General features: G+C 35.7%; 120 protein-coding genes, 1 tRNA gene, 1 pseudogene, 3 riboswitches and 3 other annotated features (1 of these 128 running past the window's edge). Of the genes and pseudogenes, 3 read left to right on the top strand and 119 right to left on the bottom strand.

What is annotated here, in order from left to right; all coding sequences use genetic code 11:
* Positions 1–128: 128 nt before the first annotated feature.
* The 25 genes from ltrA to groES all read right to left on the bottom strand — a co-directional run bounded on the left by ltrA (position 129) and on the right by groES (position 26,195).
* A complete protein-coding gene (gene ltrA, locus BM077_RS03295; RefSeq protein ID WP_143062155.1) occupies positions 129–1,457 on the bottom strand; it encodes a group II intron reverse transcriptase/maturase in 1,329 nt (442 codons plus the stop codon).
* 655 nt (positions 1,458–2,112) lie between these two features.
* The gene (gene cysD / locus BM077_RS03300) at positions 2,113–2,994 is read right to left on the bottom strand and encodes a sulfate adenylyltransferase subunit CysD (RefSeq protein ID WP_090003427.1); all 882 of its coding nucleotides are present in this window, start codon (positions 2,992–2,994) and stop codon (positions 2,113–2,115) included.
* A gap of 288 nt (positions 2,995–3,282) precedes the next feature.
* Positions 3,283–3,483 (bottom strand): sulfur carrier protein ThiS, encoded by a 201-nt coding sequence (gene thiS / locus BM077_RS03305; RefSeq protein ID WP_089748351.1) that lies wholly within the window; start codon positions 3,481–3,483, stop codon positions 3,283–3,285.
* A gap of 23 nt (positions 3,484–3,506) precedes the next feature.
* Positions 3,507–4,319, bottom strand: a complete 813-nt coding sequence (gene thiF, locus BM077_RS03310) for a thiazole biosynthesis adenylyltransferase ThiF (protein ID WP_089748350.1) — start codon at positions 4,317–4,319, stop codon at positions 3,507–3,509.
* A 285-nt stretch (positions 4,320–4,604) separates the two neighbouring features.
* Positions 4,605–5,828, bottom strand: a complete 1,224-nt coding sequence (locus tag BM077_RS03315; RefSeq protein WP_089748349.1) for an O-acetylhomoserine aminocarboxypropyltransferase/cysteine synthase family protein — start codon at positions 5,826–5,828, stop codon at positions 4,605–4,607.
* Positions 5,829–5,907: 79 nt separating this feature from the next.
* A riboswitch (SAM riboswitch) is annotated at positions 5,908–6,033 on the bottom strand.
* 32 nt (positions 6,034–6,065) lie between these two features.
* Positions 6,066–6,893, bottom strand: coding sequence for a MetQ/NlpA family ABC transporter substrate-binding protein (locus BM077_RS03320; protein ID WP_089748348.1), 828 nt, complete (start codon positions 6,891–6,893; stop codon positions 6,066–6,068).
* A gap of 39 nt (positions 6,894–6,932) precedes the next feature.
* Positions 6,933–7,607 carry a methionine ABC transporter permease gene (locus BM077_RS03325; RefSeq protein WP_089748347.1) on the bottom strand — a complete coding sequence of 225 codons (675 nt, stop codon included), beginning with the start codon at positions 7,605–7,607 and terminating at the stop codon, positions 6,933–6,935.
* A complete protein-coding gene (locus tag BM077_RS03330) occupies positions 7,579–8,628 on the bottom strand; it encodes a methionine ABC transporter ATP-binding protein (protein ID WP_089748346.1) in 1,050 nt (349 codons plus the stop codon). The genes BM077_RS03325 and BM077_RS03330 overlap by 29 nt, the downstream gene beginning before the upstream one ends.
* Before the next feature lie 130 nt (positions 8,629–8,758).
* Positions 8,759–8,886, bottom strand: a riboswitch (SAM riboswitch).
* 94 nt (positions 8,887–8,980) lie between these two features.
* On the bottom strand, positions 8,981–9,229 hold the full coding sequence (locus BM077_RS03335) for a TIGR03905 family TSCPD domain-containing protein (RefSeq protein ID WP_089748345.1): 249 nt from the start codon (positions 9,227–9,229) through the stop codon (positions 8,981–8,983).
* A 44-nt stretch (positions 9,230–9,273) separates the two neighbouring features.
* Positions 9,274–10,470: a M20 metallopeptidase family protein gene (locus BM077_RS03340; protein ID WP_089748344.1), complete on the bottom strand. Its 1,197-nt coding sequence runs from the start codon at positions 10,468–10,470 to the stop codon at positions 9,274–9,276.
* Positions 10,471–10,483: 13 nt separating this feature from the next.
* Positions 10,484–11,422 (bottom strand): cysteine synthase A, encoded by a 939-nt coding sequence (gene cysK / locus BM077_RS03345; protein ID WP_089748343.1) that lies wholly within the window; start codon positions 11,420–11,422, stop codon positions 10,484–10,486.
* Positions 11,423–11,648: 226 nt separating this feature from the next.
* Complete coding sequence (cysK, locus tag BM077_RS03350; RefSeq protein ID WP_218140286.1) at positions 11,649–12,572, bottom strand: cysteine synthase A; 924 nt, start codon at positions 12,570–12,572, stop codon at positions 11,649–11,651.
* Between the two features lie 100 nt (positions 12,573–12,672).
* Positions 12,673–13,899, bottom strand: coding sequence for a TIGR00341 family protein (locus BM077_RS03355; RefSeq protein ID WP_089748341.1), 1,227 nt, complete (start codon positions 13,897–13,899; stop codon positions 12,673–12,675).
* A 70-nt stretch (positions 13,900–13,969) separates the two neighbouring features.
* The gene (locus BM077_RS03360; protein ID WP_089748340.1) at positions 13,970–14,263 is read right to left on the bottom strand and encodes a YerC/YecD family TrpR-related protein; all 294 of its coding nucleotides are present in this window, start codon (positions 14,261–14,263) and stop codon (positions 13,970–13,972) included.
* A 99-nt stretch (positions 14,264–14,362) separates the two neighbouring features.
* Positions 14,363–14,851, bottom strand: coding sequence for a MogA/MoaB family molybdenum cofactor biosynthesis protein (locus BM077_RS03365; RefSeq protein ID WP_089748339.1), 489 nt, complete (start codon positions 14,849–14,851; stop codon positions 14,363–14,365).
* Positions 14,844–15,287, bottom strand: a complete 444-nt coding sequence (locus BM077_RS03370) for an MOSC domain-containing protein (protein ID WP_089748338.1) — start codon at positions 15,285–15,287, stop codon at positions 14,844–14,846. The genes BM077_RS03365 and BM077_RS03370 overlap by 8 nt, the downstream gene beginning before the upstream one ends.
* 15 nt (positions 15,288–15,302) lie before the next feature.
* Positions 15,303–15,797, bottom strand: a complete 495-nt coding sequence (gene moaC / locus BM077_RS03375; protein WP_089748337.1) for a cyclic pyranopterin monophosphate synthase MoaC — start codon at positions 15,795–15,797, stop codon at positions 15,303–15,305.
* A 3-nt stretch (positions 15,798–15,800) separates the two neighbouring features.
* Complete coding sequence (gene moaA / locus BM077_RS03380; protein ID WP_089748336.1) at positions 15,801–16,787, bottom strand: GTP 3',8-cyclase MoaA; 987 nt, start codon at positions 16,785–16,787, stop codon at positions 15,801–15,803.
* A 10-nt stretch (positions 16,788–16,797) separates the two neighbouring features.
* Positions 16,798–18,705: a molybdopterin biosynthesis protein gene (locus tag BM077_RS03385; protein ID WP_090003429.1), complete on the bottom strand. Its 1,908-nt coding sequence runs from the start codon at positions 18,703–18,705 to the stop codon at positions 16,798–16,800.
* Between the two features lie 29 nt (positions 18,706–18,734).
* Positions 18,735–19,961 carry a molybdopterin molybdotransferase MoeA gene (locus tag BM077_RS03390; protein ID WP_089748334.1) on the bottom strand — a complete coding sequence of 409 codons (1,227 nt, stop codon included), beginning with the start codon at positions 19,959–19,961 and terminating at the stop codon, positions 18,735–18,737.
* 98 nt (positions 19,962–20,059) lie between these two features.
* Positions 20,060–20,248 (bottom strand): hypothetical protein, encoded by a 189-nt coding sequence (locus BM077_RS03395; RefSeq protein ID WP_090095135.1) that lies wholly within the window; start codon positions 20,246–20,248, stop codon positions 20,060–20,062.
* A 384-nt stretch (positions 20,249–20,632) separates the two neighbouring features.
* Positions 20,633–21,973 carry an NCS2 family permease gene (locus BM077_RS03400; protein WP_089748332.1) on the bottom strand — a complete coding sequence of 447 codons (1,341 nt, stop codon included), beginning with the start codon at positions 21,971–21,973 and terminating at the stop codon, positions 20,633–20,635.
* A gap of 179 nt (positions 21,974–22,152) precedes the next feature.
* Entirely contained in the window at positions 22,153–23,697 is a 1,545-nt protein-coding gene (gene guaA / locus BM077_RS03405; RefSeq protein ID WP_089748331.1) for a glutamine-hydrolyzing GMP synthase, read from the bottom strand.
* A 185-nt stretch (positions 23,698–23,882) separates the two neighbouring features.
* Positions 23,883–23,984, bottom strand: a riboswitch (purine riboswitch).
* Between the two features lie 200 nt (positions 23,985–24,184).
* Complete coding sequence (gene groL, locus BM077_RS03410) at positions 24,185–25,831, bottom strand: chaperonin GroEL (protein ID WP_089748330.1); 1,647 nt, start codon at positions 25,829–25,831, stop codon at positions 24,185–24,187.
* Positions 25,832–25,904: 73 nt separating this feature from the next.
* Positions 25,905–26,195, bottom strand: a complete 291-nt coding sequence (gene groES / locus BM077_RS03415) for a co-chaperone GroES (protein ID WP_089748329.1) — start codon at positions 26,193–26,195, stop codon at positions 25,905–25,907.
* A gap of 347 nt (positions 26,196–26,542) precedes the next feature.
* Between groES and BM077_RS03420 the strand changes: the two genes are divergently transcribed.
* Both BM077_RS03420 and BM077_RS03425 read left to right on the top strand, forming a co-directional pair.
* Positions 26,543–26,830: an ACT domain-containing protein gene (locus tag BM077_RS03420; RefSeq protein WP_089748328.1), complete on the top strand. Its 288-nt coding sequence runs from the start codon at positions 26,543–26,545 to the stop codon at positions 26,828–26,830.
* A gap of 21 nt (positions 26,831–26,851) precedes the next feature.
* On the top strand, positions 26,852–28,213 hold the full coding sequence (locus BM077_RS03425) for a PFL family protein (RefSeq protein WP_090095137.1): 1,362 nt from the start codon (positions 26,852–26,854) through the stop codon (positions 28,211–28,213).
* A 193-nt stretch (positions 28,214–28,406) separates the two neighbouring features.
* Here BM077_RS03425 and BM077_RS03430 read toward each other — a convergent pair whose 3' ends face one another.
* The 29 genes and pseudogenes from BM077_RS03430 to BM077_RS03560 all read right to left on the bottom strand — a co-directional run bounded on the left by BM077_RS03430 (position 28,407) and on the right by BM077_RS03560 (position 62,521).
* Positions 28,407–29,759, bottom strand: coding sequence for a DUF512 domain-containing protein (locus tag BM077_RS03430; protein ID WP_089748326.1), 1,353 nt, complete (start codon positions 29,757–29,759; stop codon positions 28,407–28,409).
* 18 nt (positions 29,760–29,777) lie between these two features.
* Positions 29,778–30,791: a tRNA (adenosine(37)-N6)-threonylcarbamoyltransferase complex transferase subunit TsaD gene (tsaD, locus tag BM077_RS03435; RefSeq protein WP_089748325.1), complete on the bottom strand. Its 1,014-nt coding sequence runs from the start codon at positions 30,789–30,791 to the stop codon at positions 29,778–29,780.
* A gap of 20 nt (positions 30,792–30,811) precedes the next feature.
* Positions 30,812–31,282, bottom strand: coding sequence for a ribosomal protein S18-alanine N-acetyltransferase (rimI, locus tag BM077_RS03440; protein ID WP_255361545.1), 471 nt, complete (start codon positions 31,280–31,282; stop codon positions 30,812–30,814).
* A 14-nt stretch (positions 31,283–31,296) separates the two neighbouring features.
* Positions 31,297–32,010, bottom strand: coding sequence for a tRNA (adenosine(37)-N6)-threonylcarbamoyltransferase complex dimerization subunit type 1 TsaB (tsaB, locus tag BM077_RS03445; RefSeq protein WP_089748323.1), 714 nt, complete (start codon positions 32,008–32,010; stop codon positions 31,297–31,299).
* Entirely contained in the window at positions 31,988–32,461 is a 474-nt protein-coding gene (tsaE, locus tag BM077_RS03450) for a tRNA (adenosine(37)-N6)-threonylcarbamoyltransferase complex ATPase subunit type 1 TsaE (RefSeq protein ID WP_089748322.1), read from the bottom strand. The genes tsaB and tsaE overlap by 23 nt, the downstream gene beginning before the upstream one ends.
* Before the next feature lie 204 nt (positions 32,462–32,665).
* Positions 32,666–33,172: an ECF transporter S component gene (locus BM077_RS03455; protein WP_089748321.1), complete on the bottom strand. Its 507-nt coding sequence runs from the start codon at positions 33,170–33,172 to the stop codon at positions 32,666–32,668.
* A gap of 29 nt (positions 33,173–33,201) precedes the next feature.
* On the bottom strand, positions 33,202–35,637 hold the full coding sequence (locus BM077_RS03460; protein ID WP_089748320.1) for a DUF4292 domain-containing protein: 2,436 nt from the start codon (positions 35,635–35,637) through the stop codon (positions 33,202–33,204).
* Positions 35,638–35,694: 57 nt separating this feature from the next.
* Entirely contained in the window at positions 35,695–36,882 is a 1,188-nt protein-coding gene (locus BM077_RS03465; protein WP_089748358.1) for a M20 metallopeptidase family protein, read from the bottom strand.
* Between the two features lie 90 nt (positions 36,883–36,972).
* Positions 36,973–37,323 carry a type II toxin-antitoxin system PemK/MazF family toxin gene (locus tag BM077_RS03470; protein ID WP_089748319.1) on the bottom strand — a complete coding sequence of 117 codons (351 nt, stop codon included), beginning with the start codon at positions 37,321–37,323 and terminating at the stop codon, positions 36,973–36,975.
* Positions 37,324–37,325: 2 nt separating this feature from the next.
* A complete protein-coding gene (locus tag BM077_RS03475) occupies positions 37,326–37,601 on the bottom strand; it encodes a CopG family ribbon-helix-helix protein (protein ID WP_176941617.1) in 276 nt (91 codons plus the stop codon).
* A gap of 218 nt (positions 37,602–37,819) precedes the next feature.
* Positions 37,820–37,990 carry a hypothetical protein gene (locus BM077_RS13680; RefSeq protein WP_177175530.1) on the bottom strand — a complete coding sequence of 57 codons (171 nt, stop codon included), beginning with the start codon at positions 37,988–37,990 and terminating at the stop codon, positions 37,820–37,822.
* Between the two features lie 151 nt (positions 37,991–38,141).
* A complete protein-coding gene (locus BM077_RS03480; RefSeq protein WP_089748318.1) occupies positions 38,142–40,385 on the bottom strand; it encodes an IGHMBP2 family helicase in 2,244 nt (747 codons plus the stop codon).
* 91 nt (positions 40,386–40,476) lie between these two features.
* The gene (elbB, locus tag BM077_RS03485) at positions 40,477–41,139 is read right to left on the bottom strand and encodes an isoprenoid biosynthesis glyoxalase ElbB (RefSeq protein ID WP_089748317.1); all 663 of its coding nucleotides are present in this window, start codon (positions 41,137–41,139) and stop codon (positions 40,477–40,479) included.
* Between the two features lie 22 nt (positions 41,140–41,161).
* Positions 41,162–41,608, bottom strand: coding sequence for a CBS domain-containing protein (locus tag BM077_RS03490; protein WP_089748316.1), 447 nt, complete (start codon positions 41,606–41,608; stop codon positions 41,162–41,164).
* 3 nt (positions 41,609–41,611) lie between these two features.
* Entirely contained in the window at positions 41,612–43,162 is a 1,551-nt protein-coding gene (locus BM077_RS03495) for an NAD(P)H-hydrate dehydratase (RefSeq protein WP_089748315.1), read from the bottom strand.
* Between the two features lie 36 nt (positions 43,163–43,198).
* Positions 43,199–43,582 carry a holo-ACP synthase gene (gene acpS / locus BM077_RS03500; protein WP_089748356.1) on the bottom strand — a complete coding sequence of 128 codons (384 nt, stop codon included), beginning with the start codon at positions 43,580–43,582 and terminating at the stop codon, positions 43,199–43,201.
* 211 nt (positions 43,583–43,793) lie between these two features.
* The gene (glmS, locus tag BM077_RS03505) at positions 43,794–45,626 is read right to left on the bottom strand and encodes a glutamine--fructose-6-phosphate transaminase (isomerizing) (protein ID WP_089748314.1); all 1,833 of its coding nucleotides are present in this window, start codon (positions 45,624–45,626) and stop codon (positions 43,794–43,796) included.
* 207 nt (positions 45,627–45,833) lie between these two features.
* Complete coding sequence (glmM, locus tag BM077_RS03510; protein ID WP_089748313.1) at positions 45,834–47,177, bottom strand: phosphoglucosamine mutase; 1,344 nt, start codon at positions 47,175–47,177, stop codon at positions 45,834–45,836.
* A 95-nt stretch (positions 47,178–47,272) separates the two neighbouring features.
* Positions 47,273–47,389 (bottom strand): annotated as a pseudogene (locus BM077_RS13545) (fumarylacetoacetate hydrolase family protein); the annotation flags it as partial.
* A gap of 211 nt (positions 47,390–47,600) precedes the next feature.
* Complete coding sequence (gene cimA / locus BM077_RS03515; protein ID WP_089748312.1) at positions 47,601–49,163, bottom strand: citramalate synthase; 1,563 nt, start codon at positions 49,161–49,163, stop codon at positions 47,601–47,603.
* 146 nt (positions 49,164–49,309) lie between these two features.
* Positions 49,310–50,356: a 3-isopropylmalate dehydrogenase gene (locus BM077_RS03520; RefSeq protein ID WP_089748311.1), complete on the bottom strand. Its 1,047-nt coding sequence runs from the start codon at positions 50,354–50,356 to the stop codon at positions 49,310–49,312.
* Entirely contained in the window at positions 50,356–50,850 is a 495-nt protein-coding gene (gene leuD / locus BM077_RS03525; RefSeq protein ID WP_089748310.1) for a 3-isopropylmalate dehydratase small subunit, read from the bottom strand. Before leuD ends, BM077_RS03520 begins: the two co-directional genes overlap by 1 nt.
* Positions 50,851–52,113 (bottom strand): 3-isopropylmalate dehydratase large subunit, encoded by a 1,263-nt coding sequence (leuC, locus tag BM077_RS03530; protein WP_089748309.1) that lies wholly within the window; start codon positions 52,111–52,113, stop codon positions 50,851–50,853.
* Between the two features lies 1 nt (position 52,114).
* Complete coding sequence (locus tag BM077_RS03535) at positions 52,115–53,653, bottom strand: 2-isopropylmalate synthase (protein ID WP_089748308.1); 1,539 nt, start codon at positions 53,651–53,653, stop codon at positions 52,115–52,117.
* A gap of 31 nt (positions 53,654–53,684) precedes the next feature.
* Positions 53,685–54,680: a ketol-acid reductoisomerase gene (gene ilvC / locus BM077_RS03540; RefSeq protein ID WP_089748307.1), complete on the bottom strand. Its 996-nt coding sequence runs from the start codon at positions 54,678–54,680 to the stop codon at positions 53,685–53,687.
* Positions 54,681–54,733: 53 nt separating this feature from the next.
* On the bottom strand, positions 54,734–55,213 hold the full coding sequence (gene ilvN, locus BM077_RS03545) for an acetolactate synthase small subunit (RefSeq protein ID WP_089748306.1): 480 nt from the start codon (positions 55,211–55,213) through the stop codon (positions 54,734–54,736).
* On the bottom strand, positions 55,213–56,949 hold the full coding sequence (gene ilvB / locus BM077_RS03550) for a biosynthetic-type acetolactate synthase large subunit (protein ID WP_090095139.1): 1,737 nt from the start codon (positions 56,947–56,949) through the stop codon (positions 55,213–55,215). The genes ilvN and ilvB overlap by 1 nt, the downstream gene beginning before the upstream one ends.
* A gap of 909 nt (positions 56,950–57,858) precedes the next feature.
* Positions 57,859–59,517, bottom strand: a complete 1,659-nt coding sequence (gene ilvD / locus BM077_RS03555) for a dihydroxy-acid dehydratase (RefSeq protein ID WP_089748304.1) — start codon at positions 59,515–59,517, stop codon at positions 57,859–57,861.
* A gap of 136 nt (positions 59,518–59,653) precedes the next feature.
* A complete protein-coding gene (locus tag BM077_RS03560) occupies positions 59,654–62,521 on the bottom strand; it encodes an anaerobic glycerol-3-phosphate dehydrogenase subunit C (RefSeq protein ID WP_176941616.1) in 2,868 nt (955 codons plus the stop codon).
* A 180-nt stretch (positions 62,522–62,701) separates the two neighbouring features.
* On the opposite strand from BM077_RS03560, the gene BM077_RS03565 reads away from it, so the two are divergent.
* Positions 62,702–63,445, top strand: a complete 744-nt coding sequence (locus tag BM077_RS03565) for a CPBP family intramembrane glutamic endopeptidase (RefSeq protein ID WP_089748302.1) — start codon at positions 62,702–62,704, stop codon at positions 63,443–63,445.
* On the opposite strand, the gene BM077_RS03570 is transcribed toward BM077_RS03565, so the two are convergent.
* From BM077_RS03570 to BM077_RS03890, 65 genes are all read right to left on the bottom strand, one after another.
* Positions 63,408–64,640 carry an aminotransferase-like domain-containing protein gene (locus tag BM077_RS03570; RefSeq protein ID WP_089748301.1) on the bottom strand — a complete coding sequence of 411 codons (1,233 nt, stop codon included), beginning with the start codon at positions 64,638–64,640 and terminating at the stop codon, positions 63,408–63,410. The genes BM077_RS03565 and BM077_RS03570 overlap by 38 nt on opposite strands.
* Before the next feature lie 68 nt (positions 64,641–64,708).
* Positions 64,709–64,945, bottom strand: a binding site (T-box leader).
* 69 nt (positions 64,946–65,014) lie between these two features.
* Positions 65,015–66,013 carry an AmmeMemoRadiSam system radical SAM enzyme gene (gene amrS, locus BM077_RS03575; RefSeq protein WP_089748300.1) on the bottom strand — a complete coding sequence of 333 codons (999 nt, stop codon included), beginning with the start codon at positions 66,011–66,013 and terminating at the stop codon, positions 65,015–65,017.
* On the bottom strand, positions 66,006–67,418 hold the full coding sequence (gene amrA, locus BM077_RS03580; protein ID WP_089748299.1) for an AmmeMemoRadiSam system protein A: 1,413 nt from the start codon (positions 67,416–67,418) through the stop codon (positions 66,006–66,008). The genes amrS and amrA overlap by 8 nt, the downstream gene beginning before the upstream one ends.
* A 32-nt stretch (positions 67,419–67,450) precedes the next feature.
* Positions 67,451–68,335 (bottom strand): arginase, encoded by an 885-nt coding sequence (rocF, locus tag BM077_RS03585; RefSeq protein ID WP_089748298.1) that lies wholly within the window; start codon positions 68,333–68,335, stop codon positions 67,451–67,453.
* Between the two features lie 12 nt (positions 68,336–68,347).
* A complete protein-coding gene (locus BM077_RS03590) occupies positions 68,348–69,424 on the bottom strand; it encodes an alanine/ornithine racemase family PLP-dependent enzyme (RefSeq protein WP_089748297.1) in 1,077 nt (358 codons plus the stop codon).
* Positions 69,425–69,767: 343 nt separating this feature from the next.
* On the bottom strand, positions 69,768–70,160 hold the full coding sequence (gene rpsI / locus BM077_RS03595; protein ID WP_089748296.1) for a 30S ribosomal protein S9: 393 nt from the start codon (positions 70,158–70,160) through the stop codon (positions 69,768–69,770).
* Positions 70,161–70,191: 31 nt separating this feature from the next.
* On the bottom strand, positions 70,192–70,620 hold the full coding sequence (rplM, locus tag BM077_RS03600; RefSeq protein WP_089748295.1) for a 50S ribosomal protein L13: 429 nt from the start codon (positions 70,618–70,620) through the stop codon (positions 70,192–70,194).
* A gap of 138 nt (positions 70,621–70,758) precedes the next feature.
* The gene (gene truA, locus BM077_RS03605; protein WP_089748294.1) at positions 70,759–71,493 is read right to left on the bottom strand and encodes a tRNA pseudouridine(38-40) synthase TruA; all 735 of its coding nucleotides are present in this window, start codon (positions 71,491–71,493) and stop codon (positions 70,759–70,761) included.
* 30 nt (positions 71,494–71,523) lie between these two features.
* Complete coding sequence (locus tag BM077_RS03610; RefSeq protein WP_089748293.1) at positions 71,524–72,318, bottom strand: energy-coupling factor transporter transmembrane component T family protein; 795 nt, start codon at positions 72,316–72,318, stop codon at positions 71,524–71,526.
* A gap of 4 nt (positions 72,319–72,322) precedes the next feature.
* Positions 72,323–73,165 carry an energy-coupling factor transporter ATPase gene (locus BM077_RS03615; protein ID WP_089748292.1) on the bottom strand — a complete coding sequence of 281 codons (843 nt, stop codon included), beginning with the start codon at positions 73,163–73,165 and terminating at the stop codon, positions 72,323–72,325.
* The gene (locus BM077_RS03620; protein ID WP_089748291.1) at positions 73,150–73,980 is read right to left on the bottom strand and encodes an energy-coupling factor transporter ATPase; all 831 of its coding nucleotides are present in this window, start codon (positions 73,978–73,980) and stop codon (positions 73,150–73,152) included. Before BM077_RS03620 ends, BM077_RS03615 begins: the two co-directional genes overlap by 16 nt.
* 157 nt (positions 73,981–74,137) lie before the next feature.
* A complete protein-coding gene (rplQ, locus tag BM077_RS03625; protein WP_089748290.1) occupies positions 74,138–74,479 on the bottom strand; it encodes a 50S ribosomal protein L17 in 342 nt (113 codons plus the stop codon).
* Positions 74,480–74,517: 38 nt separating this feature from the next.
* On the bottom strand, positions 74,518–75,459 hold the full coding sequence (locus BM077_RS03630) for a DNA-directed RNA polymerase subunit alpha (RefSeq protein WP_089748289.1): 942 nt from the start codon (positions 75,457–75,459) through the stop codon (positions 74,518–74,520).
* A 131-nt stretch (positions 75,460–75,590) separates the two neighbouring features.
* Positions 75,591–76,217: a 30S ribosomal protein S4 gene (gene rpsD, locus BM077_RS03635; protein ID WP_089748288.1), complete on the bottom strand. Its 627-nt coding sequence runs from the start codon at positions 76,215–76,217 to the stop codon at positions 75,591–75,593.
* 36 nt (positions 76,218–76,253) lie between these two features.
* Positions 76,254–76,634: a 30S ribosomal protein S11 gene (rpsK, locus tag BM077_RS03640; RefSeq protein ID WP_089748287.1), complete on the bottom strand. Its 381-nt coding sequence runs from the start codon at positions 76,632–76,634 to the stop codon at positions 76,254–76,256.
* 44 nt (positions 76,635–76,678) lie between these two features.
* Positions 76,679–77,047 (bottom strand): 30S ribosomal protein S13, encoded by a 369-nt coding sequence (gene rpsM, locus BM077_RS03645; protein WP_089748286.1) that lies wholly within the window; start codon positions 77,045–77,047, stop codon positions 76,679–76,681.
* 41 nt (positions 77,048–77,088) lie between these two features.
* Complete coding sequence (gene rpmJ / locus BM077_RS03650) at positions 77,089–77,202, bottom strand: 50S ribosomal protein L36 (protein ID WP_089748285.1); 114 nt, start codon at positions 77,200–77,202, stop codon at positions 77,089–77,091.
* Between the two features lie 62 nt (positions 77,203–77,264).
* Positions 77,265–77,483, bottom strand: a complete 219-nt coding sequence (gene infA / locus BM077_RS03655; protein WP_089748284.1) for a translation initiation factor IF-1 — start codon at positions 77,481–77,483, stop codon at positions 77,265–77,267.
* A gap of 86 nt (positions 77,484–77,569) precedes the next feature.
* Complete coding sequence (gene map / locus BM077_RS03660; RefSeq protein WP_089748283.1) at positions 77,570–78,316, bottom strand: type I methionyl aminopeptidase; 747 nt, start codon at positions 78,314–78,316, stop codon at positions 77,570–77,572.
* A complete protein-coding gene (locus BM077_RS03665; protein WP_089748282.1) occupies positions 78,316–78,957 on the bottom strand; it encodes an adenylate kinase in 642 nt (213 codons plus the stop codon). The genes map and BM077_RS03665 overlap by 1 nt, the downstream gene beginning before the upstream one ends.
* 35 nt (positions 78,958–78,992) lie before the next feature.
* A complete protein-coding gene (gene secY / locus BM077_RS03670) occupies positions 78,993–80,252 on the bottom strand; it encodes a preprotein translocase subunit SecY (RefSeq protein WP_089748281.1) in 1,260 nt (419 codons plus the stop codon).
* Positions 80,252–80,695: a 50S ribosomal protein L15 gene (gene rplO / locus BM077_RS03675; RefSeq protein WP_089748280.1), complete on the bottom strand. Its 444-nt coding sequence runs from the start codon at positions 80,693–80,695 to the stop codon at positions 80,252–80,254. The genes secY and rplO overlap by 1 nt, the downstream gene beginning before the upstream one ends.
* Before the next feature lie 59 nt (positions 80,696–80,754).
* Entirely contained in the window at positions 80,755–81,258 is a 504-nt protein-coding gene (rpsE, locus tag BM077_RS03680) for a 30S ribosomal protein S5 (protein ID WP_089748279.1), read from the bottom strand.
* 18 nt (positions 81,259–81,276) lie between these two features.
* Positions 81,277–81,627 (bottom strand): 50S ribosomal protein L18, encoded by a 351-nt coding sequence (rplR, locus tag BM077_RS03685; protein ID WP_089748278.1) that lies wholly within the window; start codon positions 81,625–81,627, stop codon positions 81,277–81,279.
* Between the two features lie 47 nt (positions 81,628–81,674).
* Entirely contained in the window at positions 81,675–82,208 is a 534-nt protein-coding gene (gene rplF, locus BM077_RS03690; RefSeq protein ID WP_089748277.1) for a 50S ribosomal protein L6, read from the bottom strand.
* A gap of 28 nt (positions 82,209–82,236) precedes the next feature.
* Positions 82,237–82,632, bottom strand: a complete 396-nt coding sequence (rpsH, locus tag BM077_RS03695) for a 30S ribosomal protein S8 (RefSeq protein WP_089748276.1) — start codon at positions 82,630–82,632, stop codon at positions 82,237–82,239.
* 33 nt (positions 82,633–82,665) lie between these two features.
* Positions 82,666–82,851, bottom strand: a complete 186-nt coding sequence (locus tag BM077_RS03700) for a type Z 30S ribosomal protein S14 (protein ID WP_089748275.1) — start codon at positions 82,849–82,851, stop codon at positions 82,666–82,668.
* 35 nt (positions 82,852–82,886) lie between these two features.
* Entirely contained in the window at positions 82,887–83,426 is a 540-nt protein-coding gene (gene rplE, locus BM077_RS03705; RefSeq protein WP_089748274.1) for a 50S ribosomal protein L5, read from the bottom strand.
* A gap of 56 nt (positions 83,427–83,482) precedes the next feature.
* A complete protein-coding gene (gene rplX, locus BM077_RS03710; protein ID WP_255361546.1) occupies positions 83,483–83,803 on the bottom strand; it encodes a 50S ribosomal protein L24 in 321 nt (106 codons plus the stop codon).
* A 59-nt stretch (positions 83,804–83,862) separates the two neighbouring features.
* Positions 83,863–84,231: a 50S ribosomal protein L14 gene (rplN, locus tag BM077_RS03715; RefSeq protein ID WP_089748272.1), complete on the bottom strand. Its 369-nt coding sequence runs from the start codon at positions 84,229–84,231 to the stop codon at positions 83,863–83,865.
* A 38-nt stretch (positions 84,232–84,269) separates the two neighbouring features.
* Positions 84,270–84,521, bottom strand: coding sequence for a 30S ribosomal protein S17 (rpsQ, locus tag BM077_RS03720; RefSeq protein ID WP_089748271.1), 252 nt, complete (start codon positions 84,519–84,521; stop codon positions 84,270–84,272).
* Positions 84,522–84,580: 59 nt separating this feature from the next.
* The gene (rpmC, locus tag BM077_RS03725; protein ID WP_089748270.1) at positions 84,581–84,781 is read right to left on the bottom strand and encodes a 50S ribosomal protein L29; all 201 of its coding nucleotides are present in this window, start codon (positions 84,779–84,781) and stop codon (positions 84,581–84,583) included.
* On the bottom strand, positions 84,771–85,205 hold the full coding sequence (gene rplP, locus BM077_RS03730) for a 50S ribosomal protein L16 (RefSeq protein WP_089748269.1): 435 nt from the start codon (positions 85,203–85,205) through the stop codon (positions 84,771–84,773). The genes rpmC and rplP overlap by 11 nt, the downstream gene beginning before the upstream one ends.
* Before the next feature lie 30 nt (positions 85,206–85,235).
* Positions 85,236–85,883 (bottom strand): 30S ribosomal protein S3, encoded by a 648-nt coding sequence (gene rpsC, locus BM077_RS03735; protein WP_089748268.1) that lies wholly within the window; start codon positions 85,881–85,883, stop codon positions 85,236–85,238.
* A 3-nt stretch (positions 85,884–85,886) separates the two neighbouring features.
* A complete protein-coding gene (gene rplV, locus BM077_RS03740; RefSeq protein WP_089748267.1) occupies positions 85,887–86,228 on the bottom strand; it encodes a 50S ribosomal protein L22 in 342 nt (113 codons plus the stop codon).
* A 13-nt stretch (positions 86,229–86,241) separates the two neighbouring features.
* Positions 86,242–86,526: a 30S ribosomal protein S19 gene (gene rpsS, locus BM077_RS03745; protein ID WP_089748266.1), complete on the bottom strand. Its 285-nt coding sequence runs from the start codon at positions 86,524–86,526 to the stop codon at positions 86,242–86,244.
* 27 nt (positions 86,527–86,553) lie between these two features.
* The gene (gene rplB, locus BM077_RS03750; RefSeq protein ID WP_089748265.1) at positions 86,554–87,390 is read right to left on the bottom strand and encodes a 50S ribosomal protein L2; all 837 of its coding nucleotides are present in this window, start codon (positions 87,388–87,390) and stop codon (positions 86,554–86,556) included.
* A 26-nt stretch (positions 87,391–87,416) separates the two neighbouring features.
* Entirely contained in the window at positions 87,417–87,707 is a 291-nt protein-coding gene (gene rplW, locus BM077_RS03755; protein ID WP_089748264.1) for a 50S ribosomal protein L23, read from the bottom strand.
* A complete protein-coding gene (gene rplD / locus BM077_RS03760) occupies positions 87,707–88,333 on the bottom strand; it encodes a 50S ribosomal protein L4 (protein WP_089748263.1) in 627 nt (208 codons plus the stop codon). Before rplD ends, rplW begins: the two co-directional genes overlap by 1 nt.
* Positions 88,334–88,357: 24 nt before the next feature.
* A complete protein-coding gene (gene rplC / locus BM077_RS03765; RefSeq protein WP_089748262.1) occupies positions 88,358–88,990 on the bottom strand; it encodes a 50S ribosomal protein L3 in 633 nt (210 codons plus the stop codon).
* 58 nt (positions 88,991–89,048) lie between these two features.
* Positions 89,049–89,366, bottom strand: a complete 318-nt coding sequence (gene rpsJ, locus BM077_RS03770) for a 30S ribosomal protein S10 (protein WP_089748261.1) — start codon at positions 89,364–89,366, stop codon at positions 89,049–89,051.
* Positions 89,367–89,450: 84 nt separating this feature from the next.
* Positions 89,451–90,647 carry an elongation factor Tu gene (gene tuf, locus BM077_RS03775; RefSeq protein ID WP_089748260.1) on the bottom strand — a complete coding sequence of 399 codons (1,197 nt, stop codon included), beginning with the start codon at positions 90,645–90,647 and terminating at the stop codon, positions 89,451–89,453.
* A gap of 49 nt (positions 90,648–90,696) precedes the next feature.
* Positions 90,697–92,766: an elongation factor G gene (gene fusA, locus BM077_RS03780; RefSeq protein WP_089748259.1), complete on the bottom strand. Its 2,070-nt coding sequence runs from the start codon at positions 92,764–92,766 to the stop codon at positions 90,697–90,699.
* A gap of 35 nt (positions 92,767–92,801) precedes the next feature.
* Positions 92,802–93,272, bottom strand: a complete 471-nt coding sequence (rpsG, locus tag BM077_RS03785; protein WP_089748258.1) for a 30S ribosomal protein S7 — start codon at positions 93,270–93,272, stop codon at positions 92,802–92,804.
* A gap of 41 nt (positions 93,273–93,313) precedes the next feature.
* Entirely contained in the window at positions 93,314–93,685 is a 372-nt protein-coding gene (rpsL, locus tag BM077_RS03790; RefSeq protein WP_089748257.1) for a 30S ribosomal protein S12, read from the bottom strand.
* 188 nt (positions 93,686–93,873) lie between these two features.
* Positions 93,874–97,341 carry a DNA-directed RNA polymerase subunit beta' gene (gene rpoC, locus BM077_RS03795; RefSeq protein ID WP_089748256.1) on the bottom strand — a complete coding sequence of 1,156 codons (3,468 nt, stop codon included), beginning with the start codon at positions 97,339–97,341 and terminating at the stop codon, positions 93,874–93,876.
* A gap of 48 nt (positions 97,342–97,389) precedes the next feature.
* The gene (gene rpoB / locus BM077_RS03800) at positions 97,390–100,650 is read right to left on the bottom strand and encodes a DNA-directed RNA polymerase subunit beta (RefSeq protein ID WP_089748255.1); all 3,261 of its coding nucleotides are present in this window, start codon (positions 100,648–100,650) and stop codon (positions 97,390–97,392) included.
* A gap of 394 nt (positions 100,651–101,044) precedes the next feature.
* Positions 101,045–101,419 (bottom strand): 50S ribosomal protein L7/L12, encoded by a 375-nt coding sequence (gene rplL / locus BM077_RS03805; RefSeq protein WP_089748254.1) that lies wholly within the window; start codon positions 101,417–101,419, stop codon positions 101,045–101,047.
* A 95-nt stretch (positions 101,420–101,514) separates the two neighbouring features.
* Complete coding sequence (gene rplJ / locus BM077_RS03810) at positions 101,515–102,033, bottom strand: 50S ribosomal protein L10 (protein WP_089748253.1); 519 nt, start codon at positions 102,031–102,033, stop codon at positions 101,515–101,517.
* Between the two features lie 13 nt (positions 102,034–102,046).
* Positions 102,047–102,214: a sequence feature (ribosomal protein L10 leader region), on the bottom strand.
* Positions 102,215–102,339: 125 nt separating this feature from the next.
* Positions 102,340–103,035: a 50S ribosomal protein L1 gene (gene rplA / locus BM077_RS03815; RefSeq protein ID WP_089748252.1), complete on the bottom strand. Its 696-nt coding sequence runs from the start codon at positions 103,033–103,035 to the stop codon at positions 102,340–102,342.
* Positions 103,036–103,088: 53 nt separating this feature from the next.
* Positions 103,089–103,514 (bottom strand): 50S ribosomal protein L11, encoded by a 426-nt coding sequence (gene rplK, locus BM077_RS03820; RefSeq protein ID WP_089748251.1) that lies wholly within the window; start codon positions 103,512–103,514, stop codon positions 103,089–103,091.
* Between the two features lie 16 nt (positions 103,515–103,530).
* Positions 103,531–104,061, bottom strand: a complete 531-nt coding sequence (gene nusG, locus BM077_RS03825) for a transcription termination/antitermination protein NusG (RefSeq protein WP_089748250.1) — start codon at positions 104,059–104,061, stop codon at positions 103,531–103,533.
* A gap of 67 nt (positions 104,062–104,128) precedes the next feature.
* The gene (secE, locus tag BM077_RS03830; protein WP_089748249.1) at positions 104,129–104,332 is read right to left on the bottom strand and encodes a preprotein translocase subunit SecE; all 204 of its coding nucleotides are present in this window, start codon (positions 104,330–104,332) and stop codon (positions 104,129–104,131) included.
* A 26-nt stretch (positions 104,333–104,358) separates the two neighbouring features.
* Positions 104,359–104,508: a 50S ribosomal protein L33 gene (gene rpmG, locus BM077_RS03835; RefSeq protein ID WP_089748248.1), complete on the bottom strand. Its 150-nt coding sequence runs from the start codon at positions 104,506–104,508 to the stop codon at positions 104,359–104,361.
* 196 nt (positions 104,509–104,704) lie between these two features.
* Positions 104,705–105,901, bottom strand: coding sequence for an elongation factor Tu (gene tuf / locus BM077_RS03840; RefSeq protein ID WP_090003433.1), 1,197 nt, complete (start codon positions 105,899–105,901; stop codon positions 104,705–104,707).
* 227 nt (positions 105,902–106,128) lie between these two features.
* A tRNA-Thr gene (locus tag BM077_RS03845) sits at positions 106,129–106,204 on the bottom strand.
* A gap of 138 nt (positions 106,205–106,342) precedes the next feature.
* The gene (gene sigH, locus BM077_RS03850; protein ID WP_445082260.1) at positions 106,343–106,993 is read right to left on the bottom strand and encodes an RNA polymerase sporulation sigma factor SigH; all 651 of its coding nucleotides are present in this window, start codon (positions 106,991–106,993) and stop codon (positions 106,343–106,345) included.
* A gap of 186 nt (positions 106,994–107,179) precedes the next feature.
* Complete coding sequence (locus tag BM077_RS03855) at positions 107,180–108,466, bottom strand: VanW family protein (RefSeq protein WP_090095141.1); 1,287 nt, start codon at positions 108,464–108,466, stop codon at positions 107,180–107,182.
* 22 nt (positions 108,467–108,488) lie between these two features.
* The gene (gene rlmB, locus BM077_RS03860) at positions 108,489–109,220 is read right to left on the bottom strand and encodes a 23S rRNA (guanosine(2251)-2'-O)-methyltransferase RlmB (RefSeq protein WP_089748244.1); all 732 of its coding nucleotides are present in this window, start codon (positions 109,218–109,220) and stop codon (positions 108,489–108,491) included.
* Positions 109,213–109,953 carry an FAD-dependent thymidylate synthase gene (gene thyX / locus BM077_RS03865; protein ID WP_089748243.1) on the bottom strand — a complete coding sequence of 247 codons (741 nt, stop codon included), beginning with the start codon at positions 109,951–109,953 and terminating at the stop codon, positions 109,213–109,215. Before thyX ends, rlmB begins: the two co-directional genes overlap by 8 nt.
* Positions 109,954–109,969: 16 nt before the next feature.
* The gene (locus tag BM077_RS03870; protein WP_089748242.1) at positions 109,970–110,377 is read right to left on the bottom strand and encodes a Mini-ribonuclease 3; all 408 of its coding nucleotides are present in this window, start codon (positions 110,375–110,377) and stop codon (positions 109,970–109,972) included.
* 11 nt (positions 110,378–110,388) lie between these two features.
* Positions 110,389–111,834, bottom strand: a complete 1,446-nt coding sequence (gene cysS / locus BM077_RS03875) for a cysteine--tRNA ligase (protein ID WP_089748241.1) — start codon at positions 111,832–111,834, stop codon at positions 110,389–110,391.
* Positions 111,835–111,904: 70 nt separating this feature from the next.
* Entirely contained in the window at positions 111,905–112,546 is a 642-nt protein-coding gene (cysE, locus tag BM077_RS03880; protein WP_089748240.1) for a serine O-acetyltransferase, read from the bottom strand.
* A gap of 131 nt (positions 112,547–112,677) precedes the next feature.
* Positions 112,678–112,914, bottom strand: a binding site (T-box leader).
* A 105-nt stretch (positions 112,915–113,019) separates the two neighbouring features.
* Positions 113,020–114,489, bottom strand: coding sequence for a glutamate--tRNA ligase (gene gltX, locus BM077_RS03885; protein WP_089748239.1), 1,470 nt, complete (start codon positions 114,487–114,489; stop codon positions 113,020–113,022).
* 90 nt (positions 114,490–114,579) lie between these two features.
* On the bottom strand, positions 114,580–115,343 hold the 3' portion of the coding sequence (locus BM077_RS03890) for a HutP family protein (protein ID WP_089748238.1). It continues 10 nt past the right edge of the window; only the last 764 of its 774 coding nucleotides appear in the window; its start codon lies off the right edge, out of view; its stop codon occupies positions 114,580–114,582.

The raw sequence follows: 115,343 nt of genomic DNA on the forward strand, positions 1-115,343 counted from the left end.
TTTGACAGTCGAGTAAAAGCTGATAACTCTAATTAAAGTTATCAGACAGTCCTCTTCAAACCGTACATGAGATTTTCCCTCATACGGCTTCCCTTTAGACTTCATCTAAAGCTTTCACAAGTGTCAGTTTAATAAGCACTAGGTTTTATTAATCCGTATTTCTCAACTAATACCTTGTATGCTCCTTTACTATAGAGCTTGCTTCTTCTCTGACTTTTCCTTTTATAGTACCTGCCTAACCTACACTTTAGGTACCATTCTATATTCCTTTTTGCTTTATTTGGATAACTTACCCCTTCTATGGAAAAATAGTTTATCCAGCCTCTAATTTTTGAGTTTAGTTCATTTGCGATTCTCATTGGCACCAGATGGCCAGATTTCTTTAAATAACTTCCTATTTTCCTTCTTAACTTTTTCAGGGATTTCTTACTCGGGAATACATTCCAATATCTCTTGTCTTCATTAAACAAACTTTTATCAAATCTAAATGTAAACCCTAGAAAATCAAATGATTTCTCCCTAGCTTTTACTGTTTTTGTTTTCTCTTCATTTATTCTAAGACCCATTCTCTCAAGTAATCCTAGTAACGCACCTTTTATCTTACTTGAAATTTTCTTCCCCATCACAACAAAATCATCAGCAAATCTGACAATTTTAATTCTTGCCTCTCTGAATAACTTCCATCCACCATCCACTATTTTATCTAATAGATTTAGATATATGTTGGCTAAAAGTGGAGATATAACCCCTCCTTGAGGAGTTCCTTGCTTACTTTTCTTCCCTCCAGTTATCTTTCCATCTTCCTGTACTGGAGTCTTTAGCCATCCTTTGATTAAGCTTAAAGTATGTTTATCACTCACTCTCTGAGCTACTAATATCATTAGCTTATCATGTGGAATGGTGTCAAAGTAAGAACTTAAATCGGCATCATATACCTCTGTGTTTCCTGCTTTTAAGTTATCTTTGATTTCCTTTATTGCATCTGCTGCACTTCTTTTTGGTCTAAAACCATATGAAATATCTGCAAAATCTGCTTCAAATATTGGTTCTATTACGATTTTGCATGACATTTGTACTACTCTATCTCTTATAGTGGGAATACCTAAAGGTCTTTTCTTCCCGTTTTCTTTTTCTATATAAACTCTTTTGACTGGGGAAGATTTATAGCTTTTAGTCTTTAGTTCTTTATGCAAGCTATTTATGAAGTCTCCTAAACCTTCGTTCTCTATATCTTCAAAACTTACTCCATCTATACCAGGACTTCCATCATTCTTTTTCACCCGGAAATATGCTTCCAGCAAGAATTTCTTTGACATTATCTTATCGTATAGAATATAGAACTTGAATTCTTCTTCTTGCTTTGCTTTTAGATATATCTTCCCCTGAAAGTCTCGTATGCTTTCCTCATCTCGTTGTGGTATGTTATTTGAAATGGGTTGCAATTCTAGGTTTTTCACCAATTTGCAAATACTCCTCTCAACAAAAGATTGTCTAAAGTAATGTCCCTTTGCTAATACAAGTTATTCTGTCTTATATATCATCGCTACTATGGACATCTCCGCATTCTTCTCTGCGATTTCCCATTTCGGTTACCCTTATAGGTAAAATCTTAGGTTGTAATCCCAACAGAAAAGAACTTCTCAAGTTCCTATGCTATCCATTTATATCCACGCCATCTCTTTTAACCCCGATAGTCCCACCTATATGACCATTTTGCTATTTATAGGTAGTGGCAGGTTTCACCCAGTCTCGAGAGGCTGACCGACTATAATTTAGTTTAACGAGGCTACACCAAGTTCACTTTCGTTACGGCTTAGATACTGTCTTGATAGGCTTCTACTTTGACTGTCACCAGCTTCGTAGCTATCTCAACTTCTATTTGAAAATGGTAATTGAATAGATTGGACTTTCACCAATTGGATAAAACATAAGCTTAACTTGACGCTCCAAGACTATACACGAGACTTTTAAAACCTAGATTCATGTTATTCAATATTAATCTACGCCTCATTCATTAACTATGTTTAATTCATTTCTTATTCTTTAAGTTTTTAGTCTGTGTTTGGTCTGCGGAAGTCTGTGTCTAATAAATCTTTAAAGGTTTTATCCGTATTACATATAACCTTCTTTTCTAAGTTCCTCAAGACCTCCACCGTCTTCCTTATCCTGCTCACGACCTGCTCTCTCAGCAATATTAGAAAACTTACCAGTCTTCAACTCTTCAATTATCTCCGCTGGATTACTAGCTGTCGATTCGACAGGGTTAGTACAAGGTGCACATCCTAATGATCTATATCTAGTTCCATCACCTTGATCAAAGTAAAGTGAAACCATCGGAATATTCTCTCGTTCAATATATTCCCAGATATTCAACTCTGTCCAATCTAATAACGGATGAATCCTAACGTGAGTTCCTGGTGCAAAATCAGTCTTATACTGATCCCAAAACTCTGGTGGCTGATCTCCTATCTCCCAGTCATTATTTGTATCTCTTGGAGAGAAGTATCGTTCCTTAGACCGCGTACCTTCCTCATCAGCTCTTACACCGACGATAACACCAGTATACGGCTCAGTATTTTTGTCTATCTCATATTCTCCAGTCTTATGATTCATTCTGTATCTAGGCCAATTACCGTTCAATGTATTCTTTAACCCCGCTGTCTTTAACTTACGACAACAGTCCAATCTAGTCGTATTCCCATCGGGAAAGGTCTGTTTTTCTTCTAAAGCTTTCTTATTTTGACCGTAAATCATATCTAACTTCCACTCCCGAGCTAATCTATCACGATGTTCAATCATCTCCGCAATCTTATAATTTGTATCTATATGCACCAAAGGAATCGGCACATGACCAAAGAACGCCTTCCTTGCTAACCATAATAATACGGTACTATCTTTCCCAATCGACCATAACATACTTAAATTCTTAAATTCACTATAAGCTTCACGTAAAATGTGAATACTTCTATTCTCTAACTTATCTAAATGATCCATGAATTAGTTTGCCTCCTTCTCAATCTCTATCATATGTTTCTTAAAGGTAATAAGTGACAAATATTAAAATTAATTATTAACATCTTTATAAAATATGTTCAATGAGACCACTATATTACAATTGAACAATCAATAAATAATAGTGACCCACATATTAAAGTTTTAATACAATAAATTTCATTCCTGGTTTCTTTTTTAATCTTTTAATATAAATCAAAACTTCATTATTAAAGAAGCTATATTATGTGAATCCTACATAATATAGCCCTTAAACTTATAGCGTAATATTTAGTTGCCGCCTCCCATAAAGAATAACATCTCTACTTCATCGCCATCGCTTAATTCAGTCACTTCAATTCGGTCTTTATTAACCACTTGTTCATTCACCTTGAGAGAAACTAAATCAGGGTTAACATCAAACTCTTCTAATAACTCTAACAAATTACTTGTTTCTGTTTCATGTTTCTCACCATTTACTACCAACTCCATATTATTATTTCACTCCTTTATTTTTAGTCGTTCTCTTGCAGAGAACAATGTATAGTATACTCTTCTAATTCAGTAATTTCTGGTTTAGCACCACAAAGTGAACAATCTGAATTCTGTTCTATCTTCACTTCTCTAAATGATAACTGTAAAGCATCATAAATTACAAGTCTTCCGATTAACGATTCACCAATTCCTAATAAATACTTAATCGCCTCTGTAGCTTGTAAAGTACCAATAGTTCCAGCGATCGCTCCTAAAACTCCTGCTTCTTGACAACTAGGGATACTCCCTGGCTTAGGTGGTTCCGGAAATACACAACGATAACAAGGTCCTTCTTCTGGGTCAATTAATGTTACTTGCCCTTCAAATCGCAAGATTCCACCTTCTACCAAAGGCGTGTTAGTAAATACACACGCATCATTAACTAAATAACGAGCAGCAAAATTATCAACACCATCAATCACTATATCATATTGAGAAACTAAATCTTCTACATTATCTGTCCCAAGACGTTGATTATAAGTTATAATCTCTACGTTCGGATTTAATGCCTCTAAAGTTTCCTTTGCTGAATCAGTTTTAGCTCTTCCTACATCATCAGTACTATGTAGAATCTGTCGCTGTAAATTACTAAGGTCAACTTCATCAAAATCTACAATTCCAATCTTACCTACTCCCGCTGCCACTAAATAGTAGGCTACTGGTGAACCTAGCCCTCCTGCACCTACGACTAATACACTGGATTCTCTTAATTTTGCCTGTCCCTCTACTCCTACTTCTTGTAATAGAATATGCCTACTATATCTTTCGACTTCATCTTCATTAAAATCAAACATTTATTCTCCCCCTTTTATAAGAGTTTATCTATTAAATTGAATATTCCTTAAACAAGATGTCTTAAATCTATTATACCATAATTTATTAGAGACTAAGATTACTACAAAAAAATTAAGTAAACATCTTATACATAACCAAAAATATTATCCCGAGTAATCTCATTGGTTTTTATGTATTTAAGCTAATATAATTATAACAGATAACTTTAATACTTTCAAGGCCATTTAATAAATAATTATAATAAAACCCATCAGTTTACCTGGTATTAATATAAAAAATATAATCTAATCTTTAACATCCTCTAAGGCTCTCGTAAAATCACCTTTAAGGTCTTCTATATCTTCAACTCCAACACTAATTCGAATTAAATCATCGTAGACTCCTAATACTTCTTTTTCTTCTGCTGTATTATTAGCATATATAGTTGAAGCAGGATGGATTACTAATGATTTTACATCACCAATATTAGGCGAGTTATAAAAGTATTGCAAGCTTTCGATAATTTTAAATGCTTTTTCCTTACTACCGACTCTTAAGGTTAACATTCCTCCAAAGCCTACCTGAAACAGATCCTTCGCTCTAGTATGGTATTTATTCTCTTTTAAACCTGGATACGTTACTTCATCTATTTCCGGATTTGAATCTAAGAATTGGGCTAATTCGAATGCATTCTGACAATGCCTTTCTATGCGCAAAGCAAGAGTCGGAATTCCTAATTCGTTTAAGAAAGAGTTCATTGGTGATATGCAAGCACCAAGATTACGAGCAGTCTCTCCTCTTATTTTTGCACTAAATGCAAAATTGCTAAATTCTTTATATTTAGAAAAAGTATTAAATTTACCCCAATTAAAGTTCGCACCATCAATAATAACTCCCCCAATAGAATTAGCAGTTCCGTTTATATACTTAGAGGTTGAATGAATCACTATATTAGCACCTAATTCAATCGGATTAATTAAACAAGGACTAGTCATTGTATTATCAACTATTAATGGTACTCCTTTTTCTTTGCACAATTCAGCAATCCCCTTAATGTCAGGTATATCTAATTTAGGATTACCCAATGTCTCTAAGAAGACAAATTTAGTCTTATTATTTAATAGTTCTGCTATATCATTCTTCTCCACCCCAGAAGCAAATCTAGGTTTGATACCATAATTTTTATAACTTTTAAATAAATTATAAGTTCCGCCAAACAAAGAGCTAGTCGCAATAAATTCATCACCTTCTTCTAAAATTGCTAAAGTACAAGTAGTAATTGCTCCCATTCCTGAAGAACATAATAGAGCAGTCTCGCCTTGTTCTAATGTAGCTAATTTTTGCTCTACATTACTAATAGATGGATTCCCCACCCTAGTATATGTATAACCTGGAGCCTTATTATTAAATACCGCTTCTAAATCTTCAGGTTTTTCATAAGCAAAAGAGTTACTTAAATATACTGGTGTATTTGTAGACCCATTTGCATCTTTAGAATCAAAATTGACTAATTTTGTATTAAATTTCATTAATATTTCCTCCTCTATCTCTTATTACAAAAACCTCTTCTCAGAAATGAGAAGAGGTTTTTGTTCGTTACCTAACCTTTTCTCATCTTTCAGTAAGAAATAGCAATTCTTACTGTAGGATTTAGCACCTGTTTAGTAATTGAATACAATTACTACTGGTTGCTGGGTTTCATTGGGCCAGTCCCTCCACCGCTCTTGATAAGAAGAATTTACTTTTATCTAATCATTACTCGAACTTTAGAATGTAGGTACAATAGCACCTTTATACTTCTCTTGAATGAATTTCTTCACAGTCTTAGAAGTTAATACATCTGCTAATTGATTTAATGCTTCGTTATTTTTATCTTCAGTTCTAACTGCTAATATATTAGCATATGGCGATTCACTACCTTCCATAATGATTGCATCTTTAGTTGGTACTAAGTCAGCCTCTAATGCATAATTAGTATTAATCACTGCTGCTGTTACATCAGTTAATACTCTTGGTAATTGTGCCGCTGCTAACTCTTCAAACTTTAAATCCTTTGGATTTTCTACAATATCTACTGGTGTTGCTTCTAAACCAGCATCTTTATCTAATTTGATTAAACCATTCTTTTCTAATAATAATAGGGCACGACCTTCATTCGTAACATCATTAGGAAGAGCAATTGTAGCTCCTTTTTTAAGCTCTTTTAGCGAACTAATCTTTTCAGAATAAAGCCCCATTGGTTCAATATGAATTTTATTAATATAAGTAAGGTCTAACCCTCTTTCTTCTTTAAAGTTATTTAAATAAGGAACATGCTGAAAATAATTAGCATCGATACTTCCATCTGCCAAAGCAATATTAGGCGTTACATAATCAGTAAATTCCTTAATCTCTAACTCAATCCCTTTCTTAGCTAGCAACGGCTTTACTTTCCTTAAGATTTCTGCATGTGGTACCGGTGTTGCTCCTACAACCAATTTTGTCTGTTCTGCCTTTCCTTTAGTCTCAGTAGCTTGATTCCCACTGCAGCCTACTACTAAACCTACTATTAATACTAACAAAATAGAAATTACAATTCTTTTACTCTTTAACATTAATACTCACTCCTCATCTTTCTTTTATTTTTAAAAATATTAAGTTGCTTTGTTTAGTTTACTTGATAACCAATTGCCTATTGATTGAATCAATTGTACTAAAACGACTAAGATAACTACTGTTTGTAACATTACATCTCCTTGAAAACGCTGATAACCATATCTAATTGCTATATCTCCTAGTCCACCTCCTCCAACTGCTCCTACAATTGCAGAATACCCAATCAAACTAATCAAAGCTAATGTTATTCCCAATATTAATGATGGTAATGCTTCAGGAATTAATACTTTAGTAATAATCTCCCATGGAGTAGCTCCCATCGCCTGTGCAGCCTCTACCACTCCAGGGTCTACTTCTTTTAATGAATTTTCAACAATACGTCCTATAAAAGGAATTGCTGCTACAGCCAAAGGAACAATTGCTGCTGTAGTACCAATTGAAGTCCCTACTATCAGTCTAGTAAAAGGAATAATTGCTACCATCAAAATAATGAACGGAATTGAACGAGCAACATTAATTATTGAGCCTAAAATGAAATTTATCTCTTTCTTTTCTAAAATACCATTTGGTTCTGTAACCACCACTCCTACTCCTAATGGAATCCCGAAAAATACAGCAATCATCATCGAAACTAAGACCATATATAATGTTTCTTGCAATCCTTGCAACAATAATTCTGAATTACTAGCTAACTGTCCTAACATCTCTGTCATTTCTAATCACCTCTATCTTTAAGTTCTGTTCTTCTAAGTAATTAACTGCCTGTTTAACTGAAAAATTATTTCCTGTTATCTCAATTAAGAGGATTCCAAATGAGGTCTCTTGTATCTTATCTATATTGCCATACAAAATATTAGCATCTACATCACACTCTTTAATGACGTTAGATATAATCGGCTCTTTTACTGATTTGCCAACAAATGAAACCTTGATTAGCTTTCCAGTTTCTGGTTCTATAACACTCTTTCTTTCGTAGAACTCTTCTGGTATATCGGCATTAATTACACTCTGAACAAATCTTTTAGTCGTATCATGCTGTGGATTAGTAAAGACTTGAATCGTCTCTCCTTCTTCTATAATTGAACCTTTTTCTAAAACCGCTACCTTATCACAGATCTGTTTAATCACTTCCATTTCATGAGTAATTAAGACGACTGTAATTCCTAATTGGTGATTAATATCCTTCAATAAATCTAAAATCGAATCTGTAGTCTGTGGATCTAAAGAAGAAGTTGCTTCATCACATAATAGTAACTTCGGATCATTAGCTAAAGCTCTAGCAATACCTACTCTCTGTTGTTGCCCACCACTTAACTGTGCTGGATAATTATTAGTTTTATCAGCTAATCCAACTAGTTCTAATAATTCATCAACTTTAACCCTGATCTGCTCTTTATCCACTCCTGCTAATTCTAATGGAAATGCCACATTATCAGCTACAGTTCTACTTTGCAATAGGTTAAAATTTTGAAAGATCATTCCAATCTTCTTTCTAGCTTTTCTTAATTTCTTAGTGTTTAAAGTAGTTAAATCTTGACCATCTACAATCACTTGTCCTTCAGTAGGTTCTTCTAACAGATTCAAACAACGGATAAAACTACTCTTCCCGGCGCCACTAGGTCCAATAATCCCAAATATTTGACCTGCCTCAATCTCTAAGTTAACATTCTTTAAGGCAACTACTTGACCTTCTTCGCTATTGTATACTTTGCTGAGTTCTTTAATTTGAATCATATTATCACCCTTCTTAAATTTAAGACTCTTCTATAATCTCTTAATTAAAATATTATTAGCTAAATCATAGAGTATAGTAACATCAAAAAAACCTCTTCTCAATGAGAAGAGGTTAAAATTTCTAAGACCTTTCTCATCTTTCAATAAAAGTATTTGTATACTTTTACTGCAGGATTTGGCACCGCTATAGTAACTAACGACGTTACTACCGGTTGCCGGGTTTCATCGGGCCAGTCCCTCCACCTCTCTCGATAAGAGCATATTATTTAGTTACTTATATAAGCTACTAACATGATAACACGATAATAATTCTTTGTCAAGAAGAATTCGTTTTTAATTTTTTCCTTATATTCTAATTCTTATCTTCTAAAGTAGCGACTATTGCTTTGCTTAATTGGTCTGGACAAGAAGTCCCATTACGACAAGTAATTCCTCTCAACTTATTTACTACTTCTTCAACCTCCATACCTTTAACTAGAGTAGCTATGGCTTCTAAATTACCACCACAGCCTCCCCTAAATTCAATATCTTTAATAGTTCCTTCTTCTATTGCAAAACTGATCTCTTTTGAACATACTCCTTCTGGCTTAAAGCTTTTCATCAAACTAGCCTCCTAATACTTTAAAACAAATTTCTTTTATATAATTAAGATTTACTCTGGTCTAGTAAGTAATCATAAGCTAATTGTCCCAAAATTGCAGTTCCTATAGATAATGCTGCTTCATCTAAATTAAACTTAGGATGATGCCAAGGATATATCTCCCCAGAAGATTTTCCTGCTCCTAAATGAGCAAAGACTCCAGGCACTTTTCGAGCATAATAGGCAAAATCTTCTCCTCCCATAGAAGGATTATTTAATTGCAAAGTCTTTCTTTTACCTATAATTTGGTCACTTGCATTCTCAATATAATTAACCATTATCTTATCATTATCTAAAATTGGATACCCCTTTTCATACGTTAAATCATATTCAGCATTAAAACTATCAACTACCCCTGAGATAGTCTTCTCAATCAACTGAGGCATCTTCTTTCTCAGTTCATAATTAAGAGTACGCACCGTCCCTGCAAAGTTGACTTCTTCAGCTATTACATTAAAACTACTTCCACCTTGTAACTCACCAATACTTAAAACTACTGCTTCTAAAGGATCAACTTGGCGACTAACTATCGTCTGTAAGGCTTGAATCACATGGGTAGTGACAATGATTGGATCTACTGTCTGATGAGGCGCCGCTCCATGGCCACCTTGCCCTTTAATCTTAACTGTAAATTTATCGGCTGCGGCCATAATAGGTCCCTCTTTAACTGCTAACATTCCGGTTGGTAGTTGAGGATTAACATGTAAAGCAGCAATTGCATCTACTTCTGGTGTAGACAATACACCATCACTAATCATACCTTTAGCTCCTCCAGGTGGCTGCTCTTCATTAGGTTGGAAGATAAACTTGATGTTACCAGGTAGCTTAATTTCTGTTTCAGTTAATAACTTAGCTACCCCCAACACCATAGCCACATGAGCATCATGACCACAAGCATGCATCACACCATTATTTTGAGAAGCATATGGTAAGTCAGTTTCTTCCTGAATAGGTAAAGCATCCATATCAGCACGCAAAGCAATCGTAGGACCATTATCGTCACCACTTAGGACCCCTACAACTCCCGTATTGCCTACTTCAGTCTCTACCTCTATATCTAATTCTCTTAACACATCAGCAATTAAATTAGCTGTCTTGAATTCTTTACATCCTAATTCTGGATAAGCATGTATCTGACGACGCCATTCTATTATCTCATCTGCTAAAGCTGCCGCTTCTTCTTTAAATTTTATCTCTTTCATTATTAAAGTAAGACTACTCTCCTTTCTTACCTAATCTAAAGTATTTATGAACACTAAAGTATCTTTCACCTGTATCTGGTAAAATAGTGACTACTTTTTGGTCAGGTTCTAGTTCTTCTGCCACTTTAATCGCCGCTAGAACATTGGCACCTGCTGAAATACCTACTGATAAGGCTTCGTCATAAGCAAGTTTTAATGAAGTTTGGAATGCTTCATCATCATCAATCTTGATTACTCTATCATATATATTAGTATTCAATACTTCCGGTATAAATCCTGCTCCAATCCCTTGAATCTTATGGGGACCAGGTCTTTCTTCAGATAATACAGCTGAATCTTCAGGTTCAACAGCGTAGACCTGTACTCCATCAACTTCATTCTTTAAAACTTGTCCTACCCCTGTTAATGTGCCTCCAGTCCCTACTCCAGCTACAAAAGCATCTAAATCACTATCGACAGCTTCTAAAATTTCCTGAGCTGTAGTCTTTCTATGTGCTTCTGGATTTGCCGGATTTTCAAACTGCCGGGGCATAAAACAATTATCATATTCTGCTTCTAATTCTTCAGCCTTCTTGATAGCCCCTTGCATTCCTGCTTCTGCTGGAGTCAATACTAGGTCAGCTCCATAAGCACTAAGCAATCTCCTTCGCTCCATACTCATTGACTCTGGCATCGTTAAGACTACTTTATAACCTTTAGCTGCCCCTACTAAAGCCAAACCAACTCCTGTATTACCACTAGTCGGTTCTACAATAGTCCCGCCTGATTTCAATCTTCCTTTCTTCTCAGCATCTTCAATCATACTTAAAGCAATTCTATCTTTAACGCTACGTCCAGGGTTAAAGAATTCTAATTTAGCAAAGACTTGGGCACCGTTAGCTGGACTCATCTTTTTTAGCTCAACTAATGGTGTCTTACCAATTAATTTAGTAACGTTCTCAATAACCTTCATCCTTAGTTCTACCTCCTATATAGCTCTATGCTCTTATATAATTAGCTAAGTAAATTTTATAATAAAATTTCAAGGATAAGTAACACAGAATTTTTAAGTGTCAGCAATTAATTATAAAAAATTCTTAATTTTAAAATTTGTTTATATAATGAAAATACCGGGACTAAAAACCGTTCTTTTTAGCCCCGATAATAAATGACAATTATAGTATAGTCTAATCTAACCTTTATTTAATTTCGAATAGATCTGTACTTAAGTATCGTTCACCGGTATCTGGAGCAATAACTACTAATTTCTTATCGCTACCTAATTCCTTAGCTACCTTTAATGCAACTGTTACTGCTGCTCCAGAAGAGATTCCAACTAGGAGACCTTCTTCCTTTGCCAATCTACGTGCTGTCTCTTTTGATTCATCATTAGTTACTTGAATGGTATCATCTAACAGACCTGTATTTAGTACTTCTGGTATGAATCCAGCACCAATTCCTTGGATTTGATGAGGACCAGGATCACCACCGGATATAACCGGAGAACCCTCAGGTTCTACTGCATAAACTTTTACGTCATCTAACTCTTCTTTTAACACTTGTCCGACACCGGTCACTGTCCCACCAGTTCCTACTCCAGCTACAAAAGCATCTAAATCATTATCGACAGCTTCTAAAATTTCCTGAGCTGTAGTCTTCCTATGTACTTCCGGATTAGCCGGATTCTCAAATTGTTGTGGCATGAAGTAGTCATCATTCTCTTCATCTAACTCCTTAGCTTTTTCAATTGCTCCTGGCATACCATCTTCTCCAGGAGTCAATACTAACTCTGCTCCATAAGCACTAAGCAGCTGTCTTCGTTCCATACTCATTGAATCAGGCATAGTCAAAACTACTTTATAGCCCTTTGCTGCTCCTACTAATGAAAGACCGATTCCTGTATTGCCACTAGTCGGTTCTATAATAGTCCCACCTGGTTTCAAATCTCCATTCTCTTCTGCAGCTTCAATCATGCTTAGAGCAATCCTATCCTTAACACTTCCTCCTGGATTAAATGCTTCTAATTTAACGTAAATATCAGCAGCGTCTTCATCAACGATTCGGTTTAATTTTACTAACGGAGTTTGACCTATTAATTGTGCTACATTATCAACTTTTTTCACAATAATTCCTCCTTAAATCGATTTTTGAACTAATCCCTACTAAATCACTCAGAATATATGTTATTTTAATTCTATCAGAAGCAAGAAATCTTGTCAAGCACTAATCTAAGGGTAATTGAAATCTTTTAGTCTGAACTACTTCAAAGTAAATTCTAACATCAGGACCAAGTTTTCTCCTAATTCTCTTTTCTAGTAATTCAAAAAAATGTTCATTAGTTCCTTGTGGAGTATAAATGAATAACTCTACTTCATTACCAGTAACTTGAATCCTTAGTAAGTCGGTTTCTAACTCATCTCCAAAACTATCTCTATATATCTTACGCACTATCTCTTCTGGCTTTTCTTTAATCATCCGCTGATAGGTTATCCAAGAAAGAGGTAAACTCAAAATTATAACAGCAGCTATTATCAACGTTAAGCTTTTTTTAATCAATTTCTCCGCTTTGAATTTATACCAAATCTGTGGTTTCAATCCTTTAAAATAAAAGACTCCAATAATAGCTAGAATCAAAGCCAAATAGTTACCTCCTAAAAGTAATAAAGCTCCCCCTACCATAGATAAGTTTAATAAAGAAATCCCGATGCCAACAGTACACATTACCGGAATTAAAGCAGCAGCAATTACCACCCCAACAATCTGAGCTCTAACACCGGAGATCAATGAATAAGCACCTGCACCTCCTGCAGCTAGTGCTACTAAAATATCTGCTACTGTCGGAAACATTCTTACTCTTAAAGCATTAGTAATGGCTATATTTGGTGTAATAGCCCCCATTAATAACCCAATAATTACAGCTATTAATAAGACTGCTGTTTCTGACATTATCCCTTTGCCCATTAATTTGAAATCCCCTAAGACAATTCCCATAGCGATTGCTACAATTGGACCAAATACCGGAGCAATAATCATTGAACCTACAATCACAGGGGTATTATCTAATATCAAACCCATGGATGCTATAATTGCAGCCATAATAGCTAAAAATATAAAATGGTCATTAATCGTAGAATTATTCTGAGCATATGTAACTAATGATTCCCGATTGGCTTTAAATGAAGACTCTTCAATCTTATCTTTATCACGAGGAATAATTGTATCTGGCGTAAAGATAACCATACTCCTATCATCATCCTCTTCAAAATTAAAATGTTCAGAAAGATTATCTAGAACTACATCTGTATTTCCATATAATAGATTAATAATTAAAAGATCACCCGTTTCAGATGTGATTAACTTATAATCCTTAATATCTAAACCTAAAGTCTCTAGTAATTCTATCGCTTCCTTCCCCTCACCAGGACGAAAAGTAGCTTGAACTACCTGCATAAAAAAACCTCCCTATCTTAAACGACTAAGCTATCTCTTAGTATGTTTAATTAGGAAGGAATTTATCACCTTATTCATCTGTAAAAACTCTTTCTAGAATTAATCGATATCCACCAGCGCCATAGTTCAAACATCTCTTTACTCTACTAATAGTTGCCGTACTAGCCCCAGTAACCTCAGCAATTTTATCATAAGTTGCTCCCTCATTTAACATCTTAGCAACCTCTAATCTCTGTCCCATCAATTTGATCTCATTAACGGTACATATATCCTCAAAAAACTTATAGGATTCATCTATTGATTCTAATGCTAAAATTGCTTCAAAAAGTTGATCTGTAAAGTCATCTTTCAAATGTGAGCTCACTAAAAACACCTCCAGGTAAAAGCCTTTACCTATATTATAACGAATCTTTGCTAAAAATGCTAGTGCTTTAAAGTATTAAAGTGGAATAAAGTATTAAGTTTAACGAGCGCAATCGCCTACTTCGCCTCTAATCAACTCTATTGCGTGGGGGATTGCTGGTAAAATAACTTCTAAACACTCACTTACCGCTTTAGGACTACCTGGTAGATTAACTATTAAACTCTCTTGTAATATTCCAGATACTGCCCGAGATAACATAGCCCGATTAGTCACTTTTAAGCTCTCCATCCTCATTGCTTCAGCCAAGCCAGGTACTTCTTTCTCTATTAATTCTAAAGTAGCATCTGGAGTTACATCACGAGGTCCCAGACCAGTACCTCCAGTAGTTAAGAGTAGCTCAACATTCTCCTTATTAATCATCTTTAGCATTACTTCTTTTAATTCTTCTTTTTCATCCGGTACAATTTGATAACTGACTACCTCACCATTTATTTCAGCTACTATCTCTTTAATTACTTGTCCACTCTCATCTTCACGTTCACCTTTAGAACCTTTATCACTGGCTGTAATGATACCAACTCTAATCATTATCTACCACCTCAATCTTATCTCCCGGTTCTACCTTTCCTCCCTGAATTACTTTAGCAAAGATTCCTTCCCGAGGCATTACACAATCTCCAGCTTGATGATAAATAGCACACCGGTCATGACACTCTTTTCCTTGTTGAGTAATCTCAAGCACTACCTCATTATTAACTCTAATTCGACTACCAATCTCTAAGTCAAGTAGATCAATTCCCTTAGTAGTTAAATTTTCAGCAAAATCACCTGCACTTACATCTAGACCTTTATCTATCATCTTATCTATGCTCTCCTGAGCCAAGAGACTAACCTGTCGATGCCAGTCTCCAGCATGAGCATCACCGACAATCCCATGATTCTCCTTTAAAGTAACAGCATTTTTATTAGTCTTCTGTTCACCCTTATTCTTACTAATTGATACTGCTAAAATTTCTGCCATCAATACCACTCCTTAAGTTTAATCGATCTCTCTAACAAAATCACCACTTTGGCCACCGGTCTTCTTTAATAATCGAATTTCTCCAATTTCCATTCCTTTATCTACCGCTTTACACATGTCATAAATAGTTAAAGCAGCAGTTGAAACTGCGGTTAAAGCTTCCATCTCAACTCCTGTCTGTGAACTTATCTTTACTTCCGCTACAATTCTAATATAGCTATCTTCATCATTAATCTCAAAATCTAAATCAACACCGGTTAAATTTAACGGATGACACATAGGTATAATATCACTAGTCTTCTTTGCATTCATAATACCAGCGATTTGGGCTACACCTAATACATCACCCTTTTTAATCTTTGCTTCTTGAATTCGGTTAATAGTCTCAGCACTAGTATAAACTTTACCTTCAGCAATTGCCTTTCTCTCTGTTACTGGCTTCTTACTGACATCGACCATCTTAGCTCTTCCTGCTTCATTAAAGTGGGTAAAATCCTGTCCCTTTTCAGTCATAGATTAACCTCCTATCTGCGACATCTTTCTTTGGTTAGTATTAAAATTAGAAAGATCCTCTATTCCTAAACCTTTTTTAGGCTTATTAAAAATAGAATTAGCAATTGCTCGTTCCAACTCTTCATTGTTTACTCCCGCCCGTAATAGCTCTTTAATGTTAAATTCATTATCAGCATGTAGACAAGGCTTTAAAAATCCATCGGCAGTTAAACGAACCCTATTACAATCACTACAATAATGATCAGAAATAGGACTAATAAAACCAAGCTTCCCTTTAGCTTTTGGAAAACGATAATACTTAGCCGGTCCATTTCCTTGCTTAACTTCAGCCGGTATAAGACCATCAATCTTATTTAATTCTCTCTTAACATCCGCAATCGAAATATATTTCTCATCTGCCCAATTATAGCTTTCCCCTAAAGGCATCAATTCAATAAATCTAACTGCAACCTCACTATCTAAAGTCAGTTTAGCAAAATCTTCTATTTCATCATCATTAACTCCTCTAATTAATACTACATTTAACTTAATCGGATTTAAATCTGCTTTTTGTGCTTCTTTAATACCTAACATCACCTGAGATAAAGAATGATTGGTACGACTTATTTCATCAAACTTCTTAGTCTGCAATGTGTCTAAACTAATATTAACTCTATCTAATCCTGCTTCTGCTAAATCACTAGCATATTTGGCTAATAAAGTTCCATTAGTAGTCATTGCTAAATCTTCTATGCCTAATTCTTTAATATCTCTAATAAAGTCAATTAAACCCTTCCTTACCAGAGGTTCTCCCCCGGTCAATCTTACCTTACTGACTCCTAACTTAGTAGCTGTTTTTATGATCTTATATAACTCTTCATAACGAAGGATATCATTACAACCTTTTAATTCAACTCCATCTTCTGGCATACAATAAAAACACCTTAAATTACAACGATCAGTAACTGACACTCTTAAATAATCAATTTCTCGTCTATAATTATCTTGCATTAGTCAGCACCTACTTTCTATATATAATCTCTCCTGTCTCCTTCGTATCATAACCTAATATATTCTTCAATCGTGTTTTAAATTTAGACGACTTAACTATTTCCCATAAACTCTGCATCCTATCAGTTGCAAATTCTGTTTCTGATAATACTAAATTAAGATTAACCTGTCCTAAAGAAATAAATTCTAAACCAAACAACTCAGCTACTCCTTGACTAACCAACCCCACGTCCACAATACCTTCTTTAATTAAATTAGCCACACCTAAATCTGTACTTTCTTCATGTTCATATCCCCTTATGATTTTATCATTAATCTTTAAATTTTGCAATTTATTGTCTAAAACTTCTCTGCTAGCCGCTCTTTGCTGCCTATTAACAAATAATACATCTTCTTTAACTAAATCCTGTAATTCATTAATCGCCTTTGGATTTCCAGAAGCAACAGCTAAACCTATTTGACTCCTAACTAAGTTAACCACTACTAATTGTTGCTCCAACTCTTCCATTGATGAGATGGTTTCTTTAAGAGTCTCAAGGTTATTCGTTTTCAATAATGCCATATTAGCTTGTTTCTGTCTTAAAAATTCTAACCCAGTCCTACTATCTACATCTTTAAGATGTAAGTTTAATTCTGCATCTAAAGCTAACTGATCCTTTAATAATTCAAAAACATAGTCCTGCTCTCCAACCGCCAATAAATTCTGTCTATAATTTATTCCTTTGTGAAGCTCTACATTAATCTTATCTTCAACTTGTAAGCCTTGACTTAATGCTGGAACTCTTATAAAACCATCGGCCTTCGCCACTGAATTAATTGCACCAGCTCCTCGCTTAAGCGGTATCGCCTTTAAAGTACCATCTATTTCTACTAGCTTAACCCGTATAAATTCTTCTTGTCCTAATTTAGAAATTAATTTCTGAACTAACCCTGCTTCTACTTCTAATGGTTTGCTAATCGATAAGCCTAAAAAAGTTTCTATTAGTGGTTTAACAAAAAGTTGCGTATTTAAATAAGCTGAAACCGGATAACCTGGCACGCCAATTACTAACTTTCCATTGACTAATCCAGCCATTAATGGTTTCCCTGGCTTAATGGCTACACCATGGAAAAGTAATTCTCCTAAGTCTTCAATCACTTGCGAAGTATAATCTTCACTACCAGCCGAAGACCCAGCAATAATTAATACTATATCATGTTCCTTGCTTAAGTTTTCAACTTTCTTTTTAATTAGTTCATAATCATCTTTAATCTTATCAAGCCTGCTCGGTTGTCCTCCCCATTCTTGCACCTGACTACTAATTACACGTGAATTATATTCAACGACATTTCCCGCTTCTAATTGAACACCTGGCTCCACTAATTCAGTCCCAGTTGGTAAGATAGCAACTACAGGTTCTTTATTAACTTTTATCTCTGTTACTCCTGACGCTAAAAGACTCCCTATCTCTGCAGGACCAATTTTAGTATTAGCTGATAAAACTAATTCCGCAGCATTAATATCTTCTCCAATAGCTCTTATATGCTGCCACGGTGTAGCAGCTTGAGTAATCTCTAAAGTATCCTTGTCTATCTGATTGACATCCTCAATCATAATTACTCCGTTACATCCTTCAGGAATCGGTTCTCCAGTATCAATAAAGAAGACTTCTTCACCAATAGTTAATTCTTTAGGATTACGGTCACTAACTCCAAACGTAACCTCTACGTCTACAGCTACCCCATCCATAGCTGAAGCATAATAATGTGGTGCCGAACTTTTAGCAAAAACAGCTTCAGCATTAACTCTATTTAAAGCTTCTTCTACAGGAATTACCTCTGTCTTCTTCTTTGAATACTTTGCTCTAAAATTATCTAAAATTATCTTCCGCGCTTCTGATAAAGGAACTTTATCTAAATAAATATTTCTATCCTTCATTCTTTACACCTCACTTGCAAAATTAATTACTATAATAACTCTACTTCTACTTCTTCCCCAGTCACTAAACCTTCTTTAGATAAAGGAACTTTAACTAAACCATCAGCCTCTACCATAGTCATAATTAAGCTTGATCCTCCACGAACAGGTTTAGCTACTAGACCTGTTTCCTCTTCTTCCAATTTTACGCGCAAATAATCTTCTCTTCCTGGTGCTGAACTCAAGTTCTGACTAAACTTTGCTTTAACAGTATTTAATTTATTCTTAACTCCCATTCTTTTCTTAATATAAGGCGCCACAAACTTTTTGAAGATCACCATCACCGAGACAGGATGACCTGGCAATCCGTAAACCGGCACATCATCTATCATAGTAAAGATAGTTGGTTTTCCTGGTTTAACAGCGACACCATGAATTAATACTCCATCGTCTCCGTTCTCATCTAAAACTTCATAAGTCACATCTCTAGTTCCTACTGAACTACCACCAGAGATGACCAAGAAATCAACTTTCTTCACCAAATCTTCAATCGCTGCTTTAAGGCTAGCAAATTCATCTTCAACAATCTTACCTTCAACAGTTATAGCACCTAATTCTTCAATTAGACTTCCCAAAGAATAAGTATTTATATCACGCGTTTGACCTAGTTCTAAATCGTTCCCTAATGATATCAATTCATCTCCTGTAGAAATGACACCTACTTTAGTCTTTTTATATACTAATATTTCTTCTACTCCTACCCCAGCTAGAGCACCTATATCTTGCGGCCTTAGTTGGTGATTCCTAGGTAATAATTGCTGACCCGCTTCAATATCACTACCTTTGCTCACTATATTCTGACCTGGAGAAACGGATTTAAAGATTTGAACCCTTTCTTCCTCAAGTAATGTATCTTCAACCATAACGACTGCATCTGCGCCTGAAGGTAACATTCCCCCAGTAGGAATCTTAACTGCCTCTCCCTTCTCTAATTTCATTGTTGGTTCAATCCCCATTCTTACTTCACCAATCAGCTCTAAAGTTTGAGGTTTCTCTTCACTAGCCCCAAAAGTATCTTCGGCTTTTACAGCATAACCATCCATTACCGACTTAGTAAAAGCCGGCAAACTCTCTGGTGCCATTACATTTTCTGCAGTTACCCGGTCTAAAGCTTGAGTAATATGAATTTTTTCTTTAGAATTAGACTGCAAACTACTAATATTGTCTTCAATAATCTGTCGTGCTTCTACAGAAGTAATTAATTCAAAAAATTCCATAATCCAAACTCCTTCCACCTAATTAATAAATAGTCTATTCCAAAAGTACCACCTTGCAATTAAACTATCCAAATCAATCTATTTAAATTAATTATTCCCTAAAAACATCCTAATTGACAATTTTTTATTTTAATATTAACTTCATTAGCTATTTCACCTATTCTTCGTGTAGATACCCCTAACTCTTCAGCTAATTCTTGTGCCACCTTACATTTTAAAGCCTTATCGCTAGCCTTCTCATTAATTGATTCTATAACTTCTTCCTTCTTTGATTTCCTCGATGCCAATCTAATACTACCTCCTCTATTAAACTACCTTTTTATTCATTCTAAGTGAATATATCTATTATAATAATCTTGCATAATTAATTACGGACGCCAAAAAATTCCGTATTAATTATGCTTGAAATTTAATTATGAAATTTTCTTAACTACATAATTATTTCACGGTTTAAAAACAAATTCCTCTATACCTCTGTAAATTAGAAAGCAGCCAAACTTAATATAAGTCTGACCGCTTCAAAGACAACAAAGGAGAGGGGAATCCCCCTCTCCTTTACATTAAAATATTGTCAACTAAACAAATTCAACATTCTCAAGAACTTTCAAATTCCACATTACTTTCATTCCTTAAACTCAACCTTGACCTAAACCTCAACCTAAATTACAATCTTACATAAATATATAACGCGCTATAAATAGTAAAGCTAGAATATAGACCATTGGATGTACTTCATCTGATCTTCCAGCAACTAATTTAACTACTGGATAAATGATAATTCCTGCTGCAATTCCTTCCGCAATACTATAAGCAAACGGCATCATAACAATCGTCATAAATGCTGGGAATGCTTCTGTAAAATCTTCAAAATCAATATCCGTAATAGCTCCCATCATTAGTACTCCAACGATAATCAATGCTGGTGCTGTAGCTGCCTCAGGCACTAATAATACTAATGGCGAAATAACTAAAGAAGCTAAGAATAAAACCGCTACAGTTACTGCTGTTAATCCAGTACGACCACCTTCAACGATTCCAGCAGTACTCTCTACATAAGTAGTTACTGTACTAGTTCCTAGAATCGAACCAAAAGTAGTTCCTAAAGAGTCAGCCATTAATGCCTTACCTACCTTAGGCAAGTTGCCGTCTTCATCTAACATTCCTGCCCGAGCTCCAGTACCAACTAGTGTTCCAATAGTATCAAATAAATCAACAAATGTGAAAGCTAAAATTACGTTCAACATTCCAAAGTTCATTAATTCAGGAATTCCTTGTCTAAAAGCACCTAAAGTCTCTAAATTAAACTTTAATGCAAATGGTGAAAAGCCTTCCTTAATCTCTACAACTCCCAATGGAATCCCAATGATAGTAGTAATAATGATTCCAATTAAAATAGAACCTTTAACTCTTTTTGCCATCAACACACCAATAATAACCAACCCAATTAAAGCTAAAAGTGTATTCGGTTCAGCTAAATTCTCAGTTAAACTAATTAAAGTAGCTTTATCAGCAACAATAATATTAGCATTGCTAAGTCCAATTAGAGCAATAAATAGACCAATTCCAGCACTAACTGCTCTTTTTAATGAAGTAGGGATCGCATTTACTATAGCAGTTCTAATTCCTGTAATAGTAATTAAAATAAAGAAGATACCAGATACAAATACTGCTGCTAAAGCTGCTTGCCAACTTAACCCCATACCTAAAACTACTGTATAAGTAAAGAACGCATTTAGTCCCATCCCTGGCGCTAATGCAAATGGATAATTAGCATATAACCCCATAATTAAAGTAGCAAATGCTGCGGAGATTACAGTTGCTGCCATTACTGCTTCAAACGGCATTCCTGCATCCTTAAGAATGATCGGATTTACTATAATGATATAAGCCATAGTCATAAATGTAGTTAAGCCAGCGATAATTTCCGTCTTAACTGTTGTATTATTCTCTTTCAACTTAAAAAGTTTTTCTAAAAGACCTTTTTCTGCTGCCCCTTGTCCTGAACTATTCATAAATCAATTCTCCTCCTTGTTCGGTTTATAACACTTATCCTCTTAATTATACGGATATTATAGCATGATATTCTAAAATTGTCAACTTTAATCCTAATATTAATTAAAATTTATTATTTAATGTTCGTGTTTATCAGATTGCACCTTAACTTTTATTAGGATAGTAGTGAATTAATGGTTTACTCCCATTCAATAGTTGCTGGTGGCTTAGATGTGATATCATAAACTACTCTATTTACCTGCTCAACTTCATTAGTTATCCTAATTGAAATTTTTTCTAAAACTTCATAAGGAATTCTAGCCCAATCTGCAGTCATAGCATCCTCACTTTTAACTGCTCTTAAACCGATCGTATAATTATAAGTTCTTTCATCACCCATTACACCTACACTACGCATTGGCGGTAAAGCCGCAAAATACTGCCATATCTCTCGATCTAAGCCAGCTTTCTTTATCTCTTCCCGCAGTATTGCATCTGCCTCTTGTAAGATTACTACTTTTGCCGGTGTAACTTCTCTCAAAACTCTAATCCCTAAACCAGGTCCAGGAAATGGTTGGCGCCAAACTATCTCTTCTGGTAGACCTAATTCTTCTCCAACCTCCCGCACTTCGTCTTTAAAGATATTACGCAACGGTTCAATTAATTTAAATTCCATATCCTCTGGTAACCCACCTACATTATGATGACTCTTAATGGTGGCTGAATCATCGGTACCACCACTTTCAATTACATCAGAATAGATAGTCCCTTGAACTAAGTACTTAGCCTCCCCTATCTTATTAGCTTCCTCTTCAAAAACCTTAATAAATTCATTGCCAATTATCTTTCTCTTCTCTTCAGGATCAGCAACCCCAGCTAACTTATTAAAGAAACGTTCCTTAGCATCTACATAAATAAGATTCATATCGAACTCTTGACCAAAAGTCTCTTGTACCTCTTCCGCTTCACCTTTTCGCAATAAACCATGATCAACAAAGATACAAGTCAATTGATCACCAATAGCTTGATGAACTAATGTTGCTGCTACTGAAGAATCTACTCCTCCTGACAGACCACAGATTACTTCAGCTTCACCAACTTCTTTCTTAATCTCTGCTATCTGCTCTTCAATAAAATTAGAGGTTGTCCAATCTCCTTTACAATTACAGACTTTAAATAAGAAATTACTGATTATCTCTGTACCTTGTGGAGTATGTACTACTTCTGGATGGAATTGTACACCATAAAATTTAGCTTCAGCATTACCGATTACAGCTACTGGAGAATTAGTCGTATGACCAATAACTTCAAAGCCATCTGGTATCTCTGTTACTCGATCCCCATGGCTCATCCAACACTTAATCTGTCCTCCTAATCCATCTAAAAGGTCCATCTCCTGATCAATAATTAATTCGGCACTACCATATTCTCTATGTTCTGCTGCTTTAACTTCTCCTCCAGGTAGTAAGTGACTCATTAATTGCATTCCATAACAGATTCCTAAGATTGGCACTCTTAATTCAAAAATTTCTTCATCTACATAAGGAGCACCATCACCATAGACACTAGCCGGTCCACCTGAAAAGATAATCCCTTTAGGATTAAGCTCCTTTATCTTCTCAATCGACGTACTATAGGGCAAAACTTTAGAATAAACATCGCATTCTCTTACGCGTCGGGCAATCAATTGACTGTACTGTGCTCCAAAATCTAAGACTAAGACTAATTCATGTTCTTCTTGCATAATTATTTCCCTCCTGAAAATTACTATATCTATATAAGGTTCCTGCATAATTAAATTGTTAAACTTCCTTATATAAGAATTTTAATCACAAATCAAAAATACCAAGCTATCATCTAAGTTAAGACTTACAACTTAATAGCTTGGCTAGTAGAATTGAAATATAGGTATATATAATTAGAGAATAGATTATTATACCTAAATTCCGTAGTCGGTTAGTTTACGGCTAACCGGTAGAAACTATCAAGCCTTATTCTTGAAATTATACGCAATTTATAACAAAATCATATAAAATTATATTAAGTTCTATTGGTAGTATAAAGCAGATTCTATTTGTTGTCAAGAAAAATCCTATAGTAGATTAGACAGAAAATTATTTTATACTTGAATAGTAAAAGATAATTCAATTTTTATACTGTTAAATCAGTAATCCCCTTTGGAATATTCCAAAGGGGATTAAAAATGAAACTATTCTCTTATCAAAACTAATTTACATCATTCCTGGCATTCCGCCCATTCCACCTGGCATTCCTCCACCAGGCATTCCACCGCCACCATTATCATCATCTTCATCATCACTAGCTACTAATGTTTCAGTAGTTAGTAACATAGCAGCAGCACTAGCAGCATTCTGAAGAGCAGAACGAGTTACTTTTGCCGGATCTACAATTCCACTTGCAATCATATTAACAAACTCACCATTATAAGCATCAAATCCGACACCTAATTCTTCATTCTTAACTTTCTCTACGATTACTGAACCTTCATATCCAGCATTATCAGCGATTAATCTTACTGGGGCTTCTAATGCACGACGAACGATATCGGCACCAGTAGCTTCATCTCCTTCTAGACCTAAATCTTCTAATCCAGGTAAGATATCTACTAATAACGTTCCACCACCGGCTACAATACCTTCTTCAACAGCAGCACGCGTAGCAGCTAACGCATCTTCAATTCTTAATTTCTTCTCTTTAAGCTCAGTTTCAGTAGCTGCACCAACCTTAATTACAGCAACTCCACCGGCTAACTTAGCTAATCTTTCCTCTAACTTTTCTCGATCAAAGTCAGAAGATGTATTTTCAATCTGACGACGAATCTGTTCCACACGCTGCTTAATATTAGCTTCATTTCCAGCACCGTCAACAACAGTAGTATCATCTTTAGTAATGGTTACATTTCTAGCTTGACCTAACATATCAACAGTTGTACTTTCTAACTGTAGACCTTTATCCTCTGTAACTACTTGACCTCCAGTTAAAGTAGCGATATCTTCTAACATTGCTTTACGACGATCACCAAATCCAGGTGCTTTAACAGCTACACATTCAAATGTCCCTCGAATCTTATTTACAACTAATGTAGCTAAAGCTTCTCCTTCTACATCTTCAGCAATAATTAATAGCTTCTTACCTTGCTGGGCTACTTTTTCTAATAAAGGTAGAATATCTTGAATATTGCTGATCTTTTGGTCAGTTAAAAGAATATATGGGTCATCTAAGTTAGCTTTCATTTCATCAGTATCAGTTACCATATATGGAGATAAGTAACCTCTATCAAACTGCATACCTTCAACTACTTCTAAGCTAGTTCCCATTGTCTTAGATTCTTCAACAGAGATAACTCCATCCTGACCTACCTTTTCCATTGCATCAGCAATTAAATTTCCTACTTCTTCATCAGCAGCAGAAATAGAAGCAACCTGAGCAATAGACTCTTTATCTTCAATCGGCTTACTCACCTTTTGAATCTCTTCTACAGCTTTATTTACAGCTTTATCGATCCCTTTTTTAAGTACCATTGGATTAGCTCCAGCAGCTACATTCTTCATTCCTTCTTTAATGATTGCCTGAGCTAGAACTGTTGCAGTAGTAGTTCCATCACCTGCAACATCATTAGTCTTTGTCGCTACTTCCTTTACAGTCTGTGCACCCATATCTTCAAAACGATCTTTCACTTCAATCTCTTTAGCAATAGTAACACCATCATTAGTAATTAATGGAGCACCAAATCCTTGCTCTAAAACTACATTACGACCTTTTGGGCCTAATGTAACCTTAACAGCTTCAGCTAACTTATTAACACCATCTTCTAAAGCTCTTCTTGCCTCTTCACCAAACTTTAGTTTCTTTGCCATTATGTACACAACCTCCTTGAAATTTTATTCAAATGATTTATTTAACAATTGATTTACGATTAATTAAAGGATATTATTCAACTATAGCTAATATATCCTTCTCACTAATTACTAAGTACTCTTCCCCATCAAACTCTATTTCCGTTCCAGCATATTTACCATATACAACTTTATCTCCTTCACTCACATCTAACTCTAATCGTTCACCACTATCCAATTTTTTACCCTCTCCTACAGCTACAACTTTACCTTCTTGCGGCTTTTCCTTTGCACTATCTGGTAGTACAATTCCGCTTTCAGTAGTCTCTTCTTTCGCTTCTAATGCTTGCACAACTACTCGATCACCTAAAGGTTTAATTCCCATTACCAAAACCTCCTTATATATTTTTAAAATTAAATATTTGTTATTAGCACTCGCTAACAGTGAGTGCTAATCATTCCAGTATTAATAATACATAAGACACCACTTAAAATCAACCTTGATTTATAACCATTTAGCAGTTATAATTATGGTTAGGGGCAATTAAATGCTAATTACTAGTTTATTCTCAAATAATCAATCTTTTTCAATCAATCCCTTTCTTGAAAACCTATTGATATAAAATCCAATCTAATAACCCCTTCCATTATTAATATTTCATTGACATTAACTATAAAATCATATATTATTGTTATCAAAATTACATTAAATTAAACGGAGGTGCTTATATAATGCAAGAAGAAAAGAATAATAGAATTGTTGTTACAGTCTTAGGAGAAGATAAAGTAGGTATCGTAGCTAATATCACCACTGTTTTAGCTGAACACAAAGCTAATATTATTGATATTAGTCAATCTTTATTACAAGATCTATTCTCTATGATTATGTTAGTTGATATTTCTGAAATAGATATCAGTTTTGAAGAATTACAAAACGAATTACAAGACGCCGGACAAGAATTAGATTTAAAAGTTATGACTCAACATGAAGATATCTTCCGCTATATGCACCGTGTCTAATTATGTAAGGAGGGAAATTTAATGCTCATCAATCCAGATGAAATAATCGAAACTATTAAAATGATTGAAATGGAAAACTTTGATATTAGAACAGTTACTATGGGTATCAACCTTCGTGACTGTGCAGATAGTAATATCAAAGTCTTAAATCAGAAGATATATGATAAGATAACTACTTATGCTAAAAATTTAGTAGAGACAGTAGAAGAGATGGAAATTAAATATGGAGTACCAATCGTTAATAAACGAATCTCTGTTACTCCCATTTCTACTATAGCAGGTACTTGTCAAGAAACAGACTATAGCAGCATTGCTGAAACAATGGACAAGGCTGCTAAAGAAGTAGGAGTTGACTTTATTGGTGGATTCTCTGGGCTAGTACATAAAGGTTACACTAAAGGAGAAAAAAACTTAATAAAGTCCATTCCTGCTGCTTTAAGCAAAACAGACCGTGTTTGCTCATCTATTAATGTAGCCACCACTAATGCTGGTATCAATATGGATGCAGTTTTAGAGATGGGCGATGTAATTAAAAAGACTGCTGATTTAACTAAGGATAATGGCGCCATTGGTTGTGCTAAATTAGTCGTCTTTGCTAATGTGCCGGAAGATAATCCATTCATGGCCGGAGCTTTCCATGGCGTTGGTGAACCAGAAGCAGTGATTAATGTAGGAGTTAGTGGACCAGGAGTAGTTAAAAATGTAGTTGATAAGATTCCCGGAGCTGATTTTAGTGAGTTATCGGCCTCTATTAAACGAACTGCTTTTAAAATTACTCGCATGGGAGAATTAATCGGCAATAGTGTTTCTAAGGAGTTAGACGTTCCGTTTGGCATTGTAGACTTATCATTAGCACCTACACCTGCTATTGGTGATAGCATAGCTAATATTTTAGAAAGTATGGGCTTAGAAAGATGTGGTACTCATGGTACTACTGATGCTTTAGCTTTATTAAATGACGCAGTTAAAAAAGGTGGTGCTATGGCATCATCACATGTCGGAGGACTCAGCGGAGCATTCATTCCGGTTAGTGAAGACCAAGGTATGATCGAAGCAGCCGAAGTAGGAGCTTTAAGTATAAGTAAACTAGAAGCAATGACCTCAGTCTGTTCCGTAGGTTTAGATATGATCGCAGTTCCTGGTTCAACTTCTAAAGAAACCCTCGCTGCTATCATAGCTGATGAAATGGCCATCGGTATGATCAATAAGAAGACAACCGCTGTGCGGATTATTCCTGTCCCAGGCAAAGATGTAGGTGACTACGTAGAATTTGGTGGCTTATTAGGTAGAGCACCAATTATTGATGTAAACCAATTTAGCTCAGATGACTTTGTAAACCGCGGTGGAAGAATTCCAGCACCTTTACAAGCACTAAATAATTAAAATTTATCTATGTGCTTTCATAATCAATTAATTATGAAGGAGTAAAGTTACCACAACCAGCGTGTCCACGCTGGTTGTATATCTATATCCTTAATCCAAATTCTATATTAAAATTCCATTCCAATTCAGATTAATTATTCTATTACTCAACCTCAGCCTTAGCCTCAACCTTAGTCTAATCCTCAACCTTAACTTAAACCAAAGCTACCTCACAATCCAGTTCATCCTTTATTACCTCATAAGACTTACCAACCAAATCATTTCCCCAATTATTAAAAGGATTCTCTGGAATAAAGACTAAATCAGCTTCTAAGATTTCAGCTTGATACTCATAAATAGCATCTAAAAAATCATCTGCTACTAACAGTCCTGCTGCCATAATACTTCCACCAAAAAACTTGTTCTTAATTGGCAAGATTTTGACTTCTATTTCAGATAGCGATTCATCTATAATCTTTTCAACCCCCAACTTAACTATTCTTTCACCTAAAACAGACGTTAATAATACCACCTTCTTCACAACTTTACTAGTAATTATCTGTTCTATCTTCTTTATTCGTTTTGAAGAAATATCATAATCTAAAACTATTCCCGGTCTATCACCAGATTCTTTTTCTAATGAAATTTCAATGATTTGACCACTACGCTTACACTCTATAACGGCTGTCTTAGCATTTAATAATTTATTAAATGCATCCACTCTTGTCTTTACAGTTTCTTGGTTTATTTTTATAATCTCATCACCTTTTTTAAAACCAGATATATCCGCTGGTGAACCAGAAATTACCCCCTTTAACTTCACATTCATATCTTCAAGCAAAGGAGGTTCTACCATAATAGGAACTCTATATCTATTATTCAATTCCTTAATATAGTTACTTAGCTCTTCCCATAATTCTAAATCAAATTGCAATTCAGATGGCGTTAACTTAGTATAACCTGGTAAGAATACCCTTACAGTTTGAGCATGATTACTATCTAAAAAACTAATTGTTTTTTCTAACTCATCCCAGCCGCTAATCATAGGCATTGCTACAATACTGCCATGATAAGGAATCTCAAACTTAGCCAACTCTTCTATTCCTTTTAAAACCTTTTTCCCATTTTGATCTCCCATTATTTTTTTACGCCAAATAGGTTGTGAACTATTTAAAGAAAGGTTTAATTCTATTAAACCCAAATCTTTCAATACCCTAACATTTTTATTATTTAAATATGACCCATTAGTTGTAATTTGAACTGTAGTTTCAGGAAAGCGCTTACGTAGGTAATTTAAAATAGAATTGAATTTTGGATGGGCAAATGGCTCACCTTCTATAATGCGAGTAATAGATTCGCCAATTACAATCTTTCTTTGTGGGTCTAAAAAATCAGCAACTTCCTTTACCTCATTTAAACTCTGATGCCCACAATTAAAGACTTCAACCCCTTCTGGATTAAAATAATGACTACAAAAAAGACAATTTAGATTACAAACAGAAGTAATAGGTAGAATATTACGTTCTTGAGCTGATAGAATGATTAGTTGTTTAGATGAATATTTCATTTTATTCTCTACTCTCCTTTACCCCAACTGCAAATTAGGTTCTGCATTCAAGTCATAATCTGTCCGCATACCACTCTTCCAATGGTAGTAACCTACACTAGCAATCATAGCTGCATTATCTGTACATAACTTAGGGGGTGGGAAATGTAATTCAACTCCTAAATCATACAACTTACTCTCTAGTTCTACTCTTAATTGTCGGTTAGAAGCTACACCTCCGGCTAAAATTACATTCTTAACCTTAGTCTCTTTAACCGCTTTAATCACTTTAGCAACTAAGATATCCACCACTGCTTGCTGAAAGCTAGCGGCTAAATTAGCCTTATTAATCTCTTCCCCTCGTTGCTCTTGATTATTAATATAATTTAAAACAGCAGTCTTTAGTCCACTAAAACTAAAGTCATAATTATCAGCATTGATGAGAGGGCGCGGTAAGTCAATTGCTTCCTCATCACCTTCCTTAGCTAATTTATCTATAATTGGTCCTCCGGGATACCCCAACTCTAGGACTCTAGCTACTTTATCGAAAGATTCTCCCGCTGCATCATCTCTAGTTCTACCTAATATCTGATATTCTCCAAATTCAGAGAAATATAATAAATCAGTATGCCCTCCCGAAACGGTTAGACAAACTAAAGGCGGTTCTAGATCTTCATGAGCAATAAAATTAGAATAGATATGCCCTTCAATATGATTAATAGCTATTAAAGGTATCTGTTGGGCATAAGCTATACCTTTAGCAGCAGCTATCCCCACTAATAAACCACCGACTAATCCTGGACCATATGTAACTGCCACTGCTGATAAATCTGCAAATTTAACTCCTGCTTCCACCATAGCCTCTTCAATAACCGGATTCATTAATTCAACATGCTTACGAGAAGCAATTTCAGGCACTACACCACCAAACTTACGGTGCCAATCTATCTGTGAAGCAATAATATTTGATAATACATTTCTCCCGTTTTCAACTACTGCTGCTGACGTTTCGTCACATGATGATTCAATCCCTAAAATCAAGTCATTTCCCATAATATAATCTAACCCCTTAATTATTTAATCTTTAAAGTCTTCCACATAATCACTGCATCTTCTTTATTATCTTGATAATAGTTCTTCCGGATACCCGCCTCATCAAATCCATAATCAGTATATAATCTCCGCGCTGACTGATTAGAAACTCTAACTTCTAACGTCACTTTATTAACGCCTTCTTCTACAAGCCGACCGAAAAGAGTTATCAATAATTTTTTAGCTACTCCTTGCCGTCGATAATCAGGATTAACCGCTAAAGTAGTAATATGGCTTTCATTTAAAATAATCCAAGCCCCTATATAACCTATTACTTCTTGTTCGTTCTTAGCTACAAAGTAATTTGCATAACGATTCTTTGTTATCTCCTTCTTAAACGCATTTCTTGACCAAGGTGAATTAAAAGCTTCTTTTTCAATAACTAATACCTGGTCTAAATCAGATGTCTTCATATATTCTACATTTAAATCTAAATTATTAGTTTCTTTCAAAACTATCTCCATCCTTACCTATTCTCTAACCTCCGCTCCCAATCAATTTCAGCTTGAGAACGCTTTAAATAATTAGGGTTGACCTTAAAAAGATCATCATCTTCGCCGGCTTTCAACTTAATAGATCCAATTCTACCTAAGACTCCACCACGAATTATATTATATATACTAGGTAAAAATTGAGCTTGTTTCCCTAACTCACCCTTGATTATTGTACCGTAGTTATCTGTTGCCTCTCCTACAAAGATAGTCTCCTCATTAAAATCTCGTCCAATTTTTTGAACTAAATCTGTTACAGGAATCATTCTTTCAGAAAGGACTTGCTTCTTTAATCCATCTACATTCTCTTTATAGATTCCTGTATAGACTCTTTCTCTTCTAGCATCTATTACAGGACAGATATATTTATCAGTATGTACTAAACTATTAGCTAAAACTTCCAAAGTTGAGACACTAACAATTGGAATCTCTACTACCTGCGCTAAGCTTTTAGCTGTAGCAACACCTATTCTAATGCCTGTAAACGAACCAGGTCCAACTCCAACTGCAATTCCATCTAACTCATTTAATTCTACCTGTGCCTCTTCCATCACACGAACGACCTGAGGCATCAACCGTTGCGAATGAGTCATCTTCAAATTCAAATTATACTCTGCAATTATCCTTTCATTCTGACATAGACTAACTGCCCCTGTCTTTGTAGAACTATCTAAAGCTAAAATCAACATTCTTCTTCAACTCCGTAACCAACGAAATATACTTATTAGCCTGTGGAATAACCTTAATAGTTCTTGTATTATCATGACCTTTAATTATAATATTTAAATAGTTATCGGGCATTAAAGAACCAGCTTTGTCTGGCCACTCAATAATTGTCACTCCTTCTCCATAAAGATATTCTTCAAATCCGATATCATATAACTCTTTATAATCAGATACCCGATAAAGATCTATGTGATAAGCAGGCAAACGTCCTTGATATTCGTTAACTAAAGTATAAGTAGGACTAGTTATCTCTCTTTCTACCCCTAATCCCTTTAATATTCCTTTTGCTAAATATGTCTTACCTGCTCCTAAATCACCTTGAAGACAGATAATATCACCACTATTAAGCACTTCACCTAATCTCTCACCTAATTCAATTGTCTCCTCTGGAGCCTCAGTCTTTAACTTTAACATATTTCCACCCCTCTTCATATAAATAAATTAGTAATCAATATCAGTTGTCAGTATCAGTAAAGCCCACTAAAAAGTTATCAAACTAAAGCAGTAGTTATCATAAGCTTATGGTCAGCCTTGTTTTTTAGGCTGAGAATAGCCCACTAAAAAGTTATCAAACTAAAAGCAGTAATTGTCATAGACTTATGATCAGCCTTAACCTCATTACCTATTATTATCCAAAACTCTAACTACTAACAAAACAATAATAACTGCTACAACCACTTCTGGAGGACCGTGAGTAATACCAATCCCTATCGCTCCTGCCAAAGGTAAATAGCCTTTTAAAACTGATAATCCTAAAACCCCAATAGTATTAGTTAAAGTTCCTACAGTTGCTGCCAACCCAACTGCTAATGAATCTTTAGATACTAATTTATAACTATACGCAGCCAAAATACCGATTAAAACCCGAGGTAAAATCCCAATTAACGGATCTGCTACAAAAGGATTTCCTGCTCTCAAAAAGCTGAACACTCCAAAGACTAACCCTACTAAACCACCTACCAAAGGGCCTTCTAAGATAGCGCCAATAATAACCGGGATATGCATAATAGTCGCTGCCCCCGCTGGCGTAGGCACCGGCACAAAACCTAAGGGAGTCATTCCTAGCACAACCGATACTGCACCTAAAATTCCTACTATTGTAATCTTTCGTGTCTCCAATTGCATCTTATTCAACCTCCATCAACTAATAAACCTTACTTAACCTCTTTAACCAAATTCCTAATTTCTTTTAGGACTTCTGCTTTATTCTGTTGAAAATAATCATTATCAAAACGAGAAATTATCTCCTCCACTCGCTGATAATTCTGTTTTACACTTTGAATCATACCTAAATAGAAGTAGGCATCACCATAATAAGCATTCTTTTCTAAGGCTGCACGATATTCTTGCATCGCTAAATTTAGTCTACCTTTACGACGCCATCTATCCCCGTTTGCCTTATATTCTTTACCATATGTCTGATAATTATTTTTATTTTCCTGTAGTCGTTCTAATTCGTCCACAACTTTAGTAAGCTTAGTAGTCAACTTACTTAAAGTCGGATCAGGTTTAAATCTTTTAATATATTTAGAATTAATTCTAACTTTATCAAATTCCCCAGTAATTAGATGAGCAACTGCTAAATTATATACTGCTCTTAGATCACTAGGATCCTTCTGTTTTACTTTCTTCCATAGCTTAACAGCTGTTGCTAAGTCCCCATCTCGCAGCTTCAAGACTCCCAGCTTTCTATAAATCCATGGATAATCATGTAATTCAAGAGCATTTTCATAGTTATTAACTGCTAACTGATAATTACTCTGCTTTTCATATAATTTTGCCAAATTTGCATATAGCTTAGCAACTACTCTTTCGGTCCAGCTATCTGCTGAATCGCCAAACTCTTTTATCCCTTGTTGGTAAGTAGCTACAGCTAGATTATCTAATTTATAATTAGTTAATAATTGTCCTAATTCAAGATAATCATTAACCTTTAAATCATCGACTTCCAAAATTCCACCCCACACTTTAAGGGCTTCATCCTTATCTTTTAATGCCCAATATGCTTTACCTAGCTTCACCTTTAAATTAAATTGTTTAGGTTTTAACTTTAATGCTGATTTATAATACTTTACAGCAGCCTCATAATTCTGCCAACGATAATAGAAATCAGCTATTTCTTCATAGTTCAACCAATTTGGCTCTAAGTTAATAGCTTGCTTATATAATTGCTCTGCTAATTGATACTCTTTCATCTTCTCATAAGACTTAGCTAGCTTTATATAACCCCAAGTATTTTTAGGCTCAACCTGAATAGCCTGTTGATATCTAAGAGTAGCCTGCATATACTTCCCAGCATCAAAATATAAATTTCCAGAGTAAATTAGATATTCTGGCTTTTTAGGAGCTAAAGCAATTAGCTTATCTAGAATATTTTGTGCGTTATTAAGCATTGCAGCAGTAATAGAAGAACGACGATATGTCCAAAATAACCTTTCCAAATACTCTTCTCTAGTAGGCTTCAAACTAACAGCTGTTTCAAAAGCATCTCGCGCTGCTTCTAAATTATTTAATTGTAAATTTAGCTCTCCTAAAGTAAAATGCAATTCACCATTTTGATAATCAATAATTAAAGCATCTTCAATTGCCTTTATAGCTTTTCTATACTTACCTTGCCCACGATAAATTTCAGCTAATTTTTGATAATACTTCACTTTCTTATCAATCTTAATTGCTTCTTTTAAAGTCTCGATTGCTTTTTCAATATCTAAGATTTTATAATATAACTTAGATAAAAGGTATCTGCTTTCATCATCCTTCGGATTATTATTAACCTTCTTTTCTAATTTTACTATCTCTCGCCTAGCTTGTGGCGCAAAACCTACAGCAAAATCATTATAATTCAGGCCACTATTTAACACCCAATTTTGATAAGTAATCAATAAAATTTTTCTTCCTTGATTATCTTTAACTTCGATTAAGTTAGGTAGCAAAATATTATCAACTAACTCTTGATAGTCATTATAATTTATTGTAGCTACTAACTGTTTATTACTATTAAATATTTCTATCTTCTTAATAATTAATTCTTCTTGATCTACCCACAAAATCTGTCTAGTAAATAAATTATTTAACTCTAATAAGTACATAGGATTATTATTTAGATTAGCTTCACCAATTAACTTTAAAGTATAAAGATCCTCTAAATTTGCTAATGGTTTTAAGTAGTCTCGTTGACCATTCAAAGGAAGAGCTGTCTGTAATAACGAATAATCTGGCGGTAGATAGATCCATGGTAAACTATTCAATAACCTACCTACTTCAGTTCCTTCAAGTTTATTAAAATTATATGAATTATCAATTAAAGAACGTTGTTGATTCTTCATTATATTCGCCTGATAAGCTATCTTCTTATCTTTATTTAAAATAACTTTAGAAATTAAAGAACCTTTAAAATCATTAATCTGAGCAAAATTATCTGTAATCGCTTTAATAATTTCTTTAGCACTCTTATCCCCTTCAGACATCTGATATGGAAGATCGATCCCTTGACCTAACCCTCTTTCTTTCGAAGTTTGTGCTGCCGACGGCAAATTAATTGCTACACACAATACTATAATAAAAATTGTAACCTTTAACTTCTTCTGCAAAGTTGACACCTTCCTTACTAAAGGTTTAATGGACTTCTTAGACTACTTATTCTATACTCAAGAATCTTTTCCTTTATTCTTAGAATAATTTAAAACTGTTTCTACAAAAGTCATTACTCCAAGCTTCAATGCTGCTTCATCAAAATCAAATCGAGGGTGATGTCCTGGATAAGAATAGTTTGGAAACTTTCCAGCTCCTAAGCGATAATAAGCACCAGGCACATCTTGACAGTAATAAGCAAAATCCTCAGCCCCCATTGAAGGTTTCTTAACTCTATCTACTCCTTCAAGTTCTACTAATTCATCTAAAATTCTTACTAAATAATTTACTAACTGCGAATCATTCATCAGCACAGGATAACCAAATTTATAACCCAAATCATAATCTGCATTATGACTAATAGTTACTCCTTTAATCACTCGTTCAATCTTTTTGGGTAAATCTTCTCTAATATCAGGGTCAGTTGTTCTTACTGTTCCTTTTAACTTTACGCAATCAGCAATTACATTATGTCTATATCCGCCCTCAATCTTACCTAATGAGATAACCGCTGCTTCCTGAGGATCCAGTTTCCTACTTACTACAGTCTGTAAAGCAGTTATAATCTCTGCTGCTACTACTATAGCATCTACTGTTTGATGAGGAGCTGAACCGTGTCCTCCCTCTCCTAAAACTTCTAAATGAATCTGGTCAGCTGCTGCTGCAAATGGTCCATCTTTTATCTCAATCTTTCCTGTCGGTAAATCAGTATTTAAATGTAGACCTACTATACTATTTACCCCTTCTAAGACCCCCTCTTTAATCATTGGTAGTGCTCCCCCAGGCCCTTCTTCGGCTGGTTGAAAGATAAACCGAACATTAGTATCCAAGTGATCACGAAATTCATCTAAGATAACTGCTGTTCCTAGTAAGATAGCTACATGACCATCATGACCACAGGCATGCATGACTCCTTCTTTCTGTGAAACATACTCAACTTCATTCTGCTCTTGGATAGGTAATGCATCCATATCAGCTCTTAAAGCTAAAATAGGCAAATTATCATCGATATGTAAATCAGCAACTACTCCTGTCTTCGCCACTTCAGTCTTTAATGATAATTCCGTATCTTTTAATACTCTAATTATCTTCTTTGCTGTTTCATATTCAACAAAACCTAATTCCGGCTCTTGATGGATAGAACGCCTCCAAGTAACTAAATCCGACTCTAAATCATAGATAGCTTGCTTAATTTTGGATTGCATATCCAATCTATTACCCCCTTCATAAAAAATAATAACTAAAAAAAGCTATTAACCTTTTCTAAGTTAATAGCCTCCACCGCATATATCTAATTATAAATCTATTAACCCTACACTAATTTCTAAAGCTTCATTCACTTCCTGTACTATCTCATCATCTAAATGAGTAATCTGCCGTTGTAACCGTTTCTTATCGATGGTTCTAATCTGTTCTAAAAGAATTACTGAATCTCTTTCTAATTTATGTTCATTAGCATCTATTTCTACATGTGTTGGTAACTTAGCCTTATCAATCTTAGAAGTAATTGCTGCTACAATAACTGTAGGACTATATTTATTACCAATGTCATTCTGAATCACTAGAACTGGCCTAACGCCACCTTGTTCTGAACCGACTACAGGGTTTAAATCGGCATAGAACACATCTCCTCGTTTAATAGCCACTGTTATTCACACTCCGCTATATTTGTTTCATACTTAAAAAAATCCCTGTTTTCCGTATTAATATTATCTTCTGCCAGTTCTAAATTAATATTACCCATCTCAAGATAGCCCTGTTTCATCTCTCTTTTTATCTCTTTTTTACGCAACTCAGTAATGTAAAGCTTCATAGCTTCACGAATAAATTCACTACGATTCTGATTCTTCTCTTGAACGACCCCATCTACTTCCTCCAATAAATTATCTGGCAAACTAATCATTACCCTCTTTAGATTAGTCAAATTAAAACACCTCCGGCAAGATACATTAATTTAATAATAGTATATGTTACTGACTGTAAGAATGTCAATATGGATATATATAAAGTTATATATTTGATTCAACATTAGTTTTTACAAGTTAATATATAATATTCATTTAATTTAAAGCTCTTCCAAGGAGAAAAAAGAGACGCAATAACACGTCTCCTCTCTTAAGTTCAAGACTAATTAGTCATCACTTATACTCTTTCATAAGCTTCTTTATCCGCTTTCAAACCTTCTTCAGCTAATTTCAAATTGATCTTCCCCATTTTAAAATAGCCTTTCTTCATTTTCAGCTTTAAACTGCCTTTACATTCTTCATCTGCATTGTTAACTTCTTTCTTACTTAAAAACTGCTGGTTAGCCATTGGCATCCCACCTCATTCAAAATAGTTGAAACAGGACAATACGTAATTTAATTATATCCTATTCTCAACAGACATGTCAATAGAAGTAATTGATTCTTTTGCCTAAATCGACAAGTAATTTATGGTAATCCAATTAAAGTGTATGCTAATATTATAATGCATAATAATAGCCATCTTCCTGCACATAATTAATTAATCGTTGGTAAACTTCATTAGAATTAATAGTAGAAGAATCCCCGATTATAATTAATTTTCGTTTAGCTCGCGTTAAAGAAACATTCAGTCTTCTCAAATCCCTTAAGAAACCAATATTACCATATTGATTACTACGAACTAATGATAAAATAATCACTTCTTTTTCACGCCCTTGAAAACCATCAACAGTATTAACTTCTAACTCATCTAAATCTAATTTATTATTAATCAACTCTACCTGGTCTTTATAAGGAGTAATCACCGCTATATCTTTTAAGTCTAAAGTAAGCTTCATAGCTTCTTCCACAATTTCTATAACTAAGTCTGCTTCGATATGATTCTCTAATGACGTTGAATCACCTTTAGAACGTTCTGGTGCTCGCATACCTTTCGTATCAAAGAAGATTAATGGTTCATTAAAAGTTAATGCTTTCTCTGCTATCTGTCCTCCATCTGGTTTTAAGATATCTAAGTCAGCTAAAGTATGATTTCCAATTCCTTGTGCACTTTCTAGTAAACCATTATAAAATTCGAAGTTAGAAAAGTTCATAATTAGATCATTCATTCGATATTGAACCTTTAACATCTGTTTTATTTCACCATTATATAAATCAACTAATCTTTCAAATATAGAACGATTTAAACCATCTTGTTCAGCCTTACCACTTAAGATTGTTGGTGGTAACTGTTTGTGGTCTCCAGCTAAGATAGCTTGCTTAGACTTGGTTAATGGTATTAAGACTGCTGGTTCAGTAGCTTGAGTAGCTTCATCCACTACCAACAGATCAAATTTGAAGTTTTCTAGTACCTCAGAACCCGCCGTAGAATTAGTAGTACATACCACATCTGCTTCACTCAATAATTCTTTTACAGCTTCATCTTCTAAAGTCTCTATCTTTGTAAATAACTCATCAACCTTTTCTTGAATTTTAAGCCATTCTGCCATCTCTTTAATCTTGTTAAGCGGAACACCTCTAGTTCTCTTGTTATTATTAGCACTCTCTATAATTTGTTCATTACTCATCCCTCTACGCCATCTACCACTTGGATGAGTCAATTCATCCTGTTTATCTAACAATTTATAAGCTTCTCTCCTTAACTTAGTAGCTTCTTGATACTTAGCACGCTCTTCAATCAAATAGTCCAAAGTATGCTCCCTTAGAATAGGTGTCACTCTTACGGGATGTCCCACTCGGACTACATCAACATCTGCTTGCACTAACCTCTCTACTAAGTTATCAACCGCCGTATTGGAATCAGCCGTTGCCAAAATATCTTTCTTAGGACCAATAGCCTGCCTAATAATCTCAATACAAGTCATCGTTTTACCAGTACCTGGAGGCCCATGAATAAGGAAGAAGTCTCTAGCCTGTAAAGCCTTTTTAACCGCTTTCTTCTGTGACTCATTTAAGTTTTGATTAATGAATTCTACTTTTGGTTCAATATCATTAAACTCCATTTCTTCAATTCCTAAAAACCTATCACGAATTTCAGCCAATCTATCCTCTGCTTTTTCGACTTTCTCTAAAGCATCTAACATCCGTTGGAAAGTAATATCATTTACATATAGGTCTAGCCTTAAGCCCTTACCATAAACAAAGCCAGCCGGTTCTTGATCAAAAACAACAGTTAATGAGTACTGAGTCTTCTCAGCCACAGTCCCTGTCGGATTATCATCTCGTAGAGGTTGATTCTTACTAATCATTACTAAGTCTCCTACATTTATCTCATTATCCGGTAACTCTTCTCCTCTTCGCTGTCGCATAAATTTTACTAACTTCTTACCACCAAAACCTTCACCTTCATCACGACCACGAAGATGTAAGATTGCTCTTCCTTTCTTTTCACGCTCGTAACCTGTCAAGTTCTGAATTTCTAATTCATGTTTCCGCATCTCAGCTTTTCTTTCCATCTGTACTAATCGCTTAAACTTATTAACATAATTATTTATATCCTCTATCTTTTCTCGGGCATCATCATCAACCCGAACTTTGACCTTAATTCCCGCTACTTGATTATTGTCCATAACCTTAACCACTTTATCTGCTATACCTTCTTCTACTTCGACTACTGCTTTACCATCAACAAAATCTATCTTACCAATCTTATTTCCATCCATCTTCACCTCATTAGTAAAAGCCCCTACAATATCACCTGGCCCTACATAATCAGGTAAATTTTCAACTACTAAATTTACCATTACAATCTTCACCTCCAAAAAAAGCACCCTAAGCTTAGGGTGCAATTATACACTAAAAAGTATATCAAAAAGTCTTTTGTTAGTCAAAATTTCAAAGTAAATTGATTACACTATCTACCAGTTTTTTTACCCCAATATCAACTTCCGAAATTGAATCCGCTAACATATATGCCGGAGTAGTAACTATCTTTAATTCTTCATCCACTACTATTTCATCTACTTTAGTTTCAACATGTTCAGCACCTAGCTCTTCAATATATTGAGCTGCTTCACAATCAATTCCTACAGTTAGTTTAGGTTTGTAATCTGCATCTGCTAAGGCCTTAGCTACTACTAATGGTGAAATACAGATAGCACCTATTGGCTTTTGGTCATTAATCATCTGTACTATTATCTCCTTAACCTCTCGATTGATCTTGCACTCATCTTGCATCAAAGCATAGTTAGTTAAATTCTTGGTAGCCCCCGCACCTCCAGGTAAAATTAAGGCATCTAAACTAGAAGCATCCACTTCACTTAATGATTGAATATCTCCACGGGCAATTCTTGCTGCCTCTACCAGTAAATCTCTATTCTCTCTTTTAATCTCTTCCTGGCTCAAATGATTAATTACTTCTGTCTGAAGAATATTAGGTCCTAATGCAACTATTTCTTGACCTGCTTGGTCTAAATGAAGCATAGTCAGAACAGCCTCATGAATCTCTGAACCATCATAAACCCCACAACCACTTAATAAGACACCTATCTTCCCCATCTTCAATTCCCCTTTCCTAATCTTATTTGACCAATGAGCTTACTAAGTCATTTCTACTTACAATCCCTACTAATTCATCTTTCTCTAAAACCGGAACCCGATTAATTTCATTCTCAGTCATCATAGTAGCTATCTCCTCAGTAGACGTTTCTGTATCAACAGCAATAACATCCTCACTCATTACATCTCCTACTTTAGTTCCTATCATCTTCTTAAATTCTTCTTCAAACTCGCGAAAACTCTCTAAATAAATAATACTATCCAATAGATAGATATAGTCAGGAAAATGTAATTTTTTATCACGAACAATTAAGTCCTGTTCCGTTACAACTCCTACTAATTCTTGCTCATCATTAACCACTGGCAAACCACTAATCTTATGTTTAGTTAATAATTTAGCTACTTCTTTAATAGTGGCTTCCTCATTAACAGTAATTACATCTTTAGTCATTACATCTTTTGCTAACATTTTTTATCCCTCCATTAAATAATTGAATGCTTTTGCTAATCCTTTAATTAGATCACTAGCTACCAAAGTATGAACTGTCTCCGCTTCTAATTGTAAATCCCCAGTCAAACCATGTAAGAAAACTCCTAAAACAGCTGCACTATCAGATGATAATCCTTGTGCTATCAAGCCAGTAATAATACCTGTCAAGACATCTCCACTACCTGCCGTAGCCAAACCAGAATTGCCAGTTGAATTAACATAGACCTTACCATCAGACAGAGCTACTAAAGTAGCGGCTCCCTTTAAAACTAATGTTATATCTAAGTCTTGTGCTAACTGAGTAGCCACTTTTACTCTATCTTCTTGAATATCTTTAATTGAACTCCCTGTCAAACGAGCCATTTCTCCAGGATGAGGTGTTAAAACAGTTGGAGCTTCTCTTTCAGCTAACAGCTTTAAATCATTAATCGCATTTAGACCATCAGCATCAATTACTAAAGGTATTTTTACTGTGGAAAGAATATCATGGAGAATATAAGTCATTTCTTCATTCTGAGATAATCCTGGACCAATAGCCATGACATCTGCTTTTTGGCTTAACTCTTTTATATTAGATAAAGCATTTAAACTTAAGGAGCCTTTACGACTCTCCGGTAAAGGTTTAGTCATTACTTCAGTTAATTTTTCCTCTAAAATTGAATTTAAACTTTTAGGAATACCTAAAGTTACAATTCCAGCCCCGCTCTTCAAAGCAGCTAAGCTACTTAACTTAGCTGCACCGGTCATCCCTACTGAACCGGCTACTACTAAAGCATGTCCATAAGTCCCTTTATAACTAAACGCCTCTCTTTTAGGCAATAATTTTCTTGCTAGCTTAGGAGTGATTAACTCTCGTTTAATCTCTTTACCATCTATTACTTGGTCTGGTATACTAATATCTGCTACCTCTAAGCCCCCTACATAGTCCCGACCAGGATAGAGTAATAACCCTAGCTTTGGCAAAGCAAAAGTAACCGTTCTATCTGCTTTAATTGCTATTCCATGTATTCTTCCGCTATCAGCATTAATTCCTGAAGGAATATCTATAGCTAAAACTGATGTCTCTACATCATTAACTATTTTAATTAAATCTGGCACTAAACCCCTTAATTTTCCTTTAATCCCAGTCCCTAAAATTCCATCTATTATCAAGTCAGCCTCTTCTAAACTAGGAATCAACCGTTCTAAATCTTCTTGATTCTGCAATTCTTCTATCGTAAATCTTAGTTTATGTAAGATATTTAAATTAATTTCGGCATCCCCACTTATCTGAGCAGTCTCTCCTAAAACGAAGACTCTAACTTCTACTCCTAAGTTAGCTAATAGACGAGCTACTACGAAACCATCACCACCATTATTCCCTTTCCCAGCTAAAACTATTACTTCAGCCTGATAATTATCTTCTAAGATTTCTAATGCAGTATCAACTACTGCTTGTCCTGCATTCTCCATTAGAACCACTCCTGGAACACCGACCTCTTCAATGGTAATTCGGTCTAAATCTTGCATCTCTTGAGCAGTTACTAACTTCATAGTACCCCTCCTTGCAATATTCCTCTCAACGCTAATTTAATCCTTCTTACTTAAGGCAACTGCTTGAGCAACAGCATACTCTTCTGTGTGAGAAAGACTTATTAGCACTTCTTTAATTCCTAACTCTTTAGCTACTTCTTTTGCTCGATTATGTAAAATAATCGTCGGTTTACCTAATTGATCATTCCTAATCTCTATATCAGTTAATCTCATCTCTCTTAATCCAGTTCCTAACGCTTTAACTACTGCTTCTTTAGCAGCAAAGCGAGCTGCAAAGTTAATTTCTGGTCTGTTACGTTCTAGACAGTAATCAATCTCATCTAAAGTAAAGATTCGTTGCTGAAATCGTTCTCCATGCTTCTGTATCCCTTCTCTAATACGCTCAACCTCAATAATATCGACACCTATTCCATAGACCATTTTAATTATTACTCCTTCTTGATTAAAAGTCACCAAAGAGAGTTTCGGCTATACTCCTTTATTAATACAGGTGAATACCTACTATTATTATACTAGCTAACTTACTAATTAATTCTTTAAATATCCGGTTGATTCCTTTTTATATTGCTAAAAATTGGGCAAAAGAAAAACCTTCGGCCTAAAAATAAACCGAAGATTTAATTTATTCCACTTATTCAACTGTAACACTCTTAGCCAAGTTCCGTGGTTGATCTACATCACAACCTCTTTCTACAGCTACGTAGTAAGCCAGTAACTGCAGAGGTACTACTGTCAAAATAGAAGTTAATATTTCTTCTGTAGACGGAATTTCAATAATATGATCTAAAGACTTAATAATATCTTCATCATTCCCTAAGACAATTCCTGTAACAGAAGCTTCCCGCGCCTGTACCTCCCGAACATTACTTAACATCTTATCTAATACAGACTTTTGGGTCGCCAGTGCTATAACCGGTACACCTTCCTCAATCAAAGCTAAAGTACCATGCTTTAATTCACCAGCAGCATAAGACTCAGCATGAATATAAGAGATCTCTTTTAACTTTAATGCTCCTTCTAAAGCCACAGCATAATCTATACTCCGCCCAATAAAGAACGCATTCTCATATTCAGCATAATCGCTAGCAAAATCCTCAATCATCTCTTCACTCTTATTAATAATCTGTCCTACCTGATTCGGTAGATTCTTCAAGGCTGCTATTAATTCTTTAACTCTCCTTTGAGATATAGTCTCTTTAACCTGAGCTAAATAGATAGCTAACAGATAAAAGACCATTAACATATTAATATAGGCCTTAGTAGAAGCAACCGCAATCTCTGGACCAGCATGGATATATAAGACCTTATCAGCCTCTCGTGGTATTGTCCCTCCTACCACATTACTAATTGCTAACACTTCTGCCCCTCGGTCTTGAGCTTCTCTTAAAGCTGCTAAGGTATCTGCTGTCTCTCCCGATTGACTAACTACAATAACTAAAGTGTTCTCATTAACTAGCGGACTACGATACCTAAATTCAGAAGCAATATCTACTTCAACTGGTACTCTAACTAAGTCCTCGATTAAATATTTAGCTACTAACCCTGAATGGTAAGCCGTACCACAAGCTACAATATAGATTCGCTCGTAACCATTTACATCTTCTAAAGTAAAATCTAACTCTTCTAAGATTACTTTGCTATTATCATTACTTAATCTACCGCTAATTGCTCTACGCAAAGCCTCGGGCTGTTCGTGAATCTCTTTCAGCATAAAATGATCATAGCCAGCTTTTTCAGCCATTCCTGGGTCCCAATCAACTGTAAAGACCTCTTTTTCAACCAGTTCACCATCAAAAGCAGATAATTTCACTCCGTCTCTCGTAATAACTGCTATCTCTTCATCATCTAAAATATAGACCTGATCAGTATGCTTTAAGATAGCCGGAATATCTGAAGCAACAAAATATTCACTATCTTTAAGACCTACTATTAAAGGGCTATCCTGTCTGACTACTACTAGTTTATCAGGTTCATTAACCGTCATAACTACGAGCGCATATGAACCGTCTAACTTCTCAATCACCTTCTGTACTGTTGCTTCTAAATCTCCATCATAATATTCCTCTATTAAATGGGCGATTACTTCCGTATCTGTCTCCGAACTAAATTGATGACCTTCAGCCAATAGTTCTTCCTTCAAAGGTAGATAATTCTCAATAATTCCATTGTGAACAACCACAAATTCACCTTCACAACTAGTGTGAGGATGAGAATTAGGGGTCGAGGGTCGACCGTGAGTTGCCCAACGTGTATGACCAATTCCTATCTTCCCTTTAGGTTCTTCTTTAGTAACTACTTCCTCAAGATTCTCTAACTTACCGACCTGTTTATAAATATCAATTTCACCTTGATGATACAAAGCTATTCCAGCCGAATCGTACCCGCGATACTCTAATTTATTTAAACCATCAACCAAAATGGAACTCGCCGTTTTTTCACCTATATAACCGACAATTCCACACATATAGTTAGCCTCCATCTCTATCAAATTATATTTGTTAGTTTAACCTTCTTTGTCCTTATAGTCACCTATAAGTTTTAAAGATTAATTAAGGTATCTAACTATACCTAGAGGTATCCGCCGAAATTTCGATCACCTCTTCCTCGTCAACTCAGTCTAAGCCAAGTCCGGGCGCTATAATTGTAGTTGACAGTTGATAGTTGCTGCCAACTAATTCAATTCTTTTTTAATTACACTTGCTATTTCATTTGCTAATTCTTCTAACTGTGCCTTTTCTTTTCCTTCTACCATGACTCTAATAACAGGTTCTGTACCTGATGCTCTAACGAATACGCGACCATCATTGCCTAATTCAGTTTCTACTTCTTTGATAGCGTTTTGAATCTCTTGATTAGTCTTCCACTCTTCCTTCTTTTTTACTTTTACATTTACTAACAACTGTGGAAAAGGTCTCATTACTTTAGCTAATTCAGACAATGACTTCTGTTCTTCTACCATCACTTTAATTAACTGTAAAGCAGTCATTACTCCATCGCCAGTGGTATTATAATCTAGAAAGATAATATGACCTGATTTTTCACCACCTAATTTATAACCTTGCTCTAGCATTTCTGCTAATACATAGCGGTCACCATTCTTAGTGGTTACTATCTCTCCACCTACCTCAGTTAAAGATTCTTGCAAACCTAAATTACTATACCTAGTAGCAACTACTGTTTCTTTCGGCAATTTTTTTTCTTTAATTAAGTGTCTCCCACAAATAGCCATAACTAAGTCTCCATCTACTAAGTTACCTTTTTCATCAACAGCAATCATTCGGTCAGCATCACCATCATTAGCAATCCCTATATCTGCCTGATGTTCTTTAACTGCTTTCTGTAAACCTTCTGGATGCGTAGAACCACAGTCTACATTGATATTAGTTCCATCTGGACTATTATTTAGAGCAATCACTTTAGCACCTAGCTCTTTTAGAATACGAGGTGCTAATGCTGAAGCAGCACCATTAGCAGTATCTATAACTACCTTAAGAGTTGAAAAATCTGTAGCTACTACCTCTTTAGCAAACTCTAAATAACTCTCTAATGGTTCATTTAACTCCTTTACTCTTCCTACTCCCGCACCAGTCGGTTGCGGTAAATCCTTTAGTCCAGCGAAGATTATTTCTTCAATTTCGTCTTCAACTTCATCGGAAAGTTTAAATCCATCACCATCAAAGAACTTAATACCATTATCCGGCACTGGATTATGAGAAGCTGAGATCATAATTCCAGCATCAACCTCTTCTAATTCACGGGTCAAGTAAGCTACTACTGGTGTTGGTACAACACCTACTTTTAATATATCTGCCCCTATCGAGTTAATGCCAGCAATTAAAGCTGCTTCTAACATATCACCTGAAATTCTAGTATCCTTCCCGATTAAGATAGTAGGACGCTCAACTCCTTCAACTAACCTATAAGCACCTGCTTTTCCTAACTTATAAGCCAACTCTGGAGTTAAATCCTTATTTGCTAATCCTCTTACTCCGTCAGTTCCAAACAATTCTCCCATTATTTCACTCCCTTCTTTATAGAAGACACTCATTTCATTATATGTTAATTCATACACAAATGTCAATTCCAAAAGCTTCTAAAATGATTTTTATTTTAACCCTGCTCGCCAATTCTATTTCTTAAACTACCGATTCCTTCAATCTTAACTTCTAATTCATCACCTGTCGTTACTTCTCCTATTCCTGGTGGCGTCCCAGTTGCAATCACATCTTTCATCCTAATCACCTACCTCCCTACTTTATTATTTATAATTGGCATACCTATTATATTTTTTCTAGTTTCATAAGATTAACACCTTCTTTTAAAACATAAAAAAGCCGTCACTTCAAAGTTATACTGAGCTAACTTTGAAGTGACGGTTAATTCATTAGTTATAAGCTGACGCGAGTGTAATCTTATTGCAAGAAGCTAATAATATTTATTAATTGTCTTCTTTGAGTTTAATACCATACTCTATACTATCTACGAGAGCCTGCCAACTTGCTTCTATTATGTTAGTTGATGCACCGACTGTGCCCCAGGTTTCATGGCCATCGCTAGATTCAATCAATACTCTAACTTTAGCTGCTGTGCCATCATTACCATCTAAAACTCTTACTTTATAGTCGATTAGATGCATTTCTTCTAAGACCGGATAAAATTCGATCAATGCTTTTCTTAATGCACTATCTAGAGCATTAACCGGGCCTTCTCCCTCGGCAACTGTATGCATTATTTGATCATTAACTTTTACTTTAATTGTTGCTTCTGAGATTGGAGTCATACCTTCATTCTTCTCAGTAATTATTCGACAGCCTTCTAATTCAAATAATTTTTTGTAAGTACCCATTGCCTTCTTCATCAAGATTTCAAAGGAAGCCTCTGCTCCTTCAAATTGATAGCCTTGGTGCTCTAATTCTTTAATTTTATCTAAAACTTGACTTAGATTCTCACTCTCTTTATCTAGTTCAATACCAAACTCTTCAGCCTTATAAACCAAATTACTCTTCCCAGATAGTTCAGAAACTAATACTCGCCGTGAGTTGCCTACTACTTCTGGTTGTAGATGTTCATATGTTTCCGGATTTCGCATTAAAGCACTAACATGAATACCGCCTTTATGAGCAAAAGCACTATCACCTACATAAGGCTGTTGACTAGAGGGACTTAGATTGGCTACTTCACTAACATACCTGGATACTTCAGTTAAACTGCTTAGCTGTTCATCACTAATAACGTCAATACCATGCTTTAGCTTTAAGTTTGGAATCAATGAGCTTAAATTTGCATTCCCACAACGCTCACCATAACCATTAACTGTGCCTTGTACTTGAACTGCTCCGGACTGAACTGCAATTAATGAATTTGCCACTGCTACATCGGCATCATTGTGAGCATGGATACCTAATGAAACTGAAACCTTTTGTTGCACTTCTTCTATTATATCTTTTACTTTTAAAGGCAGTGTGCCACCATTAGTATCACATAAAACTATTGTATCTGCGCCTCCATTAGCGGCTGCTTGTAATGTCTTCAAAGCATATTCTTTATTAGCCTGATAAGCATCAAAGAAATGTTCTGCATCATAAAAAACCTTTAACCCCTCGGATTTAAGATGACTAATAGTATCTTCAATCATAGCTAAATTCTCATCTAAAGTAGTCTTTAACGCATCGGTAACATGCAAATCCCAACTCTTACCAAATATTGTAGCTATCTCAACTCCTGACGATAGGATAGCATTGATATTAGGGTCTTCCTTGGCCTTAATTCCAGCACGTCTAGTACTACCAAAAGCAGCAATTTGAGCATTTTCTAGAGAAAGTTCTTTAACCTTTTTAAAGTATTCAATGTCTTTAGGATTGGAACCCGGCCAACCACCTTCTATATAATCAACTCCTAATTCATCTAACTTCTTAGTTATCTTTAGCTTATCATCTGTAGAATATGATATTCCTTCCATCTGAGTACCATCTCTTAATGTCGTATCATATAACTTAACCACCTTATAACACCTCACTTTCAATACAATCTTATATAATTGTCAAAATAGACTGAAAAAATAACAGCCACACCCAGCCTAAAGATAAGACTAGGTGTTAATCTATGATAGTCTAAGACTTTTTAACTTAACTCACATTCAACCATAAATTATAATAAACTACTAATATAGTCTCCTGCCTCTTCAGTGGACAAGTCGCCGCCCATATCTGCTGTTGTCTTACCATCAGCTAAAGATTGTTTTATCGCTGCTTCAATTTTAGCTGCTTCTTCTGAATGCCCTAAGACTTCTACCATCATCTGTGCTGCTAAGATTGCTGCAATTGGGTTAGCTATATTCTGACCAGCAATATCTGGTGCTGAACCATGTACTGGTTCAAACATAGAAACTCCATCTGGATTAATATTACCTGAAACAGCTAATCCCATTCCGCCTTGAATCTCTGCTCCTAAATCAGTGATAATATCACCAAACATATTACAAGTAACTACTACATCAAAGTCTTCTGGATTACGTACCATCTTCATTGTCATCGCATCTACTAGCATATGATCTGGCTCTACATCTGAATAGTCAGGAGCTACATCATCAAAAGTTCGTTGCCATAGTCCATGAGCATAAGTTAAAACATTTCGCTTATCACAGACCGTCAACTTCTTAACATCATCTCTTTGCTGAGTATACTCAAAAGCATACCTAATTACTCGTTCTACTCCTTTACGAGTATTAACCATCTCTTGCGTAGCTACCTCATCAGGAGTATCTTTCTTTAATACACCACCAAAGCCAGCATAGAGTCCTTCAGTATTCTCTCTAACTACTACAAAGTCAACATCTTCACCTGTCTTATCTTTAAGTGGAGTAAAGTCTTCATCTAGCAATTTAATTGGTCTTAAATTAACATACTGATCAAAAGAAAATCTTAGATCAAGTAAAATTCCCTTCTCTAAAACACCAGGCTCTACTCGTGGGTCACCAACGGCACCTAAGTAAATGGCATCAAAACCTGCTAGCTCTTCTTTCACTTCATCAGTAACTAATTCTCCTGTCTCTAAATAGTGATCTGCTCCCAAATTAAAGTATTCAAATTCGAAATCAAAATCAGCTTGCTCAGCCAATGCTTTTAATACTTTAACTCCTTCGTCTGTTACTTCTGGCCCAATCCCATCACCAGGAATAACTGCTATTCTATACATTATTTATTCACCTTCTTTGCTACGTATTTAATTAATCCGCCAGATTCAATAATTTCTTGCATGAATTCTGGAAAAGGTTCTGCTTGATAGACTTCGTCTTTAGTTAAATTCTTAATTTTACCGGAATTCACATCTATTTCTATCTGATCACCTTCCTCAATTGCAGCTACTGCTTCTACCGATTCTAGAATAGGCAACCCAATATTAATTGAATTTCTATAAAAGATTCTAGCAAAAGACTCAGCAATTACACAAGAAACTCCTGCTGCTTTAATTGCTAATGGTGCATGCTCTCTAGAGCTACCACAACCAAAGTTTTTACCTGCTACTATTACATCTCCTTTTTTCATCTTATCTACAAACTCACCATCTAAGTCCTCTAGACAGTGCTTAGCTAATTCAGATGGGTCAGAAGTATTTAAATAACGAGCTGGAATAATTACATCTGTATCTATATCATCGCCATATTTCCAGGCTTGGCCGTTTAAATTCATCTACATTACCTCCTCTGGACTAACTATTTCACCTTTAATAGCTGAGGCTGCTGCTACTGCTGGATTAGAAAGATATACTTCACTTTCAGGATGCCCCATTCGTCCTACAAAGTTTCGATTAGTAGTGGCAATTGCTCTTTCCCCTTTAGCTAAGATTCCCATATGTCCACCTAAACAAGGCCCACATGTCGGAGTGCTAACTGCTGCTCCTGCATCAATGAAGATTTCAATTAATCCTTCTTTCATCGCTTGTTTATAAATTTCTTGTGTTCCTGGAAAGATAATTAACCGTACATTATCTGCTTTTCTCTTACCTTCCAGTATCTTAGCTGCTAATCGTAAATCCTCAATTCTACCATTAGTACAAGAACCAATTACAGCCTGGTCAATCTTGATATCCTCTACCTCACTGATTCCTTTTGTATTCTCTGGTAGATGCGGGAAGGCTACTTGTGGTTCTATCTCACTTACATCATATTCAATTACTTCTTCATATTCAGCATCTTCATCACTTTCATATAACGTATATTCCCTTTGTGCTCGGTCTTCTATATAATCGATTGTAGTCTGATCTGGCTCGATCAACCCACACTTACCTCCGGCTTCGATAGCCATATTAGACATAGTAAATCTATGATCCATCGATAAGTCCTCTATTACTTCACCGCTAAATTCCATAGCCTTATAAAGAGCACCATCTACACCAATATCTCCAATAGTATAAAGGATAAGATCTTTTCCTCCTACCCATTCGTTCAATTCTCCAGTATAGACAAACTTGATAGTCTCTGGTACCTTAAACCATGCTTCTCCAGTTGCCATTCCGGCAGCCATATCTGTGCTGCCAACCCCCGTAGCAAAAGAACCTAAAGCCCCATAAGTACAAGTATGAGAGTCAGCCCCGATAATCACATCTCCAGGCACAACTAAACCTTGCTCTGGTAAAAGACAGTGTTCAATTCCCATATCTCCAATCTCAAAGTAATTTACAACCTCTTTTTCATGGGCAAAATCTCTAATAAATTTACACTGCTCTGCTGAATTAATATCTTTATTAGGCGCAAAGTGGTCTGGTACAATTACTACTCTCTCTTTATCAAATACCCCATCTACACCTATTTTATCAAACTCATGAATAGCTACTGGAGTAGTTACATCATTTCCTAAAACAATATCTAATTTAGCATTAATCAGTTCACCTGGCTTAACTTTTTCTTTTCCTGTATGCGCAGCTAAAATCTTTTCTACCATCGTCATTCCCATCTTAAGCTTCCTCCTTGCTTTCAATTAAGTCCTTATTTTCATATAAAATCTTATTTACTGCACTCATATATGCTTTGGCACTAGCTTCAATTACATCTATACTAACACCACGACCAATAAATAGATCATCATTATACTTTAATTTAACAGTAACTTCTCCTAAAGCGTCTTTTCCACTAGTGATAGCATCTATAGCATAACTTTCCAAATCACAATCTAATCCAGTAATTCGATCAATAGTCCGATAGACAGCATCAATTGGTCCTCCATCACAATAAGCCGCTTCAGTAACTATTTCCCCAGCACAGTCCATTCTAAGAGTGGCAGTTGGAAAGACTTGATTTCCACTAGAAACTTGAATCCCCATTAACTCATAAGACTGTGGAACTACTTTAATCTCATCTTCAACTAATGCTTCTAAGTCTCGGTCTGTAATCGACTTCTTACGATCAGCTAACTCTTTAAAACGTTTGAAAGTCTTATTAAGATTTTCACCTTCTAATTCGTAACCTAATTCATTTAATCTCTCTTTAAAAGCATGACGTCCTGAATGTTTACCTAGCACAATCTTATTTTCATTTAAACCGATAGTCTGGGCATCCATAATCTCATAAGTCGTTCTTTCCTTCATCACTCCATCTTGATGAATCCCAGATTCATGAGCAAAGGCATTCTGCCCTACAACTGCTTTATTAGCCTGAACAGACATGCCTGTTAATGAACTTACTAACTTGCTAGTCTTATAAATCTCATTCAATTTAAGTTCTGATAATCTATCAAAATAATCTCGTCGTGTATATAAAGACATAACTACTTCTTCTAGGGCAGTATTACCAGCCCGCTCTCCAATCCCATTAACTGCACACTCTACTTGCTCAGCACCATTCTCGATAGCAGCCAATGAGTTAGCAACTGCCATACCCAAATCATTATGACAGTGGACACTAATCGTTGCTTCATCAATATTAGATACATTATCATTAATATACTTAATCAAACCTCCGAACTCCTGAGGAGTAGCATAACCCACTGTATCAGGAATATTGATTACTGTTGCTCCTGCTTTGATTACAGCGGTAAAGATCTCACATAAAAAATCTTTATCACTACGAAAAGCATCTTCAGCAGAAAACTCTACGTCATCAACATACCCTTTAGCATATTCCACAGCTTTTACTGCTGATGCTAAGACCTCTTTAGGACTCTTTTTAAGTTTATATTTCATATGAATATCAGAAGTAGCTATAAAAGTATGAACCCTCGGTTTTATAGCAAATTTTAAAGCTTCCCAAGCACGGTCGATATCCTTTTCAGTGGCACGAGCCAGCCCAGCAATGACTGGCCCTTCCACTTCCTTAGCAATAGCTTTTACTGCTGCAAAATCTCCATCGGAGGCAATAGGAAATCCGGCTTCTATTACGTCAACGTTTAGTTTGGCTAGTTGATGAGCAATCTCCAGTTTTTCTTCAATATTTAAACTAACACCTGGTGATTGTTCACCATCTCTTAAAGTCGTATCAAATATCTTAATTTCACTCATTAGAATCCCTCCGAAATCTATTTAAGTAGCTTTAGTCCTCAATCCACTCCATCATATCTCTTAACTTCTTCCCAACTTTCTCAATCTTATGATTAGCATCTATCTCTTTTCGTTTCTGATATGATGGCCGACCTGCTTGATTCTCTAATAACCATCGTTTAGCAAATTCACCATTCTGTACATTCTTTAGTAGCTCTTGCATTGCTTCTCTTGATTTTTCATTAATAACTTTCTTCCCAGCAATTAAATCACCATACTCTGCTGTATCAGAGATTGAATCTCTCATAGTAGCAATACCGCCTTCATACATTAAGTCAACGATTAATTTTAACTCATGTAAGCACTCAAAATAAGCGATTTCCGGCTTATAACCAGCCTCAACTAATGTATCAAATCCAGCTCTAACCAATTCAGTTGCTCCACCGCAAAGTACTGCTTGCTCACCGAATAAGTCAGTTTCTGTTTCTTCTTTAAATGTAGTCTCAATTACACCAGCGCGAGTTCCACCAACACCTTTAGCATGAGCTAAAGCCATCTCTTTTGCATTACCAGTTGCATCTTGGTATACTGCAATCAAAGTAGGAACCCCTGCCCCTTCAGTATAAACTCTTCTAACTAAATGTCCTGGTCCTTTAGGTGCAACCATATATACGTCTACATTTTCTGGAGGAACAATCTGGTCATAATGAATATTAAACCCATGAGAAAACACAAGTGCATTACCTTCTTCTAAATTAGGCTCAATCGCATCATAATAGACTTTCTTTTGCACAGTATCCGGAAGTAAAATTTGAATCACATCTGCTTCAGAAGCTGCCTCAGCAGCTCCTTTTGGTTCAAAACCATCCTCAACTGCTTGCTCATAATTAGATGTTCCTTCTAATTCAGACACAATAACATCTAATCCAGAATCTCTTAAGTTTTGAGACTGTGCATGCCCCTGACTACCATACCCAATAATTGCTATCTTCTTTCCTTCTAAATACTTTAAATCAGCATCTCCATTGTAATACATCTTCATTAACATCATCTCCCTAATTTTAATTTATGATTTTTAATATATAATTTATTAGTTGTTAACTATTTCTCCCCTCTTGCCATAGCAATCTTACCAGTTCTAACTAATTCTATGATACCAAATGGTCTTAATAACTCCTCAATGGCATTAACCTTCTCTTCATTACCAGTGACCTCAACTACTAGTGATCCTGTTGCTACGTCTACAATCTTTCCTCTAAAAATATCTACAATCTGCATAATTTCGGATCTAGTACTTGAAGTTGCTTTTACTTTAATTAAAGCTAAATCTCTATCTATAGATGGATCATTAGTAATATCACTTACTTTATAAACATCTATTAATTTATTAAGCTGTTTGGTAACCTGTTCTAAGACCTGATCATCACCTTCTACTACAATAGTGATCCTAGAAACTGTTGGATCTTCAGTAGTTCCCACTGAAAGACTATCTATATTAAACCCTCTTCTACTGAACAGGCTAGCAATTCTAGCTAAGACTCCAGACCTATTAGCTACTAAGACTGAAACTGTATGCTTCACTATTCATCCCCTCCTAGAATCATATTATCCAACTCTCCTCCAGCAGGTACCATTGGAAACACATTTGCCTCTCGTTCAATAATAAAATCTAAAACTACTGGCTTAGGACTAGCAATTGCTTTCTCTAAAGCCGGCTTTATCTCTTCAGCTTTAGTGACTCTAATACCTAAAGCTCCAAAGGATTCAGCTAGCTTAACAAAGTCCGGTACCAATTCTGGACACTGGTCTCCTGGTGAGGAACAGTTTGGAGGACAACTATTTCTCCTTTGCAAACAAGTAGACGAATAACGCTTATCATAGAATATCTCTTGCCACTGTCGCACCATACCTAAATAATTATTATTAAGAATTGCTATATTAACTGGAAGCTCATAATGAATAGCAGTAGCTAACTCCATAGCCTTCATTTGGAAACAGCCATCTCCAGCTATACAGAAGACAGGTTCATCTGGATTACCAACTTGAATACCTAAAGCCGCTGGAAATCCATATCCCATAGTTCCTAAACCACCGGAAGAACTAAAACTTCTTGGTTTAGTATACTTATAATATAATGCGGCCCACATTTGATTCTGTCCTACTTCAGTAGCAATTAAAGCCTCGCCATTAGTTGATTCATAAATCTGATTAATTACTCCTTTTGGAGTTACCTTATCTTGAAGTGGCTCTTTTTGAACAATAGATTTACTCTTCCAATTAGCCACTTTCTTATTCCACTCTTTATGTTCTTTGCCCTCTACCTGTTCATTTAACTCAGTTAGGATCTGTTTAACATCTCCTACTATCGGTACATCTATCAACACACGTTTTGAAATTTCAGCCGGGTCAATATCAATATGGATAATATCAGCATTAGGAGCAAAAGTCTCTAATTTTCCAGTTACTCGATCATCAAACCTAGCTCCAACCGCAATTAATAAGTCAGCTTCACAAACAGCATAGTTTGCCTGTTCTGTTCCATGCATTCCTAACATCCCTAAAGCTAAATTATCTGTTTCTGGGAAACTACCTAACCCCATTAAAGTTGTGGTTACAGGAATTGTCGCCTTCTGTGCTAATTCTCGTAACTCATCAGCAGCCCCGCTAGAAATTACTCCTCCTCCGGCGTAAATTAATGGCCTTTCAGCTTCATTAATCACTTTAGCCGCCTCTTTTATCTGTAACCCATGTCCAGTATAATTAGGTTTATAGCCAGGCAAGTTGACCTCTGTTGGATAATCAAATACTGCTTCTTCATTTTGAATATCCTTCGGTAAATCAATTAAGACCGGACCAGGCCTCCCCGTAGTAGCAATATGAAAAGCCTCTTTAATGATTCTAGGTAGCTCTTTTACATCTTGTACCAAATAATTATGCTTAGTAATTGGTAAAGTAATCCCGGTTATATCTGCTTCCTGAAACGCATCTGTCCCTAACATATGCGTTGGAACCTGCCCAGTAAAAGCAACGATTGGAATTGAATCCATATGAGCAGTAGCTAAACCAGTCACTAGGTTAGTTGCTCCTGGACCTGAAGTAGCAATACAGACTCCTGGTTCACCTGTACTCCGCGCATATCCATCTGCTGCATGAATCGCCCATTGCTCATGTCTCGTTAAGACATGCTCAATCTCCTCTTCATATTCATATAATACATCATAGAGAGGTATTACTGCTCCACCTGGATAACCAAATATTTTTTCTACATCTTCTTCTAACAATGACTTAACAATAATTTCTGCTCCAGTAATCTTCATTTGCTTAAATTCACCCCTTTTAAAGTATTTATGAGTTTTTTAAAAATTATATACTTGGAATTAAGATTAAATATATATTTAAATATAAAAAGGCTCTAGATGAGTATATCCAGAGCCTAAATAACAATTTAAGAGTTAATAAATATCTAAAGATGAAAATTCACCTATAAATAAATATAAACTACCCTTAGTTAAATAATATACTCCTTGGCTACTGGCTACTCAATCTTTTACTAATAATTCTATTCTAAATCTTATACTAATTTCTTCTTAATTCTGCTAATAATCTTCTACTAATTCTTCTCTCTACTTGCTTACTACTTAAATCAAAAAAACCTCTTATCCAGACTAATGCTATAGACATTAATCGGGACAAGAGGTTATAAACTTCTCGTGTTACCACCCTGATTCACTACTACCTCACGATAGCAGTCTTAGTAAGTACTTACAGATTCATAAAAAGAATCTGTTCCATACTCCAGCACATAATAACGGGTGCTAAACCGGCACAACTTACTCGGAGTTATCTTTCAGTCTGCAGCTCTAGGGGGATGTTCAATAGGTCGTTCTATCCTGGCTCTCACCAATCCCAGTTCGCTGTAAATAGAATTAACTATTTACTCTCCCTTTCAACGCCTTTAAGCTTATAATCACTTTTATAATTTATTTATTAACAAGTATAAGCGATTTCCACTAATTTGTCAAGAGCTTTCTTAAAAGAATTGACTCCTTTCGGTCTACAGTTCTAGGACGAGAGAAATAATTAATTTAGATATCGGTTCTCAGCCCCTCCGATTCTCTGTAATCCAATTAATTACTTCATTTCCTTTCATTACTTTTAAACTTTATTATTGATTTAAAACATATTATATGAAAATTTTATCTGTTTGTCAAGAGATTTTTCATTTTTTATTCAAAAACCGCTCCTGTACTTGCTGAAGTAACTAGCTTTGCATATCGAGATAAATAACCACTCTTAATTTTTGGCTCTGGTGCTGACCACTCTTCTAACCTTCTTTCAATCTCTTCTTCATTTAATTTCACATTTAACTTTCTATTAGGAATATCTATTTCAATAATATCTCCTTCTTCAACAACAGCAATCGGTCCACCTTCCATAGCCTCTGGAGATACGTGTCCAATAGATGCTCCACGAGTAGCACCAGAAAAACGCCCATCAGTAATTAAAGCAACCTCTTTATCTAACCCTGCACCAGCAACTGCTGAAGTTGGGGTTAACATTTCTCTCATTCCTGGTCCACCTTTAGGTCCTTCGTACTTAATAATCACTACATCTCCTGCTTTAACTTCACCAGCATGAATCGCTCTTACTGTTTCTTCTTCAGAAGTAAAGACCCGAGCCGGACCTTCATGAACTAACATTTCATCAGCTACTGCTGCTTGCTTAACTACTCCTCCATCCGGGGCAAGGTTACCCTTTAATACAGCTAGACCACCGGTTTGATGATACGCAGTATCAAACTTTCTAATTACATCTTCATCTAATACTTCTACCTCTGCTAAATTATCTCCAACACTCTGGCCAGTTATAGTCAGCAATTCCTCATTAAGAAGCCCTTCGCTACTTAAGACTTTCATTACTGCTGGAATACCGCCAGCTTCGTCCAAATCTTGAATGTGATGTCTACCAGCAGGACTTAAACTACAAAGATGAGGTACCTTAGCACTAACCTCATTAATCAGCTCTAAATCCAATTCAACTCCTGCTTCATGAGCAATCGCTGGTAAATGTAAAGCCGTATTAGTAGAACAACCAAGCGCCATATCTACAGCCAAAGCATTCTCAAAAGTTTCCTCTGTTAAAATATCTAATGGCTTAATATCCTTTTCTAATAGATCCATAACCTGCATACCAGCCTTCTTAGCTAATCTAATTCTTTTAGCATCTACCGCTGGAATTGTTCCGTTGCCAGGTAAACCTAATCCCAAAACTTCTGTTAAACAATTCATTGAGTTAGCAGTAAACATTCCTGAACAAGAACCACAACCAGGACAAGCACTATCCTCAACTGCTGCTAATTCATCTTCTGACATATTATTAGTCTGAACTGCTGCCACACTTTCAAAGACTGTCTTCAAATCAATATTTTCTCCTTCATGGCGTCCAGCTAACATCGGTCCACCACTTACTACTACCGTTGGAATATTTAATCTAGCTGCTGCCATCAACATTCCCGGCACTATCTTATCACAATTAGGAATCAAAACTAACGCATCAAAAGCATGGGCTTGTGCCATAATTTCTACTGAATCAGCAATCACTTCTCGACTAGCTAAAGAATAATGCATTCCTTGATGTCCCATAGCGATACCATCACAGACTCCAATCCCTCCAAATTCAATTGGAGTCCCTCCGGCCATCCTAACCCCTGTCTTCACTGCTTGCGCAATCTTATCTAAATGAGCATGACCAGGAATCACCTCATTTTGAGCATTAGCAATTCCAATTAACGGTCTCTCTATCTCCTCATCAGTGTACCCCATAGCTTTAAATAATGAACGATGAGGTGCCTTATCTACTCCTTTAGTTACTTGATCACTTCTCATACTTAACTCCTCCTCTTCTTAACATAAAGTCATCTGCGTTAACTTAATACGTGTTTTTTAATTAACTATTATTGATATAATTTTTAAGGATTTGAACTTCCTCAACCTTATCCTCAGCCTGAAATTACGTCTCTTATTAATAACTCCCAGCTAAAACCTGAATCGGATGAATAATTTCATCATCAATTCCTTCTTTGATCTGCATCTTACAAGCATCACAATCAGTTAATACCTGATCATAATCCATCTTCTTTAATTTATCAGTAATATTCTTACCTATCTTCATCGAAAGCTCATAATTATCCTTCTTAAACCCAAAGGTCCCTGCGATTCCACAACAGCCTGCATCTATCTCTTCTACCGTAACTCCTGGAACTAGCTTTAATACTTCTTTCGTAGAACCTTGTAAGTGTTGAGCCTTTAAATGACAAGGAGTATGATATGCATACTTCCCCTGCTGATCTTTAAAGTCAAGATCTAATTTCTCTTTTTCTCTTAAAGTTAATAAATACTCATTAATATGATAAGTATTCTCTGCTACTAACTTAGCCTCTTGAGTATCTATCAAATCTAAATACTCATCTTTAATACTTAGACTACAGCTAGGACAAGCGGTAATAATATCATATCCTTCTTTAACAACCTCAACTAATGAATTAATATTATAATTTATATTATCCTTAGCCGAATCCAAATCTCCATAATTTATCTTTGGAATTCCACAACACTTTTGCTCTGGCAATATAACTTGGTATCCATTCTTCTCTAATACTTTAACTAAACTTTTGCCTACCTCTGGGCTATAGTAATTAGTAGAACAACCAGTAAAATAAGCTACTTTTTTACCTTTTTTAGACTTCTTCTTCTTAAACCAAGCATTAAAAGTCTCATTAGCAAATTGAGGAAAATTTCTTTCCTTAGCAAGCCCAGTCACCTTCTCCATAACTGCTCTAAATGGTTTCATCGTAAGAAAGTTATTAGTTATAGCCGGAGTTATACTTCCCAATCTGCCCATATCTCCACTAGCACCTAATACCTTATTAACTAATGGTTGACCAGTTCGTTCGTAATGCTTAGTTCTTGCTTCCACCATTAATTTAGGTATATTTACTTGAGAAGGACATTCTAAATGACAGTTCTTACAATTAAGACAGAGATCAAAGATTTCCTTAATATTCTGCTCTTCAGTTTCACCTGATGGATCTAATCTACCTGAAATAATCGCCCGCAAAATATTAGCTTTAGATTTAGGAGCCATTCGTTCATCGCCATATGCTTTAAAGATTGGACACATATCGGTGCCTACAAAAGATCGGCACTTAGAACAACCATGACATTTCTCTACCTCTGCTTGATACTCACCTTCAGCAAATTTTAATTTAGACTCTACATCAGTAATCTCATATTCACTGCCATATCTTAAATTTTTAGTCATTAATTCTGAATCATCACTAATTATCTTACCTGGATTTAAGATATTCTTAGGATCAAAAGTCTCCTTTATATCCTTAAAGAGATCATACATCGGCCCATAAATCCTCTTTAAAAACTGAGCTCGTAATAGGCCATCGCCATGTTCGCCACTAATAGTCCCATTTAATTCACTAACTAAATCATAAACCTCTTCAGCGATAGCCTCCATCTTCTTAATATCTTCTTCCTCTTTTAAATTTAAAAGAGGCCGGGGATGAGTATTACCATGACCTGCATGGCCATATATAATAGCCTTCACTCCGTGTCTATCTACAATCTCTTTAAAACCTCTAATATAATCTGGTAACTTAAAAGGATCAACTGCTACATCTTCTACAAAACCTGTAATGCGCTTAGGTCCTTTTATCTTATTTAAGATCGGTACTGCCGATTTTCTAATCGACCATAACTTCTTCTGTTCTGCTTCATCATAAGCAGTATCAATTCCAAAAGCTAATTCTAATTCTTGACATACTAACTCTTCTATTCTATTAATTGCCTCTTCAATTTCATCATCATTATCTCCATCAACTTCTACTAACAGAGCTGTTTGAATATCATCCGGTAGTTGCTTATCAATATCGGGATGATTATTACGCACCAACTCTAAAAATCCATAATTCATAATCTCAATTGCACTAGGGTCTAAATTCAAAATCTTGCCTACAGCTCGACCGGCCTTATCTAAGTCATCAAAATACAATAAAGTAATAGCCTGTTTTACTGGTCGTTCAACAATCTCCAACTTAGCTTCAGTAATTACTGCCAAAGTACCTTCTGAACCAACAAGTAATTTAGCCAAATTGAAGTCTTCATCTTGAACCACTGCATCTAATCTATACCCACTGCAGTTCTTCCTCGCATCAGGAGTATGTTCTTTAATTAACTCTTGGTTATCTTTAATCAATTGACTGACTTTCGTATATATCTCTCCTGCTAATCCTTCCTGTTGTAAAGCTTCCTTATATTCTTGACTATCCAATTTAAAATTCTCAACTCTAATATCCTCACCATTAGCTAAGACCACTTCTAGTTCTAAGACATAATCAATAGTACTACCGTATTTAACTGAATGGCCTCCGGAAGCATTGTTCCCCAACATTCCTCCTAATGTACAATATTCACCACTAGAAGGGTCCGGCGGTAAGAATTTATTATCTTCTGCTAATCTTCTATTTAGAACACCCAAAGTAATTCCTGGTTCTATTTTAACATATGACTCATCAGTATTAACCTCAACAATCTTGTCCATATACTTAGTAAAATCCAAGATAATCCCTTCCCCCAAAGATTGTCCGGCTAAACCAGAACCGGCACCCCGAGGAAAGATAGCTAAACTATTTTCATAAGCATATTTGATTACTGCTTTTACATCCTCTTTATCCTTTGGAAAGACTACTCCTAAAGGTTCGATTTGATAGATACTTGCATCAGTACTATAAAGAGTTCTTGTTACTTTGTCCACCAATACTTCGCCCTTATTAACTTTCCTAAGATCAGCAGCAATCTGCTCTATTCTTAACTCTCCCAAATAAAATACCTCCTTACTACTCACTTCTAACTTCGATTTCTAGTTTTAAATAATTATAACACACCACTTTTATTTATACAAGCACTTAAACCAGGGATGATTTTCAAATTATTTCCAGTCGCTTGCAGGATATTTCCTCTCTCAATTAGAATTTAATAAAAAAGAAATAAGGGGATTAATATGAAGAATAAACAGCTCAAAAAACTAATTAAAGGCAAAAAAAAGAAGTATACTTGGAAGACTAAAGAGATAATAATGCTTCAACTACTTTGGTATCTAGGACCATTGCTTATCTCCTTAGCTAAAGATTATAATCTTCCAAATATACCTGAATTTGAATCTTTCTTTTACTATTCATTCTTATTAGTTATTAAATTATTAATAATTACCTACCTGGTATATACTTTATTATTTAAACATAATCTTTCTTTGAGCAAGATAGGTCTTGCTTTAGATAATTATACTAAAGATTTAAAATTAGGACTTAAAGTTAGTTATCCTTTACCAATTTTAACGATCTTACTTATTAATCTTCAACATCAACATCTTACTTTTGATACTACATTTCAACCTTTAGTAAGAATTACTTCAATAGATGAATTAACAAGTAGTATCCTTTACTTTATTATTCTAAGTCTATTATCGATAATTCCTGCTTTAGCAACTGAGCTATTCTACCGTATTATTATTTATAATTACTTTAAAGAAAGAATCGGCATTATCTTTGGTACTTTAGCTAGCAGTCTCTATTATGCATTAAGCCTGTTAGAATTTAACTTTGGCTTCTTACTACATTATTTCATAATTGGAATTATTGCTGTCTACCTTTATGAGCGAAATAATAGCCTAATCTCATCAATCATTTGGCAAAGTTTCTATCAAGCTACTAGCATCCTATACATTTTTGGTTTCCAGATCTTTTAGCTATTTCACCTTTAATAATCTTACCTAATCTATAGATTCCTTCTTCTATTTCATCTATATCTGGTTGGCTAAATGATAATCTGAAGGCATTATGCCCTTTACCATTAACTTGAAATGCACTCCCGACTACAAAGGCTACATTCTCTTCAATCGCCTTTAATAAGATCTCTTTAGTATTTAAAAATCCGGGTAATTCGACCCAAGTATAGAAGCCTCCTTCTGGCTCCGTCCAGGTTGCTTCTTGAGGAAAATATTTAGTTAAAGATTCTAATGTCACATCCCTCTTCTTACGATAAAAGTCTCTTAACTTATTAATCTGTTGATCAATGATACCTGCTTCTCCACAAGCAGTAATCAACCGTTGTCCAATTGAATTAGTACATAAGTCTGTTGCTTGCTTAGCTAAAATCATCTTCTGAATTATCTCTTCGTGCGCTACTATCCAGCCAATTCTAACCCCTGGAATAAATATTTTAGAAAATGACCCTAAATAGATTACTCTTCCCTCCCGGTCAAAGTTTTTAATAGCAGGCTGTTCGATACCCTCATATCTTAATTTGCTATACGGATCATCCTCAAGAATTAAAAATTCATATTCCTCAGCCAATTTCACTAACTTCTTTCGCCGTTCAGTAGCTATCGTCAAACCAGTAGGATTATTAAAGTCAGCAACTAAATAGATAAATTTTGGAGTCTCACCTTCACAAGCTAATCTTTCTAACTCTTCCTCTAAAAGATCTATTCTAATCCCTTCTTCATCTACCCCAACACTAATTATATCTCCTTGATAATTATTAATCGCTCCCAACCCTCCTACATAACTAGGAGCTTCTGTTAATACTTTATCTCTTGGGTCAACAAAGACTTTACTTACTAAGTCTAAACCTTGCTGTGAACCACTAGTAACTAATATATTCTCAATGCCAACTTTGATTCCTCTCTGAGCCATAAATTTGACTATATACTTCCTTAAATCTTCTTGTCCTTCTGTCGGGCTATACTGCAGCATTCCTTCTTCTGACTCTGCTAATAATCTACTACTCATCTTCTCTACTGCTGCAGTCGGCAAGCATTCCTTATTAGGAAAACCACCGGCAAATGAAATCACCTCCGGTCGCTCTGTTAGTTCGAAGAACTCTCTAATTTCTGAACCTTTCATCTTCTGTGCATTCTTAGAAAAATAGTTTTCAAACATACTAAACTCCTCCCTTCTCAATTTTTATTTAATCATTTTTAAAATAAAAAAAGCCCTCGTCTCTAAAATATAGAGACGAGAGCATAGATTACCCGCGGTACCACTCTAGTTATCAAGAATTATAAAAAAGTAATTCTTAACCCCTTATAACTATAACGTAGTTATAACGTCAAGGTCTACTACTATTTCGACCTCACCACTCCCGGGTGGCAGAATGAATTATTCCTAACTAGAGTTCCTTTCAGCCTATCGAGAACCCCTCTCTAAAAGTTAGCCCTAACTCTTAGCCCGTTCTTTGTGTTTAAATTATTAACTTTTTCTTGCTTTGATAATATTATATGCAAATTTTTAAAGAATGTCAAGAATTTTTATTTTTAATTCCAAATATTAATCTTCACTCCACATTCAGGACATAAATCTTCATCTAAATTTAATTTAACTTTTGACCAATCTCTTTCTATTAATAATTCCCCACATTGATAACAATATGTATTCCTATATTTACTATCCTGTACATTACCTAAGTAAACAAAGTTCAACTTCTCTTCAGCTAGCTCTTTAGCTTTAAGCAAAGTTTCTATCGGAGTTATTTCTATCTCTAATTCATATTTGGGAAAGTAACGGGAAAAATGCAATGGAATATTAGGCTCAATTTCTGCTAACCATCTTACTAAATCTTCTATTTCTTCTTTCGAGTCATTCAAACCTGGAATTAATAAGGTTGTTACTTCTACTAAAGCTTCTTTATTAGCTAATCTAATTGTTTTTTTAACCGGTTCTAAATATCCTTGACATATATTACGGTAAAATTTTTCAGTAAAAGCTTTTAAGTCTATATTGAAACCATCAATATAAGGTAGCAGCTCATTAAAAGGCTTAGAATTAATTACTCCATTAGTTACTAACACATTCTTCATTCCTGCTTCCTTTACTAATTTAGCTGTCTCCAATAAATATTCAAACCAAATAATCGGTTCTGAATAAGTATATGCAACTCCAATTACGTCATGTTTTTTAGCCGCTGCTACTATCTGTTCAGGAGTTAGAAAGTTAGTTTTAGCCTGATGATCATGAGCAATATGATGATTCTGGCAGAATTTGCAACTTAAATTACAACCTACTGTACCTATAGATAATATATCAGTATCTGGATAAAAATGAAAGAGTGGTTTCTTTTCAATAGGATCAATCGCCATCGCACTAGCCTGACCATAGATTTTAGTAATCAATTTACCATTCAGATTTTCTCTCGCTCCACATACTCCCGTCTGCTCTTCATTCAATTTGCAGTTATGAGGACACAAGTTACACTCTACTCTACCTTCAGATATCTTTTCGTACCATTTAGCCTCTTTAATTTTAGCCTCACTCATACCGCGTAACCCTAAACCTCATCAACTCTACATCCTCTTCATCTATCGGTATTCCTGCTTTTCTTTTAGCAATCTCTAGCTGCTTATCAACAGTATCTACTCCATCGAGTCTAGGTAGTAATAATCCGCTTTTCTGTCCTTTGCGAACTATCACCCCATACTTGCGAGGGTCTAATTCTTTTGGTGACTCAATCGACTCTGGTTCTTCTAAAATATCGACTGAATAAGTTAATTCTTCTAATTCATTTAAGTTAACAGCTGGAAAACGAGGATCTTTAAATCCAGCACTATAGGCATTTCTAATTATCTCTGCAGCTACATTCTCTTCGACTGGCTCAATAGTTCCAATACAGCCTCTTAGCTGTCCATACTTCTTTATTGAGACAAAGACGCCGGCTTCCTTCTTCATTTCATCTGTTAATTCATCTGGCACTGAAATTAACTCTTTATTTAATGCATACTGCTCTACCGCCTTGCGAGCTAATCGAACCAAATCACTTTCTTCTTTACGCTGTTCCGCTAATTTCTCCTGACGGTCAGCTAGCAACCCATCTAATTTCTTCCGTTCTTCGTCAGAACCATCGATCTCATAAGTAATTACACCATAACCTACCCCAAACGGTCCTTCATAAGATAATAACTCTGGTTTAACAGCTAATCCATCAATAGCCCCTAACATAATCATAATTGGTCTTAATCCACATTCTCCAGCCTTTTCAATCAAATTTCTGTCTAATGCAAAAATATCTTCTATTCTATCTTCTGCTAATGCCTGTACTAACTTCTGATCAAACTCCTTAGCTTGTGGGTTAAATCCAGCTGGAGCCTCAGGAGTTAAACGATGTGAAAGATCACCACTAGCAATAATTGCTACACGATAGCCTAATTTCATAGCTGCTAATTGGACTATCTTTCCAAACTTATATAGATCCTCATATGGTAGCATCCCCATGGTAACTGGTACTAAAGGTAGATCAGTAATGCCCGCTTCTTCTAAGTAATAGAGAGGAACTAAAACACCATGGTCTAACTTCGGATTAATCTCAAGTTTATGAGCACTACTTTGATCAATTCTGGCTACTGTTATATCTTCTGCTTTATTTACTCTAACCAATTCTTTAATAATATCTTCCTGCAAGTCATAGCTTAATTCTATCTCAGGAAATCCAAACTGACCAAAATCACCATGTAATTTAGGAGTATTCAATATGCTAATCGCATCAGAAAATACCGGACCATGTGGACTAATAGTAATAATTAGATCAGGTTCTGCCTTCTTGACTCTTTTAGCAAACTCCCTCATGCTCTTTTGTGTCTCTTCAACTTGCCTTAAATCATCTCTCCCTATTTCTGGTATCAACATCGGTGGATGAGGACTTAATCCTGCAAAAACAATTCCACTCATGAAATCCAACTCCTTTCATCGTTATATTTATCTTATAGTATTTGCTTTCCTAAAGCTGATAGGATTAAATCAACTCCTACTTTAGCAGTTCGATTCCGTTCATCTAAGATAGGATTTACTTCTACTAAATCCATAGAAATCAAAGTCCCAGCATCAGCTATCATCTCCATAGCTAAATGGGCCTCGCGATAATTTAGACCCCCAGGCACTGCCGTTCCTACTCCAGGTGCCGTTAAAGGATCTAACACATCAATATCAAAACTAACATGTACCCCCTCCTTATCACAAGAAGCTATCTCTATCGCTTCCTTCATTACCTGCTCTATTCCTAATCTATCTATATCACTTATTGTATATATATTTATATCTGTCTCTTTTAATCTCCTACTCTCACTAGCATCTAAATCTCTAACTCCAATTAAAGCAATATTTTCTTCATCTATTCCGTAATCATCCTCTAAAATAGATATTAATTCATCAGGACCTTCGCCATTAATTACTGCTAAAGACATGCCATGAATATTTCCGGTCTGACTTGTACCAGGAGTATTAAAATCAGCATGAGCATCGAACCAAATTAATCCTACATCTTGATTAACACTTTTTAAGCCTTTAAAAGTCCCAATAGTAATGCTATGATCCCCGCCTAGAATTAATGGTAAGTAATCCAGATCTAAACTTCTTTTTACTTTCTTAGCTAAAATACTGCAAGTATCTCTAATTGCTAAGATATAATTCTCTCTTTCTTTATTATGTCTAATAATTGGAACTTCCACATCACCATAATCCTTAACTCCAATTTTTAACTCCTTAATTTGTGGTATTAAGTCGGCATATCTAATAGCACTTGGTCCCATATCAACACCGCGACGATTTGCTCCTAAATCCATCGGCACACCAATAACTGCTACTTTCAAATAGTCCCCTCCTTACACAAGCGAATAACTATTATCCACATATGGCGAAGTTGTTGCTCTCAATAAAGAACTATAATCAACTTTAAACTCTAGTATATCTCCTACCTTTAATTTCTCTTTTACATCTGTAATATCAATGATTAAATGATCACTGCTGCCCCCTTCAATTTCAACTCCAGTTAGACAAGGAGTTAAACCATTCGGAGAGATATCTTGTCTACCAATAGCTAGAATAGCTCTTTCTCGTATTCCATCTTTCTTTAACTTTAATTCTTCTCCAAATGCATTAGGACCTTGAGGCACATCTGGTAGTGCTCCCTTCTCATTTAACTCTACTATCTCTGCCCCTAAAATGAAAGTATCACTATGTAAACTAGGTAGGGTACCTCCCTCAACCAAATTACTTCCTAATAATATACTTTCCCCAATTCTAAGTTGATTTACTCTTTGTGGCACTCCAGAAGTATGTAATAATGGTAAAGAGCTGCTATTCCCTGCTGAAATAATCTGTAAGTTGTTCTCTAGAACTGATTCGGCTTCTTCTACTAATCTTATAAAGTGATTCATATTCTCTGCTGTTGGCAAAACCCCTCCGAAACATGCTAAATTAGTACCTAATCCTACTATTTTTATATTTGAACAATTTGCTTTAATCCTTCCAACTACTTTTTTGACCTCTTTAGGTAAGATTCCTTCTCTTCTATCACCTAAATCAACCATTAGAATAATTTTATGGGTCTTTCCTCTTGACCTTGCCTCTTTATTTAAAGCTTCAATTACTTCTAATTGAGAATTTAAACTAATGTCTACATAGTTAATGACTCTTTCTATTTCACTTAACATGGGAATCCTCAATAGAACCAATGGTAGCTTAAAGCCATAACTGTTTAACTTTTTAATATTTTCTATTCTTGAATCCGCTAAACCTTTTACCCCTCCACGTACCATAGCTTGGGCTATCTGTGGGTCACCACAAACCCCCTTAGTCACTCCAAAAATTTTAATGCCATGCTTTGCTGCTAAACTAACAATTTTTCTAGTGTTTTTAACTATTTTATCTAGTTTTATCTCTAAATATGGTGTCTTCATCATTTATTCTCCCCAATACATCTTTCTTCTAAAAAATATAACAATATTTCCGCGGAAATATTTATTAAATTCTATTATTAGCGTCAATATTCTAATATATTCTTATGCAAGTAAATTTTATAATTAGATTTCATGTACGCTAACTTAATACATGTTTTCTTAGTTAACTATTATTGATATGATTTTTAAGGATTTGAACTTTCTCAACCTTATCCTTAACCTCAGCCTGAAATTACGTTTTTTATTAATAAAGATATATTTTCAGACTCTAACCTGTCAGAATTTAATTTAAACAAAAGAAAGAGGAAGAGTATATATACCCTTCCTTGCCATGAAAAATTGATTATCTTTTTGAGAATTGACCAGACTTTCTTGCTTTCTTACGTCCATACTTCTTACGTTCTTTCATTCTTGGGTCTCGAGTTAAAAGACCTGCTTTCTTTAATGGAGTTCGATAGTTCTGTTCAACATCTAATAGAGCACGAGCAATACCATGAGAAATTGCTCCGGCCTGACCTGACACTCCACCACCTTCTACAGTAACTACTATATTGAATTCTCCAACAGTCTCAGTTACGTCTAAAGGCTGTAAAGCTTCTTTTTCTAAAGTTTTACGACCAAAATAATCATCTATAGGTCGGTCATTAACAATAACCTGTCCGTTACCCGGTTGTAATCTTACTCTAGCTATTGCATGCTTTCTTCTTCCAGTTCCTAAATACTCAACTTCTGCCATAATAATCCTCCTCCCATTAATATATTTCCGCTTAAATGTCTAATTCTTCTGGTTGTTGAGCAGCATGAGGATGCTCTGCACCAGCATAGACTTTTAATTTCTTAAAAATCTTACGTCCTAATTTATTCTTAGGTAACATTCCTTTAACCGCTAATTCAATTACTTTCTCTGGCTTTTTAGCTAATAATTCATTATAGCTAATAGAATTTAGTCCACCTGGATATTCAGAATGCTTATGATACATCTTCTGCTCTAACTTTTTACCTGTTAGCTTAACTTTTTCAGCATTGATGACTATTACATAATCTCCTGTATCCACATTTGGAGTATAAATTGGCTTATGCTTTCCACGTAGCACTGTTGCAATTTCAGTAGCCATTCTACCTAGAGTTTTACCTTCAGCATCAACTACAAACCAATTTCTTTCTATATCTTCTGGTTTTGCCATATAAGTACTCATCTAATTTCCCTCCTTATAACAAAATCATATCGTCACAATAAAATAATATATATAAAGTAGGTCCGGGGCAATTTTGAATAAAATTAATAAGTCTCACGAATTAATTTTATTATAATAATTGTAAACTGTCAAGGAATTTTAATATTTAACTCTAATTAATCTTAACCCACAACCAGGAGCCGTCGAACCAGCTTGAGTTCTATCCTTAAGTTTTAATATTTTAGGGACTTCTTTTATATCTAATTTACCAAGTCCTACTTCGATTAAAGTTCCCGCCATAATTCTAACCATATTATATAAAAAAGCAGTTCCCTCTACGCTAAGTATGATCTTATTACCTAACTGCTTAACTGTAAAACTCTCTATCTTTCTAACTGGTGTCTTAGCACTACAACCAGAAGCACGAAAGGAAGTAAAATCATGTTCTCCCACCAAATATTCTGCAGCTTTCTGCATAGCAGTGAAGTCTAATTCTTTTTTAATATGGTAACTATAATTTCTTTCAAAGGCTGAGGGCGTCTCTTGATTCAATATATGATATTCATAGACCTTCCCTTTGGCAGAATGACGAGCATGAAATTCAGCATCAGTCTTGCTTACTTCTTTGATTACAATATCATCAGGTAATGAGTTATTCCAAGCATAACTAAATCTTTCAATTGGAATCGGTGATTTAGTTTGAAAATTAACAACTTGTCCTTCCGCATGTACACCACTATCAGTTCTACTAGCACCAATTACTTTTATCTGCGTCTTTGTTAATTTCAATAAACTTTCTTCTAATACTTCTTGAACTGCTAGTGCATTATTCTGCCGTTGAAAACCATGATAATTAGTCCCATCATATTCAACAATCGCTTTTAAGTAACGCATTTACTACACCTCAAAACATTTCTTCCAAAATCAAATCAATATCGCAACAAATATTAAGAAAATAGCAGTTGCTCCTCCTATTAGATAGTCTGCTCTAGATAAATGCAATTCATTCATTCTAGTTCGACCTTCTCCACCACGATAGCACCTAGCTTCCATTGCTAAAGCTAAATCATCAGCACGACGAAAAGCACTGACAAAGAGCGGTACTAATAAAGGAATCAAACTTTTAGCCTTTTGAATCAAATTCCCGCTTTCAAAGTCTGCCCCTCGTGCTTTCTGCGCTTTTAAGATCTTTTCGGACTCTTCTAATAGAGTAGGGATAAACCTTAATGCAATCGTCATCATCATTGCTAATTCATGAGCCGGAACGCCAAATCTTTTAAATGGATTCAGTAGCTTTTCTAACCCATCAGTTAACTCTAAAGGCGAAGTAGTTAAGGTTAATAACGAAGTAAAAGTAATTAAAAAGATCAATCTTGCAGCCATAAAGAGACCTAAGTTTAGACCTTTCTCTTCAATACTTAAAAATTTCCATTCCCAAATTACTTCTCCACCCTTAGTTAAAAACAAGTGAATAATTAAGGTTAAACTAATAATGAATAGTAAGGGTTTCAAACTCTTTAGAATATACTTGAACTCAATTTTTGCTATAAGAGTACTAATTATGATAAAACCACCTAATACTGCATAACCTAAGAGAGTCTTACTAATAAATAGAACAATAATAAATAGAATCACTAATAAGATCTTAATCCGGGGGTCTAAACTATGAACTATAGAATCTCGGTCAAGATATTGACCTAGCATAATATCATTTAACATAACCCTAACTCCTTAATACTTTAATAATTTCATCTTTTGCTGATAAAATATCAAATATATTTGTATTTAAATCATAACCTTTTTCTTTCAAATTGACTAATACTTCAGTTATTTCTGGAACACCTAGACCTAATTGCTGCAATTGATGATACTTAGATGTTAATTCAGTAGGAGATTCATTGAAAACCAACTGCCCCTCACTCAAAACTAAAATTCTATCAGCTAATTGAAAGACTTCTTCCATTCGATGGGATACTAAGATAATAGTTAAATTAAATTCTTCTTTAAACTTAATTATCTCTTCCATCAATTCAATCCTAGTTCTAGGGTCTAAGCCAGCAGTAGGTTCATCTAAAATCAAGACCTTAGGTCGCATAGCTAAGACACCAGCAATTGCCACTCGCCGTTGCTGCCCACCACTTAACTTAAATGGTGAACGATCTTTAAACTCTTCATATTCAAGATTTACAGATTTTAAAGAGTCCTTAACTCGGTCTTCTATAGTCTCTTCTGATAAACCTAAATTTTTAGGCCCAAAAGCCACATCCTGGTAAACCGTTTCTTCAAATAACTGATGTTCTGGGTATTGAAAAACTAAACCTACTTGTTGTCTAACCTTCTTCAAATCAACATCTTTCCCAGTAATATCTTCTCCAGACAGAAAGACTTGTCCTGAAATCGGTTTAATTAAACCATTCAAAATCTGTACTAAAGTTGACTTTCCAGAGCCAGTATGGCCAATTAAACTAATAAATTCATTCTTATTAATCGAAAAATTTATGTCGTTTAGGACTGACTCTCCCATATCATCATATTGATGCGTAACACTCTCTACTTTAATGAGCATATTGCTTCCACCAACCTATTTACCGTAAAAATATCAGAATCTATATCTAGACCAGAATTTTGAAGATGATAAGCTAATTCAGTCACCTGGGGAACATCTAAAGACAGTTCTTTAATCTCATCAACCTTTGTAAAGACATCCTTAGGACTACCTGATAAGACTATTTCTCCCTCTTCAAAGACTAAGATTCGGTCTGCATTAACTACTTCATTCATAAAATGAGTAATATAAACTACACTTAATCCTTCATTTTTATTAAGGTCTTCAACAGTCTTAATAACTTCTTTTCTACCGACTGGATCTAACATAGCAGTAGGCTCATCAAAGACTAAACAGTCCGGACGCATAGCAATAATTCCAGCAATAGCTACCCGCTGCTTCTGCCCACCAGATAACTTATGAGGGGCATGACGAGCAAAATCTTTCATCCCAACCAAAGCTAAAGCTTCTTTAACTCTAGCTTTGATCTCTTCCGAAGGTAAACCTAAATTTTCTGGTCCAAAAGCTACATCTTCTTCTACAATATTAGCTACTAATTGATTATCAGGACTCTGAAAAACCATACCAACTTGCTGCCTAATCTGCCATAATTCTTCTTGACTAGTAGTAGAGAGTCCTCCTACCTTAACTTCGCCTTTAGATGGTAATAAAAGACCGTTTAGTAGTTTAGCTAAAGTCGACTTTCCCGAGCCATTATGACCAACGATAGCTACGAATTCACCAGGTTCTATATTTAAATCAATATCTTTTAGAACAAAATCTTCTTCTCCATTATAGCTATAGCTAACATCATTTAATTCAATTAATGGTTTCATCTGCTTATCCACCTTTATTTCATACAAAAAACAGCCATACAGAAGAGAAATATATTACGGCCGAAATATGTAGGGCTTCGGCCGTAGTTAATGTAGACTCCAATTGAAAATTTTATATATTATGGCTGTTTATCGTCCGCAATATTAAATTATCTATTTACTCTACTAATTCTAAAATTGCCATTGGTGCTCCATCACCACGACGCGCTCCTAACTTTAATATTCTAGTATAACCACCTTGGCGTTCAGCAAAACGCGGAGCAATCTCTGTAAATAATTTAGTTACTGCTTCTTTATCGTTTAATTTCTGCATCACCTTTTTACGCGCATTACGATTATCATTCTTAGCAGTAGTAATCAGTTTTTCAGAAAAACGTTGAGCTTCTTTAGCTTTAGGCTCTGTAGTCTCGATTCGTTCGTTCTTAAAAAGAGAAATGGCTAAACTATTCATTAAAGACTTACGACTAGAGCTATTTCTACTTAATTTTCTCTGGGCCACAGTTTCATCCCTCCCTCATTTACTTATATCTCAAATACCTACAGTTCAGGCTTGTTTAAGGAAAGTTCTAATTCATCTAATTTATCTCTAATTTCCTGTAAAGATTTCTTTCCTAAATTTCTAACCTTCATTAAATCATCTTCAGTCTTCTCCGTTAACTCTTCAACTGTATTAATTCCTGCTCTTTTTAAACAGTTAGAAGAACGTACTGATAAGTCTAACTCTTCAATTGTTGTCTCTAAAATCTTATCTTTTTCTTCTTCTTCTTTTTCTACCATGATATCAACTTCAGTAATCTCTTCGGTTAAATTAATAAATAAATCAAGATGCTCTGCTAATACCTTAGCGGCCAAACTAATAGCTTCTTCAGGGGTTAAACTTCCATCAGTATTAACCTCTAAAATCAATTTATCGAAATCAGTTACTTGACCTACTCTTGTATCCTCCGCTTCAAAGTTTACTCGCTTAATAGGTGAGAATGCAGAATCTATAGGAATAACTCCAATAACATTCTCTTCACCTTCATTTTCCTCAGCAGAAACATAACCTCTACCTTTCTCAATAGTTACTTCCATACTTAATTCTGCTTCATCATTTAAAGTCGCAATATGGAGATCTGGATTCAATATTTCTACGTTGCCACTAACGGTAAATTGCTCAGCAGTAACCTTACCTTCACCCTCTGCTTCAATTCTTAATACTTCAGGTTCTTCAGAATCCATATTAACCACTAATTCTTTTAAATTCAAAATAATATCAGTCACATCTTCTACTACTCCAGGAATAGTAGAAAATTCATGCTTAACACCTTCTATTTTAACTGAAGTAACTGCTACTCCAGGTAATGAAGATAACATAATCCTACGTAATGCATTACCTAAAGTAATACCATATCCTCTCTCTAATGGAGTAATAGTAAACTTACCATAAGTATCATCTGACTCTACTCTTTCAATTTTAGGCTTTTCAAATTCAATCATTATTTATTAAACCCTCCCTTTGCAGTGCAAGAAAATTTTCTCAACTTTACTTGAGGGTACTTACTTAAAAGTCTCCTTAAAATAAAAGTAGCTAGTGGTTCATCGAAGAACCACAAACTAATTTATTTTATTTATCTAGAATAGAATTCAACAATTAATTGCTCGCGAACCGGAGTATCAATATCTTCTCTTTCCGGCATACTTAATACTTTACCTGTCTTCTGCTCTAAACTAACCTCTAACCATTCTGGAACAGCTTTTTGAGCAGTAACTTCAACAACCTCTTTCATTCTAGTCATATCTTTACTAGAATCTTTAACCTCAATTTCATCTCCTTCTTCTACCAAATAAGAAGGAATGTCAACTCTCTTTCCATTAACTAAAAAATGTCCATGACGAACTAGTTGTCTAGCTTCATTACGAGAAACAGCAAATCCTAACCTATAAACTACGTTATCTAATCTTCTCTCTAAAATTCTTAAGAAGTTTTCACCAGTAATTCCTGGTTCATTATCTGCCATTCCAAAATACTTTCTAAACTGCTTCTCTAACACACCATAAATCCTTCTAACTTTCTGCTTTTCTCTTAACTGTACACCAAACTCTGATAATTTCTGTCTTCCCTGTCCGTGTTCGCCAGGAGCATATGAACGACGTTCAACAGCACATTTATCTGAATAACATCTTTCACCTTTAAGGAATAATTTTTCACCTTCTCGGCGACACTGACGACAAACAGCTCCAGTATATCTTGCCATTTTATAATCACACCTCCAAATTACTTTATTATTTAATTATACTCGACGACGTTTAGGTGGTCGACAACCATTATGCGGAATAGGAGTTACATCCTGAATAGAAGTAATCTCTAATCCAGCAGCCTGTAATGACCTAATTGCCGCTTCTCTACCAGCACCTGGTCCCTTAACATAGACTTCAATCTCTTTTAAACCATGTTCCATAGCTTCTTTAGCAGCTGAATCCGCCGCCATCTGTGCAGCATATGGAGTACTCTTTCTTGTTCCTTCAAAACCTAAATTACCAGCACTAGACCAAGCAATAACATTACCCTGCTGGTCAGCCAAAGTAACAATTGTATTATTAAAAGTAGAGCGAATATGCGCTTGCCCTTTTGTTACATGCTTCTTCTTCTTCTTTCTCTTTCTCCGTGCCATCAATTTCCCTCCTTATAATTATAGTGCTTTCTCTCCGATTAAGATTATCCTCTATTAACACCAACCGTCTTCTTAGGTCCTTTACGAGTTCGGGCATTAGTCTTAGTTCTTTGTCCTCTAACCGGTAATCCTCTTCTATGTCTTAATCCTCGGTAAGAACCGATATCTTTCAAACGCTTAATATCACCACGAACTTCCCGACGTAGTTCACCTTCAACTGTATAATTTTCATCAATAGCATTTCTTAACTTAGCAACTTCTTCCTCAGTTAAATCCCTAACCTTAGTATCAGGATCAACCCCTGTCATTTCTAAGATCTCTTGAGAAGTAGAACGACCAATACCAAGTATATAAGTTAAACCAACCTCAACTCTCTTATCTCTTGGCAAGTCAACACCTTCAATTCGAGCCATGCTTTACACCTCCATTTTTTCATAATAATATAAGTCTATAATTAACCTTGTCTTTGCTTATGCTTAGGGTTTTCACAAATTACAAATACTTTACCTTTTCTCCGAACCACCTTACATTTATCACAAATAGGCTTTACTGACGGCCGAACTTTCATTATCTTACCCTCCTCTTTTCAACCTATTACAATGACTATCTAATGGCTAATAACCATAATTACTATTTATGTCGATAAGTAATCCGACCTCTACTCAAATCATATGGCGATAACTCCACTGTAACTTTATCACCTGGCAGAATTCGAATATAATTCATTCTCATTTTACCAGACACATGCGCTAAAACCTTATGACCATTCTCTAACTCCACACGAAACTTAGCATTCGGTAACGGTTCAACCACAGTACCTTCTACTTCAATCGGGTCTTCCTTTCCCATTAGGTGATTTCAACCTCCTTAAAGAATTTAATATCTATTCAAACCTCAATTTAACATTATATCATAAATGCCAATTAATATGCAATTTAAATCTTAGTCAAAATTTGTGGGCCTGACTCTGTGATAGCAACTGTATGCTCAAAGTGAGCCGACAACTCACGGTCTTTAGTTACAACAGTCCAACCATCATCTAAAGTTTCAACTCGATAATCACCAACATTAACCATTGGTTCTATAGCTAGGGTCATCCCCGATTTTAAAATCGGTCCATTCCCTGGAGCACCAAAGTTAGGAAGTTGTGGGGCTTCGTGCATCTTACTTCCAATCCCGTGCCCTACAAAGTTTCTAACTACAGAAAACCCTGCTGCCTCTACATGACTTTGTACAGCATGTGAAATATCTGATAACCTGTTCCCCTCCACTGCTGCTTCAATGCCTGCAAGCAAAGATTCTTTAGTTACTCTCATTAATCTTTGAGCTTCATCAGAGACTTCACCTACAGCTAAAGTCTGAGCAGCATCTCCGTAGTAACCACTCTTTATTGCTCCGATATCTAAACCAATGATCTCACCAGATTTCAATCGTCTTGAATCAGGAATCCCATGTACAACCTGTTCATTAATAGCCACACAGACTGTACTAGGGAATCCTTGGTATCCTTTAAAAGCAGGCTTAGCATCATGCTTCAAAATGAACTCTTCGGCCATTCTATCTATCTCTTCAGTAGTAATCCCTGGTGTAACCTCTTCAGCTAAATAAGCATGAGTTTCAGCAACTATTCGTCCCGCATCACGCATTAAAGCTAATTCTCGTTCTGACTTGCGAATAATCATTATCCCACCGCCTGCTTAATATTCCCGAATACCTCATCTAACCCAGCTTCCCCATTAACATTCTTTAATAGTCCTGCTTCTTGATAATAATTAATTAATGGTTCCGTCTTTTCTTTATATACTTTTAATCTTTCTTTAATCGTTTCTGGTTGATCATCTTCTCGTTGATAAAGGTCACCTTCACATTTATCACAAACTCCATCCTCTTGCGGAGGATTAAAGTCAACATGATAACTTGCTCCACAATCACTACAAATTCTTCGCCCTGATAACCTTTTAATAACTTCTTCATCACTAACTTTAATATTTAAAACAGCATTTAATTCAATATTTAATTCTTTCAGGATCTCTGCTAAGGCATCTGCTTGAGCAATAGTTCTTGGAAATCCATCTAAAATAAAACCTTCTTGACAATCACCCTTAGATAATCTTTCTCTAACTATTCCAATTGTTACTTCATCGGGAACTAATTTTCCTTGGTCAATATATTCTTTTGCTTTTTTACCTAAAGGAGTTTTATTCTTAATTGCACTTCTAAATATATCTCCGGTAGCAATATGTGGTACTCCATACTCTTCAACTAAATTAGCAGCTTGTGTACCTTTACCTGCTCCCGGTGGTCCTACTAAAATCAAATGCACCTAAATCACTCCTCTAAAAATAATCGCCTAATCTATTAATCCATAAAACCTTGGTAATGACGTTGTAGTAAGTGAGTCTCTATCTGTTTCATCGTCTCTAAAGCTACACCAACTACAATCAGTAGTGCCGTTCCTCCAAATCTAACTTGAATACCGGTTAAAGGCATTACAAAATTAGGTAGAACAGCAATTGCCGCTAAGAATAATGCTCCGGCTAAAGTAATTCTTGTTAAAATTCTATCTAAATATTCTGCTGTTGGCTTACCTGGTCTTCTACCTGGAACGAAACCACCATGCTTCTTAATATTATCAGCAACTTCTCGTGGATTAAATGTAATTGCTGTATAAAAATATGTGAAAAAGATGATGGCTAAAGCATAAATAGTTGTATATAAGACAGATCCAGGACTTAACATATCTGCTAATGTCTGTGCCCAACCGTAAGGCAGAATCTTAGCAATCGTAGCTGGAAATAATAATACTGATGAAGCAAAGATAACTGGAATTACACCGGCTTGATTAATCTTCATCGGAATATGAGTACTTTGACCGCCATATACCTTACGCCCAACCACTCGCTTCGAATACTGCACAGGAATCTTTCGCTGTCCCTGCTGAATATAAATTATCCCTGCCACAATAACTACAGCAATTATTAGGAAGAATAATACTTGGAAGACATTAATCGTTCCTACTTGTACTTTACGGATAATACCTAAAGTAGCTGCTGGCATTCGAGACATAATTGAAGCAAAAATGATGATTGATATTCCATTACCGATTCCTTTATCCGTAATCTGCTCACCTAACCACATTAAGAAAGCTGTTCCAGCAGTCAAAGTAATAACAATTGTAAAGAGGTTAAAAAAGTTAGGATTAGCAATAGCTCCTAAATTTTTAATCCAAAGCGTTATTCCAAAACCCTGAATTAAACCCAAGACTACTGTTCCATATCTAGTATACTGAGCAATAATCTTCTGCCCTTCTTGACCTTGTTTAGATAACTCCTCTAACTTAGGAATAACTACAGTCAATAATTGCATAATAATTGAGGAAGTAATATAAGGGTTAATACTCATAGCAAAGATTGTAAACCTACTTAATGCTCCACCAGAAAACATATCTAAAAACCCTAATAGACCTCCACCTTGAAAAATTTCACTTAATTTCGCTGGGTCAACCCCAGGAACTGGAATATGTGCCCCAATTCGATATACAGCAATCATGCCTAAAATAAAGAATATCTTTTGACGTAACTCCTTAACCTTTAAAGAGTTACTTAAAGCCGATAACATTATTCAATCACCTCTGCTTTTCCGCCAGCATCTTCAATCTTCTCTACTGCGGACTTAGTAAAACCATCTGCTTTCACCGTTAATGATACATCTAAGTCACCATCACCAAGAATTTTAACACCGTCTTTTACCTGCTTTACCAATCCAGCTTCAGCTAATAATTCAGGAGTAACTTCCGTTCCTTCATCAAACTTATTTAAACTCTTAACATTAACCTCTGCATACTCTTTCTTAAACTTATTCGTAAATCCTCGTTTAGGAAAACGTCTAAATAAAGGAGTTTGACCACCTTCGAACCCTGGTCTTACGCCACCACCGCTACGAGCATTTTGTCCTTTGTGACCTCGTCCAGAAGTTTTGCCATGACCAGAACCTATACCACGTCCTACTCGCTTACGTTTCTTTTTTGCTCCTTCAGCTGGCTGCAAATCATGAAGTTTCATCAACTTCACCTCCTTTGATTTTTTAAATATTCTTATTAATATTTATGATAACTAAGAATCTATCCTAATAGTTCTTCCACAGTTTTACCTCTTAATTTAGCAACTTCTTCAACGTCTTTTAGCTCTTTTAAACCTTGCATAGTAGCATTAACCATATTTAATGGATTATCACTACCTAAAGATTTAGTTAAAATGTCTTTAATTCCCGCTAACTCTAATACCGCACGTACAGGACCACCAGCAATTACTCCAGTACCTTCAGAAGCTGGCTTTAATAGTACTCTTCCCGCACAGAACACTCCAGTAACTTCATGAGGAATAGTTGTATCCTTTAAAGGTATTTTAATTAGCTCTTTCTTAGCAGCATCTATCCCTTTACGAATAGAAGCAGGTACTTCGTTAGCTTTACCGATTCCAGCTCCAACATGGCCATTCCCGTCACCTACAACTACTAAAGAACTAAAACTAAAACGTCTACCACCTTTAACAACCTTAGAAACACGGTTAATATTAACAACTCTTTCATCTAGTTCTAACTCATTTGGATCAATGTTGTTATTCACTATTTTCCCTCCTTCTCTTTAAAATTCTAAACCATTCTCTCTAGCTGCTTCTGCTAAAGCTTTAATTCTACCGTGATATTTATCCCCACCACGATCGAAAACAACCTTCTCTATACCTTTATCAATTGCTCGTTTAGCAACTAATTTTCCTACTTCTTGCGCTGCATCTACATTGCCACCGTTATCAATTTTATCTTTAATTTCAGCATCAAGAGTAGAAGCGGCAACTAATGTCTCACTAGTTAAATCATCAATAACTTGCGCATAAATATGCTTTAAGCTACGATAAACATTTAAGCGTGGTCGATCTGGAGTTCCACTAATCTTATTTCGAATTCTTTGATGACGCTTCTTTCTTGCTTTACTCATCACAAAGTCACTCCTTCCTCTAACTATAGTCCATAGCCTTAATGCTATTAACCAGTCTTACCTTCTTTTCGTCTAATATATTCATCAACGTATTTAATTCCTTTACCATTATACGGTTCTGGTTCACGAACAGATCTAATATTAGCAGCAACCTCTCCTACTTTCTGTTTATCTGTACCACTAACTATAATCTTATCGTTACCTTCTACATCTAATTCAATACCTTCACCAGGTTCAATTACTACTGGATGTGAGTAACCTACCTGTAGTTCTAGGTTATTACCTTGTTTTTTTGCTCTATATCCAACACCATTTAATTCTAATTCCTTCTTAAACCCTTTAGTTACACCTTCAATCATATTAATAATTAAACTCCTGCTTAAACCGTGAGTAGCTTTATCATCACGAGAATCTGTAGATCTAGTAATCACAAGAGTATTATCTTCAATTTTAATATCTAAACGGTCATTAACCTTATGAGATAATTCTCCTTTAGGACCTTTAACCTTTACTACGCTATCTTTAACTGTAACTTCTACCTTTTCAGGAATTTCAACTGGTAAATGTCCAACTCGAGACATTATATAACACCTCCTATTCTAATTCAAACTACCATACATAACAAACAACTTCGCCACCGATTCCTTTTTCACGAGCTACTTTATCAGTTACTACTCCTTGTGAAGTTGAAATAATAGCAACACCTAAACCACCTAATACCTTTGGAACTTCATCTTTAGAAGCATATACTCTCAATCCTGGCTTGCTAATTCGCTTTAAACCAGTAATAACTTTTTCACCATTACTATACTTCAAGTATAACCTCAATTTTCCTTGCGCATTATCGTCAATACGCTTATACTCTTTAATAAACCCCTCATCTTGTAAAATTCGTGCTATCTCTTCTTTAATGTTAGATGCTGGGATATCAACTTTATCCTTATTAGCTAAATTTGCATTTCTAGTACGAGTTAACATATCTGCAACCGGATCAGTCATAGACATAAAAACCAACCTCCTTTCTTAATTTCACATCAATTACCAACTAGACTTCTTAACTCCTGGCAAAACGCCCTCATGAGCTAATTCTCTGAAACAGATTCGGCATAATTCAAACTTACGAAGAACTCCCCGAGGTCGACCACATCGACGACATCTAATAACTCCACGAGTAGAATGGTCTTTTTCTTTTTTAGCTTTCTCTATTTTAGATTTTCGAGCCACATTTTTCCCTCCTTTAAACTCTAAAGTTATTAAGCTTATCTCTTAAACGGCATACCCATTAATGCTAATAACTCTTTAGCCTCTTCATCAGTTTCAGCATCAGTCACAATTGTAATATCCATTCCTCGTGTTTTATCTACTTCATCTACATCAATCTCTGGAAAGACTATCTGGTTATCAAGACCTAAAGAATAGTTTCCTCTTCCATCAAACGATCTAGTGGAAAGTCCTCTAAAATCACGAACTCTAGGTAAAGCAACATTAATCAACTTGTATAAGAACTCATACATCTGACCTCCACGTAATGTAACTTTACAACCAACCGGCATTCCTTTTCTGATTTTAAAGTTAGCAATAGATTTCTTTGCTCGCGTCACTACTGGTTCCTGTCCAGTAATAACTCTTAATTCTTCTACCGCATTATCTAATAACTTAGCATCTTCAGCAGCTTCACCGATTCCCATATTAAGAATAACTTTCTTTACTTTTGGAACTTGCATTACATTATCATAATCGAATTTCTCCATTAATGCTTCAACAATATCTTCTTGAAATTTTTCCTTTAATATTGCCATTAGCTTAGCCCTCCTTCCATAACAAACCGATAATTTAATAATCAACGATCAATCTATTAATCTACAAACTCGCCACACTTTTTACAAGTTCGAACTTTTTCACCAGAATCTAATTTTTCTTTTCCAGTTCTAGTAGGCTGATCACAATGTTTACAAATCAACTTAACATTAGAAACAGCAATTGGTGCTTCACGCTCTACAATTCCACCTTGTGGCATATCCTGAGTAGGTCGTTGATGCTTCTTTCTGATATTAATTCCTTCTACGATCACTCTATTTTCACGAGGCAAAGCTCTTAATACTTCACCACTTTTACCTTTATCATTACCAGCGATAACTTTTACTTTATCGCCTTGCTTAATACTTAGCTTAGGAATAGTCAATCGAACTACCTCCCTTCAACTCTTAGAAAATTAACCATTCTCTTAATAATAATTTATAATACCTCTGGCGCTAATGAAATAATTCGGGTAAACCTTTTATCTCTTAATTCTCGTGCTATTGGTCCAAAAACTCTTGTTCCGCGAGGATTACTATTCTTATCCACAATCACCGCTGAATTTTCATCAAAACTAATATATGATCCATCTGAACGTCTGTACTCTTTCTGAGTTCTAACAATTACTGCTTTTACTACTTCACCTTTTTTAACCATTCCATCAGGAATTGCTTCTTTAACTGTAGCAATAATTGTGTCACCAATAGTGGCATACTTTTTCTTGGAACCGCCTAATACTTTAATACACAATAACTTTCGAGCTCCAGAGTTATCAGCTACATTTAATTTAGATTCTACTTGAATCATTACTAATAACCTCCTTTCCTAAACCTCCATCGAACTATCTATTTAGCTTTACGAAGAATTTCATCTACTATCCATCTCTTTTGCTTACTAATAGGACGTGTCTCTTTAATCTTTACTTTATCTCCAACTTTACACTCATTCTTTTCATCATGAGCCTTAAAGCGAGAAGTACGATTAATAACTCGTTTATATAATGGGTGTTGCGTCTTACGTTCAACTGCAACTACAACCGTCTTATCCATCTTATCACTAACAACGGTTCCTGTTCTAACCTTTTTCTTCTCAGACATTAGGTAACCTCCTTTATCAAATAAATATTAGCTAATTTTAAGTCAGCCCAAATCAAGTATTAATGACTGATTCCTAATTTACGTTCGTGTAAGATTGTCTTAACTCGAGCAATAGCCTTCTTAACTTCACGAATTCTCGTCGGATTATCTAATTGAGCAGTCGCTTTTTGAAACCTTAAATTAAATAATTCCTCTTTCAGTTCATCTAACTTATATCCTAATTCTTCGGAAGTTAATTCTCGTAACTCATTAGCTTTCATCGCTGTCACCATCCATTCCTTCTCGTTTTACAAATTTAGTCTTAATCGGCAACTTATGAGCTGCTAAACGCATTGCTTCTCTAGCCACCTCTTCATTAATACCAGCGATTTCGAACATGACTCGACCAGGTTTTACTACAGCAACCCAATGTTCTGGAGCACCTTTCCCAGAACCCATTCTTGTTTCAGCTGGCTTTGCTGTTACTGGCTTATCAGGGAAGATATTAACCCAAATCTTACCGCCCCTTTTGATATAACGAGTCATAGCGATTCGAGCAGCTTCTATCTGTCGATTAGTGATCCAAGCTGGTTCTAAAGCTTGTAATCCAAATTCTCCAAAGTTAACTGTATTTCCACGATGTGCTTTACCTTTTAATCTTCCGCGATGCTGCTTTCTATGTTTAACCCGCTTTGGTAATAACATATTGTTTGCCTCCTTTCTAACCGATAATCTTTATTCGTCATCAACTTCCGGTAAAATTTCTCCTTTGTTAATCCAAACTTTAACTCCGATCTTACCATAAGTCGTGTAGGCTTCTGCAAAGCCGTAATCAATATCAGCTCTTAAAGTATGAAGTGGTACATTACCTTCATGGTAACCTTCAGTACGAGCCATTTCAGCACCGCCTAAACGACCACCACATTCAATCTTAAATCCTTCTACACCACTCTGTCTTAGAGCACGATTCATTGCTTGCCTCATAGCTCTTCGGAAAGAGACTCTTCCTTCTAACTGTCCTGCTACGCTTTCAGCAACTAATTGTGCATTCTTCTCTGGATTCTTAACTTCAACAACATTAATCTGGACTTTCTTACCAGTCATCTCCTGTAACCCTTTACGTAAGGCATCAACTTCTGATCCACCTTTTCCAATTACCATTCCTGGTCGAGCTGTATGAATATCAACCTTAATCCGATCAGCAGCACGCTCAATAACCATTCGGGAGATTCCTGAATTATACATCTTTTCTTTAATATGATTTCGAATATCTAAGTCTTCATGCAAAAAATCAGCATAGTCATCTTTATCAGCATACCATTTGGCATCCCAATCTTTAATAACCCCAACTCTTAAACCGTGTGGATTAATTTTCTGTCCCACTAATTATCCCTCCTTCTTTTCCTTAACTTTAACAGTAATATGACTCGTTCTTTTATTAATAGGACTTGCTTGACCCATAGCCCGTGGTTTATATCTCTTCATTGTTGGTCCTTCGTCAACATAAGCTTCCGATATATATAATTCATCTGCAATCATATCGTGATTATTCTCCGCATTAGCTACAGCAGATGTAAGCACTTTTTCAATAATCTTAGATGCTTTTTTAGGAGTATGCCGAAGAATTCCAATTGCTTCAGCAACTTCTTTGCCTCTAATTAAATCGATTACCTGTCTAGCTTTTCGCGAAGAAATGCGAACTTGTTTAGCGATAGCTTTTGCCTCCATCGTTTAACCCCCTTTACTTAAGTGCTGTCGATCTCTCTGTACGAGAACCGTGCTGTCTAAATAATCTAGTAGGCGCAAATTCACCTAATTTATGCCCTACCATCTCTTCTGTAATATAAATTGGAACATGCTTCCGTCCATCATAAACCGCTATCGTATGACCAACCATCTGCGGAAAGACAGTAGAACTTCTTGACCAAGTTTTAATAACTCTTTTCTCTCCAGACTCATTCATCTCTTCGATCTTAGCTAACAATTTCTCTTCAACGAATGGCCCCTTTTTCACTGAACGACCCAAATTAGTTACCTCCTCTCAATATCCACTTTAGTCTTTCTTTTTGTCATTACGACGACGAATAATTAACTTATCAGACTTCTTAGGTTTTCGCGTCTTCTTACCGATTGTTGACTGTCCCCAAGGTGTAACTGGATGTCTACCAGCTGCTTTTCGACCTTCTCCACCACCATGTGGATGGTCATGAGGGTTCATAGCTACACCTCTTACACTTGGTCTTCGACCTAACCAACGACTACGTCCGGCTTTACCGATAGTAATATTCTCATGTTCAATATTACCTACTTGACCGATAGTAGCTTTGCATTCTGCTTGCACTAGTCTAACCTCTCCTGAAGGCAACTTAATATGAGCATACTTTCCTTCTTTAGCCATTAACTGTGCTTGTGCTCCAGCAGAACGAACTAACTGTGCACCTTTCCCTGGCTTCAATTCAACATTATGAATGATAGTACCTACAGGAATATCTTTTAATTTCAATGCATTCCCTGGTTTAATATCAGCTTCTTCTCCTGAACGAACTGTATCTCCAACTTCAATCCCTTTAGGAGATAAAATATACCTCTTCTCCCCATCAGCATAATGTAACAATGCAATCCGTGCAGAACGATTTGGATCATATTCAATAGTAGCTACCTTAGCCGGTACTCCATCTTTGTCTCGCTTAAAATCAATAATCCTATACTTTCTTTTATGTCCTCCACCCCGATGTCTCACTGTAATACGACCATTAGCATTACGACCACCAGACTTTTTAAGTGGAGCTAATAATGATTTTTCTGGCTTATCAGTCGTAATTTCTTCAAAAGACTCTACAGTCATATATCGTTTAGCCGGTGATGTCGGCTTAAATTTTTTAATCGACATAGTAGTCAACCTCCTTTTCTCCTTGATTACATTCCTTCAAATATCTCTATTCGGTCTCCCTCAGCTAACTTAACTCGTGCTTTCTTCCAGTCAGCTCTTCTACCTTCATGAACACCCATTCTTCGTTTCTTACCAGACATGCGATTAGTAGTTACTTTCTCTACTTTTACATCAAAGATTTCTTCAATCGCCTTCTTAATTTCTGGTTTATTGGCATCTAGGACAACTTTAAATGTGTACCAGTTCTTTGTCTCAATATCAAACATAGCCTTTTCAGATATATGTGGCTGGATAATAATATCCCGTGGCTTTCTCATTAGTCCAGCACCTCCTCTACTTTCTCAATAGCATCTTTAGTAGCAATCAATTTATTACAATTTAAAATGTCATATACATTGAGAGCCGATGCAATTAAAACATTTACTCCTGGGATGTTTCTTGCAGATTTATATAAATTTGCATCTTTTTCAGATGTTACGATTAAAACTTTCTGGTCACTACTATTTAATGCCTCTAAGACCTTAACCATCTCTTTAGTCTTTGGTTGAGCAAAATCTAATTTGTCTACAACGATTAATTCATCTTCGTTTACTTTAGCTGTTAAAGCTGACTTTACAGCTAATTTCTTTACCTTCTTAGGTAGTTTCTTGCTATAATCTCTTGGCTGAGGACCAAAAGTCGTTCCACCGCCTACCCAAATTGGAGAACGAATACTTCCATGACGTGCACGACCTGTTCCTTTCTGTCGCCAAGGCTTACGACCTCCGCCACTAACTTTACCTCGCGTCTTAGTAGCAGCAGTTCCGCTACGCTTAGCAGCTAACTGTGCAGTTACTGCCTCATGAACGACATGCTCATTAATCTCTACATCAAATATATTTTGATTAAGTTCAATTTCGCCTACTTGGCTACCTTCTCTATTATATAATGCTAATTCAGGCATTCTTTATCCTCCTTTCGTACCAACTTATCCTTTAACAGAATCTTTAATTAGTAATAATCCTTTTTTCGGACCAGGAACAGCACCTTTTACTGCTAAGATATTCTTTTCTGGATCTACTTTAACTACTTCCAGATTTTGAATAGTTACTTTCTCTCTACCCATGTGGCCTGGCATCTTCTGACCCTTGAATACTCGTGCTGGGTCTGACCCGGCTCCAATAGCTCCTGGTAATCTATAGTTTCTAGAACCATGAGTCTTAGGTCCTGTGTTAAAGTTCCAACGCTTAACTGTACCTGCAAACCCTTTACCTTTAGATGTTCCTGTAACATCTACTCGATCTCCTGTTGCAAAGATATCAGCTTTAATCATCTCTCCCACTTGATATTGCTCATCATCTTCGTCAACCCTAATCTCTTTAATATATTTTTTGGGTTCAATACCATATTTATCAAAATGACCTTTTAATGGCTTATTAACTCTATGCTCTTTAACTTCACCAAATCCAAGCTGCACACCGTTATAGCCATCTACTTCTTCAGTCTTCTTTTGAACTACAGAACATGGTCCTGCTTCAATAATTGTTACTGGCATAACTTCTCCTTCATCATTAAAGATCTGTGTCATACCAACTTTCTTTCCTAAAATTCCTTTTCTCATCTTTCTTGCACCTCCTCAAATCCAATAACTAATATTCGATTTTAACTACACATTATTTTTATAATTTGATTTCGATATCTACACCTGCAGGTAAATCTAAACGCATTAAAGAATCAACTGTCTTAGATGTTGGTTCTAAAATATCAATTAATCTTTTATGAGTTCGCATTTCAAACTGCTCTCGCGACTTCTTATGGACATGAGGTGAACGCAAAACAGTAAACACCTCTTTTTTAGTCGGTAATGGAACTGGACCGGAAACTTGTGCTCCTGTCCTCTTTGCAGTTTCAACAATCTTTGTTGCTGATTTATCTAAAAGCTGATGCTCATATGCTTTCAAACGAATTCTAATCTTCTCTTTAGCTTTATTCGCCATCTTTACACCTCCATTACAGAAAATATTACACAGAAAAAAGAAGAGGAGAGAAGTAAAAATCTCCTCATTCTTTTTTACTCCAATTTATTCAATAATTCCAGTAATAACTCCAGCTCCTACAGTCTTACCGCCTTCTCGAATTGCAAATCTTAATCCTTCTTCCATGGCGATTGGAGTAATTAATTCTACTTCCATCTCGATATTATCTCCTGGCATTACCATCTCTACTCCTTCTGGTAAGTTGATATCGCCAGTTACGTCTGTAGTTCTAAAATAAAACTGTGGTCTATATCCATCGAAGAATGGAGTATGTCTTCCACCCTCATCTTTACCTAGTACATAAACTTCAGCATTAAACTTAGTATGTGGAGTAATTGATCCTGGTGCTGCTAATACCTGACCTCTTTCGATATCTTCTCTATTAAGTCCTCTTAATAATGCTCCAATATTATCTCCTGCTACTGCTTCATCTAATAGCTTACGGAACATCTCTACTCCTGTTACTACTGTTTCTTGTGTATCTTTAATTCCGATAACTTCAATCTCATCACCTGGGTGTAACTTACCTCTCTCTACTCTACCAGTGGCTACTGTACCTCGACCTTTAATTGTAAATACATCTTCTACAGGCATTAAGAACGGCTTGTCTGTATCTCTTTCTGGTTCTGGTAGATACTCATCTACAGCATCCATTAGTTCCATAATCTGTCCACACCATTCACAGTCTCTATCTCCACAGGCACATTCTAGAGCCTTTAGAGCAGACCCAACTACGATTGGAGCTTCGTCTCCTGCAAATTCATATTCGTTTAATAATTCTCTTACTTCCATCTCTACTAATTCTATTAACTCTTCGTCATCTACCATATCTGCTTTATTTAAGAATACTACTATGTTCGGTACGCCTACCTGACGAGCTAATAATAAGTGCTCTCTTGTCTGTGGCATTGGCCCGTCTGCAGCAGATACTACTAATAACGCTCCGTCCATCTGTGCTGCACCAGTAATCATATTCTTTACATAGTCAGCGTGTCCTGGACAGTCTACGTGAGCATAGTGTCGATTTGCTGTCTCATACTCTACGTGAGAAGTCGCAATTGTAATTCCTCTTTCCTTCTCTTCTGGAGCATTATCGATATCTTCAAAGTTAGAAGATCCTTCTCCTCCTTTTGCTAATACCTTTGTAATTGCTGCTGTTGTTGTTGTCTTACCATGGTCTACGTGACCGATAGTACCAATGTTAACATGTGGTTTGTTTCTTTCAAACTTTTCTTTTGACATTCTTTTCATCCTCCTTGAAAAAATTATAAACTAGTTTTAAAATTTTTAATTAGTCGTTGTCGACAAGCTCTTTAGCAATATTACCAGGAACTTCACCATAATGACTAAACTGCATCACATAGTTAGCACGACCTTGAGTATTAGAGCGAAGGTCCGTTGCATAACCGAACATTTCAGATAAAGGCACATCAGCTTTGATGACCTTAGCATTACCTCTCTGTTCCATACCTTCTACTTTTGCACGACGACCGTTTAAGTCACCAATTACATCGCCCATATACTCTTCTGGAGTAACAACTTCAACCTCCATAATCGGTTCTAAAAGCACTGGCTTAGCTTGTTTAGCTCCATTCTTAAAGGCCATCGATCCAGCAACTTTAAATGCCATCTCAGAAGAGTCAACTTCGTGGTAAGAACCATCATTCAAGCTAACTTTGATATCTACAACTGGATATCCAGCTAAAATTCCATTTTCCATTGCTTCTTCAATTCCATCTTCAACAGATGAAATATAATCTCTAGGTACAACTCCACCGACAATGTTATCTTCAAATTCAAAACCTTCACCTGCTGGTAATGGTTCCATCTCAATAATAACATGACCATACTGTCCACGGCCACCAGACTGTCGAATGAACTTGCCTTCAGCTTCTGTCTTCTTCTTAATAGTCTCTCGATAAGCCACTTGTGGCTGCCCAACATTAGCTTCTACACTAAACTCTCTCATTAAACGATCAACAATTACTTCTAAGTGTAACTCTCCCATACCAGAAATAACTGTCTGTCCCGTCTCATCATCAGTTCGAACCTTAAAAGTTGGATCCTCTTCAGCTAAACTCTGTAAAGCTTGCCCTAGCTTATCCTGATCCTTTTGTGTCTTCGGTTCAATAGCAACATCAATTACAGTATCAGGGAATTCCATAGATTCTAAAATAATTGGATCATCTGCATCACAAAGTGTATCCCCAGTAGTTGTGTTCTTAAGACCTACAGCAGCTGCTAAATCTCCAGCATAAACTTGGTCTCTTTCTTCTCGGTGATTAGCATGCATCTGTAAGATTCGTCCAACTCTTTCTTTCTCCTCTTTAATAGAGTTGTAAACATATGAACCTGCTTCTAAAACTCCAGAATAAGCTCTAAAGAAAGCAAGTTTACCTACATAAGGATCAGTCATAATCTTAAATGCTAGTGCAGAGAAAGGTGCATCATCGTCTGCTGGACGAGTAGCTTTTTCTTCAGTTCTCGGAATTATTCCTTCTACCGGCGGAATATCCACAGGAGATGGTAAATAATCGACAACCGCATCTAAAATCGGCTGAACTCCTTTGTTCTTTAAAGCAGTTCCACACAATACTGGAGTGAATTCAATATCAAGAACCCCTTTACGGATCCCATCTTTGATTTCATCCTCAGTAATCTCTTCACCCTCTAAATACTTCATCATAAACTCTTCGTCTACATCAGCAATAGCTTCTAATAATAACTCTCTATATTCTTCAGCTTCTTCTACTAAATCTTCAGGAATCTCTTGTTCTTCATACTCAATTCCTAATTCATCATCATAAACTATAGCCTTCATTCCTACCAAATCTACTACTCCAGCAAAGTTATCTTCTTTACCGATTGGTAATTGAATCGGTACCGGATTAGCATCAATTCTTTCATCCATCATATCTACAACATTATAAAAATCTGCCCCTGTTCTATCCATCTTATTAATAAATGCAATTCTAGGAACATTATATCTATCTGCCTGGCGCCAAACTGTTTCAGATTGTGGTTCTACTCCACCTACTGAACAGAATACACCAATCGCTCCATCTAATACTCTTAAAGATCTTTCTACCTCTACAGTAAAGTCCACGTGCCCTGGCGTGTCTATAATGTTAATTCTATAATCTTGCCACTGACATGTAGTAGCCGCAGATGTAATTGTAATACCTCTTTCTTGTTCCTGTTCCATCCAATCCATTTGGGAAGCACCATCATGAGTTTCACCCATTTTATGCACTCTTCCAGTATAGAAGAGAATACGTTCAGTAGCTGTCGTCTTACCAGCATCAATATGTGCCATAATCCCAATATTCCTTGTTCGCTTTAGCGGAAATTGTCTGGCCACTATTTTACCCTCCTTCAAACATTTAACCTATTTTTTTACCATTTATAGTGAGCAAATGCTTTATTTGCTTCAGCCATACGATGAACTTCCTCTTTTTTACGTACAGCTCCTCCTTCACCATTATAAGCATCAATAATTTCATTAGCTAATTTACTTACCATTCCTCTTTCACCACGTTCACGACTTGACTCAATAATCCAACGTAAGCCTAATGTTAATCGCCGATCATTACTTACCTCGACTGGAACCTGATAGTTAGCGCCACCAACTCGACGTGACTTAATCTCTAAAACAGGCATTATATTATTAAGTGCTTCTTTATAAACTTCCAAAGGACTTTCTCCAGTCTGATCCTCAATCACATCCATAGCACTATAAAAGATATTTTCAGCTAAACTTTTCTTGCCATCATACATAATCTTATTAATAGTCTTAGTAACTAGCTTACTATTATAAATTGGATCTGCTGCAACTCTTCTTTTTTCTGCTGTGCCTTTTCTTGACATCCATATCCCCCCTTTTACTATTGATTTAGAAATTTAATCTATTATTGTGGTCTCTTAACTCCATATTTAGAACGTCCTTGTCTTCTATCTTCAACACCGGCAGTATCTAATGCGCCACGAACAATTGTATATCTAACACCTGGTAGGTCCTTAACTCTTCCTCCTCTGACTAAAACTACAGAGTGTTCCTGTAAGTTATGACCTATTCCAGGAATATAAGCTGTAATTTCCTTTCCGTTAGTTAAACGAACACGAGCTATCTTTCTTAAAGCTGAGTTAGGCTTTTTAGGTGTTGCTGTATAAACTCTAGTACAGACACCTCTCTTTTGTGGTGCTCCCTCTAAAGCTGGAGCTGTCTTCTTCTTCTCAACTTTATCCCTACCTTTACGAATTAATTGATTAATAGTAGGCATTACTACACCTCCTTCCAGATTTAAGCGGCTAATTCTTTAAATGAGGGGTGCATTAATACACCCCTTTTATAATTACCATTTAAAACCTTAACATTTAATTAAAGTTAAATGTTTATATCTTTATTCCACACACTTGCATATTTTAACACTTTAATCTCTAACTGTCAAGGAATTAATTGATTTTTTATTTAATTAGCTTCGGCTTCTAATTCAGACTCTTCTTTTTGTGGTACTAAATCTAAATCAATCTCTCTATACTTTCTCATTCCCGTACCAGCAGGAATAAGTTGACCTATAATCACATTCTCTTTTAGACCAATTAATTGGTCGTTCTTACCTTCTAATGAAGCTTCAGTTAAAACCCTAGTCGTCTCCTGGAAAGAAGCTGCTGACAAAAAGCTATCTGTAGCTAAAGAAGCTTTTGTAATTCCTAACAATTCTGGCTCAGCAGTTGCTGGTTCTTTTTCATTAGCAATCGCTTCTTCATTAACTTCTCTAAATTCAAAGGTGTCAACTAATTCACCAGGCAACAATTCAGTATCGCCTGCTTCTTTAATCTTTACTTTGCCCATCATCTGCCTAACTACTACTTCTATATGCTTATCGTTTATCTCTACTCCCTGTGAACGATAGACATCTTGTACTTCACGAAGTAAGTATTTTTGGACATCTCTAGGTCCCTGAATATTAAGGATGTCCTCCGGATCTAATGGACCTTTAGTCAATCTAGTTCCTGATTCTACATACTCACCATCTTCAACTCTAATTTCAGAACCGTAAGGTAGCTGATATGTCTTCTGTCTTCCTTCTTCAGTCTTGATGACTGCTTTAAAGGAGTTAGACTTTTCTACTAAATTAACTTTTCCACTTAACTCAGTAACAATAGCTTGCCCTTTTGGTGTGCGAGCTTCAAATAACTCCTCAACACGTGGCAGACCCTGTGTAATGTCATCACCAGCAACTCCACCAGTGTGGAACGTACGCATCGTTAACTGAGTTCCTGGTTCACCGATAGATTGAGCAGCGATAATTCCAACTGCCTCTCCTACATTCACCAATCTTCCTGTAGCTAAGTTGCGACCATAACATTTACGACAAACACCGTGTTTAGTCCTACATGTCAATGCAGATCTAATTTCAACTTCTTCAATCCCAGCTTTTACAACCTCTTTCCCAGTTGCTTCATCAATTAGTTCATTCTTTTCAACAATTATTTCACCGGTTTCAGGATCTTCAATATCCTTAAGAGCAACTCTACCAGTTATTCTTTCTAATAATGGTTCAATTACTTCATTAGATTCTTTAATATCCTCAACTAATATGCCTTCATCAGTTCCACAATCATGCTCTCTAACTATTACATCCTGTGAAACATCGACTAATCTCCTTGTTAGATAACCAGAGTCAGCAGTTCTTAACGCAGTATCCGCTAATCCCTTCCGAGCACCGTGAGTAGAAATAAAGTATTCTAATACAGTTAAACCTTCACGGAAGTTAGCTTTGATAGGTAAGTCAATAATCTGACCTGATGGATCAGCCATCAATCCTCTCATTCCACCTAACTGCGTAATCTGTGAGGTATTACCTCGCGCACCGGAAGTAGCCATCATATAGATCGGATTAGTTTCAGATAGATTAGCTATCATCTCTTCCGTTACATTTTCTTTAGCCTTATCCCAAACGTCAATTACTTTCTGGTACCGTTCTTTATCAGTAATCAAACCTCTTCTATATTGTTGTTCAATCTGGCTTACCTTTTCTTCCGAATCCTTAAGAATCTTAGGTTTTGCTTCTGGAATCTCTACATCGGTTACTCCAATTGTCACTCCAGCTTTAGTTGAATATTTAAAAGTAATATTTTTAAGTTCATCTAAAATATCTGCTGTCTTATTTGGACCAAATTTCTGATGACATTCTCCTACTAAATTAGATAGTTCACCTTTATCGAATTCTCTATTATAAAATTCAAATTCATCAGGGAAAATATCATTAAATAGGACTCGACCTACACTAGTATCGAGCCATTCTCCATCAAGTCGATACTTAATCTCAGCATGAATAGAGACGACATCATTCTCATAAGCCATCAGCACTTCATCAGCACTACCAAATATCTTTCCTTCTCCTTTTGCTCCTTCACGAATTATAGTCATATAATAAGCACCTAAAACCATATCCTGTGAAGGTACAGCAATCGCTTCCCCATCAGCAGGTGATAATATATTATAAGTAGATAACATCAAAAGTCTAGCCTCAGCTTGTGCTTCCGCAGATAACGGAAGGTGAACTGCCATTTGGTCACCATCAAAGTCCGCATTATAAGCAGGACAGACTAATGGATGAATCTTAATCGCTTTTCCTTCTACTAAGATTGGCTCGAAGGCCTGAATACCTAATCGGTGTAATGTTGGAGCTCGGTTTAATAAGACCGGATGCTCTTTAATTACATCTTCAAGAATATCCCAAACCTCTTCATTTAATTTCTCGACTTTCCCCTTAGCACTTTTAATGTTATGTGCTAAGTCCTCATCAACTAACTTCTTCATAACAAATGGCTTAAAGAGTTCTAATGCCATCTTCTTAGGCAGACCGCATTGGTGCATCTTTAAATCAGGTCCTACTACAATTACTGAACGACCAGAGTAGTCAACCCGTTTTCCAAGCAAGTTCTGTCTGAAACGACCTTGCTTCCCTTTTAACATATCACTTAAAGATTTCAGTGGTCTATTTCCTGCCCCTGTCACTGGACGACCGCGACGACCATTATCAATTAAAGCATCAACTGCCTCCTGTAACATTCTCTTTTCATTTCTAATAATGATATCCGGCGCACCTAAGTCTAATAATCGCTTCAATCTATTATTTCTATTAATTACTCTACGGTATAAATCATTTAAATCAGAAGTTGCAAAACGGCCACCATCTAACTGTACCATCGGTCGTAATTCAGGTGGAATTACTGGAATTACCTCTAAAATCATCCATTCCGGACGATTACCTGAAAGACGCAATCCTTCTAAAACCTTTAACCTTCTGACTGCTCGTTTACGGCGCTGTCCTGAAATTTCTTTAATTTCAGCTTTTAATTCTTTAACTTCTTTATCTAAATCCATATTTCTTAATATCTCTTTTACAGCTTCTGCACCCATACCAGCCTTAAACTCATTACCGTGCTTAATACGTGCCTCTCTATATTCACTCTCACTTAATAACTGCTTATTACTTAATGGCGTCTCCCCAGGTTCAATTACAATATAAGAAACAAAATATAGAACTTTCTCTAATGAACGCGGAGACATATCCATAATTAAACCTAACCTACTAGGAATCCCTTTAAAGTACCAGATATGTGAAACAGGCGCTGCTAATTCGATATGACCCATTCGTTCTCTCCGTACTTTAGAACGAGTAACCTCTACACCACATCGGTCGCAGACAACCCCTTTATATCTAACTCGTTTATACTTTCCACAATGACATTCCCAATCTTTTGTTGGTCCAAAGATTTTTTCACAGAAGAGGCCTTCTTTTTCTGGTTTCAAAGTTCTATAATTAATAGTTTCTGGCTTTTTAACTTCTCCACTAGACCAGTTACGAATTTTTTCCGGTGAAGCCAAACCAATTCTCATAGAATCAAAATTATTTACATTCAGCAAGGGCCACTCCCCCTTTTTTAGTTTCGATAATTTAAAACTAAAATTCTTCTATTCGTCATCTTCCTCACCATCACTATCATCTATATCTAAACCTAATTTTTTAGTTGTATCACTAACAGCTTCCTCATCTTCACCAATCTCTAACTCTTCATCATCTTCAGAATAGACTCTAGCATCAAGTCCAATACTCTGCATCTCTTTAATCAATACTTTAAAGGATTCAGGAATACCAGGCTCCGGTATATTCTCACCTTTAACTATTGATTCATAAGTCTGCACTCTACCTACAACGTCGTCAGACTTAACTGTAAGCATTTCTTGTAATGAATAGGAAGCACCATATGCTTCTAATGCCCAAACCTCCATTTCACCAAAACGCTGACCACCAAACTGCGCCTTACCTCCTAGTGGTTGTTGAGTTACTAAAGAGTATGGTCCTGTAGACCGAGCATGAATCTTAGAGTCAACTAAATGATGTAGCTTTAAGATATACATATAACCTACTGTTACTCTTTCTTCGAACTTTTCTCCGGTTCTTCCATCATATAGTTCAGTCTTACCATCTCTGGCTAACCCTGCTTCCTCTAACGCATCTTCAACATCTTGCTCTGTAGCACCGTTAAAGACCGGTGTCTCTACATGAACCCCTAATGCTTTAGCTGCCATTCCTAAATGAGTTTCTAATACCTGACCTAAGTTCATTCTAGATGGTACCCCTAATGGATTAAGCACTACTTCTACTGGCTCTCCATTTGGTAAGTAAGGCATGTCTTCCTCAGGTAAAATTCTAGAGATAACTCCTTTATTACCATGGCGACCAGCTAGCTTATCACCGACAGAAATCTTACGCTTATTAGCAATATAGACTCTGACTAACTTATTAACTCCTGGTTTTAAATCGTCACCATCTTCTCTAGTGAAGACTTTAACATCAACTACAATTCCAGTCTCTCCATGTGGTACCTTTAGAGATGTATCTCTTACTTCACGTGCTTTTTCTCCAAATATAGCTCTTAACAGACGTTCTTCAGCAGATAGTTCGGTCTCACCCTTTGGTGTTACCTTTCCTACTAGAATATCGCCAGGAACTACCTCAGCACCAGGACGAATAATCCCTCGTTCATCTAAATCTTTAAGAGCATCCTCGCCAACATTAGGTATATCTCTAGTTATCTCTTCTGGACCTAATTTAGTATCCCGAGCTTCAGCTTCATGTTCTTCAATATGAATTGAAGTTAGTCCATCCTCTTTAACTAACTTTTCACTAATTAAAATTGCATCCTCATAGTTATAACCTTCCCAAGGCATAAACGCAATCATACAATTACGCCCTAATGCTAACTCACCTTTATCAGTAGCAGGGCCATCCGCAATAATATCTCCTTCATTTACCCTATCTCCTTTACGCACAATAGGCTTTTGATTAATACATGTACCTTGGTTAGAACGAACAAACTTATCTAATTTATATTTATCTACCTTACCGTCATCTGTCTTAATTAAAATCTTATCTGCACTTACCTTCATAGCTTCGCCACTATTCTTAGCAACTACCGTTGCTCCAGAATCTTTGGCAGCTTCATATTCAATTCCTGTTCCTACGTAAGGAGCATCAGTTCTTAATAAAGGTACCGCTTGTCGTTGCATATTAGCCCCCATTAAGGCTCGGTTAGCATCATCATTCTCTAAGAACGGAATTAAGGCCGCAGAAACACTAACAATCTGTTTTGGCGAAACGTCCATATAGTCTACTTTCTCTTTATTAACCTTTAGAATGTCCTCACGATACCTAACATTCACTCTATCATTAACTAAATTACCATCTTCATCGATAGGTTCATTAGCCTGAGTAATGATATAACCTTCTTCTTCATCAGCTGTTATGTACTCTACTTCATCGGTAACCTTACCGTCTACTACTTTACGATATGGCGTCTTAATAAATCCAAATTCATTTGTCTTTCCATAGATACAGAGCGAACCAATCAGACCGATATTTGGTCCCTCAGGAGTCTCAATCGGACATATTCTTCCATAATGAGTATGATGAACATCTCGAACATCGAATCCAGCCCGTTCTCTACTCAAACCTCCTGGTCCTAACGCACTCATCCTTCTTTTATGAGTTAACTCAGACATTGGGTTCGTCTGGTCCATAAATTGTGACAGCTGACTACTGCCAAAGAACTCCTTAATAGCAGCCACTACTGGTCTCGTATTGATTAAAGCTTGAGGAGTAATTACATCAATATCTTGAATAGTCATCCTCTCTCTAATTACCCTCTCCATACGAGAAAGTCCAATTCTAAACTGATTCTGTAATAGTTCTCCTACAGTCTTCAAACGTCGATTACCTAAATGGTCAATATCATCAACATAAGCATCATCATCATCATTAACTAATTTAACTAAATATTTTACGGTCTCTACAATATCTTCTTTAGTTAATGTTCTCTTATCTGGGTCTACATCTAAGCCTAATTTTTTATTAATTTTATATCTACCTACGCGAGCTAAATCATATCGCTTAGGGTCAAAGAAGAAAGACTCCAATAGATTTTCTGCACTCTCTACTGTTGGTGGTTCTCCAGGTCTTAACTTCTTATAAAGCTCAATCAAAGCTTCTTCCCTATTCTCTGTGCTATCACGTTCAAGTGTATCGTGGATTACTTCATGATCACCAAATAAATCAATCAATTCAGCATCTGTACCATAACCTAAGGCTCTAAATAATACAGTAGATGGCATCTTCCGAGTTCGGTCAACTCTAACAGCAATGATTCGCTTCTTATCATATTCGAACTCAATCCATGCTCCACGATTAGGAATAATACTACCAGTATAGAGTTGACGACCATCTTTTGTCATCTCTCCTCCGTAGTATACTCCAGAAGATCTAATAAGCTGATTAACAATAACTCTTTCAGCACCGTTAATAATAAAAGTTCCTTTGTCGGTCATTAGAGGGAAATCACCCATAAAGACTTCCTGCTCTTTTACTTCACCAGTCTCCTGGTTAATTAATCTAACCTTAACTTGGAGGGGTGCAGCATAAGTCACATCACGATTCTTACTTTCAATCTCATCATACTTAGGTTCTCCTAAAGAGTAATCAATAAACTCTAAGACTAAGTTCTCTGAAAAATCGTGAATAGGTGAAATCTCATTAAACATCTCTAAAAGCCCAATCTTTAAGAACCAATCATATGATTCTTTCTGTGTCTCAAGTAAATACGGTACTTCCATTGCTTCTTCAATTTTAGCAAAGCTTCTCCTTTGGCGCCTAAGAGAGCTTTCCGGTTTGGCCATAAAACAATTCACCTCCGCTAGTTTTCTCAGACTAAAGCCAACAACACTTACATAATCTAAAACATCATATATAGAAATTTATAAATAAAAATAAAGCCATTAGATACTAAGTTGATTCTCAGTTATAACAACAATAATATTCTTGGCTATTTTAATTACAAATATACGTTTTTATTTGACTATAACTTAAAAATTTATAATCAAGACTGATAAATGGTATATTCCCCACATTTTATCATTCCCATAACAATTAATAATGGTAACATAATATTCAAATAATGTCAAGAGATTATTTGTCTTTTTCTGATAAGGTAAAAAAGCACCCTGCTATACCTTAACAGAGTGCTTTTATTATCTATTTCTATATCTTTAATTTATAATCACAAACTTAGAACTACTTAAGTTCTACTGTAGCACCAGCTTCTTCAAGCTTCTCTTTAACCTCTTCTGCTTCTTCTTTCTCAACACCTTCTTTAACAGCACTAGGTGCATCATCAACAAGTCCCTTAGCATCTTTAAGACCTAAATCAGTTACCTCTCTTACGGCCTTAATTACTTTGATTTTCTTATCACCAGCAGAAGTAATAACTACATCAAATTCAGTTTGCTCTTCTTCGCCACCTGCAGCACCGCCAGCAGCAGGAACACCTGCCATAGCAACTGGAGCAGCAGCAGAAACATCAAACTTCTCTTCTAACTCTTCAACTAATTCAGCTAGTTCAAGAACAGACATGTCCTCAATAGCTTCAATAATTTCTTCTTTAGTCATTATCTTCACCTCCTTACCAAAATTTCTTGCAAAATAAGATCTAAATTTAAGTTAAAACTTAAACCTATCTTTATTTGAAAATTTATTAAAAGAACTTACTCTGCTTTTTCTTCCTTAATAGCATTTAAAATGCGAGCTATACTTCTAATTGGATCGTTTAAAGCATTCACCAAACCATTGATTGGTGCCTTCATATTAGCTAATGCTTGAGCAAGTAATGTTTCACGTGGTGGTATGTCAGCTAATGCTTCAATCTGTTCTAAACTTATTACATCTCCGTCTAAAATTCCAGCTTTAATCTCTAACGCTTCATGATCTTCAGCAAATTCAGATAAAACTTTAGCTGGAGCTACCGGATCCTCTTCAGAAAACGCAATAGCTGTTGGACCAGTTAAGTACTCATGAACAGCTTCTTGTTCAGCATTCTTAGCAGCCATGCGAGCCAATGTATTCTTAGCTACCTTATAGTCAACACCCGCTTCTCTCAATTTAGCTCGTAATTCAGTAATTTCTGCTACATTTAAACCACAATAATCTGTTAAGACTGCAGCTTTAGATTTATTAAATTTATCTGTCAACTCTTCAACAACCAATTCTTTTTCACGACTAGGCATATCTCCACCTCCCCTTTCAAACTAAAAAAAGCCTCCGCAGACAACTGGAGACCTAAGAACAATTCTATCATAAGAGAATTAATGCAGCAAACTAGAACAGCATATTCTCTATCCCCGCCTCGGTGGGTTAATTTAAGCTTTTGCAAGCACCCACTGTCTACAGCTGTCAATTTCAGTATTCAATTATTTTTGACTCACAAATGGAATTATAACATAGGAATCTTATTAAGTCAAATATTATTTAAAATAAATTAACTTATTCTTCAAAGTTATAAATTTAATTTAAAATCAAGTTCAATTCAAATATTAAACAAACATATTACGAACAACTTGCGGATCAACCTTCACTCCTGGACCCATAGTTGCCGAAACAGTAATAGTTAACAAATAACGCCCTTTAGCACCACTTGGTCTTGATCTAATAATTTCATCAAATATAGCTTTGAAATTTTCAAATAATGCTTCTGTAGCAAATGAAGCTTTCCCTAGCGGCAAATGAACATTCCCATCTTTATCAGCACGATATTCAATTTTACCAGCCTTAAGCTCCTTGATTGCCTTCTCTAAGTCAAAAGTCACAGTACCCACTTTAGGATTTGGCATTAATCCCTGCGGTCCTAGAATTCTTCCTAACTTTCCAACAACGCTCATCATATCTGGAGTAGCTACCGCAACATCGAAGTCTAACCAACCATCTTCAATCTTTTCAGCTAAATCTTCAGCACCAACTACGTCAGCACCTGCTTCTTCAGCTTCTTTTGCTTTTTCTCCTTGGGCAAATACTACTACTTTTACATCTTGTCCAGTTCCTTCTGGTAATACCAGAGCACCTCTTAGTTGTTGGTCATTCTTATTCGGATCAATCCCTAACTTAATTGCTACTTCAATAGTCTCATCAAAGTTTGCTGTTGCTGTTTCTTGTGCTAATTTTAAAGCTTCTTCTGGCTGATATACTTTTTCTCTATCAACTTTATCAAAAGCTTCTGTATATCTTTTTGACATTTAAATTCTCCTCCTTTGTGGTAATCGGATTATCCTCCCACAGCGTAAAATCATTAATCTTCTACTACAAGTCCCATACTCCGAGCAGTACCTGCAATCATACTCATTGCTGCTTCTAAACTAGCAGCATTTAAGTCTTCTTTCTTGGTTTCTGCGATCTCTTTTAAATCATCTTTAGTAACAGTACCCACTTTATTGATATTTGGCTCACCAGATGCTGTTTCAAGTCCAGCTGCCTTCTTAAGTAAATCAGCAGCAGGCGGTGACTTAGTAATAAAATCAAAAGAACGGTCAGCATAAACAGTAATTTCAACCGGTATAATATTACCAGCCTGGTCAGCAGTCTTAGCATTGAATGCTTTACAAAACTCCATAATATTAACTCCATGCTGTCCTAAAGCTGGACCAACTGGTGGAGCCGGATTAGCTTTACCTGCAGGAATCTGTAAACTAATATTACCTACAACTTTTTTAGCCATATCTACTTACACCTCCTTAAACTTCTTCCACTTGATGAAAGTCTAGTTCCACTGGGGTCTGACGACCAAACATTGAAACTAGAACAGTCAATTTGCTTTTATCTAAATCTATTTCTTGAATATCTCCTACAAAGTTCTCAAAAGGACCATCAATAACTCTTACTTCGTCGCCAACCTCTAAATCTATTTCAACCTGAGGCCTTTCAACCCCCATCTGTTTTAAGATAGAGTTAACCTCAGCGTCAGTCACAGGAACCGGTTTAGTTCCTGAACTGGCAAACCCAATTACACCTGGTGTATTCCTCACTACATACCAGGAATCATCATCCATGATCATTTCAATTAAGACATAACCCGGAAAGAACTTTTCTTTAGACATAGTTTTTTTACCATCTTTTACCTTAACTTTGTCTTTAGACGGAATTAAAATATCAAATATCTTTTCATCCATCCCTGTAGTTGTAACTCTCTTTTCCAGGTTAGATTTAACCTTGTTTTCATGACCTGAATAAGTGTGTATAGCATACCATTCTCGCTCATCACTCATAATAAAGGTAGTCCTGTATGGACCTGCACCCCCTTATTTAAATAAAGATCGATGGATCAATTAATTCTTAGTTAAGTACTAATGGAGTAATTATTTTAGAAAAGATAAGGTCTACTCCTCCAATAAAAATAGCTACAATTAAGACGGTTGCAATTACAACCGTTGTATACGAGATCAAGACTTCTTGGTTGGGCCAATTTACCTTTTTAAGTTCAGCCTTAACTTCACGAAAGAATCTCTTGATTTTGCCTAATGTGCTTTCTTCAGCCATTATCTCACATCCTTACTTCAAAAACATTATTTAGTCTCTTTGTGAACAGTATGATCTCCGCAAAATCTACAATACTTCTTCAGTTCTAATCTGTCACGAGTATTAGACTTATTCTTTGTAGTTGAATAATTACGCTGGCCACATTCTTCGCAAGCTAGAGTAATTGTTTCACGCATTAAAATGCCACCCCCTCAAACAAACACAAGGTCAATCTTAATTTAGTTCCTTAGTCAACACCTTATTTACTGTATCACATTTTAAACTAAAAGTCAACATACTTATTAAATTCAAAACTTTAAAACGAAATAAAAAGCAGGTATTAGTCTACCCGCTTTTTATAGTATAAAGCATTTATCTAATTTTTATCCTAATTTATTCAATAATTCCAGTAATAACTCCAGCTCCTACAGTCTTACCGCCTTCACGAATTGCAAATCTTAATCCTTCTTCCATGGCGATTGGAGTAATTAATTCTACTTCCATCTCGATATTATCTCCTGGCATTACCATCTCTACCCCTTCTGGTAAGTTGATATCACCAGTTACGTCTGTAGTTCTAAAATAAAACTGTGGTCTATATCCATCGAAGAATGGAGTATGTCTTCCTCCTTCATCTTTACCTAATACATAAACCTCTGCATTAAACTTAGTATGAGGAGTAATCGTTCCTGGCTCTGCTAATACCTGACCTCTTTCGATATCTTCTCTATTAAGTCCTCTTAATAATGCTCCAATGTTATCTCCTGCTACTGCTTCATCTAATAGCTTACGGAACATCTCTACTCCTGTAACAACTGTTTCTTGTGTATCTTTAATTCCGATAACTTCAATCTCATCACCTGGGTGTAACTTACCTCTCTCTACTCTACCAGTAGCTACTGTACCTCGACCTTTAATTGTAAATACATCTTCTACCGGCATTAAGAACGGCTTGTCTGTATCTCTTTCTGGTTCTGGTAGATACTCATCTACAGCATCCATTAGTTCCATAATCTGTCCACACCATTCACAGTCTCTATCTCCACAGGCACATTCTAGAGCCTTTAGAGCAGACCCAACTACGATTGGAGCTTCGTCTCCTGCAAATTCATATTCGTTTAATAATTCTCTTACTTCCATCTCTACTAATTCGATTAACTCTTCGTCATCTACCATATCTGCTTTATTTAAGAATACTACTATGTTCGGTACACCTACCTGACGAGCTAATAATAAGTGCTCTCTTGTCTGTGGCATTGGTCCGTCTGCAGCAGATACTACTAATAACGCTCCGTCCATCTGTGCTGCACCAGTAATCATATTCTTTACATAGTCAGCGTGTCCTGGACAGTCTACGTGAGCATAGTGTCGATTTGCTGTCTCATACTCTACGTGAGAAGTCGCAATTGTAATTCCTCTTTCCTTCTCTTCTGGAGCATTATCGATATCTTCAAAGTTAGAAGACCCTTCTCCTCCTTTTGCTAATACCTTTGTAATCGCTGCTGTTGTTGTTGTCTTACCATGGTCTACGTGACCGATAGTACCAATGTTAACATGTGGTTTGTTTCTTTCAAACTTTTCTTTTGACATTCTTTTCATCCTCCTTAATTTTCCCTTAATATTGAATTAGATTATGTATTATATTTATTAATTGAAACCGTGAACCTAATATTAGAATCTATAATTAACAGGTGACTACTAAACTAGCCACCTGTTGTTAACTATATAATAAAACTTCAAAGCTGGTCGCAAGCCTATGGTATACTCTGCTTTTAATTCGAAGGCTTTTTATTGGGCTTCACTGTCAACTATTAAAGTGGAGCCCACGACCGGATTTGAACCGGTGACCTCATCCTTACCATGGATGTGCTCTACCGACTGAGCTACGTGGGCGGACACACACAATAATCATTATATGTCTTTTATTGTTAGAAATCAAGATTAATTTTATTCTTTTTAAAAATTTCATTAATTAATATTATCTAATATTTCATTTTATATTACTTATCCTTATTCTTTATCCAATTTACTCTAAATATCATGCTTTTCTAAGAATTCTTCTAACTTTCTTTTTACTCTTTGAAGAGCATTATCTACAGACTTAACATGTCTATCTAAAGCCTTCGCAATTTCTTCGTATGTCTTTCCTTTTAAATATTCTAATAAGACATTCTTTTCTAAATCACTTAACATCTCTTTAATACTAGTTTCTAATAATTCATAGGCTTCCTGACTAATAAATAGATCCTCAGGATTAGTTAACTTTTCACCTTGTAATACATCTAATAATGTCCTAGTCGATTCTTGATTATAGATAGGCTTGTTCAAAGAAACATAAGAGTTCAGAGGTTGGTGTTTCTGACGAGTGGCAGCCTTAATAGCAGTAATTATCTGTCTTGTGATACATAATTCTGCAAATGCACGAAATGAAGCAAGTCTATCAATCCTATAGTCTCGAATGGCTTTATATAACCCAATCATACCTTCTTGTACTATATCATCCCGGTCAGCTCCTACTAAAAAGTATGAACGCGCCTTATTTTGTACAAAGTTCTTGTACTTTTTAAGTAAGTACTCTATAGCCAGTTGACTACCCTTCTGAGCACATTTTACAATTTCATCATCTGTCATATCTTTATAGGTCTTATACTTCTTTCTCTTTAAATGTGCGTTCACCCAAATCCCCCCTGGTATTATGGTAGATAGATACTGCAGTATACTTTAAAGTCAATTCTTCGTTTCGCAATCACATTGTTAATTATAACTTATGTTATTCTTTGAAGTCAAGAAATTTATGGGTTGTAACTTATTCCTTTCTTTCTACTTCCCGGTAACCTTAATAATTTGATCTACCGGTTGATATCTATCTTATGACACTATTACCTCTTTTAAAACTTGATTATTACTGATAATACGTTTTTTAACTGTAACTCGATAACCATTCTTACCTCTTCGAACTAGCTTTTGTTCGTCATTTTGGAGGGATGGATCTACTTTTTTAACTTCTTCATATTCTATGACTTCAGGCTCACTAGTAAAAATCTCTACCTGGTAGTCTCTTTCTTGCCCCATAATACTCATTCTTAAGCGATTTCCCTTTACTTTTGATAAGATCATAATCGGAGCCGAAGTATTATTCTTAAACTCAAAATCTAAGTAATCATAATAGACAGTAGCTCCTCTTCCTAACGGAACGTAACTTACTGGGCGAGAATGATTCTGACGTACTAAAACTTTAAAATCCCCTAATAGAACTGCATTATAAAGAGTACTGGACACCTGACAAACCCCGCCTCCAATACCTGTAACAAACTCCTGATTAACTATTTCTATCGCTTCTTTAAATCCTGTTGTTAAGGTTCTAGGCCCGACTCGATCATTAAAAGAGAAAGATTCACCAGGTTTTAATAAAGTGCCATTAATCTTTTGACTAGCTAGCTTAATATTCTCTACTCGACCTTTCTTAGTAGTATTAAATTCAGTCAAATAAGTGCTTATTTGATTAGTCAGTCCTAACTCTTTTAAATCTTCTTCATTTACTTCCGGTTTTATCTCTTCGATTACTAACCTAATCGGGAGGTCTTCTAGATTAGATAATCTTTTAACAATCTTCATCTTTGATTTTTCTATATTTAACTTTCTCCCATGCTTAGCTTTAATCACTTGCTTAGTTTCTAGATCCATATAAGCATTTTTCATGCTACTATTAATTTCTTTACCAATTGCCATCAATTCTTCTTCTAATATTTTGTCACTATAAGACATCCTTAAATCTATTTCTTCACCATATTTATCAGTTTGCCAGACTTCTATACTTCTCTGGACTAAGTTACCCTTTCTACCTATAGCAAATGCTTTATTCACTGCTTCTTCTATTTTGAATTTAAGTTTAATGCTCCCTGGGTCCAATAACCAACTATCTTCTTCCCCTTCTAGAATAATATCTTTATTTAAAATAGGTTTAGTAATCTTCTTTAAACGTTCTTTAGCTTCAGCTCTATTTAAACCACTAAAGTTATATCCTTCTATTGTAACACCAGAAAAGATTATATTCTGGTTCTGTTTAAAGAAGATATGCATTCCTAATATTGTGCCCACCCCGATAGAAAAGAGTAATAATAAGATAATTAATGAAATTTGCCATACTTTTTTCATATATATACTCCCTAATCAAATATTAATTCTGATATTCTCGCTGGCGTAATGCCTCATACATTAATAATGCTCCTGCTACAGAAGCATTCAAAGAGCTAACGCTGCCCCCCATTGGTAGTTTAATTATAAAGTCACAAGTCTCTTTAACCAAACGACGCATTCCCGAACCTTCACTACCGATTACAATACCTAAAGGCCCAGTCAAATTAGCTTGATAGCAGACTTGGTCACCATCCATATCAGCCCCAGCAATCCAAAACTTATTATCCTTCAACTTTTTCATAGCTCTGACCAAATTAGTAACTTGTGCTACTGGTACATATTCAATTGCACCTGCTGAAGCTTTTGCTACGGCCGGCGTTAGACCAGCACTCCTTCGTTCTGGAATAATTACTCCTTGAGCCCCTACTGCATCAGCAGTTCTCAAAATTGACCCCAAATTATGAGGATCCTGGACTTCATCTAACAGAATAAATAATGGATCATCAACATTTCGATAGGCTTGACTTATCAAATTTTCTAACGAAAGATAATCGATTGGCTCACCAAAAGCTATTATCCCTTGATGAGAATAAGATTCAGCTAAACTATCTAACTCTTCTTTAGAAACTTCCCTAACCTTAATACCTTCTTTCTTTGCTCTATCTATTAGCTCCCCCATTCCCTTCGCATTGCGGTAGACTAAAATTTCATCTAACCTTCTACCAGCCTTCAGCGCTTCTGAAACAGGATTTCTACCTTCAATTTTATTCATTAGTATTATCTACTCCTTTAGATGTTATTTTATTTAAACGTCCACAACTCATTTTACCTTCTTTACATCGTCTTTCAGTTTCACAAAGAGGTCCAGCACTATTAAAGATGATCGGCGCTATATCTTTTACCTGCCTTAACATCTCTCTTGCCATCTTTCTAATCTCTTTTTGTGCTCGTTCACAGCACCTCACTTCAAAAAAATGGAGTAAGCTTCTGGCATTCATGCTTACAACTATCTTAGTCTCTGTAGCATTAGGCAAGAGATACCGTGCCGCTTCAATCGCTTCTTTTTCTTGGTATCCATTTTCCATTAATTTTTTCGTTAATTCATCATATTTTTGCTGTTGCTGCCACATATTCTCTTCAAAGATTTCAACTAATTCTTTATCTCCCTTAATTTTATCTGGTATAATATAGTCAAATTGTTCTTTTTCACGCACGTACCTTTGACTCTGCTGACTATAACTAGCTAATCTATGTCTTACTAACTGATGGCTGGTAACTCTTGAAATCCCTTCAATAGCAAAAGTAAAACTAACATGTTCTAGGGTAGAATAGTGTCTATTACCAAGAATAATCGCTAACAAATCTTCTATCTCTTTATCCGTCATCTCTTCTACTAACTTATTAGCCCCTACTGGAGAATAACATAATCTCGCAGCAGCAGCTACTGTTCTTTCTGGATTCGGTGTATAATTAATTAATTTGATATTTAAATTTGTTTCCTGCATTATTTGCCAACTCCCTCTATAATTCCTCAATTTTAGCCTTTATTTCAGTTAATATTTCTTGTAAGCGTTCTTCTTCACCTTCTAAATATAGATAACCAATTAATGCTTCAAAAGCAGTACTATGCCTATAATCAACTACATCAGTATTTTTAGGTACTTGCCCTGAACTTGAATTGCGTCCACGACGAACTATTATCTTCTCTTCTTCTGTTAAAGAAGACTTTATTTCCTTTAATAAAGATGCTTGTGCTTCAGCATTCACATATTTAATTGCGGTTTTATGCAGTTCATTATTCTTCCGAATTCCTTTTTCTATTAAGTAAGAACGTATAAAAACTTCATAGATACTATCACCAATATAAGCCATAATCCCTGATGACAACAATTGAGGTCTATCTGGTAAATCTAGTAAGTCACGAAACATCATTTCGCCTCCTATTCGATCTCCCATTCTGTTCCTTGTGGTCTATCTTTTATTGTAATTCCTAACTCTTTTAATTCATCCCTAATCTTGTCAGCTAAATCCCAATTCTGTTCTTCTCTGGCCTCTTCTCTTATCTCTAATAATAGTTCTATTAAAGGAGGAATCAATTTATTCCCTTCTTCTTTTAACTCTGGCCTTAACTCAATACCTAGAATACTCCCTAATTCTTCAAAAGTATTATAAGCCTTCTCTAAAACCATAACTGTTGCCTTATTGATTTCAAATTCAGAATCATTAACAAAGATATTTATCTTCTTTGCCAATTCATGAAGGCTAGCAATTGCCAATGCAGTATTTAAATCATCATCCATGGCCTCTTCAAATTTTACTCTCTTATCATCAATTGCTCTTTCGATTGCTTCAACTTCTTTTTGATTACCAGCATCTATTTCGACCTTATTATCTGGAATTAATTTATGAATTCTAGCAACTGTATTTCTAAGTCGCCGTAGGCTCTTTTTAGCATCATTTAATTCAACATCACTAAAGTTAATTGGACTACGATAGTGATTAGAGATTAAGAAGAACCGAACTACATCTGGACTATAATCTTTAAGAATATCTCTAGTCGTAAAGAAGTTCCCTAATGACTTTGACATCTTCTCTCCATCTACATTAACATAGCCATTATGCACCCAATAATTAATTACCTGTTCTCCATTGACTGCTTCACTTTGAGCTATCTCATTTTCATGATGTGGAAAGGCTAAATCAATTCCTCCAGTATGGAAGTCAAATTTATCACCCAAATAATGCCTAGACATCACTGAACATTCTGTATGCCAACCAGGACGTCCTGGCCCCCATGGGCTGTCCCATGCTGGTTCACCCTCTTTGCTTCTTTTCCATAGGACAAAGTCCAAGGGATCTTTTTTTTGCTCATTAACTTCTATTCTAGCCCCTGAAGCAAGTTCTTCTAAGTTTTGGTTAGATAGTTTTCCATAATCAGCAAACTTTTTAACCTCAAAAAAGATATCACCATCAACTTCATAAGCATAACCTTCTTCTTCTAATCTTTTAAGTAGTTTTATGATATCTTCAATATAATCAGTTGCTCGTGGATATACGTCTGCTTCTTTTATATTCAGTTTCTTAGTATCTTCAAAATAGGCATCTATAAACCTATCTGCCAATTCTTTAATACTTACCCCCTCTTTATTAGCTCGCTTTATCATCTTATCATCTATATCAGTAAAATTCATAACATGAAATACATTATAGCCTTTATACTCAAGGTATCTCTTAAGAATATCAGGAACTACAAAAGCCCTAGCATTGCCAATATGAAAGTAGTCATATACCGTTGGTCCACATGAATAGATCTTAACTTTTTCTGGGTCAACTGGTTTGAACTCTTCTTTCTGTTTAGTTAATGTATTATATATCTGTAATGCCATAATTACAACACTCCTTAAATTATTACTTTCCTTTTAATTCTATTATTCATTTAAAGCCTAATTCCCTTCTTTAATCTGCACTTAAGTTATTATACTTTTTCTCTAACTTTTCTATTCTGCGATTCATACATTTCAACATCTCTTCTACTGGATCTGGGAGGTCACCATGCTCTAAATCTATCTCACCTCTCACTCGCTTTCCATTACGAATTATTACTCTTCCTGGAACTCCAACGACTGTAGCATTATCTGGTATTGGATCTAGTACAACTGCCCCGGCTCCAATCTTAACGTTATCCCCAATTTCAATCGAACCTAAGACTTTAGCGCCTGCACTTACCATGACATTATCTCCTAAAGTCGGGTGCCGTTTGCCATCTTCTTTTCCAGTCCCTCCTAAGGTTACACCTTGATAGAGAGTTACATTATCCCCAACTTCTGTAGTCTCACCGATAACCACTCCCATTCCGTGGTCAATAAAGAAACCGTTACCTATCTGAGCCCCAGGGTGAATTTCGATACCAGTAAAAAACCTACTAACTTGGGAAATCACCCGTGATAGAAATGAAAAACCCTTATTATATAGCCAATGAGCAAGCCGATGCATCAGAATAGCATGTAAACCTGCATAAGTCATAACTTCTAATATCCCTTTAGCCGCCGGATCTCTTTCAAAGACAGCATCAATATCTGACTTAATTATCTTAAACATATAAACTCCTCCTTTTTTAGTTTTCAGTGTCAGTAGTCAGTGTCAGTAGTCAGTGTCAGTTGTCAGTGTCAGTTTAAAGTTCAAAACTCCTTACAGCAAATAAAAAGACCTCCCCCCCACTGTAGATAAACTACAGAGGCGAAAGGTCCGCGGTTCCACTCTGATTTTAACCAGACTGACTTACTAAAGTCAACCTGATTCCCTCAATAGTCTTTTAACGGTTCACTAACCGTCATACCCTACTAATTATCAGGCATGAAGCTCACAGATGCACTTCAACCAATCCTTTCTTAGAGACACTTCCAGCCAATGATGTCTCCTCTCTGTAAAGAAAGCTGTTGGTTTACTTTTCTGGTCATAGCATTTGGATTTCCGCATAATTAATTGCTGACACGCTCAATGCGCTAGTGCTGAGCCATCTATTCGTATTTAAAAGAAGGCTCAGTGCATTTTAAATGACTAACACCAATTAATTATGAAATCAAATCTAAAGATTGTTCAATTCTTTTTACTGTTTCTTCTTTACCTAAGATTGATACCACATGATATAATTCAGGGCCGGAACCTTTTCCGGTTATGGCATATCTAGCTGGATGGAAGAATAACCTTCCTCCTACTGGCAAATCTTTTAAGATAGCTCGCATTTCTTCTAGGACTGATTCTGGACTATAATCTTCTAAGGCTCTTAATCTATCACGTAGTGTTTCTAATACTAGATCAACATCTTCTTGCTGAAAGCATTCTATTACTTCTTCTTTGTCTTCATACTCCATTTCACCAAAGAAAATATCAACGTGATCAACGATCTGAGCCACATAATCTAACGAATCACGTACTAAATCTACTATTTTAGCAATCCATTCTCTCTTTTCGGAAATTAATTCATCGTCAACATATCCTCCATCTTTTAAATATGGAATAGCTAAATCAATGATTCTATCTAAGTCGGCTTCTTTGATGTAGTGGCTATTCATCCAATTTAACTTCTCTACATCGAAGACAGCAGAGCTCTTCGTTACTCTATCCATAGAAAATCTATTAACTATCTCATCAATAGTAAATATCTCTTCATCATTCTCCGGCGACCAGCCTAATAAGGATAAAAAGTTAATCAAAGCCTCTGGAAGATAACCTCGTTTCCGATACTGGCTGACATAGACATATGCTTCACCGCTTCTTTTACTTAATTTCGACTTATCTGAACCTAAAATCATTGATAAATGAGCAAATTTAGGCGTATCCCAATTTAAAGCTTCATATATCAAGATCTGCTTTGGCGTATTAGATAGATGATCTTCACCACGAATAACATGACTAATTTCCATCAAATGATCATCAATTACTACTGCAAAATTATATGTTGGAATACCATCAGACTTAACAATTACAAAGTCATCTAAAACTTCGCTACTAAACTCTACATCACCTTTGATTATATCTTTCACTACAACTGTCTCTTCTTTTTCTGGTAACTTAAATCTAACTACTGGTTCACGACCTGCTGCCTCTAACTCTTCCTTCTCTGATATGGACAGTTCGCGACATTTGCCATTATACTTAGGAGCCTCGCCTTGCGCCTTAGCCCTTTCTCGCATCTCATCTAACTCGTCTTCGGTGCAATAACAATAGTATGCTTTATCTTCTTCAAGTAACTTCTCTACATATTCCTCATAAGTATCTAACCTTTCACTTTGACGATATGGACCATAGTCACCACCAACTTTAACTCCTTCATCCCAATCTAGACCTAACCACTCCATCTCACGATGAATAATTTCTTCAAATTCAGTAGTAGAACGTTCTTTATCAGTATCTTCAATACGTAAAATGAAGCTCCCATCTTCTTTTTTTGCATATAACCAATTGAATAAAGCTGTACGGATATTACCAATATGGATCTGCCCGGTAGGACTTGGTGCAAATCTTACTCTAATATTACTCATTGTCTTCTCCTTCCTATACTTCAGATTCATATTTACAAATATTATAAACTAATTATTATTTTATTTCAAGATTAATAATACTAATTTCTGTTAAATTACACTCATTCCCACTGCTACCTGTTCCGGTCCATCGACTAAAGCATGACCGAATTTACCAAAAATAGCAACTGCTACTCTACCTTCTCCACGAACGATAGCTACCTTAAATCCTCCACCTAGCCCTGGATTGATTAGGTCAAGTTGAGTATAAGCATCTTTAACCGCACTAGAAATAGCTAACTTATCTCTCATCCTTTCTCTAACAACACCACGAGCAATGGCTGCTACTGTAGCACTTTCACGTAATTTGATCGGTAAATTCTCAGCATTAGCTCCAGTTTGCGTAATTGCTGGCTTATAACCATAACCTTTAATCTTGTCTAACCAGTAATTTTCATAATCTCTACTTCTCGTCATAGCTAAGTAGATAGCTGAACTTTCTGGACTTAACTTTGCTTCTCGTTCTTCTTGTACATAACCAGAAACGATATCATCAGTAGTTATGATTCCAACTAATTTGTCATCTTTATTGAAGACCGGCACTCCACCCAGTTGATTATCTGACAAGATTTGGGCAACCTGTTGGATTGTATATTCTTGAGTAACCCCAATTATCTCGGTAGTCATAACCTCTTTAACTTCTAATTCAAAATCACGCTGTTTAACTAAATCTCCATCCGTTATAATCCCTACTACTTCTCCCAGATTATCTTCTACTACTAATCGACCAATATTATGTACAGACATAATTCTTTCAGCTTCAGCAATAGTTGCATTTTCGTTTACTGTGATCACATCTTTAACCATTAGGTCTT

Source organism: Candidatus Frackibacter sp. WG13, from assembly GCF_900114655.1.
Lineage (GTDB): Bacteria > Bacillota > Halanaerobiia > Halobacteroidales > Acetohalobiaceae > Frackibacter.

What these genes read in the sequence shown, in the direction of transcription:
- ilvB (WP_090095139.1), bottom strand. Translation starts at nt 56,949, where the DNA reads ATGAAGATTACTGGAGCAGAAATTATTGTTAAGTCATTGTTAGAAGAA.
- rplL (WP_089748254.1), bottom strand. Translation starts at nt 101,419, where the DNA reads ATGACTAAAGAAGAAATTATTGAAGCTATTGAGGACATGTCTGTTCTT.
- BM077_RS03520 (WP_089748311.1), bottom strand. Translation starts at nt 50,356, where the DNA reads ATGTATAGAATAGCAGTTATTCCTGGTGATGGGATTGGGCCAGAAGTA.
- BM077_RS03420 (WP_089748328.1), top strand. Translation starts at nt 26,543, where the DNA reads ATGCAAGAAGAAAAGAATAATAGAATTGTTGTTACAGTCTTAGGAGAA.
- rplC (WP_089748262.1), bottom strand. Translation starts at nt 88,990, where the DNA reads ATGAGAAAAGGAATTTTAGGAAAGAAAGTTGGTATGACACAGATCTTT.
- rplN (WP_089748272.1), bottom strand. Translation starts at nt 84,231, where the DNA reads ATGATTCAAGTAGAATCTAAATTAAATGTAGCTGATAACTCTGGAGCT.
- rpsL (WP_089748257.1), bottom strand. Translation starts at nt 93,685, where the DNA reads ATGCCTACTATTAATCAATTAATTCGTAAAGGTAGGGATAAAGTTGAG.
- BM077_RS03330 (WP_089748346.1), bottom strand. Translation starts at nt 8,628, where the DNA reads ATGATTCAAATTAAAGAACTCAGCAAAGTATACAATAGCGAAGAAGGT.
- cysD (WP_090003427.1), bottom strand. Translation starts at nt 2,994, where the DNA reads ATGGATCATTTAGATAAGTTAGAGAATAGAAGTATTCACATTTTACGT.
- rplD (WP_089748263.1), bottom strand. Translation starts at nt 88,333, where the DNA reads ATGCCTGAATTAGCATTATATAATAGAGAAGGTAGCCAAGTAGGCGAA.
- cysE (WP_089748240.1), bottom strand. Translation starts at nt 112,546, where the DNA reads ATGTTTAAGATAATTAAGTCAGATATTGATGCTGTCTTTGAAAGAGAT.
- tsaB (WP_089748323.1), bottom strand. Translation starts at nt 32,010, where the DNA reads ATGTTGATTTTAGCTTTAGATAGTTCTACAAAGACAGGGGCAGTTAGT.
- BM077_RS03385 (WP_090003429.1), bottom strand. Translation starts at nt 18,705, where the DNA reads ATGAAGGATAGAAATATTTATTTAGATAAAGTTCCTTTATCAGAAGCG.
- thiF (WP_089748350.1), bottom strand. Translation starts at nt 4,319, where the DNA reads ATGTTTGATTTTAATGAAGATGAAGTCGAAAGATATAGTAGGCATATT.
- BM077_RS03855 (WP_090095141.1), bottom strand. Translation starts at nt 108,466, where the DNA reads ATGAAAAAAGTATGGCAAATTTCATTAATTATCTTATTATTACTCTTT.
- BM077_RS03615 (WP_089748292.1), bottom strand. Translation starts at nt 73,165, where the DNA reads ATGCTCATTAAAGTAGAGAGTGTTACGCATCAATATGATGATATGGGA.
- BM077_RS03565 (WP_089748302.1), top strand. Translation starts at nt 62,702, where the DNA reads ATGAAGAATAAACAGCTCAAAAAACTAATTAAAGGCAAAAAAAAGAAG.
- secY (WP_089748281.1), bottom strand. Translation starts at nt 80,252, where the DNA reads ATGTTATCGGCTTTAAGTAACTCTTTAAAGGTTAAGGAGTTACGTCAA.
- rplE (WP_089748274.1), bottom strand. Translation starts at nt 83,426, where the DNA reads ATGGCAATATTAAAGGAAAAATTTCAAGAAGATATTGTTGAAGCATTA.
- rpsJ (WP_089748261.1), bottom strand. Translation starts at nt 89,366, where the DNA reads ATGGCGAATAAAGCTAAAGAGAAGATTAGAATTCGTTTGAAAGCATAT.
- truA (WP_089748294.1), bottom strand. Translation starts at nt 71,493, where the DNA reads ATGCGTTACTTAAAAGCGATTGTTGAATATGATGGGACTAATTATCAT.
- rplB (WP_089748265.1), bottom strand. Translation starts at nt 87,390, where the DNA reads ATGTCGATTAAAAAATTTAAGCCGACATCACCGGCTAAACGATATATG.
- BM077_RS03335 (WP_089748345.1), bottom strand. Translation starts at nt 9,229, where the DNA reads ATGAAAAGCTTTAAGCCAGAAGGAGTATGTTCAAAAGAGATCAGTTTT.
- rplO (WP_089748280.1), bottom strand. Translation starts at nt 80,695, where the DNA reads ATGAAACTTCATGATTTGCAGCCAGCTGAAGGAGCAAAAAAGAAACGT.
- rpsH (WP_089748276.1), bottom strand. Translation starts at nt 82,632, where the DNA reads ATGTCTATGACTGATCCGGTTGCAGATATGTTAACTCGTACTAGAAAT.
- moaA (WP_089748336.1), bottom strand. Translation starts at nt 16,787, where the DNA reads ATGCAAGATAATTATAGACGAGAAATTGATTATTTAAGAGTGTCAGTT.
- rpmG (WP_089748248.1), bottom strand. Translation starts at nt 104,508, where the DNA reads ATGCGTGAAACAATTACTCTAGCTTGCGAAGAATGTGGCCAGCGTAAT.
- BM077_RS03455 (WP_089748321.1), bottom strand. Translation starts at nt 33,172, where the DNA reads ATGCAATTGGAGACACGAAAGATTACAATAGTAGGAATTTTAGGTGCA.
- BM077_RS03590 (WP_089748297.1), bottom strand. Translation starts at nt 69,424, where the DNA reads ATGAAGACACCATATTTAGAGATAAAACTAGATAAAATAGTTAAAAAC.
- BM077_RS03630 (WP_089748289.1), bottom strand. Translation starts at nt 75,459, where the DNA reads ATGATTGAATTTGAAAAGCCTAAAATTGAAAGAGTAGAGTCAGATGAT.
- rplR (WP_089748278.1), bottom strand. Translation starts at nt 81,627, where the DNA reads ATGAGTAAAGCAAGAAAGAAGCGTCATCAAAGAATTCGAAATAAGATT.
- tsaE (WP_089748322.1), bottom strand. Translation starts at nt 32,461, where the DNA reads ATGTTAAAGTTAAAGACTGAGGCTCCAGAGGAGACAATTGAATTAGGT.
- BM077_RS13680 (WP_177175530.1), bottom strand. Translation starts at nt 37,990, where the DNA reads ATGGCTAACCAGCAGTTTTTAAGTAAGAAAGAAGTTAACAATGCAGAT.
- rpmJ (WP_089748285.1), bottom strand. Translation starts at nt 77,202, where the DNA reads ATGAAAGTTCGGCCGTCAGTAAAGCCTATTTGTGATAAATGTAAGGTG.
- tsaD (WP_089748325.1), bottom strand. Translation starts at nt 30,791, where the DNA reads ATGGGAAATGACTTGATTTTAGGGATTGAATCATCATGTGACGAAACG.
- BM077_RS03320 (WP_089748348.1), bottom strand. Translation starts at nt 6,893, where the DNA reads ATGTTAAAGAGTAAAAGAATTGTAATTTCTATTTTGTTAGTATTAATA.
- BM077_RS03340 (WP_089748344.1), bottom strand. Translation starts at nt 10,470, where the DNA reads ATGAAAGAGATAAAATTTAAAGAAGAAGCGGCAGCTTTAGCAGATGAG.
- rplJ (WP_089748253.1), bottom strand. Translation starts at nt 102,033, where the DNA reads ATGCCTAGTCGTGAAAAAGAATTGGTTGTTGAAGAGTTGACAGATAAA.
- rplW (WP_089748264.1), bottom strand. Translation starts at nt 87,707, where the DNA reads ATGAGAAAGCCACGGGATATTATTATCCAGCCACATATATCTGAAAAG.
- rpsD (WP_089748288.1), bottom strand. Translation starts at nt 76,217, where the DNA reads ATGGCAAGATATACTGGAGCTGTTTGTCGTCAGTGTCGCCGAGAAGGT.
- rpsK (WP_089748287.1), bottom strand. Translation starts at nt 76,634, where the DNA reads ATGGCACGGAGAAAGAGAAAGAAGAAGAAGAAGCATGTAACAAAAGGG.
- rpsM (WP_089748286.1), bottom strand. Translation starts at nt 77,047, where the DNA reads ATGGCTCGAATTGAAGGTGTTGACTTGCCAAGAGATAAGAGAGTTGAG.
- infA (WP_089748284.1), bottom strand. Translation starts at nt 77,483, where the DNA reads ATGGGAAAGGAAGACCCGATTGAAGTAGAAGGTACTGTGGTTGAACCG.
- leuD (WP_089748310.1), bottom strand. Translation starts at nt 50,850, where the DNA reads ATGAATTTAAACGGCCAAGCCTGGAAATATGGCGATGATATAGATACA.
- rplV (WP_089748267.1), bottom strand. Translation starts at nt 86,228, where the DNA reads ATGGAGGCAAAAGCTATCGCTAAACAAGTTCGCATTTCTTCGCGAAAA.
- rplM (WP_089748295.1), bottom strand. Translation starts at nt 70,620, where the DNA reads ATGAGTACTTATATGGCAAAACCAGAAGATATAGAAAGAAATTGGTTT.
- rpoB (WP_089748255.1), bottom strand. Translation starts at nt 100,650, where the DNA reads ATGGCCAAACCGGAAAGCTCTCTTAGGCGCCAAAGGAGAAGCTTTGCT.
- tuf (WP_090003433.1), bottom strand. Translation starts at nt 105,901, where the DNA reads ATGTCAAAAGAAAAGTTTGAAAGAAACAAACCACATGTTAACATTGGT.
- BM077_RS03870 (WP_089748242.1), bottom strand. Translation starts at nt 110,377, where the DNA reads ATGTTTCGTGACTTACTAGATTTACCAGATAGACCTCAATTGTTGTCA.
- groL (WP_089748330.1), bottom strand. Translation starts at nt 25,831, where the DNA reads ATGGCAAAGAAACTAAAGTTTGGTGAAGAGGCAAGAAGAGCTTTAGAA.
- amrS (WP_089748300.1), bottom strand. Translation starts at nt 66,013, where the DNA reads ATGAGTGAGGCTAAAATTAAAGAGGCTAAATGGTACGAAAAGATATCT.
- BM077_RS03390 (WP_089748334.1), bottom strand. Translation starts at nt 19,961, where the DNA reads ATGGAATTTTTTGAATTAATTACTTCTGTAGAAGCACGACAGATTATT.
- BM077_RS03430 (WP_089748326.1), bottom strand. Translation starts at nt 29,759, where the DNA reads ATGAAATATTCATCTAAACAACTAATCATTCTATCAGCTCAAGAACGT.
- secE (WP_089748249.1), bottom strand. Translation starts at nt 104,332, where the DNA reads ATGGCTGAAGAAAGCACATTAGGCAAAATCAAGAGATTCTTTCGTGAA.
- groES (WP_089748329.1), bottom strand. Translation starts at nt 26,195, where the DNA reads ATGGGAATTAAACCTTTAGGTGATCGAGTAGTTGTGCAAGCATTAGAA.
- BM077_RS03355 (WP_089748341.1), bottom strand. Translation starts at nt 13,899, where the DNA reads ATGCAGGTAGTTCAAGCTACTTTTCGTCCTGGTGAGGGGAAGGAAGCG.
- nusG (WP_089748250.1), bottom strand. Translation starts at nt 104,061, where the DNA reads ATGAGTGATGAGCGAGAATGGTATGCTATACACACTTATTCAGGTCAT.
- leuC (WP_089748309.1), bottom strand. Translation starts at nt 52,113, where the DNA reads ATGGGAATGACGATGGTAGAAAAGATTTTAGCTGCGCATACAGGAAAA.
- rplK (WP_089748251.1), bottom strand. Translation starts at nt 103,514, where the DNA reads ATGGCTAAAAAAGTTGTAGGTAATATTAGTTTACAGATTCCTGCAGGT.
- gltX (WP_089748239.1), bottom strand. Translation starts at nt 114,489, where the DNA reads ATGAGTAATATTAGAGTAAGATTTGCACCAAGTCCTACCGGGCAGATC.
- amrA (WP_089748299.1), bottom strand. Translation starts at nt 67,418, where the DNA reads ATGAGTGGAATTGTTTTTGCAGGATTAAGTCCTCATCCACCGATGTTG.
- rlmB (WP_089748244.1), bottom strand. Translation starts at nt 109,220, where the DNA reads ATGAATAAAATTGAAGGTAGAAATCCTGTTTCAGAAGCGCTGAAGGCT.
- acpS (WP_089748356.1), bottom strand. Translation starts at nt 43,582, where the DNA reads ATGGTCTATGGAATAGGTGTCGATATTATTGAGGTTGAGCGTATTAGA.
- BM077_RS03535 (WP_089748308.1), bottom strand. Translation starts at nt 53,653, where the DNA reads ATGAGTGAAATTAAGATATTTGATACGACTTTAAGAGATGGTGAACAA.
- rpsG (WP_089748258.1), bottom strand. Translation starts at nt 93,272, where the DNA reads ATGTCAAGAAAAGGCACAGCAGAAAAAAGAAGAGTTGCAGCAGATCCA.
- BM077_RS03325 (WP_089748347.1), bottom strand. Translation starts at nt 7,607, where the DNA reads ATGACAGAGATGTTAGGACAGTTAGCTAGTAATTCAGAATTATTGTTG.
- BM077_RS03365 (WP_089748339.1), bottom strand. Translation starts at nt 14,851, where the DNA reads ATGATTAGAGTTGGTATCATTACAGCCAGTGATAAAGGTTCTAAAGGT.
- cysK (WP_089748343.1), bottom strand. Translation starts at nt 11,422, where the DNA reads ATGAAGGTTATTGAGAACGTTACTAAATTAATTGGTAAGACACCATTA.
- ilvC (WP_089748307.1), bottom strand. Translation starts at nt 54,680, where the DNA reads ATGTTAATGAAGATGTATTACAATGGAGATGCTGATTTAAAGTATTTA.
- thyX (WP_089748243.1), bottom strand. Translation starts at nt 109,953, where the DNA reads ATGCAGGAAACAAATTTAAATATCAAATTAATTAATTATACACCGAAT.
- glmS (WP_089748314.1), bottom strand. Translation starts at nt 45,626, where the DNA reads ATGTGTGGAATTGTCGGTTATATAGGTGAAAAAACGGCGAGTTCCATT.
- rplF (WP_089748277.1), bottom strand. Translation starts at nt 82,208, where the DNA reads ATGTCTCGAGTTGGACATTTACCAGTTGAAATTCCTGAAAAGGTAGAA.
- moaC (WP_089748337.1), bottom strand. Translation starts at nt 15,797, where the DNA reads ATGACTGAAAAGGGACAGGATTTTACCCACTTTAATGAAGCAGGAAGA.
- BM077_RS03315 (WP_089748349.1), bottom strand. Translation starts at nt 5,828, where the DNA reads ATGAAATTTAATACAAAATTAGTCAATTTTGATTCTAAAGATGCAAAT.
- BM077_RS03490 (WP_089748316.1), bottom strand. Translation starts at nt 41,608, where the DNA reads ATGTTAGCAAAAGATGTAATGACTAAAGATGTAATTACTGTTAATGAG.
- rpsQ (WP_089748271.1), bottom strand. Translation starts at nt 84,521, where the DNA reads ATGTCTGAGAAGAAAAAGGTTAGAACAGGAACCGTTGTTAGTGATAAG.
- guaA (WP_089748331.1), bottom strand. Translation starts at nt 23,697, where the DNA reads ATGCAAGAAGAACATGAATTAGTCTTAGTCTTAGATTTTGGAGCACAG.
- glmM (WP_089748313.1), bottom strand. Translation starts at nt 47,177, where the DNA reads ATGGGAGAATTGTTTGGAACTGACGGAGTAAGAGGATTAGCAAATAAG.
- map (WP_089748283.1), bottom strand. Translation starts at nt 78,316, where the DNA reads ATGATTATTCGCAAGTCAGAACGAGAATTAGCTTTAATGCGTGATGCG.
- rplA (WP_089748252.1), bottom strand. Translation starts at nt 103,035, where the DNA reads ATGTCAAAAAGATATACAGAAGCTTTTGATAAAGTTGATAGAGAAAAA.
- rpsI (WP_089748296.1), bottom strand. Translation starts at nt 70,160, where the DNA reads ATGGCAGAAGTTGAGTATTTAGGAACTGGAAGAAGAAAGCATGCAATA.
- cysS (WP_089748241.1), bottom strand. Translation starts at nt 111,834, where the DNA reads ATGGCATTACAGATATATAATACATTAACTAAACAGAAAGAAGAGTTC.
- BM077_RS03495 (WP_089748315.1), bottom strand. Translation starts at nt 43,162, where the DNA reads ATGAAGTTAGTAACTGCTCAAGAGATGCAAGATTTAGACCGAATTACC.
- BM077_RS03480 (WP_089748318.1), bottom strand. Translation starts at nt 40,385, where the DNA reads ATGGTAAATTTAGTAGTTGAAAATTTACCTGATTATGTAGGGCCAGGT.
- BM077_RS03465 (WP_089748358.1), bottom strand. Translation starts at nt 36,882, where the DNA reads ATGCAATCCAAAATTAAGCAAGCTATCTATGATTTAGAGTCGGATTTA.
- BM077_RS03620 (WP_089748291.1), bottom strand. Translation starts at nt 73,980, where the DNA reads ATGAAACCATTAATTGAATTAAATGATGTTAGCTATAGCTATAATGGA.
- ilvD (WP_089748304.1), bottom strand. Translation starts at nt 59,517, where the DNA reads ATGAGAAGTGATCAAGTAACTAAAGGAGTAGATAAGGCACCTCATCGT.
- elbB (WP_089748317.1), bottom strand. Translation starts at nt 41,139, where the DNA reads ATGGGGAAGATAGGTGTCTTATTAAGTGGTTGTGGGGTTTATGATGGT.
- BM077_RS03425 (WP_090095137.1), top strand. Translation starts at nt 26,852, where the DNA reads ATGCTCATCAATCCAGATGAAATAATCGAAACTATTAAAATGATTGAA.
- thiS (WP_089748351.1), bottom strand. Translation starts at nt 3,483, where the DNA reads ATGGAGTTGGTAGTAAATGGTGAGAAACATGAAACAGAAACAAGTAAT.
- tuf (WP_089748260.1), bottom strand. Translation starts at nt 90,647, where the DNA reads ATGTCAAAAGAAAAGTTTGAAAGAAACAAACCACATGTTAACATTGGT.
- BM077_RS03400 (WP_089748332.1), bottom strand. Translation starts at nt 21,973, where the DNA reads ATGAATAGTTCAGGACAAGGGGCAGCAGAAAAAGGTCTTTTAGAAAAA.
- rplP (WP_089748269.1), bottom strand. Translation starts at nt 85,205, where the DNA reads ATGTTATTACCAAAGCGGGTTAAACATAGAAAGCAGCATCGCGGAAGA.
- BM077_RS03610 (WP_089748293.1), bottom strand. Translation starts at nt 72,318, where the DNA reads ATGTTAAATGATATTATGCTAGGTCAATATCTTGACCGAGATTCTATA.
- rpmC (WP_089748270.1), bottom strand. Translation starts at nt 84,781, where the DNA reads ATGAAAGCTAATGAGTTACGAGAATTAACTTCCGAAGAATTAGGATAT.
- BM077_RS03570 (WP_089748301.1), bottom strand. Translation starts at nt 64,640, where the DNA reads ATGTTTGAAAACTATTTTTCTAAGAATGCACAGAAGATGAAAGGTTCA.